This window comes from Saccharopolyspora sp. NPDC000359 (genome assembly GCF_040300525.1).
Taxonomy (GTDB): Bacteria; Actinomycetota; Actinomycetes; order Mycobacteriales; family Pseudonocardiaceae; genus Saccharopolyspora.
Genome location: NZ_JBEPDU010000001.1, coordinates 1 through 111,194, shown reverse-complemented (window position 1 = coordinate 111,194; position 111,194 = coordinate 1). Strand labels below are relative to the sequence as shown.

Below are 111,194 nucleotides of genomic sequence, written 5' to 3'. Positions count from 1 at the left end.
TCCCATGCTCACGTCGGCGCGCATGCCGGAGGCGAGGCCGGCGGACCGGCCCCGCCCCTGGTGGTGGGTCAGTCGCGTAGCAGGGCCTCCACGCCGAGGCCGCGGATCGAGGCATCCAGGACCTGGACCGTGTGCGCCATCGCCATGTGCTCGCCGCGGCGTTCCAGCGCGGTGCGGATCTGCATCGAGCAGCCGGGGTTGGCCGTGACCAGCAGGCGCGCTCCGGTGGCCAGGACGTTGTCCGCCTTGCGGTCGCCGAGTTCTCGCGCCGGTTCCGGTTGGAGCAGGTTGTAGACGCCTGCTGAGCCGCAGCACAGTTCACCGCGGCTGATCTCGCGGACCTCCAGGCCCGGGATCGCGCGCAGCAGTTCTCGCGGTTGCGAGCGGATGCCCTGGCCGTGCGCGAGGTGGCAGGCGTCGTGGTAGGCGACCTCCACGGGGAGCGGGTGGCGTTCGGCGACCGGGCCGAGTTCGACCAGCAGTTCGGCGATGTCGCGGACCCGCGATGAGAACTCCTCGGCCTTCGCCGCGTACTCGGGGTCGTCCTGCAGCAGCCGCGGGTACTCCTTCAGCGTCGAGCCGCAGCCCGCCGAGTTGATGACCACGTAGTCCACACTGGACTGCTCGAACACGTCCAGGAGGTTGCGTGCGAACTCCACGGCTTCGGCTTCCCGGCCGGAGTGCTCGCTGAGCGCGCCGCAGCAGCCCTGCGACGGGGGGATCACGACGTCGCAGCCCTCGGCGGAGAGGATGCGGGCGGTCGCGGCGTTGACGTCGGGGAAGAACGCGCTCTGCACGCAGCCGGTGATCATGCCGATGGTGGCGCGCCGCCTGCCCCGCGCCGGGACGCGCTGGCCGAGCTTGGGTGCCCGCTTGATCGGCGGCGCCAGGGACTCCATCGTCTGCAGGCCTTCGGGCAGCTTCGCCAGCAGCCCGGTCTTCTTGACCAGTTTGCCGAGCCCGAGCCGCTGGTAGAGCGCCAGCGGCCCGCGCAGCGCGGTGAGCCGCCGCGGGTACGGGAAGAGGGTGAAGATCGCGGTGCGCATGAAGCGTTCCCAGCGGCTGCGCTGGTGGTTCCGCTCCACCTGGGCACGTGTCTCGGTGATCAGCGTCCCGTACTGCACGCCGGACGGGCAGGCGGTCACGCAGGCCATGCAGCCCAGGCAGGCGTCAAAGTGCCCGACCATGGTGTCGGTCATGGGCTCGCCTTCCAGGCCTTCCTTCATCAGGTAGATGCGCCCGCGTGGCGAGTCCATCTCCTCGCCCCACAGGTCGTAGGTGGGGCAGGTCGGCAGGCAGAACCCGCAGTGCACGCAGTCGTCGACGAGTTCGCGCTGCGGCGGGTGGTGGGCGTCGAAGGCCCCCGGGCGGGACGGGGTCTCGGTCATCAGATTCCTCCCACGAACCGGCCCGGGGCGAGCCGGTGGTCCGGGTCGAACTGGTCCTTGGTGCGGCGCATCAGGGTGAGCAGTCCCGGCGCGACCGGCCCCCACGGGTCGATCTCGGCGAGGACGGCGCGCGGCGCACGTTCCACCACCGCGTACTCGCAGCGGGCACGCAGCGCGGTGACGAACTCGGCGACTGCGCCAGGGGCGCTGTCGCCGGGCAGGCCCGCGTGCAGCACGCCGAGTCCGGCTGCGCCGCGGATGGACACCGCAAGCCCGTCAGCCGCTTCGCGAACTGCGGTCAGCAGGTACGGCAGCTTCGCGGGTTCGGCGGCCACGCGCAGGCCGGTCCCGGCTGGTTCGAACGGGTACCGCCCCCACCACGCCGGTGCCTGTTCCAGGACTTCCGCCTCGCGCCCGAGCGTGGCGGCCAGCTCCGAGGCGCGGTCGTGGGTCGCTGCCGGGCGGCCCTCCAGCTGCGCGCAGACCGTGATCGGCCCGCCGGGTTCGGCGCGGTCCAGCTCGATCGCGGTGGGCACTGCCTGCGAGTGCCGGATCGCGTCGGCCAGGTCACCGGCGGTCGACGGGTCGGTGGTGGTGACCGCGATCCAGCGGTGCTCGGCGGCGACCGGGTGGAGGCGGAACACCGCTTCGGTGATCACGCCTAGGGTGCCGAAGGATCCGGTGTAGAGCTTGCCGAGGTCGTATCCGGCGACGTTCTTGACGACCTTGCCGCCCGCGGTGGTCACGGTGCCGTCAGCGCGCACCACCGTGATGCCGATGAGCAGGTCGCGCACCCCGCCGAAGAGGTGGCGGCACGGACCGGATGTGCCGGTGGCGACCACGCCGCCCACGGTCGCGGTCGGCGGCGGCTGGTCGATCGCGAGCTGTTGACCGGCCGCGCGCACGGTGTCGTTGACCTCGGTGATCGGGGTGCCCGCCAGGGCGTGCACGACGAGGTCACCGGCCGCGTGCTCGACGATCCCGGTGGCTGCGGAGACGTCGAGCAGCAGGTCGACCGCGGTCGGCGCGGCACCCCAGTCGAGCTTGCTGCCGGACCCCTTGGGCACCACCCGCAGCCCGTGCTCGGCGGCGACCTTCATCGCCGTCGCGGCGCTCTCGGTGCCGTCCACCCTGGCCACCCACTGTGGACGGACGCCGCCCACCGCGTCGGACTCGTCGGCTTCCCGCACGTTCTCCGCGCCCAGCGCGGCGGCCAGTGCTTCCTCGGTCGTCGTGGGCATCAGAACTGCTCCGCCAATCCCGCTTCGGTCAGTGGGTGCACGCCGCGCCGCGGCCCGGGGACCTCGCCGCACAGCCTCGGCGTGGGGAAGACCTTGCCCGGGTTGCAGATCCCGGCCGGGTCGAAGGCGCAGCGCACGCGCTGCATGGTGTCCAGGTCGTCGGCGGTGAACATCCGGCCCATGTACTTGACCTTGTCCGCGCCGACACCGTGCTCCCCGGTGATCGACCCGCCGTGCTCGATGCACAGGTCGAGGATCGCGCCGGAGACCTGCTCAGCCCGCTCGTTGGCGCCGGGCTCGGAGTCGTCGAAGAGCACCAGCGGGTGCAGGTTGCCGTCACCGGCATGGAAGACGTTGGCGACCCGCACCCCGGATTCGGCCGACAATCGGGAGATGCGTCCGAGGACCTCTGGCAGCGCGGTCCGGGGGATAACGCCGTCCTGCACGATGTAGTCGGGGCTGATGCGGCCGACGGCGGCGAAGGCGGACTTGCGGCCCTTCCAGATCATCGCCCGCTCGTGGTCGTCGGCGGCGACCCGGATCTCGAACGCGCCGTGCGCGCCGCAGTGCCGCTCCACCTCGGCGAAGGTGTGCTCGACCTCGGCCGCCGGGCCGTCCAGTTCGACGACCAGCACCGCGCCCGCGCCTTCCGGGTAGCCGCACTGGACGGCCTGCTCGGCGGCTTCGATGGCCAGCGCGTCCATCATTTCGATCGCGGCCGGGGTGACGCCGTCGGCGATGATCGCTGAAACCGCCGCGCCCGCCTCGTCGGTCGACGGGAACCCGGCGAGCAGCGTCTGCACCGACTCGGGCCTGCGCAGCAGCCGCACGGTGATCTTGGTGACGACGCCGAGGGTGCCCTCGCTGCCGATGAACGCGCCGAGCAGGTCGTAACCGGGCGCTTCGCGCGCCGGGCCGCCGAGCTCGACCACGTCACCGTCGGGCGTGACCACCTCGAGCCCGAGGATGTGGTTGGTGGTGAACCCGTACTTCAGGCAGTGCGCGCCGCCGGAGTTCTCCGCGACGTTGCCGCCGACCGAGCAGACCTGCTGGCTGGAGGGGTCCGGCGCGAAGTAGTAGCCCTGGTCGGCGACGGCCCTGGTGACGTCGAGGTTGATCACGCCGGGCTCCACCACGGCGCGCTCGTTGGCCAGGTCGACCTCCAGGATCCGCCGCATCTTCGAGGTCACCACCAGCACGCCGGAGGAGTGCGGCAGCGCCCCGCCGGACAGGCCGGTGCCGGACCCGCGCGCCACGAACGGAACGCCGTGCTCGGCGCAGGCCCGGACGATCACGCGGACCTGCTCGGCGGTCTCGGGCAGCACCACGACGGCCGGGACTACCCGGTAGCTGGCCAGCCCGTCGCACTCGTAGGTGCGCAGCCGCTGCGGATCGGTGATCACCGAGTTCGGCGGCAGCGCGGCGCGGAACTCCCGCACCACCTGGTCGAGCGCGCGCTGCTCGGGCTCGATGCTGGTCGACTGCATTGCTCAGCCTCCCGGAGGCATTCCGCTTGGCGGAAAACTCGTTCCGTTCAAGGCGAAACCTTATGTTGTTCACAACATAGATACAAGAGGTGGACAAGATTGCCCGCTCGTTTTGATTGTGCCCCGGACGGACGCGCGGAACCCGCCCAGCGGGCGCCTCGATGACAGGAAGGTTCCCATGCTCGCACCCGGTTGAGCGGAAATGCCAGGAAAGTCCCCTTTGCCCGCCAGGTTCGGGGAGTGCGGATGACAGGAAGGTTCCCATGCTCGCGCTCCCCGACTGCCGAGCACAGCCGGAAGGCCATCCTGCGCACCACCGCGGTGCCGATGACGGAAAAGTCCCTTGATGTCGCCGAATCCGCAGGTAGGCTGTTTCGGACATCATTTCGCGGCGACCTGTCCCGGGACGGCAGGACTCCGCGGGATTGACCGGAACCGGCACCGCCCGAACAACGTCGAAGCCGACAGGACTCGGCGATCAGACGTTCTCACTGAGGGGGCACCGTGGGTGGCGAGCTGAAGATGACGCCCGGCACGTTGTCGGGGCACGGCAGCGGCTCGGAGAGCTTGGCCGACAAATTCGGGCAACTGGCCCAGCTGCTGGAGCAGGCTCGAACCGACGACCAGTGCTTCGGCCCGATCGGCAACGCCGTGGGCATCAGCGACAAGTACTTCGAGACGCTGCAGGGCTGCCAGGAGATGGCGCAGAAGGCCCAGCAGTTCCTCACCGACACCAAGCAGGCGCTCGACGACACCGTCAAGGACTACGACGAGACCGAGCAGCAGATCATCGAATTGCTGAACAAGGCCGGGGAAGGACTTGCGGGATGAGCGGGCCGGGAACCTTCGAGGAACTGAACCAGGGCGACGCCACCCGCAAGAACTGGGCTGAGCAGACCCTGACGCGCGGCTCGTCGGCGGCCAACGCCGCCTACGGCCTGCGGGACGCGGCGGTGAACACCAACGGCGGCAACCTCGCGGACGGTTCCGCCGCCCCCGAGTGGACCTCCGCGGTCATCTCGGCGCGCCAGGAGCAGATGGAGCTGCTGCAGAACCCCGGCCAGGCGCTGCTGGACAACGGCCTCGGCTTCCTGGTGTCGATCGTGATGACGCCGCTGATCGAGATCGCCGAGCAGGCCATCGGCGACCCGGAGCAGATGCGCGCCACCGGCAAGGGCTGGGAGCAGGTCGCGCAGTGGCTCGACCAGGTCGCCGAGCAGGAGCCCAAGCGGGCCGAAGCCACCGCCGAGACCTGGGTCGGCCAGGACGGCGACGCCTTCCGCAAGCAGATGACCGAGTTCGGCGAGGGCACCAAGGCGCTGGCCGAGGACGTTCGCGGGCTCAAGGAGACCCTCGACGGCATCGCGGACATGTTCGACATGTTCGTCCAGTTCGTCATCGACCTGCTCACCGAGCTGATCCTCAGCCTGATCATCCAGTGGCTGGCCGCGCTCGCCGCGTCGTGGATCACCGCGGGGGCCTCGGTCGGGGCCGCCGGGGCCACGACCACCGCCTCGGTCGGCATCACCGGTGGCCGGATCGCCGCGCAGGTCGCGAAGATCCAGGCCCAGCTCTACAAGTGGTTGAAGAAGCTCGAAGAGCTGCTCAACCGGATCCGCGAGACCGGCAAGCTCGGCCGCCTGCTCGCCAAGCAGGTCTCCAAGGGCAAGATCGAGAAGGTGAAGGACCCCGAGACGGGTGAGGTGCTGCGCGAGTTCGCCACCTCCAAGACCAGCAACGTCTTCATGAAGGGCCGGGGGCTGCACAAGACCGGCGAGGAGGCGCTGGCCGCCAACCTCGCGGGCAAGGCGATCGGTGGCGTCCTCGGCGGCTCCTCCAGCCTCGTCGGTGCCGGGGTCAACGCCGTGGGCGATACAGTCACGGGTCAGGCCATCAAGGAGATCCCCAAGGCGATGTACGACGAGGCGGACCAGCGGATCAGCGGCGAGCTCACTCCCGAGGAGAGCAAGGCCGCGCAGGAGAAGGGCTTCTCATAACCGCGACGCGGACGGGGTAGCGGATGACCTACGACTTGGAGCACCTGGTCCTGAGCGCCAGGTCCTGGTGGTGCGAGCCGGGAGAACCCATCACCTGGGCCTTCCCGGATCCGTTCCACATCCCGCTGTTCGAGGTGGCCGGTCTGGACGAGCACGGCAAGCGCAAGCGCGGCTTGGCGGCCCGGGCGCTGTTCCAGGCCGGTGCGCTGTCGATGCGGGTCTCCGCCGTCTTCAACTCGGTCGACGAGCAGGCCGATGACCGGAACGCCCCGTCGGCCATCGTCTCAGCGCGCGACGCCGACTCCCTGGCCGTGCGGATGAGCGGCACCTCCGGCGACAAGGCACCCGGTGAGAAGCCGGGCATCCTGGTGGCGACCCCAACCCGGCTGGCGTTGCTGGAGATCGCCGAGTTCCCGGACGGCGCCCTCGACTGGCTCGACAAGGGCATGGGCAAGGTCATGCAGGTGACCGGCCCGGTCGGCAGGTTCGCCGACGACTTCGCGGGGGCCATGCACAGCACGATCAACAGCAAGGGGCGGTTCTTCGAGCACGGGGAGAGGATCCAGACCCCCGAGGTCGTGGAGAAGGCCTGCATCGACGTGGACCAGGTCGTCGACTACGCCGTCGGTGAGCGCAAGTTCCGGCGGCCGGGCTACGACAAGGACGACCGCAGCGGGAACTACCTGCAGATCACCTTCGCGGACCAGTCCCGGCTCGATCTCCAGCTCCCGGCGAAGGCCGACCCGAACCGCGCTCTCCAACTCGCCCGCGACGCACTCGGAGGATCGACTTGGTAGCCCGCCCGGCTGACGTGGTGAAGGTGGCCGAGCACGGCTGGCTGCAGCGCGGCGAGTCGTTCCACCGGATCTTCGAGCGCCGACCGGGGTACCTGGCATCCACCGTGGCAGGTCGGACCAGCGTTCCGCACACGCCGGTCAACCCGGTGCCGAAGTGCACCCAGGAAGTACCGGAGACGTACGCGAAGCCGTCCGAGCTCACCACGCGTGGTGGCCACGTGGGCGACGAGTGGGTGCACGACTGGGGAATCCGCGGCTGGGCAACCGCGGCCGACGGCGGTCGCCTCGCCGTCCAGGTCGCCGACGTGCTGGCCGCGGGCAACGGTTACGCCTGGCTGGTCGCCACCGACCAGCGCTTCGCGGTGGTCATCCCGGCCCGCTTCGTCGACCTGCCGCCGCACCAGGTCCCACCGCCGGCACCGCTGCCCGGGCTGAACACGTCGCTGATCACGTGGTGGCAGCAGCCGCCGAACGCGGTGGCCGGGATCCGCGACGTGCTGCTGGGCCGGACGATCGCCGGTTGCCCGTTCGTCTCGATCGACTTCGCCGACGGCTCCAACCTGCTGCTCCGCCAGTGACCGCCCGCCGGGCGGGAACGGGGCGCGGGTGACAGGAAGGTTCCCATGCTCCACCTCGCCCGCCGGTGGATGACAGGAAGGTTCCCTTCCTCCACTGCACGCCCGTAGCTGACGGGAAGACCCCGTGCCGCACTTTCACGCGCCTGGCGTGACAGGAAGGTTCCCATGCTCGCGCGCCAGGTGACAGGAAGGTTCCCATGCTCACGTCACGGGCGGGGCCCTCCGCTGGTGGGCGCTGCCGCTGCGCCGAGCCGGTCCAGGGCGCGCTGGACGTGGTCGCCCGGGTAGCGGAAGCGCAGCTGGTCCGGGACTGCCAGTCCCGCCGCGCGGAAGCCGCGCAGTCCGGCCGCGACAACCGGTGGGGGGTACGCCGGGCGGCCGTGGATGCGGCGCGCCCACACCGGGAGCACCGAGTACGCCAGGTGGCCCAGCGGCAGGTAAGCGAGGTTCACCGGGAGCGCCCACCACGGTGACAGCGGGCGGTGCAGGAACCGGTAGATCAGGTCGGATTCGTCGGTGCGGCGCAGCTGCGGGCGCACCCGCGCGAAGTAGGCCGCCATGTCCCGGCTCGACCCGGGTACCCCCGCCGGGTCCAGCCCGACCAGTTCCGCGGACCGGCGCTGTTCGTCGAAGTACTGGTCCAGCTGGGCGAGGCTCATCGGGAACCCGGCGCGGCGCACGACCCCGGCGAAGGACGTGACCTCGGCGCAGTGCACCCACAGCAGCAGCTCGGGCTCGTCGAGCCGGATCTCGGCACCGGTTCTCGGGTCGGTTCCCCGCAGCCTGCGGTGCACGCCGCGCACCCGGGCCGCCGCCTTGGCGGCTTCGCCGGTCGTGCCGTAGGTGGTGGTGGCGACGAAGTCACCGGTGCGCTGCAGGCGGCCGAGCGGGTCGTCCTGGAACCGCGAGTTCTGCACCACCGCGGCCACCGCCCGCGGGTGCAGCGCTTGCAGGTGGAGGCTGCAGATCCCGGCGATCCACATCGCCGGGTCGGCGTGCAGGTGCCAGGTCACGGTCCGCGGTCCGAACAGCCCCTCGTCGCCCATCGGTCAACCGCCCAGCACCAGCAGCGGGACCAGCTGTTCGGCGGCGGTCAGCGAACCGTGCTGGCCGAGCAGCGCGGCCTCCCCCGGTTCGGCCACCGACCGGACCACCTCGGAGGAGCGCATGATCGCCAGCACGTCCCCGATGCGGGGGCGCACCGGGTCGGCCACCACCGGCCCGAACCAGCCCTCGTCGATCGCCTGCTCGCCGGTCAGCACCAGCCCGTGCTCGCCGATCCGCTCCCGCCACGCGGCGAGCACGTCATCGAGCGCGCCGGGTTCGACGTAGACGTGCCGGGCCCTGGCCTCCCCACCCAGCAGCCGGACCCCGTTGCGCAGCGCGGGATCGGTGTCGGCGTCGAGCGCGGTGGCGGGGTCGACCTCGACCATGCCGTGGTCGGCGATCACCGCCAGCACCGCGCCCGGTGGCAGCCGCTCGGCCAGCGTCATCACCAGCCGGTCGACTTGGGCCAGCTGGTACCGCCACGGCAGCGAACCAGGTCCGTGCACGTGACCGAGCCAGTCGAGGTGACCGTGGTAGCCGTAGCAGAGCCCGGGTCCGTCCGCGTTGAGCGCCGCCAGCAGCTCGGCGGCCAGGTCGCCCAGCGCGCGCTGCCCGCGGAACTCCGCACCGCGCAGGGCGGCTCGGGTCAGGCCGCTGCCTTCGAACTCGGCGGGCACCGCGGTCCGCACGGTGACCCCGGCCGCCGCAGCCCGCTCCAGCACCGTCGCCGTCGGCTGCACCTGCTCGGGCGGCCAGCTCTCCAGGAGGCTGCGGCGGTCACTGCGCGATGACCAGCTCAGCGGGTGCAGCAGGCCACCGGACGGTTCGGCGAAGGTGTAGCCGACGAGCCCGTGCTCCCCGGCACACCGACCGGTGCCCAGCGAGGTGATGCTGGTGACCGTGGTGGTCGGGAACCCGGCCGTCAGCGGCGCCCTGGTCAGCAGGTCCGCCAGGAACGGCGCGTCCGCGGCGTGGTCGCGCAGCAGGTCGTGGCCGAGCCCGTCGACCAGCAGCACCGCCGTCGTCCGGCACTCCGGGAGCCCGAGGGTGTCGGTGAACCCCGACAGCCCCATCGACCCCAGCAGCGACGGCAGGACGTCGGGCAGCGCTCGCCCGTTCCCGTCGGGAGCGACGATCCAGTCCATGGCACCGAACTTCCCACGCCAGTGCGCCCGCGGCTAGACCCGGAGGCGCACCCGCGGTCCTCAGAACCCCATGGAACGGCCGATGATCTCCTTCATGATCTCGGTCGTGCCGCCGTAAATGGTCTGGATGCGCGAGTCCAGGAACGCCTTGGCCACCGGGTACTCGGTCATGTAGCCGTAGCCGCCGTGCAGCTGCAGGCAGCGGTCCACCACGCGCTTGTTCAGCTCGCTGAGCCACCACTTCGCCATCGCGGCGTGCTCGACGTCGAGCTCGCCGCGGACGTGGTCCTGCACGCAGCGGTCGGTGAACACCCGGCCGATCTCGACCTCGGTGGCCATCTCCGCCAGCTCGAAGCGGATGTGCTGGAACTTGCCGATGGGGCGGCCGAAGGCGGTGCGGTCCTTGCAGTACTCCTTGGTGGTGCCGAGGACCTTCTCCGCGGTGGCCGCCGCGGCGACCGCGATCGACAGCCGCTCCTGCGGCAGGTTCTGCATCAGGTAGATGAAGCCCTTGCCCTCCTCGCCGAGCAGGTTGCTGGCGGGCACCCGCACGTCGTTGAAGAACAGCTCGGCGGTGTCCTGCGACTTCTGGCCGATCTTGTCCAGGTTGCGGCCGCGCTCGAAGCCGGGCATGCCGCGCTCCACCACCAGCAGGCTGATGCCCTCGTGCCCGGCGTCGGGGTCGGTGCGGGCCACCACGATCACCAGGTCGGCGAGGATGCCGTTGCTGATGAAAGTCTTCTGCCCGTTGAGGATGAAGTCGTCGCCGTCGCGGACCGCGGTGGTGCGGATGCCCTGCAGGTCGCTGCCCGCGCCCGGCTCGGTCATGGCGATCGCGGTGATGATCTCGCCCGAGCAGAAGCCCGGCAGCCAGCGCTGCTTCTGCTCCTCGGTGGCCAGCGCCACCAGGTAGGGCGCGATGATGTCGTTGTGCAGCGGGGAGCCGAACCCGGAGATGCCCGCGGCGACCAGCTCCTCGTCGAAGACGACGTTGAACCGGAAGTCGTCGACTCCCCCGCCGCCGTGGCGCTCGTCGACGGCGAAGCCGAGCAGCCCCTGCGCACCGGCCGCCAACCAGGCCTCCCGGCTGACCACCCCGGCGGCTTCCCACTCCTCGACGTGCGGCACGAGCTCCTTGTTCACGAACGTGCGCACCGCCTCCCGGAACGCCTCGTGCTCGGGCTCGAACAACTCCCTGCGCATCGGCTCACGCCTCCATTCGATCCGTGCTGGTCATGCGAGGAAGGGAACCTTCCTGTCACCGTGCCCGCCGCGCGGCCGGCGGTGAGCATGGGAACCTTCCTGTCACCGCCCCGCCGTTCGCGCAGGTCAGCGCTTCGGGCCGAAGGCGCCCGAGTCGAGCAGGTCGTGCGGGACCGCCCAGTCCCGCGCCACGTCCCCGGTGTGCGAGCCGGGCACCGCCACCGGTCCCGGCTCGGGGTTGGGGGTGCGGCTGAATCGGGGTGCCGGAGCCGGTTGCAGCACGCCGTCGCGGCGCACCAGGGTTTCGCGGGCCGACATGTGCGGGTGCGCCTCAGCTTCGGTCATGGACAGCACCGGGGCCACGCAGGCGTCGGACCCGTCGAACACCTCGGTCCACTCCTGGCGGGTGCGCTGCCGGAAGGTCTCGGCGAAGATTTCCCGCAGCCGCGGCCAGTTCGCCGGGTCGTCGCGGTCCGGCACCGCACCGGCCAGGCCCAACCGCTCCACCAGTTCGGCGTAGAACTGCGGCTCCAGCGCGCCGACGGAGACGTGCTCGCCGTCGGCCGTTTCGTAGACGTCGTAGTAGGGGGCCCCGGTGTCGAGCAGGTTCGTGCCGCGCTCGGTCTTCCACCCACCGGTGCCCAGGAACCCGAACAGCATCGCGCCGAGGTGCGCGGCACCGTCCACGATGGCCGCGTCGACGACCTGCCCGCGACCGCTGGTGCGCGCCTCGAGCAGCGCCGCCAGCACCCCGACGGCCAGGTACATCGCGCCGCCGCCGAAGTCGCCGAGCAGGTTCGCCGGGACCTGCGGCGGGCCGCCCTGGCGGCCGATCGCGTGCAGCATGCCGGTGAGCGCGATGTAGTCGATGTCGTGGCCCGCGGTCGGCGCCAGCGGTCCCTGCTGGCCCCACCCGGTCATCCGCCCGTAGACGAGCTTGGAGTTGACCGCCCAACACTGCTCTGGTCCCACCCCCAACCGCTCGGTGACGCCCGGGCGCAGCCCTTCCAGCAGCACGTCGGCCTGCGCGACCAGGGCGAGGACGGCTTCCGCGCCGCGCTCGTGCTTGAGGTCGACCTGCACGGAGCGCTTGCCGCGGTTGAGCAGATCCCCTTCTCCGCCGGATGCCGTCGGCCGGTCCACCCGCACCACGTCGGCGCCCAGGTCGGCCAGCAGCATCGCGCAGAAGGGCGCTGGACCGAGCCCGGCCAGCTCCACGACCTTGACCCCGGCCAGCGGTCCACCTGTTCGCGTCACGCCACACCTCTCCACGGACTGTGTCACGCAACACACGCGACGCAGTTAGTGTTACATAGCTGGTGTAACAGACGTCAAGCGTCGCGGGCGGACGCGAGGGCACCGACCGGTTCGTAGGCGAGCACGTCCCCGGTCGGCCCGTTCCGCTCCTCGATGACGACGACCTCGACCGGTTCGCCGCGCTCACCGCGAGCAAGCCCCATCGAAGCGCGGACCAGACCAGGCGCGTCCTGGCCCCGCAGCCGGGCAACCTCCCGGTCCACCGCTGCCTGAGCACCCCCGTCGACGGGACTGCGCCGTGTCACCCACTTCTCGGCGTCCGCACCGGAGTGCACGATCCCGGCGACGACTTCGGTCAGCGCCCGGTCCCGCTGGATGCCGGGAGCGTGCTCGTTGACCGCAGCCATCGGGACGACCGCGACCTGTTGGACGTAGTGCTCGCGCGCAGCAGCGGTGGCCCACAGCGATTGGAGGAACAACCCGGGAGCTCCCTGTGCGCGAAGCACCGAGAACCGGAGCAGACCGTCAGTCCGCGGCATCACCTCCAAGGCGCGGCGAGCTGCCACCTCGGCTGCTTCCGCCGTGGGCAACAACCACCAGCTGTCGATCCGGACCTGCGCGTCGTCGTGGTGGGTGGCGACCCGGACCGGCCGCATCCGGGGCTCGTGATCAGTCATGACACCACCCCGGAACCTCCATCTACGTCGAAGTCAAGCTCCCACCACCTCCAATGCGACAGCGTTGGTGTTACCTAGATGCCGTGACCTGCGGGTTTCCGGTTTCCGAGAGATCAAGTTAGATCAAGGCGATTCACGGTGATCATGCAGGTCAGCCCGCATCTTGCGCACGTTCATCGACGGCTGTTGAAGGCGGCTGTTGGCTGCGGTCTGCCCCAGAACCTGCCCCATCCGCCCCAGGGAGCACGGACAGCTGGGGCCCGCCGTTCAGCGCCGCGATCAAGCGCGCTCGGGCGGTCGAGGTCTGCTGCACGTACTCCCTGGTCTGCCGAACATCTGCATGGCCCAGAAGATCTGCGAGTGCGAACGCATCCAGGCCGCCCTCAGCAGCACGCGTGGCGAAGCCACGGCGTACCGCGTACATCGAGACAGGAGTGATCTTGGCCTTTTTCGCCGCTAGCCGCATGGCGGGACCGATGCCGCCTGGCCTCATCGGCCTCCCGCGCTTGGTGATGAACACGAGGGGGCTTGTGCACGTGGAACCGTCGGAGTGCTCAAGCCCGCATCCTTGCGTCAGATCGCGATCGGCGATCCGACGATCCAAGATCGCAAGCGCCTTCGGCGTGCAGGGGACCAAGCGAACATCGTCGTCCTTCGGGAACGGCCGGATGATGCCGCGACGTTGAACCAAGACCTCGCGAACCAAGATCCAGCCCCGTTTGCGATCGGTGCTGCAAATGTGCAAGCCGCAGAGTTCCCCGGGGCGCAGACCGGTCTCGTATCCGAAGTCGACCGCGTCCTGGTAGTCCTCGCGGAGATAGCCTCGGAGCTGGTCTGCGCCTTCCTGCGCGAGGTACGGCTTAGCCCGTTTCGAGATCTTCGGGAGTTCAATCCCGACACACGGTGACACCGTGAGGATTCCGGTGTCCTTCGCAACCGTCATCGATGCCTGAAACACCCGGTAGATCCGGCGCACGTAACTCGGCGACGGCGGCCGTTCGAGCTTCCAGCCATCGACTCGGCCATTTTCGAGCTCGGTCACCCACTCCTGGACACCGTGCTCCGCACTGCCTTTCGTGATGATCTTGTTGAGTGGGACTTCCCTCCACTTCGGCAAGAGGTAGAGCTTGGCGATGGACTGTTCGATCCCGGGGGTTTCCGTCGGTCGCTCGGCCCGCCCCTCGGAGATGCTCTCCCAGAACGTGCCCCAAGGGACCCGCGCCGACTCCTTCCCCTCGACGATGGCCGCCTTGCGGCTGGCTTTCACCTCCTCCTCGGTCGCGGCCTCTCGTGCGTCTCGCTTCCGCGAGAACTTCCGGGTTCGTCCGGTTGCGAGGTCTTTCACGTACTGCTTCTTCCCGGACGAGTCGCGGTAGCCGCCGCGGTATCCCCCGCCAGGTAGCGGGTCAGCCCAGGCCATATCGCCTCCCTTAGGTTGTTGCGTGCAGTACTCCGCCCACTGCTGACAGGCAGGCGTGAGGGTTCATTCCGGGGTTCGGACGCAGTCGCAGGCAGCGGTGCGGCTCGTCCTCGTGGTGCTTGCTGTCGTCAGGGCGCTCTGCCTGGTCGTTCTCGTCGGGGCGCTCCGTCGGGCTTGGCTCAGTCGTGCTGACGGGCGGTGCGCTCGGCTGGTCTCGCGGTTGCGATGTGTCCGGCGCGGTCGTGACTGCCGTAAGTGGCGCCGACGGTGGCGTGGACTCGTCGCTCGATGTGGTCGGCGTGCTCGTCGATGCTGCTGGTTCGCTTGGTGGCAACGTTGCCGACGTCGGCGCGAGCGTCACAACTTCGGTCTCGCGCGGTCCCGGCGTTACCAAAACTTGCGTGCCCTGCGGTTGGGTCGTGGGCTCGCCGCGAGCATCGCGTTCGGTTGCCGGGACCAGCACGACCGCAGCGATCACCACGCCTGTGGATGTCGTTGCCGCCGTCACCGCGAGTGCCGCGGTGTGGTCCCGCAGCTGCCGCAGAGCCCAGATCGCGCCGCTGAGGGTCAGCACGGCGGCGGTGAGTAGGCCGCCCTTGATGAGCTGCCAACTGTGCTTGCGCTCGTCGCGGGATCGTTGCTTCTGTTCGAGTCGGAAGATCTCCGCGTCGATGCGGTCGCGCATCTGCTTCAGCTCGACCAGCCAGCGTTGGTCATCAGCTTGGGTCATTCGACATCCTTCAGGCGTATTGGTCTACGCCAAGTAGTCGAACAACTACGCCAAATCGTTGCAAAAGCCCCGGTCGACCGTGAGCGAACGCCCTAAGGACAGCAGCCTAGCCGGAGCGGCGCTGCTGCTCGATGAACTGATCCACGCGCGCCATGAGCTCGTTGAAGTCCCGGCGCAGGTTCTCGCGGAACTCCTCAGCTGCCTCTGCTGGATCAACGGGTGCTGACGCTGACTGCGACGTCGGTTCGATCGGTTCGGCGCCTTCGAGCACGGCCCGGACGCTGCCAGGGGGCCAGTCGAGTCCGCGTTCGATGGACGCCTGCACGGTCGGGCTGACGGGCTCGTGCTTCAGCTCCAGCCGTTGCAGCGTCTTGTCCGACACGCCGATGTGCTCGGCGAAACTGCGCCGCGCCCGGAATCCGGCGTCAACGCGCGCGCGGGTGACGTAGTCCGCAAGCCTCTTCCAGTCTCTTCCGGGCATGCCCGAAGCATGCCTCATTGGTCTAGTGCTGTCCACACGGCAGGGGGGTCGGCGGCGCTTCTGTCTCGTCAGGTTCCGCATCTGTCCTCCTATGAAGGCTCTTGCGACTTCTTTTTACCTCTTGTTGCTTCTGATTTTCAAGCATGAAGGCAGCAGTGTCCTCTAATTTCTTGCTTGATCTCCTCAGAGTGTCCTATGTTGTCCTCATGGCTGACCCCCGAGGTACCAACATCAGGACACTGCGCGAGCAGAGCGGTGTCACCCGCAGGGACTTCGCCGCCGCCGTCGGCGTCTCCTACAAGCACCTGTACGGGATCGAGACCGGCACCAACACCGCCGCCGTCGAGACCCTGTACCGGATCGCCAACCACCTGGGTGTCGACATCGACCAGGTCATGGCCTCGTCCAAGGTCGGCGCGGCATGAGGGGCGACGCGCACCCCACCAAGGGGCCGGTGCCGACGCACCCAGTCCCGCCACCCCGGCCGACCAAACCACGTGTCGATGGCGGAGAAGCGACCTCTTCGCCGTGGATGACCGTTCGCGAGACCGCGGCCTACACCCGCCGCCACAAGGACACCGTGTTGCGCGCGCTGCGCGAGTACCAGCGCACCAACGGCCGCGGCGGACTGCGAGGCGCCCAGCCCAAGCCGCACGCCTGCTACCGCGTGCGCCGCGAGGACGCCGACCGGTGGATGGCGGGTGAGCCGCCCGCCCGTCCGCGGCTACTCGCCCACGCCTAACTCCTCAACAACGCGGGCCGCCGCTCCTGGCCAAGAGCGCGGCGACCCGCTGACCAGAGAGAAGGAACCTCTCATGGCTGATCAGCAGCCTATCCCGACGGAAACCGGTGCCATGACGACCGATTCCCGTGCCGACCACGAGCTGGTCGAGCAGCACCCCGACTCCTGGTTCGCGCTGCCCGGACTGGCGTGCGGCGGCGGCAGCTGGGACCCGTGCCCGAACGACGGGGCGTGGATGGTGCGCGGCTACGGCCGCCGCGCCTACTGCACCCGGCACGCCGCGCAGCGGCTCCGGATCGCCGACCAGCTCGCAGCGGAGGTGACCCGGTGACCGACCACCGTGCGCTGGCCGAGCAGCTGCTCACCGGGTCACCCGCCGACGACGAACTCTTCCTTCATGGGCACTTGGCGCCCACCGAAACCGAGATCGCCGAGGCGCAGGTGCACGCCACGCTCGCGCTCGTCGACGCCCTTCGCCCGCACCGCACCGCGGGCCCCGAGCAGGCCGCGCTCGATCTGACCCCGGAGCAGATCGCCGCCCGCCTCGACCTGGCGGGGCTGCTGCGCATCGCTCGCCGCAACGCCGAAACCGTCCACGCCGGGCAGTACGGGCGCAGCCTCGGCGCGCTGCTGGCGTTCCTCGCGCACATCGTCGAGGACCCCGCCCAGCCGCTCGGGCTCATGCCGCGCCACGCCGCGCACATCGCCGACCACCTCGCCGAGCTGGCCCGCCAGCACGCCGCCGAGCCGGAGGTGACCGCGTGACCGCCCCCGCTGCGGTGCTGCTGCCGCTGCTCGGAACCCCGTGCGCCGTGTGCGCCCACCCGGCCCGCTGGGTCGACACCACCCGGCACGTGGTGCACGTCGACCTCCGACTGCGCCCGTGCCCGCTGCCCCCCGACCCCCACCACCGCCCGGTTCCGCCGACCTCGCCGAGGTGACTGCATGACCACGACCACCACGCTCGCCCAGCAGCAAGCCGCCGGGCTGCGCGCCCTGGCCGAGATGATCGAGGCAGCCCCGGAGCTGGCCGAGAACTTCCGCCACACGCTCAACACCGCGGGCATCATGGCGCGCTCGCTGGGACGCGGCTTGTCGCTCGGCCTGGTCGCTGGCACGGCTGCCGCAGCCGCAGGACTGACGCAGGTGATCCGGCTCGGCAACGAGTACCAGTCGAACCTCAACGAGCTGCAGGCCGTGACCACCGCGACCGGCGCGGACATGCAGCGGGTCGGTCGCATTGCCAACGACCTCGGATCCGACCTGACCCTGCCTGCCACCTCCGCCGCGGATGCCGCGGCTGCGATGGTGGAGCTGGCCAAGGGCGGGCTGACGCTCGACGAGGCGATGACCGCGGCCAAGGGCACGCTGCAGCTCGCTGCGGCGGCGCAGGTCGACGCCGCGCAAGCCGCGGAGATCCAGGCCACCGCCTTGAATCAGTTCGGGTTGGCGGCGGACCAGGCCGGGCACGTCGCCGATGTGCTCGCCAATGTCGCCAACGCCGCCGCCGGATCGATCACCGACGTGGGCTACGCCCTGAAGTACGTCGGCCCGGTCGCCCGGTCGCTGCAGATCGACATCAACGACACCGCCACCGCGATCGGCCTGCTGTCCAATCAGGGCATCCTCGGCGAGCAGGCGGGTACGTCGCTGCGGGGCGTGCTGGCGTCGCTGTCGGCGCCGTCCAAGCAGGCCGCGCAGGCTATGGATGAGCTCGGGCTGGCCGCGTTCGACCAGCAGGGAAGGTTCGTCGGGCTGCGGGAGATCACCGCGCAGCTGGCCGCCGCCAAGGCCCGGATGACGGACCAGGAGTTCCAGTCCGCCGCCGCTACCGCGTTCGGCAACGAGGGCATGACGACCGCCAACGCTCTGGCGAACTCCGGCGCGCAGGCGTTCGACGACATGGCCACCGCCGTGCGCCGCCAGGGCGGGGCCGCGGATCTCGCCGCGGCCAAGACCAAGGGACTCGGTGGCGCGATGGACGGGCTGCAGTCGCAGCTCGAGACCTTCGCGCTCGGCGTGTACGGCGTCATCGACGGCCCGCTCGAGGCCCTGGTGCGCGGCAGCGCCGAGGCGATGGACCGCTACGGGCAGTCGGTCGTCGACGGCCTACAGGCTGCGGTAGATGCCGCGGGGCGGTACGGGCCGCAGATCGTCGGCGCGATCGCCTCGATGGATCTGTGGCGCGACGTTGCTGAGGTCGCCGAGCACCTGGTGGACGCGATCACCCCGGTCATCGACGGTATCGCCGACGTGGGCTCGGAGCTGGCCACGACCAGCGGTGCCGCGGGTCTGCTGGTCGGCGGTATCGAGCTTGCCGGTGATGCGGCCTCAACGGTCACGCAGTTGTTGGCGCCGCTCGGCCAGGTCGTGGGCAGCTTGGTTCAGGGCTTCGCGGACCTGCCGGGCCCGGTGCAGACCGCGGTGCTGGCGATGCTGGCGTTCCGCCTGGCCCGCCCGCAGCTCGAAGCCGTTGGCGCCACTGTCCGCGAGCGGGTGACAGCGCCGTTCCGGGCGATGGGGGAAGAGGTCCGTCTGCAGCAGGCGCTGCTGACCGGCTCGTCGCAGATCATGTCCTCCAGCATCGGGCGCGTCGGGCTGGCGATGGCCGCGCTGGAGTCCCGCGTCCCGGCGATCGGCCGCATGGCCGACGCCTACCGCACCGCGTCCACCGCCGCCGAGGGCTGGGCGCGGCAGCAGATTCTGTGGTCGCAGGCCGCGGCCGGGATCGGAGGGCAGGTCACGGGGTTGACCACGGCGCTCGGCCGCGTAGAGGGTGGGCTGTCGCGGCTGACCGGCGCTGCGGCGGGCACCGCCGCAGCGCTCGGCTCCGGGCTGCGGTCCGCGGTCGGCGGACTGGTCGGTGCGCTCGGTGGCCCGTGGGGCTTGGCGATCGGTGCCGCAGTGGTGGGGCTCGGGTTCCTGGCGGACCGCCAGGCCAAGGCCGAGCAAGCGGCCGAGCAGCACAAGCAGCAGGTGCAGAACCTCGCTCAAGCGCTGCGCGAGTCCAACGGCGTCATGACCGAATCGATCCGTTCGCAGCGACTGCTCGACGCCCAGCAGCAGCAGTTGGAGGGCAACACCGGCAACCTGCTGGAGGGCTATCGGCAGCTCGGCGTCGACCAGGGCACGTGGACTCGGGCGCTGATGGGTGAGCGGGTTGCGATCGACCAGGTCAACGCGGCGTTGGACGCGCTGATCCAGCAGCACACGATGGTCGAGCGCAACCCCTACACCGGCGGCACCTCCAAGGAACGCCTCGACTCGGTCGGGCTGGCGGCCAAGCATGCGAAGGAGCAGTTCAACGCCTTTGCCGGTCAGGTCGGCGAGGCCGAGCAGGCGAACCGCGCGTTCGAGGCCGCGATGTCGTCGACCAAGGCGATGGTCCTGACCGCGTCGGATTCCGGCCGCGAGTTCGCCGAGGCGATGGGCGTGCTCAGCGACAACACCTCGGACGCCGATCAGAAAGTGCGCGCCCTCGACCAGGCCTTGGGAGCGCTGGCGGGCGAGGCGTTGACGACCGAGGCCGCGCAGGCCGCGCTCAACGAGTCGACCGACCAGGTTCGCAAGGCGATGGAGGCCGCCGGGCAAGCCGCAGGCGGCAGCTTGGCGTCGCTGGTGGGGCTGGACGGGGCGATCAACACCACCACGGAGAACGGGCGTCGTCTCCGCGAAAGCGTGCTGGAGCAGCGGCAGTCGATGGCCGACATGGCGTTGGCGACACGCGACGCGGCACTGGCCGCAGGCAAGACGCTGCCGGAGGCAACCGAAGAAGCACGGGCAGCCGCGCAGCGGGCGCGGGACGCCTTCACCGCGCAGGCGGTGCAGATGGGGTTGACCCGCGAGCAGGCCGATCTGCTGGCGGATCACTACGGTCTGATCCCCGCCAACGTCGCGACGCTGATTTCGCAGCCCGGAATGGACGCCGCCCAGCAGGAAGCCGTACTGCTGAAGGCGAAGGTCGATGCGGTGCCGGACCGGAAGATCACCATCATGCAGTCGGTGACCACCGAAGCGGTGCGCCGGTTGAACGAGCTCGGCTACATGGTGACGACCTTCCCAGACGGGCGCACCGAGATCGTCGCCGACACCGCCGGGGCGGCTCGGCAGCTCAACGGGTTCATCGACAGGTACAGGAACACCACCTTGTACCTGCAGGTGCGGGCCCAGATGACCAGCCGGTTCCCCGGTTTCGTCGGACCGGTCAAGGGGCTGGATTACGCCCGCGGCGGGATCGCCACCGCCTACGCAGCCGGTGGGATCCACCGGCTGACGCCGATGCGCGCCGGGCTCGCCGACATCGTGCCGCCGAACACGTGGCGCATCGTCGGCGACCGGATCCGGGACGACGAGGCCTATATCCCGATCAACGCCTCTCGGCGCTCCACCGCGCTGCTGGAGGAGACCGCCCGGCGGATGGGGTATCAGCTGATGCGGCGCTACGCCGACGGCGGGATTGCCGCGCAGCTGCGGACATCGAGCACCGGGCAGGCCGCGCCTGTCAGGGCGCCGAGCGTGTCGCTGGACACGATGCGGGCCGCGCTCGACGGCATGGCGATCGACATGAGGGTGGACGCCGACGGGCTCGCCCGCCTGGTCCGCAAATCGAATGCGCGACGGAGGTAGCGGTGGGAACTGACGCGTTCTGGCTCGGCCCGGTCGGACAGCTGCACGAGCTGCCCGTACCGGGCGCGGGCATCCCCCGCTCGTCGGCTCGCATCGGCGGGATCCACACCGCTGTGGACGGAACACCCACCGTGGACACCCTCGGGTTCTCACGCTCCTACGAGTTCGCGTTGGACTGGCGGTATCGGTACGAGCTGCGATGGCTGCGGGCGCTGCACCACCGGGCTGTCCCGGAGCAGCTGCGGCTGCTCGATCCGATGGTGCCCAACCGGCTCTCGCTGGCGGTGTCGACGTGCGGGGCGACCCCGGCACGCAGACAGCTGCCACTGCGCGGCGACGGCTTGGTACGCCGGGCCGACGAGTCCGCGCCCGAGCTGGCGGGGCTCTGCGGCGGCAGCCTCGAATGGACCCCGCCGGAGGGCGGCGGGCTGCTCACCGAGCGGTCCCCGGCGCGCGCCGGTGTCGTACTGCCGGGCGAACAGGTCGTGTTGTCGGCCTACGTGCGCGGCACCGCCGACCGGTCCGTGCAGGTGCAGCTGGCCATCTTCGACGCCGCAGGGAACCCCACCGCGACCGTGACCGGTACCTCGACGGCTGGCGACAGCTGGGTGCGCGTGGCCGTGCAGCACACCGCCGCCGCCCACGACGCCTACGTGGTGGCGCAGCTGTCCGCCTCCGCCGGGACTGGCGCGGTGCGCACCTCCGGCTGGCAGCTGGAGGCGGCTGCGGCGCCGAGCGAATGGGACCTCGGCGGCGGCAGTCCGCTGGTCGTGGTCAACCAGCTCACGGAGACCAGCCCCTACTACCCGATGACCGACGCGGTCCTGACCTTGCAGGAGGTGTAGGGGTGCAGTACCCCGATGACGCCGAGCTGGCCGCGGCGATCCTGGCCAACCACCGCAGTTTCGAGCATCAGCTGCTCATCGACTGGGAACGTGACGGCCGGTTCGCCCACCCCTACAGCGACCTGTCCGCGCTGGTGGCTCCCGGCAGTGTCGAGCGGGCGCTGACCGGCGCGCTGCCGCCGTCGACCACGATCGTGGAGGGCACCGCCGCGAGCGAGCTGAAACTGACGCTGGTGGGGCGCCGCGAGCCCGGCGAGCCGACCGCGAACGTAATCTTCTCGCGCTACGCCCCGGAATCGCCGCTGTACGGGCGGACGATCCGCAACACCCCCGTCCAGTACTCCATCGTCGTGCACACCCCGTCCGGGCCCCGCGCGCTGCGGCAGTTCACCGGCCGCATCCGGATCGCCTCGACCTCGGCCGAGCACGAAGAGGTCCCGGTGATCTGCGACGAGGTCAACGACCTGCTGAGGCCGGTGTGGCTGCCCGCGTTCGGAGATGTGCGCGGCACCGACACCGGGCAGAAGTTCTCCGCACACTGGGTGATGGACCGCGTGCTGCGTGCCAACGGCTACTACCAGACGCCAGCCGCGCACCCAGACGCCTGCTACTCGGCGACGTTGCACGGCAGCACCTGCCCCGAGGTCGGGCTGGCCTCGCCGAGCACGTTCTACAACCCGTCCGGCCAATGGCGGTGGACCGGCGGCGGCGACGTCCCGATGTACTTCGACCCGCAGGGGCAGGAGTTCTCCACGTCCGGCAACACCGCGGGCAACCGCATCCCACGGCCGAACGTCGGCAACACCGTCGGGCTGGGCTTCCGGTTCCAGCGCACCGGGACCGGTGAGATCCTGCTCGTGCAGTACCTCAACGGCAAGCCGATCGGCATCGACATCCCGGACCGGTACGAGACGACCCAGAACTGCGCGCTGTCGCTACGGCTGAACAGCGCCGGGAAGCTGGTGCTGCAGCTGCAGAACTACTACGGCGCCAACTCCTACGACAAGACGTTCACCCACCCCTCGACCATCGCCGACAGCGCGTGGCACACGGTGCAGGGCGAATGCACCTTCACCAGCAGCGGCGTGGTGTTCCGGCTGCAGCTCGACGGCGGCCAGTGGCAGAGCACGACCTTGGCCGGGGCGTACCCGGCGTACACCGCGGCAGCCCCATTCCCCCCGTACCCCTACATCGAGTGGCCGTTGTGGGTGCAGTGCCAGGCGTTCACGCCCGTCACCAACATCCAGACCTACGCCACCACCACGCCGATGGTCACCGCGTTCCCTGCGGACTTCACGCCGAACGCGCGCCTGGACCAGTCACACAACCGGCTCTCGGCGGTCCCGGAGTTCATCGAGAAACCGTCGTGGGACATCCTCAAGGAGCTGGCCAAGACCGAGTTCGGGTCACTGTTCATCGACGAACACGGCGTGGTGCAGTTCCGGAACCTGGCGTCGGCGCGGGAGGCCAAGACAGTACCGGACCGCAAGGTTGACGCCTCGCAGTTCGGCGGGCTGACCATCACCGACTCCACGGACAACGTCGTCAACGTCCTCCGGGGCACGGTCAAGCCCTACACCGTGGGCCCGAAGACCGTGTTCGACGCCTCCGAGGACACCACGGTGTGGGACAAGCGCGGCAGCGAGCCGGTGCAGACGACCTACGCCGAGCTCGACGACCTGACTGCGCAGCCGAAGAACGGGATCCCGAGCATCACGATCTGGCCCGAGGTCCGGTCGATGCTGTGGCCCACCACGATCGGCCGCAACACCATCCCGTTCATCACCGCGGCGACGTGGGGCGACGGCAAAGACGACATCGTGCACGGAGTGTGCGCGGTGCACGCCGCCAACGGCACCGAGCCGGGCTCCAAACCGACCGTCGATGTCTGGATCGACAACCAGAACACGCTCTACATCGCGATCTTCAACCAGGGCAACGCCTACGCCGTGCAGATCTCCAACGGCGTCATCGACGCCGCCCACCCGCCGGGCTCGCAACGCGACGGCCGCGGGCTGCAGTACACACTGCGCATCGCAGGCGTGGTCCTGCTGGAGCAGCCCGAGATCGACTACAAGGTCCGCGACGAAGAGTCGATCGGGCTCAACGGCTACCAGCCCTACGACATGCCGTCCAACAACTGGACGCAGTCGCACGCCGCCATGACCTACATCGCCGGTGAACTGCTGGCGGACATGGCGCGCAACCCGATCCCGCTGGTCGAGGACATCACGGTGCCCGGCGACCCGCGGGTTCAGCTCGGCGACTGCCTTGAGATCACCGACGCCGGACCGCTCGGCGGATCGCTGACCGCGGTCGTCACCGGTATCCGGCGCAGCCTGTCCTCGGACGGCCTGACCGACACCTACACCCTGAAGCTGATCAACCGGCCCGCCGAATGGATCCTCGGCGACCCGGTCTACGGGGTGCTGGGAACCTCCACCATCCTCGCCTAACAAGGGGAAACCGCGATGGCACTGCCAACCCGTCAAAACGGGTGGGTCGTCGATGCCGCCGACGACTGGAACCCGCTGATCAACCAGGTCAACACCAACACCAGCGGCATCGCCGCGAACACCGCCAGCATCGGCGCACTGGAAGCGCGCACCACCAACGCCAGCACCGGCAACACCGCGCTCGGCGGACGGGTGCAGACGTTGGAAACCGCGGCGGGCAACCTCGACGGCCGCGTGTACGCGCTGGAGCGCAAGCCCTGGATCATCCTCAAGAAGAACGCCGTGCAGCAGATCGCCTCCGGAGGCACGGACAAGGTCGTGACCTGGCAGGTCGTCGACGGCGGGCAGCCGTCGATGAAGAACGGCGACGCGATCCAGATCCCCGCCCCCGGCAACTACCTGCTGACCGCGAACGTCAACATGCAGGGCGGCGGCTCGACGATCGGTGACACGGTCGTCTACATCGTGAAGAACTCCACCACCGACGTGTTCAACAGCTCGCTCGCCGCGTTCTCGCAACCGGGCACGCTCAGCACCGGCGGAGTCGGCAACGGCCTGTCGACCAGCGTGGTCGCCAACCTCGCCACCAACGACCTGATCCGCGTTCTCGTCTGGCAAGGCTCCGGCTCCGACCGCCCCCTGCGCCCCAACGACTTCGGCGGCTGCACCTTCACCGTCACCCGGCTCTGACCCGCAAGTCGTCTTCCCCGAAATCCACCGCCCCGTCAAACACCCTGGTGCCCCCATGCCCGAAACCCCCGCCGACGTCGCCCTGAACTACGTCCAGCGCGAACTGGCTGGCATCCGAACCGAGCTCTCCGAGCTGGCCGCGGAGATGCGCGCTCACGTCGCCGCCCACGGCCCCCGCGTCGCCGTCGCCGAGCACCGCCTCGACCAGATCGAGGCCGACCTCACCGCCATGCAGGCCGCCCGCGACCGCGACCGCTCGCAGCGCTGGGCGCTGTGGATCGCCGTCCTGGCCGCACTGCTCGGCTGGATTCCCAGCCTCGCCCAGACCATCGGGAGCTGACCATGCCTTTGCCCCTCGTCTGGCTGGCCGATGTGCTGCGCGCCGCCGGGCTCCGCGTCGTCGAAACCCCCGGCTGGCGCACCCGCACCGCCCGCGGTGCGCAGCCGCGCCCGGTCGGGGTGCTCCAGCACCACACGGCCACCCCAGCCTCGTACTCCAGGCCCGCGCCGACCGTGGATCTGTGCATCCGCGGGCGGCCGGACCTCGCCGGGCCGCTGTGCCACGCGGTGATCGGCTACGACGGCACCGTGCACCTGGTCGCGGCCGGTCGCGCCAACCACGCCGGTCGCGCGAAGGCGTCCGGCCCGAACCCCGGTGGGGATGGGAACACGCTCTACGTCGGGTTCGAGTGGGACTACCAGGGCGTGAACCAAGGCCCGTCGCCCGAGCAGTACGACGCCGCGGTCCGCGCGACGCGGGCGGTGCTCGACCACCTCGGACGCCCGCCGGACGCTGCGCGCGGCCACCGCGAAACCTCCGTGACCGGGAAGATCGACCCCGGCCACGTCGACCTCGACCAGTTCCGCCGCGACGTCGCGGCGGCCCACCTCCAGGAGGACGACTTGACCCCCGAACAGGATGCGATCCTGCGCCGCATCGACGCCGAGCTCATGGGCCCGTGGAACGACGGCAAGCCCTCCGGGTGGGGCACCGCCATCGGCCCGCGCACCGTGGTCGCGATGCTGGTGGACCTGCACAACGCCCTGCTCGCCCCGCAGACCTCGCGGGTGCCCGGCTCCACGGTGAAGGTGAGCGCCGTCGACGCGATCCGCAACATCGACGGCGTGATCTACCAGCTGCCCGCGATGATCCAGGCTGCCGGGCAGGCCGACCCGGCCGCAGTCGCCGACGCCCTGCGCCCGGTGCTGGCCGACATCGTCGGGCCAGTCGTGGCCGAGGCCGTGCACGCCGCGCTCGGCGAGGACAACACCGACCAGGCCGAGGCGATCGTCACCGAGCTGGCGCAGCGCCTCGCCGGACAGGAGGCCGCTGCATGAGCGACCAGCTCACCGCGTGGCTGCGCACCATCGTGCCCGCCGCCTGGTCCGCGCTGGTCGCCTACCTGGTGACCGCGGGCGCCCCGGCCTGGATCACCGGGCCGCTCGGCGACGCCGGGCCCACGCTCGTCGTCCCGATCGTGCTCGCCGCCATCTACGCCGGACTGCGCGCCGTCGAGCAGTACTTGCCCGCGTGGCTGACCAGGCTCCTGCTCGGCAGCAACACCCCGCCAAACTACAACGGACCGGCCAGCAATCAGTCCGGGGAATGATCGGCGCCCCGCGCACCTTGCCGAGGTGTGCGGGGCGTTTTCGGCATTCCGGTCGAGCTGAACGAGTGTTAGCCGCCGTGGGGTGGCTGGTTCTGACCTGGCGGCCCTGGTGGCGGCATCGGCGGCTGGTTGGGGTGCATCTTCCAGCGCACGCTTTCGGGTGGCGGGTTGTCGCGAACGAACTCCGCGTACCGCTGGGCATTGACTGCTCGCCGGTGCTCTGCGGCGTGGTGGAAGTAGCGGTTCGAGGTGGGAAGCCAGGAAAACACCAGTCCTGCGATGGCCAAGGCGGCGATCAGAGCGCTGACCGTCTTGTACGCCACAGTCTGGGAGTGATCGACCAGGGTAAAGGGGAGCGTGGCGACGGTGATGGCCGACAGGATCGTGAAGAACACACGCCAGCCGTTTGCCCCTGCCCGGAGTTTCCAGCAGCCGAATCCGATGAGTGCGGCAAGCGCTAGAGCGAACACCAGGGCAATGGCGTAATCGGAGGCTGTGCCTCCGGGCGTGCTGAAAATGCCGACGCACAGCAGGACTGCCACCAGACCCCATGCCCAGGTCACCACCTCCAGTGCTGCGGGCCGCCGCGGCGCCGCGGCGGGTGGTGGGGGCACAGGAGATCCGCTTGGTTGACCGGGGTAGGAGGATCCCGGGTTACTCATTAATTATCCTCCAGCCACGTTTCGTCGGAGAAATCGTCGTCGTCGGCCCACGACGGGGTGCCGCCGCGGCTTGGTTCCAGCGTTGCCTGCGGCTGCTCTGGCTGGCTACTGCGCTCGACGGCGCGTTGCAGGTCCTGTTCCAGCTCCTCTGAATCACGAACTGCCGCCTCGCGAAACGCTTGTTCCTCTTCGCGCAGTTCAGCGGCAAACCGAGCGGCGCGTTCATGAGCGGCGTCGACAATGGCCGTCACGCGGGATTCATAGGAATCCATGCTGTCTCACCCTTGTTTCAATTCATCTTCGTCTGTCGTTTCGTCATGCCGAAAACAGCGGTGGAACATCCGCGAACGGGCTGCCCGGTACGCACTCGGATGCGGCGATGAACTCGTCCCAAAGGCTCCGCAGGTCCTGCTCGGTCTTTCCGCACACGACGTCGTTGAACTTGTTCAGCTTCGACTCGAAAGCGGGGACGAACTCGTTATCCAGTAGCTTCTTTGCCTTGTTTGCCGCCTCTTCCAGAAAACCCATTCCGATATCGAGAATGTCGCCTGCGATGGGGACTTTGCCAACACTTCCCTTTATTGCCTCGCCGAAGCCGTCCAAAACGGCGCCAACGGTATCATTCAGAGTGACGCCAGATTGGCGCCGTGCCATCTTGATGTACTGCTCGATCGAGGGCGGGATTTGGCCGCCGCAGTCCACACTGAACAGCTCAAGAGCGGACTGGGCGCAGAGCCGGACGACGGACTCCATCGCGGTTACATGATGTTCGACATTGCGGCCGAACGTGTTGACGCCTTCCTGGAAGGAGTGGCCTGCTTCCAGGAACTTCGAGATGTGGTTCGTCGCGGCCACGGCTGCCTCGCCGCTCCAGGTTGCCACCAACCCGCGGAACTCCGTGTCAACCTCGGCGTAGGTGTCCTGCATCGCGCCGCATGCGCCTTGCAGTGTTCCGATGTCGCGGTGGAAGGCTCCGAAGTCGATGCCGTAGAGCCTGCGGTACTTGCCGTAGATGTCGCGTTCGAGATCGAGCCCGGCGCCCTTCCAATCGTTGTACAACGGAAGGTATTCATCAAAGAAACGGAGCCCCGGCAGACCGATCACCAGCAAGTCGTCCGACTTGCTCGCTCCGGCGCTGGCCATCTGCGCCAGCTCGCCCTTGGCCCCCTCGACGGCCTGATAGATCGCCTTGCCGTGCTGCGCGTAGTCACTGACAGAACGTGCCAGCTTGGCGCCCACTTCCCCCATCTCTCGCATGGCGGCGCCTGGGCTGAGGCGCCCCAGAAAATCGATCCCCTTTTTGACTTCGTCCCACTCGCTCATGCTCAATCCCCAGCCTTGATGGAACCAACGTTGGCAGCGTTGTCCGCGTCGATCGACCCGTACGTATCCGCGGAAGCACCCAGCGCGTTCGCGATGCCCGCCACACGCAACGCATAATCGCGAACGCTCTTGCTGATCTCGTTCATCAGTGAGCGGTACTGCTCGCCCGCATAATGGAACGGCTCCCCTACATTTCCCCCAGATACCTGACTGCCGCCCACATCGTTGGCTTTGCCCTCAAGCGGCCCCACCTTTGCCTGGAATTCTTTTCCCACTGCGGCGAGATCTTCGCGGCTGACCCCAAATCCTGCCACTGTCTATCGTTCCCCTCTCGAAGTCGTTGACCGTGCAGCGGCCTGGCGACCGAACCAGAGAACCACCAGGCAGGCCACAAGTGTGGTCACTCAGCCCTGCCCTCCGTGTGAGCTGTCACACAACTTCGCGGTCTTCTCTGTTTTGGTGACCGTAGCAGCCGAAATGCGTTGACTAGACCATTCGAGTGAGAGTGTCTCCGCTGTTGTTGCTTCCGTCATGCCGCGAGCTCGGTGCCGATATGCTGCGGTGCGGCCAAGCGGTCCGAACGGTCCAATGTGGAGCGCATAGGGGTCTGGGGTGGAGTGCAGTTTCTGGGAGTTCGGCGCGATCGTGCGGGCGGAGAAGGCCCGACATGACGCCGGTCTGGTGTCGGCGGCCGAGGCGCAGCACAGGTTCGAGGTACCGGCGTTCGTCACAGCGGCTCGCGCCGGACTGGAGCAGCCCGAGGATCCGCGGGCGACGTTGGAGGCCGCGCAGGACAGCGCGCGGGCCAAGGGCTGGATCGACCGCAGTGGCCGGTTGAACGATCAGTGGTACGAGATCGTCTCCGCCCTGGTCCACGGGCACTCGTTCGCGCACCTGTACGTCACGGAACCCGACCAGCCCGAGACGCGGGTGATGGTGAGTGTGAACCACCTGGCGTTCCGGTTCGTCCTGACCGGCGAGCGGGTGTGGATCGACGAGGTCGCCCCGGCCGCTGCCGAGCAGGCGCTCGTGGCGTGCCTGCCCGACGCTGAACCCGCCGCGGGGCGGGGCATCACGGTGCCCACGAGCATCCTGGCCGCTGCCAGCGCGGAGGCGGAGAACCACCAGGCCGACCAGGGCGACTGGATCGCCTACGAACTCGGCCAGGCCGGGATCCGCCCTGACGACGCCAGGGCGGTCGGCAAGCTCGCGAGGATGACGGACCGGGTGATCGGCCAGTTCAACGTCGGCATCCGCGATGCCGGAGGTCGCAGCCACCTTGCTCGGTGGCCGATCGTGACCCACCACAGCCCCACGGGCAGGGTCGCCCGGATCACCCAGCCCCCGCTGGGGGAGAACACCCTGCTCACTCCAGCAGACGCCAAGACGCTGGTCGGCGCGCTGCGGTCCTACCGCGACGACCTCCGGCAGAACGTCCGCGACCAGCAGCGATAGCCACGCGCTCCGGCGAGCGGAAACATAGGCAGGGCGGTTTGGGTAGTTCTACCTGACTTTGCCCACGAACGTGAGCGGCTGTGCCAGGATCACGGCCGGACGGACGATCAGCAGGAGGACAGCAGGTGTGAGCGAGCCAGCCGGAGTCATGCAGGCCGTCGGGATGGCGATGACGCCGTTCAACCCAGTCACTGGCGCGGCGATGATCGCGGCGGGCACCGTGAACGGCCACCAGACCTTCGAGATCCAGCCCGACCAGCTGCCGAAGGTTCTGGCCGGACTCGACGAAGTCCGGGCCAAGTACGTCGAGGCCCAGAAGGTAGCGAGGCAGCTTTCGAACGTGATACCGCCATTCGCTGACGATGTGACGGTCGCCGCGTTCAAGAAAATCAACGAACGGGCGCAGGGCGGTGAAGGCTGCCTGTACGACACTGCGCAGGGCATGATCGACTGGATCGACGGTTTTAAAGCTGCCGTTCAGAAAGCGATCGAGGACCACCAGCGCATCGACGAAGAAAATCGGATGGCCTGACCGTGAACACCACGCGCACCACCCTCACCGCCGCAGCGGGCATGCTCATCCTCGGCTTGGCGGGATGCGCCAACTCCACACCAGGAGTGCCTGAGCCCACTACCGGAGGCGAGACCACGTCGGCGGCGACCGACCCGTTCCATATCGAACAGCCCAAGAACCTCAAGGCGATCAGCGATCCCTGCCAACTGCTGACCCAGCAACAGCTTCAAGAGCTGGGAGCAGGCGGTGAACCCAAGCCAGGTGAATCGCAGTGGAAACAGTCCGAATGCACTTGGCAGAGCCAGCAACTAACCGTGACCGTTTCGCCTGACACCATCCAGGGGCAGGGTTTGCGGTACACGGCGAAGATCGTGGCTGATGGTGAGCCGACAGCTGAGGTCTCGGGCTATCCAGCGGTTCATGTTGGGGCCACCAGTGGTTCGTGCGGTACGTACGTAGGCACATCGGATACTGAGTTGTTCTATGTCGACTTCAGCGTGGGCACCGACGGGCGGAGCAATCCGGAGTTTTCTGACGCGTGCGCGGCTGCTGACAGAATCGCGGGAATGGTGATCGAGAACCTTCCACCTGCGTGAGGTCGGTTTCGGTAGAGAGCTGTGGGAGGGCTCATGGGGGCGTTTGACTGGCTGTTCGGTAAGCGTGAGATATCGGGGCAAGCGCAGATGGCGTTTGATCATCCGAAGGTCTACGGCGAGGTGGAGTCCGGGCCGGGTGTTGCGGCGGCGTCGCAGGCTGCCGCGAACTGGAAAGAGCAGGTGAGCACGGCCTTCTCCGAGGCGGATGCGGCGTTGGCTCGGGTGCTCAAGGACTCCGAGGTCATGATGCAGGGCGGCGCGGGCGATCAGGCCCGGGAGGCCGTGACGCCGTTGTCGCAGGCGACTCGGGGTGCGATCGAGGTCGCGGCGCAGTCCGGTGCGGCGGTGCAGCAGCAGGCGCAGGGCTCGGCGGATTTCAAGAATGCGTTCCCGCCGCCGTACCAGGTGCCGCCGGACAACATCGGCTGGACCGACTACGTCAACCCCGTCTCCTACGGGTTCAAGTCGGGTGTGCGCGCCGCGCACGAGGAGAAGCACGATCAGATCGAGGCGCAGGCGCGGCAGCAGTACGAGTCCTACACCCAGGCCACCAACGAGCGGGTCAACGGGATTCAGCAGTTCCCGCCGCCGCCCACGTTCGCCGGAGATGTGAGTGCGGCGTCGACCACGCCGGTGAACAAGGTCGATCCCAGCACCAGCTACACCTCGACCAGCACCACTTCGAGCACGCCCAGCGGCAGCACCACGACCGGCAGCCAGTCGTCGGTCCCGCACACCTCGACCACGCCGACTCCGTCGGCACCGACACCGTCGGGCCAGTCCTCGACGAGTCCGTCGCCGCAGGCCCCGGCCGAGTCCAGTTCGTCTTGGACGACTCCGCCAGCAACCGCCGGTGGGGCTCCGTTGCCGGGCACCGCGGCCCCGGTCCCCGCACCTGGTGGCGGGGGGCTGGTCGGTGGAGCCGTGATCCCGCCCAGCGGCTCGGGCACCGGCACGCCAGCACCGGGAACCGGCGGCCGAACCGGCACCGGCGTGGGAACCGGCACAGGACGGGGCGCCACGCCCGGGCCCGGTGCCGGTGTTCGCGGCGGCGGCCCCGGTGCCGGTGCGCTCGGCGGTAGTGGACGGTCCGGCACCGGCGTGCCCGGCACCACAGGTAGCGCCACCGCTGCCGGTGGCACCGCGGCACGCGGCGGCCCGGGCGGGCCCGGCGGCGTGGCCGGTGCTGGCGGGCGCGGCCGGGGCGAGGGTGAAGAGGACAAGGACCACGAGAACAAGTACGTCGTGGAGAACTCCGAGCTGTTCGAGGACCTCGGCCTGCCCAAGACCGCGCCCCCGGTGTTCGGCGACTGGGGCAACGACTCCGGCCTGCCGCCTCGACCACCGGAGAAGAAGTAACACCGCACTGCCCCATCTGCTGGCCGCGGGATTCTCGGCTCCCCCTCCGAGAATCCCGCGGCCAGCTCCTGTTTCAGCTGGGTGACGGCACGAGGCGAACGTTCCCGGCCCGCACCTCGCCGGAGCACCACGCGCACACCGGCCGGTCGTCGCGTTCGGACTCCTCACCGGCCGGGACGAGCACGCCGCACAACGCCGCCACCTTCGTCCCAGCCCGCGGCGCATCGTCGGCGGGCACGGGCAGGACATGGTTCTGGTATCCGAACGCGACCCAGTACCCAGTAGGAACGTCCTCGGTGGGCTGATCATCTGCCATGACGCGGTCTCCAAGTTTCGAGGCGGAAAACTGGAACCGGCCGGTCGGTTCATCGAGGGGCGACGCACCGACCAGCCGGGCGACTCGGTGCCGGTCGGGGAAGCACGGCACCGGGCCGGGTCTACAGGTTCTGCAAGCCGACGAGGACTCGCCGCAGCACGCCGGGATGCCTGGCGAACGCCCCTTCGTCGCCAGTGGGGAGACCGGTGGAGGCCAACGGCAGCAGGCGGGTTTCCTCGACGGCCAGCGCCTCGGCCAGATCCCCGCGCAGCACCACAGGCTCGCGCAGCCGGTGCCGACCGCCGCTGCGGCTCTCCGCTTCCACCCGCGCCGCCAGGTAGGCGACCGTCAACGCTCCCTCGCCGCCCCCGGCGTGGCGGGCCGGGGCGAAGTAGAACATCGCCCCCAACGCCAGCCCACCGAGCACCAGCAGCCCCGCCGCGATCGCTGCGGCGATCACCGGTCGGCCCTCACCGAGTCGATGACCACCAGGTCGCTCTCGACCTCTGCGCCCGCGCGCAGCTGCTCCGCGAGCTTGTCCATCGCCGTAGCCAGGCTCTCCAACTCGGACGGGCTCCAGCGGCCCGCCTCGATGTCCTGGACCGAATACCCGAGCGCCAGGATCGCCCCGCGGATCGTCGCCGCGAGCCCCGCGAACTTCTTCCGGTCCTGCGGCGGGATCATCGCGCACCCGCCACCGGCGGCAGCCCCGCACGCCGCCGCGCCGCCACACCGCACACCGGGCACGTCCCCCACAGCCACGTCGTGTCGCTGGCCGAAGCGACGAGCTTCTGCCCGCACAACGTCTCGACCTCGGTGCCGTCCGGGTAGATCGACGCACCTGGTGGATGTGGATCAGCGCTCGCGTGCCGCTGGCCATCAGCTGGCACCCAGTGGAACGGATGCGGGCGGTACATCACGCCACCATCCGCGGTGTGACGTTCGACTCCCGGCCAGTACAGTGCATCACAGCCCCCTGGTCTCGTGGTCTCGTATTGATCGAGACCAATAGTCTCGGTCTCGGGACCACTCGGGCAATCGCCTAAACGGCTGATCACTGCGCACGGTCCGGTGCACTAGGGTTTGGTGCATGAGCGAGACCACGCCTGCACCTCGTGCCTACGTTCTCGGTGCAGAACTACGTGACGCCCGCGAGAAAACCGGTCTCGGGTTGCGGAAGCTTGCGGCTCAGCTGGACGTGTCGCATTCCGTTGTTGTCCGCTGGGAACGTGGCGAACGGGTGCCATCGACCGAGTCCGTCGCCGCAGTGTGTGCCGTGCTCGGGCTGACCACCGCCTCACGCGAACGGCTAATGCAGCTGGCGCGAGATGCGGTCTCGGAACCAGCGAACACGGTGTCGGTCGGCCCGGCTGGCGAGGCCGACCAGCTGGCGGCGCTACTGGAGTTCGAGCGCATCGCGACGGCGATCACCGATGTCTCGCCGATCGTTGTTCCTGGACTACTACAGACCGCCGAGTACGCCCGCGCGATCATGAGCACCGGCATGCCGAACGGCGAGACCGACAAGCTCGTCATGATGCGACTCGGCCGCCGCGAGGTGATCACCCGCAAGAAGTTACCGATCAGGTTCACCGCAATCATGCTCGAAGCCGCACTGAACCAGTCAATCGGCGGCAGCGACGTGATGCAGGAGCAACTTCAGTTCCTGCTGGAAATGGGCGAACGCGACAACGTAGACATCCGCGTTATCCCGCAGTCCGCGGGCTGGACGCCAGCGCACGCGGGCCCGTTCGTCCTGCTCGAATTCGCGAAGGCCGCGCCTGTGGTGCACCTTGAGCACCACAGGTCAAGCGCGTTTCTCCGCGACGAGGGGGACGTAAGCGCCTTCGTCACGGCGCGAGAAGATATCGAACGGGTGGCGATGAGCCCGGCCGCATCCGCCGAGCTCATCACCGACGTCATTAACGCCAAGGAGACGACACCGTGACGATATCGCAGCACCCTGTCGGCTGGCGCAAGTCCAGCCGCAGCAACCAGGAGACCAACTGCGTCGAAGTCGGCCGCATCGGCGATGGCGCCGCGGTGCGCGACACCAAGGACCGCGCCGCCGGGTACTTCACCACCACCGCACGCCAGTGGGCCGCGTTCGTCGCGGCGGTCAAGGCGGACAAGTTCGACAGCTGAGCCGCTACTCAGCAAGCAGCCCCCGGCATCCCTGCTGCCGGGGGCTTCTCCGTTCCGGCTCCGCGGTCAGCGTTCGAGCTCCAACGCGGCCTGGATCGCCGCGGCTTCATCTGGCGAGTCGGCCGTGATCCGGATCTGAGCGGTCACCGGATCACCAAGGCGGTAGGACTTGATGCAGGCGACTGGAGACCTGCTCAGCTGCTGGTAGTGCACGTTTGCCCCATATCTGCCCCATAAGTGGGGGCCAATTGGCAGGTCAAGACCACTTTGTATGCGACAGCGTTGGTGTTACAGCGGTGACGGAGTACCGTTGCGGCATGCTCCGAACTGCGGACGAAGAGCTCACCATCGACGAACTGGCCGCCCGCGCCGGAGTCACCGTGCGGACCGTGCGGTTCTATTCCTCGCGCGGTCTGCTGCCGCCGCCCCGGCTGCGCGGGCGGCTCGGCCTCTACGGCGGCGACCACCTCGCCCGGCTCGACCTGATCCGGGAACTGCAGGCGCTCGGGTTCACCCTGTCGGCGATCGAGCGCCACCTGACCCGCCTGCCCGAGGACGCCTCGCCGGACGAACTCGCGCTACAGCGCGCGCTCATCGCGCCGTGGACCGACGAGCACGCCGAGGACCTCGACCGCCACGAGCTGGACCGCCGCACCGGGCGGCACCTGGACGACGAGCTGATCGACCGGCTGGTCGACCTCGACATCCTGCAGCGGATCCCGGGGTCCACCAAGCTGCGGGTGCCCAGCCCGGCGATGCTCGGCGTCGGGCTGCAGATCCTCGACCTGGACCTGCCGTCGGAGATGCTGGTGCAGGCCAAGGCGATCGTCGAGCAGCACACCGCGCAGATCGCCGCCGAGCTGCGCGAGCTGTTCGCCGCGAACGTCCTGCGCCCCTACGTCGAGCGCGGCCGCCCGCAGGACGAGCGGGACCGGGTCCGCGCGGCCACCGACCAGCTGCGGCCGCTGACCATCCAGGTGCTGGTCAACGGGTTCCAACGGGCGGTCAACGACGTCATCCGCGACCACGTCTGATTCGGCCTGGCGGGCGATTGCGCGCCCCGGTGCTGGCCAACCTGGCATGCGGTGCGGTTTCATCGCGTGACGGCAATCACGTCGTCCTGGGCACGTCGAGGGGAGCTCAGCCGCGATGACCGGGTCGGAAGCGTGGGCGGACGCCGCGCTGGAGACAACAGTCCTGCAACTGTTCTCGCGCAACGTCGCGGAATTCCCGCAGCAGCCCGCGCTGACCGACGGCGACCTTACGCTGACCTGGGAGCAGGCGTGGCAGGAGGTGCAGGTGCTGGCCGCCGGGCTCGCCACGCTCGGCCTGCAACGCGGCCAGGCGGTGCTGATCATGGCGCCGAACCGCGTCGAGCACTGGCTCATCGACGTCGCGGCCGCCCACCTGGGTGCGGTACCCAGCACCCTGTACCCCACGCTCAGTCAGGACCAGGTGCACTACGCCGCCCACCACAGCCGCACCAAGGTCGTGGTGCTCGACGGTCCTGACCAGCTGCGCCGCTGGTCGAAGGTGCTGCGCAACGCCTCGGCCGTGGAGCACGTCGTGGTGCTCGACGAGCAGGCGATGATCTCGGCGGACGAGCGGTTCCGGACCTTGGCAAGGTTGCGGGCGCTCGGCCAGCAGCGGCTGCGGGAGGATCCCGACCTGGTGCAGCGGGCGTCGACGGCGATCGGCCCAGCCGACCCCGCCACGATCCTCTACACCTCCGGCACCACCGGCGAGCAGAAAGGCGTGGTACTGACCCACCGCAACATCTGCTTCGCAGCCGCCTCCCTGCACCAGGCCACGCAGGCCGAGCGGCACGCGCCGCGGATCAGCTACCTGCCGCTGGCGCACATCGCCGAGCGGATGGTGGGGATCTACGCAGCCCTGCACGACGTCGCCCACGTGCACTTCTGCGCCGACCAGGCGCAGCTGCCCGCGGTGCTGGCCCGCGCCCGGCCGTCGCTGTTCTTCGCCGTCCCGAGGGTCTGGGAGAAGCTCGGCGCCGCGCTCCGGGGCATCCCGGCCGACCAGCTCACGCCACAGGCGTCGCGGCGGCTGCGGTCCCGGCTCGGCCTGGACCGGGCCGTCTGGCCCGCCAGTGGCGCAGCCCCGATCGACCGCGAGCTCGTGGCGCTGTTCAGCACCATCGGCGTGGACATCTTCGAGCTGTGGGGCATGACCGAGACGACCGGCTGCGCGACCACCAACCGAGCGGGGGCGAACCGACCCGGAACGGTGGGCCGCCCGGTGCCCGGCGTGGAGGTGCGGACCAGCGAAGACGGCGAGGTGCTGGTGCGCGGCCCGCTGGTGTGCGCGGGTTACCTCGAACCGGACGGTGCGATCCGCCCGGCGACCGACGCCGACGGGTGGCTGCGCACCGGCGATGTCGGGACCGTCGACGCCGACGGCTACCTGACCATCACCGACCGCAAGAAGGAACTGATCATCACCGACGGCGGCAAGAACATCGCCCCCACCCTGGTGGAGAACGCGCTGCGGGCCCACCCGTTGCTCGGCCACGCCCTGGTGTTCGGCGACCGCCGTCCCTACCTGGTCGCGCTGCTGGTCCTCGACGAGGATGCGGCCCCGAAGTGGGCGCGGGAACGCGGCATCACCTCCGGCTCGCTGCGCGAGCTGGCCGAGCACCCGGCGGTCCAGTCCGAAGTGGCCGCCGCGGTCGCGGCGGCCAACGCCCGCCTGAACCGGCCAGAACAGGTCAAGCGGTACCGCGTGCTCGCCCACTCGTGGGGCGTCGAAGGCGGTGAGCTGACGCCGACGCTGAAGCTCAAGCGCCGCGTGATCCACGAGAGGTACTCCGACATCCTCGACCAGCTCTACAGCGCCTGACGCGAGGAAGGGAACCTTCCTGTCAGCCGGGTGCGTGCTGATGCGAGCAAGGGAACCTTCCTGCCACCCACGCACGTGCTGATGCGAGCAAGGGAACCTTCCTGCCAGCAGGGTGCGTGCTGACGCGAGGATGGGAACCTTCCTGTCACCGACTGCGCGTGCGGGCATCGCCGATCTCCGGCTGCGGTGCGGGCCGCACGGGCGGAAGGGGCGCGGCCCGCGTGAACTCGGTAGAACCTCGATGCTTCTCCAACCAACCACCGTCACGCCGGACCCGGCACGTTCGCAGCACTTCACCGCGGCGCCCGGCACGCCCCGGAAGCGGGGCTGCTCCGCCCCGGGACGCTCACGCCTGAGCGGGCTCGGTCTCCTCGGACTTCGCCCACCTGGTGGGTTCGCCGGTGATCACCAGGCAGACCACCGTCACCAGCGCACCACCGACCAGGTAGGCGGCGATGGGCCAGGACGCCCCGCCGGAGAGGGTGAGCAGCGCCGTCGCCACCACCGGCGACAGCCCGCCGCCGAGCACCGAGCCGCTCTGGTAGCCCAGGGACACGCCGGTGTAGCGGACCTTGGTGGCGAACAGCTCGGCGCAGAACGCCGCCATCGGTCCGAACACCGCTGCCGATCCGGCGTAGCCCAGGGTCATGGCCAGCACGATCAGCGCCGGGTTGGCGGTGTCCAGCAGCCAGAACATCGGGAACGCGTACACCGCGAGGAACACCCCGCCGCCGAGCATCACCTGGGTGCGGCCGAGGCGGTCCGAGAGGTGGGAGAACAGCAGGATCCCGGCGATCTGCGCCGCCGACCCGCACAGGCTGCCCAGCAGCATCAGGTCGCGGGTCGCGCCCAGCTCCGCGGTGCCGTAGGTCAGCAGGAACGTGGTCAGGATGAAGATGAAGGTGTTGAAGCCCAGGTTCACCCCGGCCGACAGCAGGATCTGCCGCCAGGACCGCGCGAACGCCTCGGCGACCGGCAGCCGGGCGCGCTCGCCGCGCTGCCGGATCTTCGCGAACTCCGGGCTCTCGGCCAGCCGCAGCCGCACGTACAGGCCGACCCCGACCAGCACCAGGCTCACCAGGAACGGCACGCGCCACCCCCAGGTGAGGAACTGGTCCCCGGAGATCGCGGTGGCCCCCGCGAACGCGCCGGTGGCCAGGAACATGCCGGTCGGGGATCCGAGGAAGGTCCACCCGCCGTACCAGCCATGCCGGTGCGGCGGTGCGTGCTCGACCGCCATCAGCACCGCACCGCCCTGCTCCCCGCCGAGGAAGAAGCCCTGCACCAGGCGCAACGTCACCAGCAGCAGCGGCGCCCACACCCCGACCTGCTGGTAGGTGGGCAGCAGACCGATCAGCGCGGTGCACACGCCGGTCACGCTCAACGTGATGACCAGCATCCGCTTGCGGCCCACCACGTCACCGAAGTGCCCGATGACCGCAGCTCCCAGCGGCCGGGCGAGGAACCCGGCGCCGAACGTGGCGAACGCCAGCAGCGCCCCCACCCACGGGTCGCTGGAGGGGAAGAACAACTCGTTGAACACCACGGCCGCTGCGGTGCCGTAGATCAGGAAGTCGTAGAGCTCGATCGTGTTGCCCACCGCGCTGGCGAACGCGGCCTTGCGCACCGCGACGCGGTCCGGGCCCGCGGGTGCCGATGCCATCTGGTCTCCTGTCCGTCGCGAAGGCGCCCCGGGGATCTTCGCCGCCACGCGCGACGCGCCGGGTCCGGCATCACAATGACCAGTGATCAGCGAAAGGTCCACCGCCATTTCGCGCAGCGCCCCTCGGACGAGCGACTGCGCCTCCGATCGACATGTCCTCCTTGGTGACCGCCCGTGCAGCAAACCTGCTCAGGTGAACCTCTTTCCGGTGGTCCAGGGCCGCGAAGTGCGGCGCTTCGAGGAACCGCGGCGATAAAGAGAAGCGGAATGTCTCTCCAAACCCAGGAGGATTGACGAGATGGTTGCAACACGGCTCACCGGCCGCATCTTCCTCGCCGCAGCGACCCTCGCGGGCACCGCACTCGTCCCGGCGCTGGCCAGCGCGGAACCCGACGCCGACGTGAACTGGAGCAGGCTGAACCTGAGCGTCAGCAACGACAACCGAGGCGAGTTGCCGCGGACCGTGGTGCTCAGCTGTCATCCGGTGGGTGGCTCGCACCCGCACGCCGCCTCGGCGTGCCAGACGCTCTCCGCTGTCGACGGCGACCTCAGCGCGCTCAGCGAGGGGCAGGCCATGTGCACCCTCATCCACCAGCCGGTGACCTACAGCGCGCGCGGCTACTGGCAGGGTCGGCCGGTCACGTTCGAGAAGACCTACTCGAACAAGTGCGTCGCGGAGGCCTCCACCGGCAAGGTGTTCGCCTTCTGACCAGCGCGTCGGGCCCCGCGTGGTGCGGGGCCCGACGCCTCGGTCACCCTCCGCAGCCGGGTTACCGTGGGCGCATGGCAACCGACCAGGAAGAAAGCGATCCGCGCTGGCCCAAGCAGCTCTACGCGCAGGGTGAGGAACCCGACCCCCGGTTCACCCTCGCCAACGAGCGGACCTTCCTGGCCTGGATCCGCACCGCGCTCGCCCTGATGGCGGGCGGTGTTGGGATCGAAGCGCTCAACGCGGTCACCGGCCACCCGAATCCACTCCGGACAGCGCTGGCGGTGGCACTGCTGCTCGCCGGAGTGCTGTGCAGCGCAACGGCTTTCACCCGTTGGATGACCACTGAGCGCGCGTTGCGGCGTGGCCGTCCGCTACCCGCGCCGCGCCTGGCCCCGGTGCTCGGGTACGGCTTGGGCGTGATCGGGGTGGCTGCCTGCGTCCTGCTGTTCGCCACCGGGATCTGAGCATGTCGGAGCGGCCCGACGGCCCGTGGGATCCGGGCCTGCAGATCGAGCGCACCACCCTGGCATGGTTGCGAACGACACTCGCGTTCGTCGTGGGGCTGCTGGTGCTGCTGCGCCTCATCGGGCACGAGAACACCGTGGCCGCGGTGATCTGCGCGGTGCTGACGCTGCCACTCGGCCTCGCCATCAGCTGGCTGGTCTGGCGCCGCCACCTCCACAGCGAAAGCCGCCTGCACCAACGAGCGCCCCTCCCCGGCGCCGCCCTGCCAGCGGCGGCGTCCGCGCTGTCGGCGCTGGCAGGGTGCGCCGGGCTGGTCTACGTCCTGTTCACCTGAGTTCAGGCCACCCGCAGGTCGATGTCGACGTTGCCGCGAACCGCGTTCGAGTACGGGCAGACCTCGTCGGCCGCCGCGGTCAGCTCCCGTGCCTGCTCCTCCGGCACCCCGGGCAGGTCGACGACCATGCCGACGCTGAGCCCGTAACCGCCGGTGCCGTTGGGTCCGATACCGACCTGGGCGGTCACCCGCGAACCTGTGATGTCGACCTTGGCGCGGCGCGCCACGAGCTGCAACGCGCTGTGGAAGCACGCCGCGTACCCGGCGGCGAACAGCTGCTCGGGGTTGGTCGCGGCGCCGCCCGGGCCGCCCAACTCCTTCGGCACGGCCAAGTCCAGGTCGAGAACACCGTCCGAGGACTGGGTGCGTCCGTCGCGCCCAGCACCGGTGGCCGTCGCTTCCGCCGTGTAGAGGACTGTCATCGTTCCCGCTCCTTCGATTCGGCCTGCGCTTCCGCCGCCGCGTCCAGCGCGGCGGTCAACTGCTCCAACGTGGATCGCAGCTCGACCACACCGTCGATCTCGAGACCGGTCGCGGCCAGCATCTGCCCCGGGATCTCCCGGGCGCGCTCCTGCAGATCACGCCCGTCGTCGGTCAACGCGACGAACACGGACCGCTCGTCGTCCGAGCTGCGCTCCCGCACGACCAACCCCCGCGCCTCCAACCGCTTCAGCAGCGGCGACAACGTGCCGGAGTCCAGCCGCAGCGCTGCGCCGAGCTCCTTGACGGCGAGCGACCGGCGTTCCCAGAGCACCAACATCACCAGGTACTGCGGGTAGGTGAGCCCGAGCTCCCCCAGGAACGGCCGGTACAGGTTGGTGAAAGCGCGCGAAGCGCTGTAGAGCGCGAAGCACAACTGGCGGTCCAACGTCAACCGCGCCTCCGGGTCAGCCATACCCGAAACTATAGCGCAAGATTGAATTGCGCACAACTTAATTGGACGCAGCTGACCTGGCGTGGGGCACTGGTACTCGGCTGACCGGTAAGGGCTCTTCCAGAGCGCGGACCCACCGACGGTGACAGGAAGGTTCCCCTCCTCACGTCCGCGGGCAGGCGCGTGACAGGAAGGTTCCCTTGCTCACGTGACCAGCGCGGGCGGTGACAGGAAGGTTCCCTTCCTCGCACCGCCCGCGCGGGGTCAGCACTCGATGACGTTGACCGCGAGGCCGCCGCGGGCGGTCTCCTTGTACTTGACCTTCATGTCGCGGCCGGTCTCGCGCATCGTCTTGATCACCTTGTCCAGCGAGACGAAGTGGTTGCCGTCGCCACGCAACGCCATCCGCGCCGCGGTGATCGCCTTGACCGAGGCCACCGCGTTGCGCTCGATGCACGGGATCTGCACCAAGCCGCCGATCGGGTCGCAGGTGAGCCCGAGGTTGTGCTCCATCGCGATCTCGGCGGCGTTCTCCACCTGGCGCGGCGTCCCGCCGAGAACCTCCGCCAGCCCGGCAGCGGCCATCGAGCACGCCGAGCCGACCTCGCCTTGGCACCCGACCTCGGCACCGGAGATCGAGGCGTTCTCCTTGAACAACACCCCGACCGCACCCGCCGCGAGCAGGAAACGCACCACACCGTCGTCGTCGGCACCGGGCACGAAGCGGGTGTAGTAGTGCAGCACCGCCGGGACGATGCCCGCCGCCCCGTTGGTCGGGGCGGTCACCACCCGGCCACCGGCCGCGTTCTCCTCGTTGACGGCCAGCGCGAACAGGGTGACCCACTCCAGCGGATCATCCTGACCGGTCAGCGACGCAGCCAGCTCCGCCGCGCGCCGCTTGACCTTCAGCCCGCCCGGCAGCTCGCCGGTGTTGCGGCAGCCGTTGTCCACGCACTCCCGCATCACCTGCCAGATCTCCAGCAGTTCCTTGCGGACCGCGTCCTCGCCGCGCCACGACAGCTCGTTGGCCAGCATGACACCGCTGATGGACAACCCGGACTCCGCCGTGCGCTCGAGGAGTTCCGCACCCGTGCGGAACGGCAACCGCACCTCGGTCTCGTCCGGCTTGATCCGGTCGGCGCCGGTCGCGTCCTCGTCGACGACGAAACCTCCGCCGACCGAGTAGTACTCGGCACTGTCCAGGACGACGTCCCCGGTGAACGCGGTGAACCGCATCCCGTTCGGGTGCACCGGCAGCGACCTGCGGCGGTGCATCACCAGGTCGCGGTCCACGCTGAACCGGATCTCGTGCGCACCGTCCAGCCGCAACCGGCCCGTCGTGCTGATCTCGGTGACCCGGTCCGCCACCGCGGCCGGATCGACGACCTCCGGGCTGTGGCCCTCCAGGCCCAGCAGCACCGCCTTCGGGCTGCCGTGCCCGTGCCCGGTCGCCCCCAACGAACCGAACAGCTCCGCCTTGATCCGCGTGACCTGCGGCAACCGGCCCGCGTCACGCAGTCGTCGCGCGAATCGCTTGGCCGCCCGCATCGGGCCCACGGTGTGCGAACTGGACGGTCCGATGCCCACTGAGAACAGGTCGAAGACACTGATCGCCATTGATCGCCTCCGCTGCTGCCCGGCTCCGGCTACTGCTCGATCAGTCCGGCGTACTGCTCTGCCGTGAGCACAGCACCGGTCGCGGTGGCGCGCACCTCCAGCAGCCAGCCCCCGCCGAACGGCTCCGCGTTGACCAGCGCGGGGTCGTCCACGACGGAGTCGTTGATCGCGACGACCTCACCGGTGACCGGCGCGAACAGGTCGCTGACGGACTTGGTGGACTCCAGCTCACCGCAGGTCTGACCGGCCTCGATCTGCTCGCCGACCTCGGGCAGCTGCACGAAGACGATGTCGCCCAGCGCCTCCGCGGCGTGCTGGGTGATGCCGATGCGGACCACGTCGTCGCGGTCCTCGATCCACTCGTGCTCTTCGGTGTAGCGCAGGTTCTCCGGCAGGGACATGGTGGGAGGCTCCAAAGCGGTCTGGAGGGCGCGGGTGCGCCCGGAATGTGCTGGGCCTCCCCCTCTGTTTCGGTACCTGAGAGCTTCGCCGCGGATCAGCGGCTTGCACCGTGGGTGGCGCGTCCACTGCGACGCGCGCTTTCCAGAGTTGCCTCGCCCGAACGGTCATGGGTGCCTGAGAGTTTTGTGGGGAGTCTTGCTCCTTCGGCGCCCCGCACCTGGTGCGAGGTCTCTCCCGCACGGGGTCGACGGCCGGTATGCGATTGTCTACGTGCTCAGCAACGATAAACGGGCCCGCTCTGGTGCCACAATGCCCACCCCCGGTCCGCGACCAGGCGGCGCTTCCGGCGAACCCGCTCAGCGTGGCCGCCCTCCCGCGCGCCGGGTCCCCTGGCTCGGGCATGACCTCCGGCGGGTGGCGAAGGACGAGTTTCAGGAGGCCGGTGATGCTGGACGTCCGGGCACTGGTCGACCGGGTTGGGCCGACCCTGCTGCGCGCGGTGGTCGTCCCGGAGTCGACCACGTGCGTCGGCGACGTCGTCATCGCCGAACCCGACCAGCACCCGGCGGTGGTCGACGGCGACCTGGTGCTGGGCGTGGCGGTCGCGGACCGCGAGCACGCGGCGGCACTGGTGCGCACCTGCGGCGACCTGGGTGCGGCGGCGGTGCTGTTGAAGCCGCCGGTCGCCGCCGACGAGCACATCACCGCGGCAGCCGAGGAGGCGGACGTCGCCCTGGTCGAGGTCCGGCCGGAGACCGCGTGGGCCCAGCTGGTCTGGTTGATCCGGGCGGCGCTGGCCCGGACCGACTTCGACGAGGCGGACGCGCGCAGCACCGGGGTCGGCGACCTGTTCCGGCTCGCCGACGCGGTGGCCGACGTGGTGGACGCCCCGGTCACCATCGAGGACGCGCACTCCCAGGTGCTCGCCTACTCGGCCCGGCAGGACCTCACCGACCCCGCGCGCGTCTCGACGATCATGGGCCGCAGGCAGCCCGACGACGTGCTCGCCAAGTTCCGGGCGCGCGGCACGTTCCGCAAGCTCAGCAAGGGCAGTTCGGCGATCTTCGTTCCCGCCCAGCAGGACGGCACGCTGCCCCGGCTGGTGGTGCCGATCAGGATGGGCGGTGAACTGCTCGGTTCGATGTGGGCGGTGGTGCCCGACCAGGTCTCCGACGAACGCGCGACGGCGTTCGCCGACACCGCTCCCCTGGTGGCGCTGCAGCTGCTCCGCTGGCGGGCCGTCGCGGACGCCGAGCGGCGGCACAGCGCGGAGCAGGTGCGGCTGCTGCTGGACGGCGGCGAGGGCTGGCGGGTCGCGGCCAACGAACTGGCGGTCCCGAACGAGCTGCACCGGGTGATCGCGATCGAGATGCCCGCTTCGGACGGGCCCGCCGAGGGGCACCGGCTGGCGCTGTGGGAGTGGATCACCCGCGGGATCGGGCGCCGACCGCTGGTCACCGAGATCGGTGCCATGCTCTACGCGGTGGTGCCGGACCGCGACCGCGGCGGCTGGCAGGAACTGCGCACCGCGCTCGCCTCGCACGACATGTCGCCGCGACCGCTGATCGCGGTGGGCACAGCCGTGGCGGTCGCCGAGCTGCCCCAGTCGCGGTCGCAGGCCGAAGAGCTCGTGAGCCTGCTGCGCACCGGGCACCTGCAGGAACGGGTGGCGGTCTACGAGGACTACTGGCACCTGCTGGTGCTCAGCCGCATGGCGGGCGCGGCCACCGACGCGGGGATCGGCTCGCTGGGACCGCTGGCGCTCCTGCGCGAGCACGACCGCACCCAGGGAACCGAGTACCTCGCCACGCTGCGCGCCTGGCTGCGCCACCCCGGTGACCCGCGGCAAGCGAGCCGCGAACTGCGCGTGCACCCGAACACCTTCCGGTACCGGATGAAGCGGCTCACCCAGCTCGTCGACATCGACCTGGACGACCCGGACGTCCGCTCCGCCCTCCTCGTCCAACTGCTCGCCGAGCGCTGGGCCCAGCACGGCTGAGAGCAGGGGAACCTTCCTGTCACCCCGCCTGCCTTGAGGAAGGGAACCTTCCTGTCACCACACGGCACACGGCGGCGCACGTCGTGCGAGGAAGGGAACCTTCCTGTCACCACCGGTGTGGGCCGGGCTGTGGAGGCGCGTCGTCACCCGGCTCCGCGGCGGGGGTCGTGTTGTGCTGCGAGCACAAACGGGCCGGGGCAATCTCATCGCGTGGGAATGATGCGCCCCCGGCAGTGGCGGCGGATCGTTGTGCGCAACGCAGAGACGAAAGGATTCCGCCGTGAAGATCGCCGTTCCGCGCGAGATCAAGAACCACGAGTACCGGGTCGCGATCACCCCCGCAGGTGTGCACGAGCTGAGCACCCGCGGGCACGACGTCTTCGTCGAGGTTAACGCTGGTGCGGGCTCCTCGATCCCGGACGAGGACTACCTCGCCGCTGGCGCGAAGGTGCTGCCCAGCGCCGACGACGTGTGGGCCGAGGGCCAGCTGGTGCTCAAGGTGAAGGAGCCGATCGCCGAGGAGTACCCGCGGCTGCGCCGCGACCAGGTGCTGTTCACCTACCTGCACCTGGCCGCCTCCGCGGAGCTCACCGACGCGATGCTGGACTTCGGTGTCACCGGCATCGCCTACGAGACGGTGCAGACCGCCAACGGCGCGCTGCCGCTGCTGGCGCCGATGAGCGAGGTCGCGGGTCGGCTCGCGCCGCAGGTCGGGGCCTACGCGATGATGCGCCCCAGCGGCGGCCGCGGTGTGCTGCCGGGCGGTGTTCCCGGTGTGCACCCGGCGCGGGTCGTGGTGATCGGCGGCGGTGTCGCGGGCCTCAACGCCGCGCGCGTCGCGTTGGGCATGGGCGCCGACGTGGAGCTGCTGGACACCAATGTGGACAAGCTCCGCGAGATCGACCGCGACTTCCACGGCCAGATCCGCACCGTGACCTCCAACCGCTACAGCGTCGAGCAGGCGGTGCGCGCCGCCGACCTGGTGATCGGTGCGGTGCTGATCCCGGGTGCGAAGGCGCCGAAGCTGGTGTCCAACCACCTGGTGTCGGAGATGAAGCCGGGCAGCGTGCTGGTGGACATCGCGATCGACCAGGGCGGCTGCTTCGCCGACTCGCACGCGACCACGCACGACGACCCGACCTACCGCGTGCACGACTCGGTCTTCTACTGCGTGGCGAACATGCCGGGTGCGGTGCCCAACACCTCGACCCACGCGCTCACCAACGTCACGCTGCCCTACGTGCTGCGGATCGCCGACCAGGGCTGGCAGCAGGCCTGCCGGGCGGACGCGGCGCTGGCTGGTGGGCTCAACACCCACGACGGCAAGCTGGTCAACGCCCCGGTCGCCGAGGCCCACGGCCGCACCAGCACCCCGCTCAGCGACGTCCTGTCCTGAGGTCCCGCTCTCCCAGACGAACCCCGCTGCCGCTCGTCGGCGGCGGGGTTCGTCGCGTCGCGCCCAGCCGTGGTGGCAGGAAGGTTCCCTTCCTCAAGTGAGCGCTGGGTGGTTGACAGGAAGGTTCCCTTGCTCACGTCGTCAGGGTGCGCGAGGTGGCAGGAAGGTTCCCCCGCTCGCAGCGCGAGCGGTCGAGCGGGCAGCCGGAAGCGGCAAGGGGTGGTTGCTCCAACCGGGCTCGGGTGATCACGGGAATGGCGCAGCGCGGTGCGCGGTGAACGCGAAAAGGCCTCAAACAGCCGAACGGGGCGGCCCGCTCAACCAGCCTGGGGGTCACCGGGAGCAGGCCGCCACCCTCAGTGTAGGCCACGATCGCCCATTTGCCGACGACGCGAGCACCCACTCGGCGGGCATTTTCGAGCCGAATCGATAACCACCCGATGGAGTGAGTCCGGTGGGGTGCCCGTGCAGGCGTGGCGCCCCCCTGCCGATGTCACCCGATGGGACCACCTCGGTGGACCCATCCGGTGGCCTGCGCAAGGCGCTTATCAACGGGAGGCGACGTGGTGGACGCGGTGTTACGCGAGGCCGTTCTCGACCGGCTCGACGACCTGGACCGGGTGGTGACGGACGACGCCCCCGAAGTGCTGCTGCCGGTTGCCCGCACCGAGCTCTACCGGATCACCTCGGGCTTGAAGGCGCTGCTCGACGAGCACCAGCCCGGCGAGGACGGCCGGTGCCCGTCGTGCCAGGGCACGCTGCGCAGCCGCCCGTGGCCGTGCACGGTGTGGTTGACCGCGCACCGCCAGCTCATCGGCGATCACTCCGGGCAACCGGTCCGCGCCACGCGGCTGGACGCGCTGCGGCGGAGGTCGAGTCGCGAACCGGTCCAGGCGCAGTCCGACGTCGAGGTCATCCCGGACCCGATCGTCTCCTCCGTCGGCGACGGTCCCAGCGACTGGGACACCGGCGAGTTCACCCGGCCCGACCTGACCGCCGGCCCGCCCGGCGAACCACCGGTCGGCGGGCACCTCGAAACCGATCACCGCAAGATCCACCGCGCCTCGGTGATCGACCGCGGCATCCAGTGGCCGTAGCCGCTGGATCTGGATCGAAAACGACCACTTCAGCACTGCGCCCCGCTGCCGTCCGGCAGGATGGGCGGCGACGGGTGAACAGGTGGAGTGGGAGGACGTGTGCACGACGGCAGCGGCCGGATCACCGTGCGAGGTCTCAGCAAGAGCTACGGGCCGGTGCACGCGGTCCTGAACCTCAACTTCTCGGTGCGGCCAGGCACGGTCACCGGGTTCCTCGGACCCAACGGGTCCGGGAAGACCACGACGCTGCGCATGATCCTGGGCCTGGTCAGGCCCACTGCGGGCACCGCCACGATCAACGGTCTGCCGTTCCACCAGCTGCCCAACCCGGCCTCGGTGATCGGCGCCGTCCTCGACGCGCAGAGCTTCCACCCCGGCCGCACCGCGCAGGACCACCTGCGCTGCTACGCGGCAGCCATGAACGTGCCGGACGAGCAGGCTGACCGGGCGCTCGAGCTCGTCGGGCTGGCGCCGGCCGCGAAGCGCAAGCCCGGCGGGTTCTCGCTGGGCATGCGGCAGCGGCTGGCCCTGGCCACGGCGCTGCTCGGCGATCCGCAGGTGCTCGTGCTGGACGAACCGGCCAACGGGCTCGACCCGGAGGGCATCGCCTGGCTGCGCAACTTCCTGAAGGCCTTCGCCGCGAGCGGCCGCACCGTGCTCATGTCCAGCCACTTCCTGCGGGAGATCGAGCACACCGTGGACCAGCTGGTGGTCATCAGCCGCGGCGAGTGCGTCTACGACGGCAGCATCGAGGAGCTGCGGGCCGCCCAGCAGTCCCGCGCCCTGGTACAGGCCGCGGACCCCGGAGCGCTCGCCGCCAAGCTGCAGCAATCCGGATACCGCGTCGAGTACCTGCCGGACGGCCGGGTCGCGGTGCTGGAGGCGGATTCCCGCACGGTCGCCGACCTCGCCCTGGAGGCCGGGGTCGCGCTCTACGGCATGCAGGACGAGCGGATCGGTTTGGAGCAGTTGTTCTTTCAGCTCACCAACGGCCAGTACACCGGGGTCCCGCAGGTGGACCCGAGGGCGCAGGCGTGGGCGCGGCCGGTCGGCCCGCAGCAGCCTGGTGACCACCGCGGACTCGGGGGGCACCAGTGATGGGCGGGCTGATCAAGGCGGAGTTCCGCAAGACCTTCACGACCAACCTGTGGTGGGCGCTGCTCATCCCGGTGGCGTTGATCGGCTTCGGCGCCGGGTGGATGGGCACCGCCTTCGTCGGGCTCATCAACAGCATCGAGCAGCTGGACCGCCCGGTGCCGCTGGCGCTGCTGTCGGTGGCCATGTCGGCGAACTTCAGCACCATCTTCGGTGCCCTGTTCGGGGCGCTGACCGTGGCCGGGGAGTACCGGAACAAGACCGTCACGACCAGCTTCCTGACCAGCAACCCGCGCAGCGCCGTGCTTCTCTCGAAGCTGATCGCCGCGGCGGCCATCGGGGCCGTGTACGGACTGGTCAACGTGGTGTGCGCGAGCCTCGGCGGGTTGCTCGGCGCCAGCCAGGACCTCGGGCACTTCGGTGACATCAGCGACTGGTTGGCCGTTGGCGCCGCCTGCGTGCTCGCGATGGTGTTGTGGACGCTGTTCGGCGTCGGGTTCGGCGCGCTCGTCGCGAACGCCCTGCTGGCGATCATCCTGCCGCTGGTCTACAAGTTCGTCGTCGAGTTCATCTTCTCGATGGCGCTGGTGGGCTCCGAGGTCTCCGGCATCGGCCCGTACCTGCCGGGGGCCGCGGGCAACGGGATCGTGTCCAACCTCGCAGTGCCGCTGTTCATCGCGGCGGTGGCCGGGCCGGACGAACCCGACGTGCCGCGGGTGGCCTTCGATGTGCTGCACGTGTTCTTCGGCGGCCACTACGGGCAGGCGTGGTGGGCGAGCCTGCTGATCTTCCTGGCCTACACCGCGGTGGTCGTCGCCGGTGGCTGGTGGGCGAACCAGCGGCGCGACATCGCCTGACCCCGACGCGAGCAAGGGAACCTTTCTGTCACCCACGCGCCCGCTGACGCGAGCAAGGGAACCTTCCTGCCACCCACCAGCGGTTCCGGTGACAGGAAGGTTCCCCTGCTCCACTGGTCGGAGGTCACACCGGGGGTTCGGGCGGGCTGCGCGGTCGGTGGGGCGGCATAACCTGGCGGGGTGAGCGACTCCGGTAATCCCCGCCCGTCTTCCGGTGGTTGGATCCGTCGCCTCTTCGCCGCTTGTCGACGGCACCCGGTCGCCTTGGCGCTGGCGATGGGTGCGTCGGTCACCGCTGTCGGCCTGGAGGCCCTGGTTCCGCTGTTGACCAAGCTGGCCGTGGACGACGCCATCGCGCACACCACCGACCGGTTGTGGTGGATCGTCGTCGCGCTGCTGGTGCTCGGCGTGTTCCGCTTCGGCGCGGCGTTCGTCCGCCGCTACAGCGCGGGGCGGTTGGCGCTGGACGTGCAGCACGACCTGCGCCGGGCGGTGTTCGCCGCGATGCAGCGGTTGGACGGGGGCAAGCAGGACGCGCTGCGCACCGGGCAGGTGGTGTCGCGGTCGATCAGCGACCTGCAGCTGGTGAACTCGCTGCTGTCGATGCTGCCGCTGGCCGCCGGGACCGCGGTGCTCGCGCTGTTCGCGATCACCGCGATGCTGTGGTTGTCGCCGCTGCTCACCGTGGTGTCGCTGGTCGTGGCGCCGCTGATCGCGGTGGTGTCCGCGCGCAGCAAGAAGCGGCTGTTCCCGGCGACCTGGTCGGCGCAGCAGCGCGCCGCCGACATCGCGCAGCACGTCGAGGAGACGGTCACCGGTGTTCGGGTGGTCAAGGGCTTCGGGCAGGAGGACCGCGAGGTCAGCCGCCTGGAGACCCGGGCCCGCCGGTTGTTCGGCGAGCGGCTCCGCGCCGCGCGCATGACCGCCACCCCGGCGGCGAGCCTGGCCGCGCTGCCCTCCGCGGGGCAGGTCGGGGTGCTCGGGCTCGGCGGCTGGATGGTGCTGCAGGAGCAGGTGAGCCTGGGCACGTTCGTGGCGTTCGCCGGGTACGTGGCGATGCTGGCCGGACCGGCGCGGATGTTGTCGAGCGTGGTGATCCAGGCGCAGCTCGCCCGCGCGGGTGTGGAGCGGATCCACGAGTTGCTCGACTCCCAGCCCGAGGTGCAGGAGAAGCCGGAGGCGGTGCGGTTGCCGGACGGCCCGCTGGAGGTGCGGTTCGACGGCGTGACCTTCGGCTACACCCGGGACCAACCGGTGCTGTCCGACGCGTCGCTGCTGGTGCGGCCGGGTGAGACGGTGGCGCTGGTGGGCCCGGCGGGTTCGGGGAAGTCAACGGTTTCGCTGCTGCTGCCGCGCTTCTACGACGTGCACTCGGGCAGCGTCTCGATCCGGCCCGCCGAGGACGGCGCGGCCGCCCACGACATCCGCGACCTGCGGTTGGATTCGCTGCGCAGCGCCGTGGGCGTGGTGTTCGAGGAGGCGTTCCTGTTCTCCGACACCATCCGCGGCAACATCGCCTACGGTCGCCCGGACGCTTCGGAGGCCGACGTGGTCGCCGCGGCCAAGGCCGCCGAGGCGCACGAGTTCATCACCTCGCTCCCGAACGGCTACGACACCGAGGTCGGCGAACGCGGCCTCACCCTCTCCGGTGGTCAGCGGCAGCGCGTGGCACTCGCCCGGGCGCTGCTGTCGAATCCGCGGATCCTGGTGCTCGACGACGCGACGTCGGCCGTCGACCCGGCGACCGAGGCGGCCATCCACGACACCCTGAGCTCGGTGACGGCCCAGCGCACGACCCTGCTGATCGCGCACCGCCGCTCGACGCTGTCGCTGGCCGACCGGATCGCGGTGCTGGACGAGGGCCGGGTGGTCGACGTCGGCACCGAGGCGGAGCTGGCGCAGCGCTGCGAGCTGTTCCGGTCGTTGCTGGCCGGTCCCGGGGAGTCCATCGACAACCGCCGCGACGGCCAGCTCACCTCGAACGAGTCCGGGATCACGCCTGAGCTGTGGCCGGAGCCGGAGGAGCCGGAGCCCGCTGCGGCCGTGGTCAGCGGATCGCGTGGCATGGGGACCACGTCCATGCCGCCGACTCCGGAGTTGGTCGAGGGCATCAGGAAGCTGCCAGCGGCGACCGACGAACCGGACCTGCGCGGCGAGGACCCGCGAGCGCCCGACCCGGACTTCAAGCTGTCCCGGTTGCTGCGGCCGATCCGCTGGGGGCTGCTGCTGACCGTGCTGCTGGTCGCGGGCGACGCGCTGACCTCGATCGCGCTGCCGTCGCTGGTGCGCCAGGGCGTCGATGGTGGTGTCGGCACCGGGCACGTCGAGGTGCTGTGGTGGGCGACCGCGCTGGCAGCGGTGATCGTCTGCCTCGGCTGGCTGGTGGTCAAGCTGCAGACCGTCGTCACGGCCCGGACCGGTGAGTCCCTGCTCTACCTGCTGCGGTTGCGCAGCTTCGCGCACCTGCAGCGACTCGGGCTGGACTACTACGAGCGCGAGCTGGCCGGTCGGATCATGACGCGGATGACCACCGACGTCGACGCGCTGTCGACGTTCCTGCAGACCGGGTTGGCGACGTTCGTGGTGAGCGTGCTCACGCTGGTCGGCATCGCGGGCGCACTGCTGCTCACCGACGCTTCGCTGGCCCTGGTCGCGATGGCGGTGCTGCCGGTGCTGCTGGTGGCCACGGTGATCTTCCGCAAGGTCTCGTCGATCGCCTACGCCGAGGCGCGCGAGCGGGTCAGCACGGTCAACGCCGACCTGCAGGAGAACGTCTCGGGGATGCGGGTGGCGCAGGCGCACCGGCGCGAGGGGCACGCTGCGAAGGTGTTCGCGCAGCGCAGCGACGCCTACCGGCGTTCGCGGCTGCGCGCCCAGCGCTACATCGCCACGTACTTCCCGTTCGTCGCGCTGCTGTCCGAGGTGGCGCAGGCCGCGGTGCTCGGCGTCGGTGCCGCGCGGGTCGCCTCCGGCGACCTGACCCCTGGCGTGCTGGTCGCGTTCCTGCTCTACCTGGGGTTGTTCTTCTCGCCCGTGCAGCAGCTGTCCAGCGTCTTCGACGGCTACCAGCAGGCGAAGGTCGGGTTGCGGCGCATCGGCGACCTGCTGCGCACCCCGACCTCCGTGCCCGCGCCGAGCGACCCGGCGCCGGTGCCGGAGCGGCTCAGCGGCGCGGTCGAGCTGCGGTCGGTGTCCTTCCGCTACCCCGGCACCGACCAGTACGCGGTGCGCGACGTGTCGCTGCGGGTGCGCCCCGGGGAGACCGTCGCGCTGGTCGGTGCCACCGGTGCGGGCAAGTCGACGCTGATCAAGCTGATCGCCCGGTTCTACGACGTCAGCGACGGCGCGGTGCTGATCGACGGGGTGGACGTGCGCCACTACGACCTGGCCGCGTTCCACCGGCGGCTGGCGGTGGTGCCGCAGGAGGGGCACCTGTTCACCGGGGACGTCGCGGACAACATCGCCTACGCGCGGCCGGGTGCCGACCCCGCCGAGGTGGAGGGCGCGGCGCGGGCGGTCGGCGCGCTACCGGGCATCGCGATGCTGACCAGCGGGTTTCGCCAGCAGGTTGGCGAGCGCGGCCGCGGGCTGTCCGCCGGGCAGCGGCAGCTGGTCGCGCTGGCCCGCGCCGAGCTGGTCGACCCCGACGTGCTGCTGCTCGACGAGGCCACCGCGGCCCTGGACCCGGCCACCGAGTCGATGGTGATCGCGGCCAGTGACCAGCTCGCCGCGCAGCGCACCACGTTCGTGGTCGCGCACCGGTTGGCGACCGCGGCCCGCGCCGACCGGATCGTCGTCGTCGACGACGGCGGGATCGTCGAGCAGGGCCCGCACGCCGAGCTGCTCGCCGAGAACGCCCACTACGCGCGCCTGGGGCGCGCGGCCGAGGCGACCGGGGTCCGCGAGGAGGCGGCGGGCACGTCCAACATCGCCTGACGGTGACGTGAGGATGGGAACCTTCCTGCCACCCAGCCACCCTGCGGCAGCGCAGTTCGAGTGGGGAAGGGAACCTTCCTGTCACCTCGGCGGCGTCGGGTGGGGAGGGGAACCTTCCTGCCACCGCAGCCGCCGAGCAGCGGGCCCTGGGTTGTGAGGATGGGAACCTTCCTGTCACCCGCGGTGCCGGGAGGTCGGGTACGGGAGCCTCCCCGCCACTCCCCGCGGCAGGGCGAGCACCGCGTCGGGGGACCGTTGTGGCTGGTGGGGCGAGCGGTGCGCGGTGTCCCGAGGTTCGGGATAGTTGGTCACGGGCCGGGAACACAGCGTGTGGTTGAAACGTCATACTGGTGACGGGCGACAACCCAGATGGAGTACTAGCAAGCGACGCCAACCGCAAGTGAGGCATGCTACGTGCGGCCGTTGATCGTTCGCGTGAGCCGATTCGGGCCTAACCCCCGCAAGCTGGGCTTTCCTGATCGATTTTGTGACCGAGGTCGTCAGCCGAACGGCCGTCCTGTGTGTCAACCTCGCGAATCGGACCGCTAGCCTGGTACCCGAGTGTGTCTGTAAATCACGAGCATATGGATCGAGGCGAACGCCAGCCGTGTCCAGCAGCCCTGCGTCACAGTTCGGCCCCAATGAGTGGTTGATCGAGGAGATGTACGAGCAGTACCTCCAAGATCCCACTTCCGTAGACTCGGCGTGGCACGAATTCTTCGCCGACTACAAGCCGGGTCAGGCAGCCACCGACAACACCGCTGCTGCGTCCGCCGCTGCAGCGGCCCCGACCACCACGGCGACCGCGACGCGCGGTGCGGCCAACGGTCAGGTCCCGCCCGCCGCCGCGCCGACCGCACCCCCGGCGAGCAAGTCGGCGGCTGCGCCCAAGCCGTCCCCGCAGCAGGCCGCGAAGGCCGCCCCGGTCAAGGAGCCGCAGGCCGCGGGTGAGGTCAAGACGCTGCGTGGTGCCGCGGCTGCGATCGCCAAGAACATGGACCAGTCGCTGACCGTGCCGACCGCGACGAGCGTGCGCGCGGTCCCGGCGAAGCTGCTGTTCGACAACCGCATCGTCATCAACAACCACCTGAAGCGGAACAAGGGCGGGAAGATATCCTTCACCCACCTGATCGGCTACGCGCTGGTCCGTGCGGTCCGGGACTTCCCGAACATGAACCGCCACTACGGCGAGGACGCCAAGGGCAAGCCCGCGGCCGTCACGCCGGAGCACATCAACCTGGGTCTGGCGATCGACCTGCCGGGCAAGGACGGGTCGCGCAACCTCGTGGTCGCCTCCATCAAGGGCTGCGAGGAGATGACCTTCTACCAGTTCTGGCAGGCCTACGAGGACATCATCCGCAAGGCGCGAAGCAACTCGCTGACCGCGGACGACTTCGCCGGCACCACGATCTCGCTGACCAACCCCGGCCCGTCGGGCACCAACCACTCGGTGCCGCGGCTGACCAAGGGGCAGAGCGCGATCATCGGCGTCGGGGCGATGGACTACCCGGCCGAGTTTCAGGGCGCCAGCGAGAAGACCCTGGTCGACATGGGCATCAGCAAGATCGTGACGCTGACGTCCACCTACGACCACCGGGTCATCCAGGGCGCGGAGTCCGGTGACTTCCTGCGCCGGGTGCACCAGCTGCTGCTGGGCGAGGACGGCTTCTTCGACGACATCTTCGCGTCGCTGCGCATCCCGTACGAGCCGGTGCGCTGGACGCAGGACATCCCGGAGGGCGCGGTCGACAAGACCGCCCGGGTGCTGGAGCTGATCGACGCCTACCGCACCCGCGGTCACCTGATGGCCGACATCGACCCGCTGAACTACCGGCAGCGGCGGCACGAGGACCTCGACGTCCTGTCGCACAGCCTGACGTTGTGGGACCTGGACCGGGAGTTCGCCGTCGGCGGGTTCGCGGGCAAGGAGCACATGAAGCTCCGCGACGTGCTGGGTGTGCTGCGCGACTCCTACTGCCGCACCGTTGGCGTGGAGTACATGCACATCCTGGAGCCCGACGAGCGCGAGTGGCTGCAGCAGCGGGTCGAGAAGCCGCACACCAAGCCGGACTCGACTGAGCAGAAGTACATCCTGTCGAAGCTCAACGCGGCCGAGGCGTTCGAGACGTTCCTGCAGACCAAGTACGTCGGGCAGAAGCGGTTCTCGCTGGAGGGCGCGGAGACCGTGGTGCCGCTGCTGGACGCGGTGCTGGACACCTCCGCGGCGCACGAGCTCGACGAGGTCGTCATCGGCATGCCGCACCGCGGTCGGCTCAACGTGCTGGCCAACATCGTCGGCAAGCCGATCTCGCAGATCTTCCGGGAGTTCGAGGGCAACCTGGACCCGGGCCAGGCGCACGGCTCCGGTGACGTGAAGTACCACCTCGGGGCCGAGGGCAAGTACTTCCGGATGTTCGGTGACGGCGAGACCAAGGTGTCGCTGACCTCCAACCCGTCGCACCTGGAGGCCGTGGACCCGGTGCTGGAGGGCATCGTCCGCGCCAAGCAGGACATCCTGGACAAGGGCCAGGAGGGCTTCACCGTCCTGCCGGTGCTGCTGCACGGCGACGCCGCGTTCGCCGGTCAGGGCGTGGTGGCCGAGACGCTGAACCTGTCGCTGCTGCGGGGCTACCGCACCGGCGGCACGGTGCACGTGATCGTCAACAACCAGGTCGGTTACACCACCGCGCCGGAGCACTCGCGCTCCAGCAAGTACTGCACCGACGTGGCGAAGATGATCGGCGCCCCGGTGTTCCACGTCAACGGCGACGACCCCGAGGCGTGCGTGTGGGTCGCGAAGCTGGCCGTGGAGTACCGCCAGGCGTTCGGCAAGGACGTCGTGATCGACATGGTCTGCTACCGGCGCCGCGGTCACAACGAGGGCGACGACCCGTCGATGACGCAGCCGAAGATGTACGACGCGATCGACAAGATGCGCAGCGTCCGCAAGGTCTACACCGAGTCGCTGATCGGCCGCGGTGACATGACCGTGGAGGAGGCCGAGAAGGCGCTGAAGGACTACGCGGCGCAGCTGGAGCACGTGTTCAACGAGGTCCGGGAGCTGGAGAAGCACCCGCCGGCGCCGAGCCCGTCGGTGGAGTCCGAGCAGCAGGTGCCGCGCGGCCTGTCGACCGCGATCCCGCGGGAGACCTTGGAGCGCATCTCCGAGGCGCAGATCAACCTGCCCGAGGGCTTCACCCCGCACCCGCGGGTCAAGCCGGTGCTGGAGCGCCGCGCCAAGATGGGCCGTGAGGGTGGCATCGACTGGGCGTTCGGTGAGCTGCTGGCGTTCGGCTCGCTGGTGATGGAGGGCCGCCCGGTCCGGCTGACCGGTCAGGACAGCCGCCGCGGCACCTTCGGCCAGCGGCACTCGGTGCTGATCGACCGCAAGAGCAACAGCGAGCACACGCCGCTGCAGAACCTGTCGGAGGACCAGGCGAAGTTCCTGGTGTACGACTCGGCGCTGTCGGAGTTCGCGGCGCTGGGCTTCGAGTACGGCTACTCGGTGGCCAACCCGGACGCCCTGGTGCTGTGGGAGGCGCAGTTCGGCGACTTCTTCAACGGCGCGCAGTCGATCATCGACGAGTTCATCTCGTCCGGTGAGGCCAAGTGGGGCCAGCGCTCCGACGTGGTGATGCTGCTGCCGCACGGCCACGAGGGTCAGGGCCCGGACCACTCCTCCGGTCGCATCGAGCGCTGGCTGCAGCTGTGCGCCGAGGGTTCGATGACGGTGGCGATGCCGTCGACCCCGGCGAACTACTTCCACCTGCTGCGGCGGCACGCGCTGGACGGCATCCACCGCCCGCTGGTGGTGTTCACGCCGAAGTCGATGCTGAGGATGAAGGCCGCGACCAGCCCGGTCGAGGACTTCACCGAGGGCAAGTTCACCTCGGTGATCGACGACCCGGCGCAGCCGGACCCGGCGAACGTCCGCAAGGTCGTGCTGTGCACCGGCAAGCTCTACTACGAGCTGGCCGCGCACCGCCACAAGGAGGGCATCACCGACACCGCGATCGTCCGGCTGGAGCAGCTGTACCCGCTGCCGCACCGCAAGCTGGGCGCGATGCTGGAGCGGTACCCGAACGCCACCGAGTTCCGGTGGACCCAGGAGGAGCCCGCCAACCAGGGCGCCTGGCCGTTCCTGGGCCTGGCGCTGCCGGAGCTGTTCCCGCAGCTGGTCGGCAAGCTCAAGCGGGTCTCGCGCCGTCCGATGGCCGCCCCGGCCACCGGTCTGGCCAAGGTCCACGAGGTCGAGCAGGCCGAGGTCGTGCGCAACGCCTTCGCCTGATCTGGTCCACCTGGAGCGGGCCGTCGGTTCCCCGGAACCGGCGGCCCGCTTTCTCGTGCCCGGGGTGGCAGGGAGGTTCCCATCCTCGCGCCGTTCCCGGAGCCTGGTGCGGCGCGCGGCGGGGAGCATGGGAACCTTCCTGTCATCCGGCGATGCGGTTCCCCCGCACCGCGCCGGGTTCCGCGTTTCGTACTCTTCTGTCCTGGCCACCCTGATTCCACGGCCAGGACGTGCAAAACCCCTAGGAGGAAGCGGTGTACTTCACCGACCGCGGCATCGAGGAGCTGGAAGACCGTCGCGGTGACGACTCGGTCACCCTGTCGTGGGTTGCCGATCGAATGCGCGCCTTCGTCGACCAGAACCCCGAGTTCGAGGACGCCACCGAACGGCTGGCGACGTTCCTCGCCCGTGACGACGCCGACGACGAGTGACGACGGCCTGAGCTGCTGTCGGATGAGCCCTGACCTGACCACGCGAGTGGGAGGCGGGGCTCTTCCCGCATCAGCGCCCGGTTCCTGACCCGCGCGCTTCGGAGCAGCCGAGCACGGCGCTCCGCGGAACCTGTTGCTGCCCGCGCATGATCATTGCTAGCCTTTAATCCGATTGCAAAGTGCAATCGGTTCGGCCGCGCGGCCGACGCACACTAGGAGACCGCCTCACATGCGCAAGCTCATCTCGTTCACCGGGGTCAGCCTCGACGGCTACTACAAGCGCACCGCCGGGGAATTCGACTTTCCGCACGTGGACCAGGAGTTCTTCGACTTCTGCAACCAGCAGAACGCGCACCTCGACACGCTGGTCTTCGGGCGCGAGACCTACGAGCACATGGCCGCGCACTGGCCGAACACGACCGAGGGCGACGCCCACGTCATCGAGTTCATGAACAGCGTGCCCAAGCTCGCGGTCTCGTCGACCCTGGAAAGGGCCGACTGGAACAACACCACGCTGGTCCGCGAGGCCCCCGCCGGGACGATCGCGGAGCTGAAGCAGCGGCCGGGCAAGGAGATCGCGCTGTTCGGCAGCGTGCAGCTGACGGCGAGCCTGCTGGAACTCGGGCTGGTGGACGAGCTGCGCGTGATGGTGTTCCCGGTCCTCCTCGGGGACGGCGTCTCGATGTTGTCGACGCTGAGCGAGCAGGTCGAGCTCGAACACCTGCGGACCACGACGTTCCGGTCCGGCAACGTCCTGCTGGTCTACCGGCCTGCCTGACCAGGCCCACCGCCGGTGACAGGAAGGTTCCCATCCTCACCCCAGCACGCGCCCTGACAGAAAGGTTCCCTTCCTCGCCTGAGCTGGGACGACCGGGCGCGGGGTGACAGGAAGGTTCCCATGCTCACGTCACAGGTGGTGGCGGGAGAGGCTGCGGCGGAGCTGGTAGAGGTTGCTGGTGGGCGTGCCCGGGCCGTGGTGGGGGCTGGTGGCCGCGCTCCGCTCGTCGGCCCACTCCTCGTAGATCAGCACGCGGCTGCCGTCGGTGCTGGTGTGGAAGTGCGCCGCGCGCAGGCCCGGCAGGAGGTCGGGCGGTGTTCCGAGCCGGGCCTGCGCCTCGGCCACCAGCCGCTCCGCGTGCTCGAACCCGTCGCTGGCCAGCACGAACACCGCGATGACCTCGCCCTCGGGGCGGTCCGCGGCGGTGCCGCTGGTGCGCAGGCGGTACCTGACCAGCCCCGGTCGTTCGATGCCCGGGACCGCTTCGTCGATGCCCCGCACCAGGGTCGGCCGGCGGGTGCGGACGAACTCGCGGTGCGCGTCGTCGTCAGTCCACTGCGCGTAGTTCAGGACGGACTCGCCGTCCAGGCTCACGAAGCAGTTCAGCGAGCGGAAGGCGTCCGGCCAGGGCGCGAGCTTCCACTCCGCGATCGTCGCGTCCACCGCTGCCCGCTGCCGCTCCGGGGTGTCCACCCGCCACAGGCTCACCAGGACCGTGCCGACGTCGGTTCGGGTGATTTCCGGCAACACGATGTGGTCAGGGTTCATCGGGGTCTCCGCGTGCTCGACGAGGGGTGGCCCCGCCATCCTCGAACTTCCAGCTAGGTGGAGGTCAAGGCCGGGATTGGTGTGACAGGGAGGTTCCCTTCCTCACGTCGGCGGGCGCGGAGGTGACAGGAAGGTTCCCATCCTCGCCTCCCCAGCCCGGCTGCTGTGCAGCGCTGCTAACCAGGCAGTGCAGAAAGTCGAGATGGACGACCCGCCGGGGTCGAGCCAGACTCCGTGCTGATGCAGCCATCGAGAGTGGAGGTACCGTGCGCGCCTTGGTGAAGACCTCGCCCGCGCCCGGCTTGGAGCTGGCGGACGTCCCGGACCCGACCCCGGGGCCGAACGACGTCGTGGTGCGCGTGCTGCGCACCGGGATCTGCGGGACGGACCTGCACATCGCGTCGTGGGACGAGTGGGCCGCGCGCACCGTGCCGACGCCGCTGGTGGTGGGGCACGAGTTCGCCGGGGAGGTGGTGGCCACCGGCAGCGCCGTCACCCGGGCCGCCGTGGGTGACTTCGTCAGCGGCGAGGGCCACCTGGTGTGCGGGAAGTGCCGCAACTGCCTGGCCGGGCGGCGGCACCTGTGCGCGAACACCAAGGGGCTCGGCGTGCACCACAACGGTGCGTTCGCCGAGTTCGCGGTGCTGCCCGAGCAGAACGTGTGGGTGCACCGCAGCGGGATCGACCCGGACGTGGCGGCGATCTTCGACCCGTTCGGCAACGCCGTGCACACCGCGCTGAGCTTCCCGGTGGTCGGTGAGGACGTGCTGATCACCGGCGCCGGGCCGATCGGGCTGATGGCTGCGGGCGTGGCCAAGCACGCGGGCGCCCGGCACGTGGTGATCACCGACGTCAGCGAGCACCGGCTGGAGCTGGCTCGGCGGATCGGCGTGGACCTGGCGGTGGACGTGTCCACCACGCGGCTCGCCGACGCGCAGCAGCAGCTGGACATGAGCGAGGGCTTCGACGTCGCGATGGAGGTCTCCGGCCAGCCCGACGCGCTGCGGGAGACGGTGGCGAACATGGCGCACGGTGGCCGGATCGCGATGCTCGGGCTGCCCGCGGCCGAGTTCGGGGTGGACTGGAGCGCGGTGGTGCTGAAAATGCTCACCGTGAAGGGAATCTACGGCCGCGAGATGTTCGAGACCTGGTACTCGATGTCGGTGCTGCTGGAGTCCGGGCTGGACCTGAGCCCGGTGATCACGCACCGGTTCCCCTACACCGAGCACGCCGAGGCTTTCGAGACCGCCCGCAGCGGTCGCTGCGGCAAGATCATCCTGGACTGGACCGCGGGAGGTTCCGCCTGATGTACACGATCGCCGAGGGGCTGCGCGCCGAGCTGGACGAGATCCGCGCCGCGGGCCTGTACAAGGACGAGCGGGTGCTGGAGTCGCCGCAGAGCGCGCGGGTGGGGGTCGCCGACGCGGAGGTGCTGAACTTCTGCGCGAACAACTACCTGGGGCTGGCCGACCACCCGGCGCTGGTGGCCGCCGCGGAGCAGGCCCTGTCGAAGTGGGGCTTCGGGATGGCCTCGGTGCGGTTCATCTGCGGCACGCAGGCCCCGCACAAGGAGCTGGAGCAGCGGTTGTCGCAGTTCCTGGGCACCGATGACACGATCCTGTACAGCTCGTGCTTCGACGCCAACGGCGGGCTGTTCGAGACGCTGCTCGACGAGCGGGACGCGGTGATCTCCGACGAGCTCAACCACGCGAGCATCATCGACGGGATCCGGCTGTGCAAGGCCCGCCGCGGCCGCTACCGCAACCGGGACATGGCCGACCTGCGGCGGCTGCTGGAGGAGCACGCCGACGCGCGGCGCAAGCTGGTCGTCACCGACGGCGTGTTCTCGATGGACGGCTACCTGGCGCCGCTGGACGAGATCTGTGCGCTCGCCGAGGAGCACGGTGCGCTGGTCGTGGTGGACGACTCGCACGCGGTGGGCTTCACCGGTCCGACCGGTGCGGGCACGCCCGAGCTGTTCGGCGTGACCGACAAGGTTGACGTGGTCACCGGCACGCTGGGCAAGGCGCTCGGTGGCGCCAGCGGTGGTTACGTGTCCGGGCGGGCGGAGATCGTGGAGCTGCTGCGGCAGCGGTCCCGGCCGTACCTGTTCTCGAACTCGCTGGCCCCGGCGATCGTGGCGGCGTCGCTGGCCGCGCTGGACCTGGTGGCCTCGCAACCGGAGCTGCGGCAGCAGCTGCAGGACAACAGCGCCCTGTTCCGGCGGCGGATGAGCGAGGAGGGCTTCGACCTGCTGCCCGGCGAGCACCCGATCATCCCGGTGATGATCGGTGACGCGGCCGAGGCGGCCCGGATGGCGGACCTGCTGCTGGAGGAAGGCGTCTACGCGATCGGGTTCTCCTACCCGGTGGTGCCCAAGGGCAAGGCGCGCATCCGCACCCAGATGTCGGCGGCGCACACCGCCGCGGACGTGGAGCGTGCGGTGGCGGCGTTCGTCGCGGCCCGCGACCGGATGGTTAGCATCGACGGGTGATAGACCCGCGGCGGCTGCTCGTCCTCCGCGCGCTCGCCGACCACGGCACGGTGCGCGCGGCGGCGGAGGCGCTGTACCTGACGCCATCGGCGGTGTCGCAGCAGCTCACCGCGCTGGAGAACGAGGTCGGGCAGCCGCTGCTGGTGCGCCAGGGGCGGCGGGTCCGGTTGACCGCCGCCGGTGAGCTGCTGGTGGAGCACGCCAAGGCGGTGCTGGCCGAGCTGGAGCGGGCCGAAGCCAGCCTCGCGGCGTGCGCGGCGGGGGCCGTGGGCACGGTGGAGGTGGCGTCGTTCGCCTCGGCCATCACTCAGGTGGTGGCCCCGGCCATCGTGGCGCTGCGCCGCCACGCTCCGGACGTGCGGGTCATGGTGCGCGACGCCGAGGCGCACAACAGCTTGATGATGTTGTTGGCCGGGGAGGTCGACATCGCGATCTCGATGGAGTACACGTCCACGCTGCAGGCCGACGCGCGGCGGGTGACCCGCTTCCCGCTCTACGCTGAGCCGTTCGACGTCGTGCTCCCCCGCGACCACGCGCTCGCGGACGCGCCGGAGGTGGCGTTGGCCGAGCTGCGGGACGCGGAGTGGATCGCGCCGCTGCCGGGCAACCCGTGCCGCGCGGTGGCGCAGGTGTGCTGCGAGAACGCGGGGTTCGTCCCGACCATCACGCACACCTCCGACGACTTCCGCGCGGTGGAGGCGCTGGTGGCTGCGGGTACCGGGGTGGCGCTGGTGCCGCGCACCGCGATCTCCGGCGATCTCGGCGCGGTGGCGCGGCCGGTCGCGGGCAAACCGCCCTCCCGGCGCGTCTTCGCCGCTGTCCAGTGTGGACGGGATGAGCACCCGCTGGTGCGCGTGGTGCTGGACGCGCTGCTGGAGCACCCCGGGCCGGGGTGAGTCAGCCGAGCAGCTCGTGGAAGGTGCCCAGCGGGTCCTCCCTGGTCGGCAGGGCGGCCACGAAGGGCAGCAGCTCCCGCTTGGCGACCTCGTGGACGCGGCGCAGCTCGGCGACCGGGTCCGGGTGGTCGTCCACCCGCAGGTCGAGGTAGGGGTGCGGCGCGCCGTTGTTGACGTGCAGCGCAGCGCTCTGCTTGCCGCGCCGGTCGCCACCGGCCCGCTGACCGGCCTCGAGCGCGGCGAGCAGCCTTTCGTGCAGCGGTTCGCCCTCGGTGGCCTCGAACTGCTCGGCCATGGCGTCCACCGTTCGCCCGTCGACGAGCATGTTGCCCGCGACGGCGAAACCGCGGCCCACCCGGTGACCTCGCCACGGGTGGGTGTCGTCGCCGGTGTGCGCGGCGGCGCGGCCGCGCCGGTCCACGACGATCACCTGGCGGGTGTCCGCTCCGGGATCGGCGGCAAGGAGCTCGCGCAGCGCCTCGCCGGCCGAGCGCGTCCGGAGCAGTTCCAGGCCGTCGACGCCGAGCAGCGGGTTGATCAGCGCTTGGGTCGCGATGGCACCGGCCCCGGCGCGCACGTGCACGGCCAGCGAACCGATCGCGGGCATCCGGGTGCTGATCGCGACACCAGCGCAGTCGGCGTCGGCGGCGGCGATCGAGAACGTGCCCGCGTACGGGCCGCGCGGTGTCACCGCCGGTGCTGCCCGTAGGGCACGGCCCGCACGAGCGTCACCTGCGCGGTGCCGCCGTTCGGGACGCTGTAGGTGCGCGTCTCGCCCTGCTTGGCCCCGGACAGCGCCGCCCCGAGCGGCGATTCCGGCGAGTAGACGTCGAGGTCGTCGTCGACGCCGCCGCGGGCGCCGAGCAGGAACGTCTCGGTCTCGCCGTCGTCGAAGCGGACGGTGAGGACCATGCCGGGTTCGGCGATCCCGTCGTCCGGCGGGGCTTCCCCCACCACCGCGTCGCGCAGCAGCTCCTGGATCTCGCGGATGCGGGCGCGCCGCTGCACCGCCTCTTCACCTTCGGATTCGGTGCGGCGGGCGAGCAGCTCGTCGAGCTCCGCGCGCAGCCGGTCGTGGGACTCCTGGGTCAACCAGCGGGTTTGCGCAGTGGTCATCGGTTACCTCGCGTTTCGTGGTCGCAGTTCCTGGACGCGTTCCGACTTCGCGTTCATGGATGGCGTTGATCCGCCGTGGGAGGTGCGGGTGCTTCCCGCGGGCCGGGGCGGCGGGCGCTCAGCGGGAGGTTTTCGCGTCCCGCGAGCTGCAGCGCCTCATCGGCCGGGAACTGCCGGACGGGCCCCTTCCGGGCACGAGCCGGTCACGACGAGCATGTGCGGTATCGCCGACCACGACCAGCCCTCCCGTGCCTGACTCCAGCGTTCCAAGTCCGAGGATGGCCGAGGCGCGAGGCGCACCAGTTGTCGCGGCAGAACAAAAACCTGATCGAATTTGTCCGTTCTGGCCAGCTGCCGGTGCGCCGGGTTGTGCTTTCGCGCGCGCGGGCCGCTCAGAGCGCGGGGTCGAGGACCAGCGTTGCGACGGCGAAGGCCAGGTACAACCCAGGAACGGCGATCGTGGCGTACTCGCCGACTCGCACGTGGGCGATGACGGCGCCGATGAAGAACAGCACGAGCCCGATCGCCGCGGCCACCCCGACGAGCGGGGCGCCCAGCAACCCGAGCAGGAGGCCCAGCGCCCCCGCGGCCTTGAGCGAGCCGAGCACCGGCAGCCAGGACTCGGGGACCTGCACCGCTGCCGAGTTGGCGAGGACGAACTTGGCCCTGGCGAGGTCGGCCGCCGCGATTCCGGCGTTGAGCAGGATCGTGGTGGACGTGACGAGCAGGTGGGCGGTGAGCACTTCGAACCCTCCTCTGCAACAGCTTCCGATCCCAGCCTTGACCCGTTCCCGATTTGTGTCCAATACCTGCACCTATAACCTGACGGCATGGATGTGGACTTGCGGCTGTTGCGTTACTTCGCCGCGGTGGCGCAGGCGGGCAGCCTGACCCGCGCCGCAGAGCTCCTGTACGTCTCGCAGCCCGCGCTGACCAAGCAGGTCAAGCAGCTGGAGGCGCTGCTCGGCGTCCAGCTGTTCACCCGCTCGCGCACCGGTATGGCGCTCACCGAACCGGGCCGTGCCCTGGCCGCGCGGGTGCCCGCACTGCTGGCCGACTGGGAGGAGGCGTTGCGCGAAACCCGGAGCACGGCCAGCAGGGCCGCGCGCGTGCTGCGCGTCGGGTTCCTCGCCAGCGCCGCCAACGAGGCCACGCAGGAGATCGTCGCGGCCTTCGGGCGGCTGCGCCCCGACTGGCGGGTCGACATGCGGCAGGCATCCTGGTCGAACCCGAGCGCCGGGCTCGCCGACGGCGAAGTCGACGTGGCCCTGCTGCGGCTGCCGTTCCCCGGCCAGGAAGCGCTGCGGGTGGCGGTCCTGCTCACCGAGCCCCGCTGCGTGGCGCTGCCGTCAACGCACCCGCTGGCCGAACGCGAGGTGATCGCGCTCGACGACCTGCGGGACGAGCCGTTCGTGGCCGCCCCCGAGGAGACCGGCTGGTGGCGGGACCACTGGCTGGCGGTCGAGGAGCGCGGTGGCGCCCCGGCGCGCATCGGCGCGGTCACCGACCAACCGGACGCCTGGCTCACCGCGATCGCCAACGGCTACGGCGTGGCGCTCGCCCCGGAGTCCTCCGCCCGCTTCTATGCGCGCCCCGGAGTCACCTACCGCCCGGTCACCGGCGTCGCACCGAGCCAGGTCGGCGTCGCCTGGCCCCCGGCCGACGACGACAACCCGGTCGTCCAGGACTTCGTCCGCTGCTGCCTCGACCACACCCCCGGCCCGGGCTGAGCCGCCGGGGCCGCGAGCAAGGGAACCTTCCTGTCACCCGCACCCGTGCGAGCAAGGGAACCTTCCTGCCACCCGCCACCACGCGAGCAAGGGAACCTTCCTGTCACCCGCCACCACGCGAGCAAGGGAACCTTCCTGTCACCCGCCACCACGCGAGCAAGGGAACCTTCCTGTCACCCGTCACCACGCGGCGGGGGCGCCGAACTGCTCGTGGAGCACGTCGGCCAGGGCACCGTCGCCGAACCAGCAGGCCGTCGCGTCGGGGCGGAGCAGCAGCGCGGGGTGGTCCACATCGGACTCGGCGCGGACCGCGTCGACGCGGTCGGCCCAGCCGTCGGGGACCTCCAGCGAGCCGGTCAGGTCCAGCAGGACTCCACGGCCGGAGCGCAGCAGTTCGTGCAGGCGCACCGGGCCGTCGTCGGTGACCAGGTCGAGGTCAGGTACCCTCCCCGCGGCGTCCAGGCCGGACATCATGCCCGCGAGGTGGCGGTTGGTGTCGGGCAGGCGCAGTAGGTCGGTGAAGATCTCGCGCAGCGCCACCACGTCCTCGCTCGGTCGGAGGTCGGCCAGCACTCGCTGCGCCGAGGTGTGGTGCAGCACGCGGGCCGCCGCCGGGTGCCGTTCGGCGTGGTAGCTGTCGAGCAGTCCCCCGGGCGCCCACCCGGCCGCGGTCGCGGCGAGCTTCCACCCAAGGTTGATGGCGTCCTGGACTCCGAGGTTCAGCCCCTGCCCGCCGAGCGGTGGGTGGATGTGCGCGGCGTCGCCCGCGAACAGCACGCGCCCGCAGCGGTACTGCTCCAGTTGCCGGGTCGCGTCGCCGAACTGCGAGGACGTCAGCACTTCGGCGAGTTGGGTGGGTGGGCCGTAGATCGCGGTCAGCGCGCGCTGCACGCCTTCCGGGCTCGGGTCGACGTCTTCGGGGCTCCCGCAGGTGAACCGGTACCGGCCGTCGCCGAGCGGCACCAGCATTCCCCAGTAGCCACCGCCCTCCTGCGTCAGGCTGCTGATGTGCCCGAGGGTGGTGGGCACTGAACCTGATGCTGCGGAGAGCCGGATTTCCGCCAGCACCGCCCGGTACGTGCCGGGGCGCCCGGGGAACGGCACGCCGAGCAGCTTCCGCACGGTGCTGTGCGCGCCGTCGCAAGCGACGACGTACTGGGCGCGCAGCGTTGTGCCACCTGCGGTCACCGACACGCCGGTCTCGTCGGACTCGACCGCCGTCACCGGGTGGCCGCGCAGCACCTCCGCGCCCTTCGCAACCGCCGCGTCTTCCAGCACTTCTTCGAACTCCCACTGCGGGATCGAGATCACCTGGGGGTACCTGGTGCACCACGGTGTGCTGTCGAGTGGGACCGGCAGCAGCGCGAAGTGGCCGCCGACCTCGCCGCGGGGCAGGGCCCGCGCCCGCACGGGGTCCAGCAGGCCCCGCGCGTCCAGCAGTTCGGCCGTGCGCGGTTGCACGGCTCCGCCCTTGGTCTGCTCGACGCGCTCGGTCCGGGCCTCCACGACCGTGGTCCGCACCCCGGCCAGGGCCAGCTCGTGGGCGAGCGCCAATCCGGTTGGCCCCGCTCCGACGACTAGGACGTCCATGGAAGTCCCCCTCAGTGCAAAAGTAGACTGAGTGCAATATAGACCTGGGTGCAAGAGCCGTCTAGACTGCGGGTGTGGACCAGCACCTCGGGCTCCGCGAGCGGAAGAAGCAGCGCACTCGCGAGACCATCTCGGACACGGCGATCGCGCTGTTCCTCGAGCACGGCTTCGACCCGGTGTCGATCACGCAGGTCGCCGAGGCCGCCGAGGTCTCGCGCCGCACCCTGTTCAGCTACTTCCCCGCCAAGGAAGACCTCGTGGTGCACCGCTTCGCCGACCACGAGGACGAGAGCGCCCGGGTCGTGCGCGCGCGCCCGGCCGACCAGTCCCCGCTGGACGCGCTGCGCGCGAACTTCCTGGACGGGCTGCGCCGCCACGACCCGATCACGGGGATCAACGACCATCCCGAGGTGATCGCGATCTACAAGCTGATCCTGGACACACCCGCGCTCCACGCCCGGCTGGTCAAGTTCTACGAGAGCAGCGAACGAGCGCTGGCGGACGCGCTGCGCGAGACCGCCGACCTGCCCGAACTGCCCGCCCAACTCATCGCCGCCCAGTTCAGCGCCGTGCAGCGGACCCTCGCGCTGGACAACTTCCGCCGCGCGGTCGCGGGCACGACCGCGGCCGACGCTTACCCGGACGCTCTCGCCGCCGCCGAACTCGCCTTCGGCCAACTGCGCGACGGCTTGGGCTGACCTCGTGAGCGGCGATGGTCGCTCCAACCACCACCGCCACTCACGACCCCACACCGCCACCTCGTGAGCGGCGATGGTCGCCCCAACCACCACCGCCACTCACGAGTTCGAGTCATCGAATCTGTCCACAGTGGTCCTAGTTGTCCACAGATTTCGCGAAGTGCCTGGCGCTGAGGACGATTCTGGCTGGATCGTGGGTCCATGTTCGAGAATCCGAAGTGGCCTGAGCAGAACTTCAGCACTCCCGAGGACCGTGAGCGGTGGCGGAAGCTGCTCGACGTGCAGTCAGGCGTTGTGAGCACCGAGCAGCTCGCCGACTTCAGCGTGTCCCGGAACGCGCTGCGGGCCCAACTCGCCGCCCAGCGGTGGCAACGGGTCCTACCGGCGGTGTACGCGGTGTTCACCGGACCGCTGCCGAGGTCGGCCTTGATCTCGGCAGCGCTGCTGTACGGCGGGCCGTGGGCGGTGCTCAGCCACCGCACCGCGGCCGAGGTGTGGGGAATGCTGCCGATCGGCGCGGATTCCCCGGTGCACATCACGCTGCCCTACGGCAGTTCCGCGGTCTCGCAGCCGCCGATCGTCCAGGTCCACCGCTCGCGCGCGCACAAGTACCTGGTCGCGCCCTCCGACCCGCCACGGACGAACCGGGAGGACACCGCAATCGACGTGGCAACCGCTGAGACTTCGCCAGAAGCCGCGCGCAACACGTTCGTCCAGCTCGTCGGTGCGAACCGGATTCCGCTGGCACGAGTGCACGACCAACTGGAGCGGAGACCACCGTTCCGCTACTCGAAGGTGCTGCGGAACGCGTTGGACATGATGCTCGGCGGCGCGATGTCCGTGCTGGAAGCCCAGTACCTGGTCCAGGTCGAGCGCGCGCACGGGCTGCCCGCTGGGTCGCGTCAGGTGCCGTTCGACGTCGACGGGATCGTGCTGTGGGAGGACGTGACGTACGACGCCGCGGGAGCGCGGCTCACGGTGCGCCTCGACGGTCGCGAGTTCCACGCCACGGACCGGATCGCATTTCGGGACCGGCGCCGCGACAACGCCGCCGAGCTGGCGGGTCGCGCGCGTCTGGTCTACGGCTGGCAGGAGGTCCACGGCGCACCGTGCGAGGTCGCGGCGGAGGTGGCCGAGGTGCTGCGGCGCGAGGGCTGGCGCGGCAGCACCGCGCCGTGCCCGAAGTGCTCGTGAGCGGCGATGGTCGCCCCAACCACCATCACCACTCACGACCCCACACCACCACCTCGTGAGCGGCGATGGTCGCCCCAACCACCATCGCCGCTCACGAGTGCTGATCAGCGGATTCGCTGGCCCTTGCGCCACACCGAGCGGGTGAGCGGGACGCCTGGGCGGTAGGCGAGCCAGGTGGCGCTCGGCGCTTCCAGGACGTGCACGTCCGCGCGGGCTCCTTCGCGGAGCACGCCGACCGCGCCTTCGCCGGAGTCGCGGCGCAGGGCCTTCGCGCCACCCAGGGTGGCCGCGCGGACCGCTTCCTCGACGGTCATGCGCATCTGCAGGACCGCCGTGGTCACGCAGAAGGCCATGGACGAGGTGTAGGACGAGCCGGGGTTGCAGTTGGCGGCCAGGGCGACCACCGCTCCCGCGTCGAGCAGCGCCCGGGCGTCCGGGAGCGGCTGGCGGGTCGACAGGTCGCAGGCGGGCAGCAGGGTCGCGACCGTGTCCGAACCGGCCAGGGCGTCCACATCGGACCTGTCCAGGTAGGTGCAGTGGTCCACGCTGGCCGCGCCGAGCTCGACGGCCAGCTGCACGCCGGGACCCTGCTGGAGCTGGTTGCCGTGCACCCGCAGCCCGAGGCCGCGCGCCTTCGCCGCCTCCAGGACGCGCCGGGACTGGTCGGCGTCGAACGCGCCGTGCTCGCAGAAGACGTCGCACCAGCCCACGTGCGGGGCCACCGCGTCGAGCATCTCCCCGCACACCAGGTCCACGTAGCTGTCCGCGTCCTCGCCCGGCGGCACCAGGTGCGCGCCGAGGAAGGTGACCTCGTCGGCCGCGGCGGCGACCTCGGCCGAGCGCACCTCGTCGGCGACCGTCAGGCCGTAACCGGTCTTGGTCTCCATGCAGGTGGTGCCCTGGGCGGCGGCCTCGTCGAGGTGCGCGCGCAGGTTCGCGGCCAGTTCCTCGTCGGTGGCCGCGCGGGTGGCGTCGACGGTGACCGCGATCCCGCCCGCCTGGTAGGGCTTGCCCGCCATGCGGGCGGCGAACTCGGCCGTGCGGTCCCCGGCGAACACGAGGTGGCTGTGGCTGTCGACCCAGCCGGGCAGGACCGCGCGGCCCTCGACGTCGACCCGCTCGTCGGCGGCCGGGGCGTCGGCGGCGGGCCCGACCCAGGCGACGCGGTCGCCGTCCAGGACCAAAGCGGCGTCGGTGAGCGTGCCCAGCGCGTCGTCGTTGGTGGTCAGCTCGCCGATCCCGGTAATAACAGTGGTTGCCATCGCTTGCTGGTCCTTGCTCCTAGTACTTCCAGTTCATCGGGGTGTGCGCAGGTCGGAGATCGATTCCCGGAGTTCCCGGGCGGTGTCGACCGCGTGGTGGGCGCGGTCGCGGACGATCCGCCGCCCGTCCACCACCACCTCGCGCACGTCGTCTGCGCGGGCCACGGCCGGGATGGCCCCGGGGGCGGCCCCGGCGAGGCGGGGCGAGCCGAGGTCGATCGCGACGAAGTCGGCGCGGGCCCCGACCTCCAGTCGCCCGGCGTCGGTCCAGCCGAGGGACCGGTGCCCGGCCTCGGCCGCCACGTCGAGCAGGTCGGCGGCGGTGAAGTGGCCGCGGGTCTCGGTGGCCAGCCGCTGGTAGGACTCGATCGCCTGGGCTTCGGCGAGCGGGTCGATCACCGAGTGCCCGTCGCTGCCGATCGACAGCGGACTCCCGGCTACCCGCAGCTGCGGCGCGGGCCCGATGCCGTCGGCCAGGTCCGCTTCGGTCGTCGGGCACAGGCACACCCCGGTGCCGCTGCCGCCCAGCAGCGCCACGTCGCCCGCGGCGAGGTGGGTGGCGTGGACGGCGGTGACGTCCGGGCCGAGCGCGCCGCTGGACTCCAGCAGCTGCGTCGGAGTGCAACCGTGCGCGGCGAGGCAGGCCTCGTTCTCCGCGCGCTGCTCGGAGAGGTGGACGTGCAGGGGTTTGTGCCGCGCCCACTCGACAACTTCCGGGATCGCCTCGCCCGGCACCGCGCGGACCGAGTGCACCGCAGCACCCAGCCGGACCTGCGTATCGTCCACAGTGAACTGGTCCACTCGGGACGACCAACCCGCCGCGTCGCCGTCGGAGAACCGCAGCTGCACACCCTCCAGCTCGCGGCCGAAACCGCCTGCCAGGTAGCAGGTGTCCAGCAGGGTGATCCGGATTCCCACGTCCCGCGCGGCCTGCACCAGCGCCTCGCCCATCGCGTTCGGCTCGGCGTAGCGGGTTCCGCCCGCGGCGTGGTGCAGGTAGTGGAACTCGCCGACGCAGGTGATCCCGGCCAGCGCCATCTCCGCGTACACGCCACGGGCGAGGCGGTAGTAGCTGTCCGGTTCCAGTGCCGCCGCCACCTGGTACATCTGCTCGCGCCACGTCCAGAAGGTGCCGCGAGCGCCGGTGTCCCAGCCGCGCAGCGCCCGGTGGAAGGCGTGCGAGTGCGCGTTGGCCAGCCCCGGCAGCACCATGCCCGGCAGCTGCTCGGCGTCCCCGGCCGGGACGTCGACCGCCACCGCGGTGATCCGGCCCCGCTCGACTTCGAACCGCACGCCCGGCTGCGGCCCCGGCGGCAGCCAGGCCTGTTCGCACCAGTAGGTCGCCACCGCTCAGCCCGCCAGGTCCTGCAGGACGCGGGTGAGCGCGTGTGCGCCTTCGGTGCAGTCGTCGTCCTCGGCGTGCTCCTCCGGGGCGTGGCTGATGCCCGTCGGGTTGCGCACGAACAGCATCGCGGTCGGCACCTCGGCGGCGAGCACACCCGCGTCGTGCCCGGCCCCGGTGGCCAGCGCGGGCGCGTCGCCCAGCAGCGCGCCGAGCCGGTCGCGGAACGCGGGGTCGAAGTGCACGGTGTCGCCGTAGGACTCCTCCACGACCTCCACCTGGCACCCCTCGGCCGCGGCGAACTCCTGTGCCGCCCCGGTCAGGTCGGTCACCATCGCGCGGGTCCCGGCGTCCTGCGGCGACCGGGCGTCCAGCCACACGTCCACAGTGGAGGCGATGACGTTGGTGCCGCCCGGGGTCGGCACCAGCCTGCCCACCGTCGCCCGGCCGTCGGCCACCGACCCGGCGGCGCGGCGCGCGGCCACCACCAGCTCGGCGGCGGGCAGCATCGGGTCGCGCCGGTCGGACAGCAGCGTCGCGCCCGCGTGGTTGCCCTGGCCGCTGAACCGGAACCGCCACCTGCCGTGCGCCAGGATCGAGGAGGCCACCGCGACCGGCCGGTACAGGTCGACCAGCCCGCGCCCCTGCTCCACGTGCAGCTCGACGAACTGCCCGATGCGCCGCAGCGCTTCCTCGTCGCGCCCCACCCGCGACGGGTCGGCCCCGGCGGAGCTCATCGCCTCGGCGAACGTCACGCCGCTCGGGTCGCGCAGCGCGCGGGCCCGGTCGGCGTCGATGGTCCCGGCCAGCAGCCGCGAACCCAGGCACGGCACCCCGAACCGGCCGCCCTCCTCCTCGGCGAACACCACCACGGCCAGCGGTCGCCGCGGGCGGAAACCCCGCTCCCGCAGCAGGTCCACGGCGCTGAGCGAGCTGACCACGCCCAGCGGCCCGTCGAAGGCGCCACCACCGGGCACCGAGTCCAGGTGGCTGCCGGTCACGACCGCGTCGTCGCCGGGCTCACCCCACCACGCCCAGATGTTGGCGTTGCGGTCGGTGGTGACCTGCAGGTCGCGGGCCTCGGCCTGCTCCACGAACCACTCGCGCAGCTGCCGCTCGGCGTCGTCGAAGACGTGCCGCGAGAACCCGCCCCGCCGCCGGTCCGCGCCCACCCCGTCGATCGCCGCCAACAACGCACCCGGTGAAACCACTCCGACTCCTCCCTGCGAACTCGATCGACATCAGACCAGCGGAGTCCGGACGCCGCGCTCCGCCGCGACCTGCTCGGCGCGGGGGTAGCCCGCGTCGACGTGGCGGATCACGCCCATCCCCGGGTCGTTGGTCAGCACCCGCGCCAGCTTCCGCCCGGCCAGTTCGGTGCCGTCGGCGACGGTGACCTGACCGGCGTGCAGCGACCGGCCCATGCCGACCCCGCCACCGTGGTGCAGCGACACCCACGTCGCGCCCGAGGCCGTGTTGACCAGCGCGTTCAGCAACGGCCAGTCGGCCACCGCGTCCGAGCTGTCGGCCATCGCCTCGGTCTCCCGGTAGGGGGAGGCCACCGAACCGCAGTCCAGGTGGTCGCGGCCCAGCACCACCGGCGCCGTGAGCTCACCGGAGGCCACCATGTCGTTGAACCGCTCCCCCGCCTTCGCGCGCTCGCCGTAGCCGAGCCAGCAGATCCGCGCCGGGAGACCCTGGAACGACACCCGCTCCCCGGCCATCCGGATCCACCGCGCCAGGTGCTCGTCCTCGCCGAACAACTCCAGCACCGCCCGGTCGGTCGCGGCGATGTCGGCCGGGTCCCCGGACAGCGCCGCCCACCGGAACGGGCCCTTGCCCTCGCAGAACAGCGGCCGGATGTAGGCGGGCACGAACCCGGGGTAGGCGAAGGCCCGCTGGTACCCCGCCAGCTGGGCCTCGCCGCGCAGCGAGTTGCCGTAGTCGAACACCTCCGCACCGGCGTCGAGGAAGCCGACCATCGCCTCCACGTGCTTGGCCATCGACTCGCGCGCCCGCTCGGTGAACTCCTCGGGCTTGGCCGCCGCGTAGTCGGCCCAGTCCTCCAGCGCGACCCCCAGCGGCAGGTAGGACAGCGGGTCGTGCGCGGAGGTCTGGTCGGTGACGATGTCCACCGGGACCCCGCGCCGCAGGACCTCCGGCACCACCTCGGCCGCGTTGCCGATCACCGCCACCGAGTACGCGCGCCGCTGCTCCTTGGCCGCCACCGCCTTGGCGATCGCGTCGTCGAGGTCGGCGGCCACCTCGTCGAGGTAGTGGTGGCGGACGCGGCGGTGCGCCCGCTCCGGGTCGCACTCCACGACCAGCGCCACGCCGTCGTTCATGGTCACCGCCAGCGGCTGCGCGCCGCCCATCCCGCCTAGTCCGGCGGTGAGCGTCAACGTGCCCGCCAGCGACCCGCCGAACCGCTTGGCGGCCACCGCGCCGAACGTCTCGTAGGTGCCCTGCAGGATGCCCTGCGTTCCGATGTAGATCCACGACCCGGCGGTCATCTGCCCGTACATCATCAGGCCGAGCGCGTCGAGGCGGCGGAACTCCTCCCAGTTCGCCCAGTCCCCGACCAGGTTCGAGTTGGCGATGAGCACCCGCGGCGCCCACTCGTGGGTCCGCAGCACCCCGACGGGCTTGCCGGACTGCACCAGCAGCGTCTCGTCCTCGCGCAGGTCGGTCAGCTCCCGCACCATCGCGTCGAAGCACGCCCAGTTGCGCGCGGCCTTCCCGGTGCCGCCGTAGACCACCAGGTCGTCGGGCCGTTCGGCGACTTCCGGGTCCAGGTTGTTCTGCAGCATCCGCAGCGGCGCTTCGGTGCTCCAGCTGCGCGCGGTCAGGGTTGTGCCGCGCGGGGCGCGCACGGGTCGGGCCTGGCTCATGACACCCTCCGTTCGACTCGTTCCGGGTTCACCACTTCGAGGTCCACGGGCGGCCTCACAGGTACCGGGCTGCGGTGGATCGCACCGCGCCGGACCGGATCAGGTCTTCCGCCGCGGCGATCTCCGGCGCCACGTGCCGGTCGGGGCCCGGGCCGGGCACGCGGGTGCGCAGCAGGTCCCGCACGGCCGCCGTGGCCGGGGCGGGCTCCAGCGGCGCGCGCAGGTCCAGGGCGCGGGCGGCGGTGAGCAGTTCGACAGCGAGCACGCTGGTCAGCGCGTCGACGCCGCGGCGGAGCTTGCGGGCCGCCGACCAGCCCAGCGACACGTGGTCCTCCTGCATCGCGCTGGTCGGGATCGAGTCCACCGAGGCCGGGACCGCGAGCCGCTTGAGCTCGCTGACCAGCCCGGCCTGGGTGTAGTGCGCGATCATGTGCCCGGAGTCCACGCCAGGGTCGTCGGCCAGGAACGCGGGCAGCCCGTGCGACCGCGCCACGTCGAGCATCCGGTCGGTGCGGCGCTCGGCCATGCTCGCCACGTCGGCCAGCGGGATGGCCAGGAAGTCCAGCGCGTAGGCCAGCGGAGCGCCGTGGAAGTTGCCGTTGGACTCCACGCGCCCGTCGTCGAGCACCACCGGGTTGTCGATGGCCGCGGCGAGCTCCCGGTCCGCGACCGCCTCCGCGTGGCGGGCGGTGTCGCGCGCCGCGCCGTGCACCTGCGGGGCGCAGCGCAGCGAGTACGCGTCCTGCACCCGCGTGCAGTCGGGGCCGCGGTGGCTGGCGACGATCGGCGACCCGGCCAGCAGCGCCGCCATCCGCGCCGCCGACACCGCCTGCCCCGGGTGCGGGCGCAGCCGCTGCAGGTCGGCGGCGAAGACCCGGTCGGTGCCCAGCAGCGCCTCCACGGTCATCGCCGCGGTCACGTCCGCCACGTCCAGCAGGGCGGCGAGGTCGTGCAGCGCGAGCACCAGCATGCCGAGCATGCCGTCGGTGCCGTTGGTCAGCGCCAGGCCTTCCTTCTCCGCCAGCACCACCGGCTCGACACCTGCCTCGGCGAGCACCTCGGCCGCTGGGCGCCGGGCTCCCGCGGCGTCGAAGACCTCGCCCTCCCCGGTCAGCGCCAGCGCGACCGCGGCCAGCGGCGCGAGGTCCCCGGAGCAGCCGAGCGAACCGAACTCGTGCACCACGGGCACGATGCCCGCGTTCAGCAGGGAAGCCAGCGCGTGCGCGGTCGCCGGGCGGACCCCGGTGCGGCCGGTGGCGATGGTGCGCAGGCGCAGCAGCATCTGCGCACGCACGACCTCCAGCTCGACCGCCGTGCCGCTGCCCGCCGCGTGCGAGCGCACGAAGGACTGTTGGAGCGCCGCGCGCCGGTCGCCCGGGATGTGCCGCACCGCCAGCGCCCCGAAGCCGGTCGAGATCCCGTAGACGGGGCGGGCCTCCGCGGCGAGGGCGTCGATGTGCTCGCGGGTGGCGGCGATGGCCTGCTCAGCGAGCGGCGTCAGCACCACCCGGGCCCCGTCCCGGGCGACCGCGACCACCTGCTCGCGGGCCAGCGGCCCCGGCCCCAGGTCCAGCGCGTCGACTCCCATCCCTCCATACCAACGCCACGAGGCGATTCGCAGAAGCCCGGATAGGGTGAGACCGTCTGGTATCCCAGACTGACGGGGAGGTGCGGTGAGCGGCAGCAGCGACGTGCCCGCGCTGCGGCGGGGCCTGGCCATCCTGCGGCTGCTGGCCGGGCGGGCCGGGCCGGTCTCCGCCGGGGTCATCGCCCGCGACCTGGACCTGCCGCGCTCCACCACCTACCACCTGCTGTCCGAGCTGGTGGCGGCCGGGTTCGTCACCCACCTGCCCGAGGAGCGCCGCTACGGCCTCGGCATGGCGACCTTCGAACTCGGCTCGGCCTACCTCCGCCACGACCCGCTGGAACGCCTGGCCGGACCGCTGCTGCGCCGCCTGGTCGACGAGGTCGGCTCCACCGCGCACCTGGGCGTCCTGCACGGCGGCGAGTCGCTCTATCTGATCAAGGAACGCCCGTCCCAGCCGCAAACCCTGGTGACCGACGTCGGGGTGCGCCTGCCCGCCCAGCTGACCGCCTCCGGCCGCGCGGTGCTCGCCCACCTGCCCGCCGCGCAGGTCCGCGCCGTCCTGCCCACCAGCGAGCGGTTCGTCCGCCGCACCGACCGAGGCCCCCGCAACCTCCCCGAGCTGCGCCGCCTGCTGGCCACCGAGCTGCGCCGCGGCTGGGCGGTCGAGGACGGCTTCGTCACGGCGGGCTTCGCCTCGGTGGCCTGCCCGGTGTTCGACCACGGAGGCCACCCGATCGCCGCGATCAGCGTGACCTTCCGCCACCCCTGCGAAGGCCCCGAGTGCGAGAACACCTGGCCCGACCTAGCAGCCCAAGTCCACCGAACAGCAGCAGAACTGACCAACCGCATCAGCGGACGAACCACCTGAACCAAGAACCACACCACCCCCGGACGCACGTCCGAGGGGTGGTGGTCGGTCACAGCGTCAGAGGCCGGCTCCGGCGATGAACTCCTTCGCCAGGTCCGCCGGGTTGGCCTTGTCCACCTCCAGGCGGCGGTTGAGGTCCGTCAACTCCTCCGTGGTCAACGCTCGGGAAACCTTGTTCAGGGCTTCCACCTGCTGCGGCGTCAGCTTGTCCTTGTGGACCAGGGGGACCACGTTCTGGGCGGGGAACATGTTCTTCGGGTCGTCCAGCTTCACCAGGCCCTCCTCCGCGATCTGGGAGGACGTGGTGAACAGGTTCGCCACCTGGATCTGGTCGTCGACCAGGGCGTTCACCGTGATGGTGCCCGCCTCCACGGGGCGGATCTCCTTGAAGGTGCAGCCGTAGTCCTCGGCGATCTTGGCTTCCCAGCGGGACTTCCACTCCGCCGGGGCGCCCAGGACCAGCTCACCGCAGCGCGGGCCCAGGTCGGTCATCGAGCGCAGTCCGCTGTTCGCGGTGGCGGCGGTGACCGTCAGCACGTCGGAGTCCTCCGCCGGGGACTGCTCCAGCAGGTCCACCTCCGCCGGGAGGGTCCGCTCCAGCTGGTCGTAGACCTGCTGGGTCTCGGTGGCCGTGGCCTGCGGGTCCAGGTACGCCAGCAGGTTCCCGGTGTAGTCGGGCACCACCGAGAGCTCCCCGTTGCGCACCGCGTTCACGTAGAACTCGCGGGCGCCGATGCGGGGTTTGGTCTGCACGTCGGCGCCCGTGGTCTTCAGCGCCTCCGCGTAGATGTGCATCAGCAGCTCGCTCTCCGCGAAGTCCGCCGACCCGACGACCACGGTGCCGCCCTGGTCCCCGTTGGCCGCCAACGGGTCCTGCGATCCGCAGCCGGTCAGCAGCAGCGCCGCCGCAGCTGCGCACACCAGCAACCGCTTCATCAGTCCTTACCTCCTCGTCGGGCGGCCAGCTGCAGCCCTCTCGGCACCAGCAGCCGGGTCGCACCGGCCAACACCAGGTCGAGCAGCACCGCCAGGACCGCGATCACGATCGCGGCCGAGGCCATCTGCGCGTAGTCGCTGATCTTCAACCCGTCCAACAGGATCCGCCCCAGCCCGCCGAGGCCGACGTAGGCGGCGACGGCCGTGGTGGCCACCACCTGCAGCATCGCGCTGCGCACCCCGCCGAGCACCAGTGGCACCGCGGTCGGCAGCTCCACCTGCCACAGCCGCTGCGCGGCGGTCATGCCCATGCCCTTGGCCGCGTCCACCGCGTCGGCCGGGGCGTTGCGGACGCCCGCGTAGGCGCCGGACAGGATCGACGGGATGGCCAGGACCACCAGCCCGGCCAGCGCGGGCAGCTCGCCGAGCCCGAAGCCCAGCACCAGCAGCGTCACCAGGCCCAGGGTGGGCAGCGCGCGCATCGCGTTGCCGACCGCGACCACCAGCACCGAACCTCGCCCGGTGTGTCCGATGTAGACGCCCAGGGGGATGGCCACCAGCGAGGCCGCCGCCACCGACACCACGCAGTAGTAGAGGTGCAGCAGGGTCTGGGCCAGCACGCCGCCCGGTCCGGTCCAGTGCGCCGGGTCGGTCAACCACGCGATCAACTCGCCGATCACGTCGCGCCCACCCCCGTCCGCGCCCACGGTGTGGCCAGCCGCCACAGCAGCACCAGCAGCAGGTCCACCACCAGCGCCAGCAGCAGGGTCAGCACGATGCCGATGACGATCTGCATCGGGTAGTCGCGCTGGAAGCCGTCGGTGAACAACCGGCCCAGCCCGCCGATGCCGACCAGCGCGCCCACGCTGACCATGCTGATGTTGCTGACCGAGGCCACCCGCACCGCCGCGCCCAGCACCGGCACCGACAGCGGCAGCTCGACGGTGAGGAACCGCCGGGCGGACCGGTAGCCGAGCGCGGTGGCGGCGGCAACGATGTGCCCGGGCACCGAGTCGAGCGCGTCCTTGACCGGGCTGACCAGCAGCGCCGCGGTGTAGAGGGTCAGCGCGATGACCACGTTGACCGAGGACAGCAGCGGGGTGCCCAGCAGGCCGGGGATGATCACGAACAGCGCCAGGGACGGGATCGTGTAGACGACGTTCGCGGTGCCCTGCAACGCGCCGCGCAGCCAGCGCACCTGCTGGGCCAGCCGGCCGAGCGGCAGCGCCAGCAGCACGCCGAGCAGCAGCGGCAGCAGGGCCAGGTAGATGTGCTCGGCGAGCTGGCCGAGCACCAGCTCGCGGTTGCTCGGGCTGCTGAAGTAGTCGATCACGGCAGCCCCTCGGGCCGGCGGTGCCGCTCGATCACGCCGAGCACGTGCTCGGCGGTGACCACGCCGACGTACCCGCCGTCGCCGTCGACCACCACGCCGAGCCCGGTCGGCGCGGACAGCGCGGCGTCCAGCGCACCGCGCAGCGGGGCGCCCCGCGAGTACAGCGAGCCGCCCGCGACGAGCCGGTCCTCGGTCAGCGGTCCGTCCACTTCGGTCTCCGGCGGCAGCCAACCGCGCGGCCGCCCCGCCCCGTCCAGCGCCAGCCGCCACTGCTGCTGCCGGTCCACCCGGGTGCCGAGCTCGACGGTGGCCACCGGCTGCGGCTCGATGCTGTCGGAGTCCACGAAGGACAGCCGCCGGTAGCCGCGGTCGCGGCCGACGAACCCGGTGACGAAGTCGTCGGCCGGTTCGGCCAGCAGGTCGTCGGGTTCGGCGTACTGGGCGAGGTGGCCGCCCTGCCGCAGCACCGCGACCTTCTCGCCGAGCTTGATGGCCTCGTCGATGTCGTGGGTGACGAACAGGACCGTCTTGTCCAGCTCGTCCTGCAACCGCAGCAGCTCGTCCTGCAGGCCTTCCCGGACCACCGGGTCGACCGCGCTGAACGGTTCGTCCATCAGCAGCACCGGCGGGTCCGCCGCCAGCGCCCGCGCCACCCCGACGCGCTGCTGCTGCCCGCCGGAGAGCTGCGCCGGGTAGCGCTTGGCCAGCTCCGGCTGCAACCCGACCAGCTCCAGCAGCTCCCCGGCGCGCTTGCGGGCGTCCTGCTTGCTGCGGCCGTGCAGCAGCGGCACGGTGGCGATGTTGTCGAGCACGGTGCGGTGCGGGAACAGGCCCGCCTGCTGGATCACGTAGCCGATGCCGCGGCGCAGCTCCGCCGGGTCGCGCTCGCGCACGTCGGTGCCACCGACGAGCACTGTGCCCGACGACGGGTCGATCATCCGGTTCACCATCCGCATCAACGTGGTCTTCCCGCACCCGGAAGGACCCACCAGCACGGTGATGGTGCCTGTCCGCACCGACAGGCTCAGCTCGTGGACGGCGACGGTGCCGTTCTGGTACTCCTTGCGCACGGCCTGGAACTCGATCAACCGAGCCCCCTCATGTCAGGTCTGTTCAGCAAGCGGTCTGTGCCGCTTCTTCTTGCCGGTGGGCAGGTTCGGCGCTCACACCGCTGCGCACAACGACCACTGGAGCACCCCCTTGTCGCGGTCCGCCCCCCCACCAAACCTGGCCGACCCTAGCTCGATCGGTGCAATCCTGCGATCGCCGAGACCTACGCGTGATCTCGTTCCGGCTGCTGGGAGCGCGGGTCGCAAGCGGGCACCGTAAGCTGATTCACCCGATGAACACTGCTCCGCATGCCACTCCTGATCCCATCGACGCCGTGCAGGGACTGCTCGCCGACGCCGGTGTGCTCGCGCGCCGCCTGCGCGAGGTCCTCGCGCAGCTCACCGGCGAGCCCGTCGAGTTCGACGAGCTGGTGCGCCGCACCGCGGTCACCCGGCGCACCGTCGAGGACCTGCTCGCCGCGATCGGCCCCGACCTGGAATCCACCGGCACCGCCCACCGGCTGACCGCGCAGGCCCGCGACCGCTACCGGGAGCGCTTCGCGCTGGACGAGCTGGGCGCGTCGGCCCCGACCGGGCCGGAGCAGGTGGCGCTGATGCGCGGGTTCATCGACGGCGGGCCGGAACCCGCGGTCGCGCTGGACCACGTCACCGCCACCCCGGAGACCGCGCTGCGGCGCGCCGAGTGGCTGCGCGACAACTACGACCTGCGCGGCGCCAACGTGCTCTGCGTGGGCGACCACGACCTGACCTCGCTGGCGCTCGGCCTGGTGGCGCCGTCGGTGCCGGTGACCGTCGTGGACGTCGACGAGCGCATCCTGCAGCACATCGACACAGTCTCCGCCGAACGCGGTTTCGACGTCCGCACCCTGCACGCCGACCTGCGCTTCGGGGTGCCGCCGGTGCTGGAGGGCTGGGCCGACCTGGTGTTCACCGACCCGCCCTACACCCCGGAGGGCGTCGGCCTGTTCGCCACCCGCGCCGCCGAGTGCCTCGCCGGGCCGCAGAGCCGGCTGCTCGTCGCCTACGGCTACAGCCCGCGGACCCCGGCGCTGGGGCACAAGGTGCAGCAGGAGCTGCTCCGGCTGGGCATGGTGTTCGAGGCGATCCTGCCGCGGTTCCACCGCTACTTCGGGGCGCAGGCCATCGGCAGCGCCAGCGACCTGTACGTGTGCCAGCCGACCGCGCACACCCGCAAGCTCGCGCTGCGGCAGGCGCCCGGCATCTACACGCACGGGCCGCAGTCGGTGGAGGCGATCGAGGCGACCGCGCCGCCGGAGTTCCTGACCGCGATCGGGGAGCGCCTGGGCACCCGGGTCAACTCGCTGCGCGATCCCGGTTGGTCGCGCCCGATCAACCGCCAGCAGCAGCCGCCGGTGTACGACCTGCGGTCGGCCCCGGGGCCGTGGCTGCTGCGCATGCTGCTGGCGGGCAACACCGACCGGCTGGCGTTCCTGGTGGACAACAACCACCCGGACATCACCAGCGAACGCGCCCAGCGCGCGCTGTCCGAGCTGGTCGCGCCGAAGTACCGGCTGCGCTTCCACCGCAGCACGCCGAACTCCCGGCACGCCCTCGTGGTGGCCGACCTGGTGGAACCGGACTCGGTGGCCGGTTACCTGCTGCAGCGCGCGCACGGCAAGGTCGGCAACGTCTGCCGGGAGGGCCTGATCGCGCACGTCGACCCGGAGCTGACCAAGCGGGTGGCCAAGGAGCGCGTGGTGGCGCTCGCGCCCAGGACGTCGGACCTGGACCTGCGGCTGATCGACCTGCCCCGGCACCGCATCGCCGAACTGCTGGCCAAGCTCTAGCCGCGACAGCGGTTCTCCGGTCAGCCGTCGGCGGCGAGGCGGACGGTGGTGCGGCGCAGGAACTGCTGGACCAGCGGGCCCATGGACACCGCGATCAGCAGCGTGCCGAGGCCGACCGTGCCGCCGAGCAGCCAGCCCGCGGCCAGCACCACCAGCTCGATCGCGGTGCGCACCAGCCAGATCGGCTTGCCGGAGAGCCGGACCGCGCCGGTCATCAGGCCGTCGCGCGGTCCGGAGCCGAACCTGGCGCCGAGGTAGACCGCGTCGAAGAACGCCAGCATGAGCAGGCCCAGCAGGAGGTAGCTGAGCTGCTGGACCAGCGAGCTCGGCGGCGGCACCAGCAGCGCGGTGAGGTCGGCCGAGGTGCCGACCAGGACCACGTTCAGGAACGTGCCCAGGCCGGGCAGCTCCCGCAGCGGGATCCAGCAGAGCAGGACCACCACGGCGGTCAGGTTGGTCGCCCACCCGAACGTCATGCCGGTGCGCAGCGAAAGCCCTTCCGCGAGCACGCTCCAGCTCGACGCCCCCAGTGAGGAGCCGACCAGGAAGGTCAGCGCCGTGCCGTAGCCGACGAGCCCCACCAGCAGCTGGACCAGCCGCCAGGCCTTCTTCTCCGCTCGGAGTTGCTCGCCAGCCGTCATCCGCCTGGCCACGAACTGACGTCGCTCGGCTTGCGGTACCGCAGTCACAGATGTCCTCAACGCCTGCCCCGGAGGGGTTCTCGGCGATCCGCGGCACGGCGGATCGATGTCCCCCTGATCCTGGGATCAGCGCGGCACGGGCGGAAAGAGCCAGATCAGCAACGCTGGCCCCTCCCGCAGGACGGCTCAGACCTCCGCGAGCAGCGCCCGGAGCGCGCGGGCGAACTGGGCGGGCCGCTCGGTGGGTCCGAGGTGGCCGCCGGGGAACTCGGTCAGGGGCAGGCCGAGCTTGGTGGCCAGGGCCGCGGCCGCCCGGTGCGGGAGCTGGCCCCGGGAGTCGATCCCGGCGGCGGGGACCAGCCGCGGGCCCACCTCGCCGAGCGTGGCCAGGTCGACCTCGTGGGTGGTGAACGGGATCAGGATGTGCTCCAGGAACAGCGGCTGGAGCTCGCCGAGCCGCGGCAGCAGCTCCAGCAGTTCCGGGGTGGGCGGTTCGGGCGAGGTCTCGGCGTAGCCGTCGAGCCAGTCGCCGGGGTGGCGCACGTCCGGGGAGTCCGCGCCGGGTTCCGGGGCCGTCATGACCTCGGTCATCAGCCGGGTCGCCTCGTCCATGCCCTCGGTGCGCGCGGCCGTCCGGACCGCTTCGAGCGCGTCCCGGTGGCGCTGGGCGTCCGGCAGCAGGCCGAGCACCGGGGGTTCGTGGACGATCGCGCGGCGGAGGGTGCCGGGGTGGCGGGCCAGCAGCTCGAGGGTGGTGATGGCGCTGGAGCTGAAGGCGAACGCGGTCGGCGGCTCGTCGAAGAGCTCCTCGACCAGGCCACGGACGTCCTCGGCGAAGACCGCCGGGTGCTGGTCGCGGCGCTCGGTGCCCGGCCAGGCCGAGACCACGCGGTTGGACGCGGTGACGACGCGGTGGTGGTCGGCCAGGTGCGCGGCGAGCCCGTCGAGGACCCCGGCGTGCCCGGCACCGCCGGGCAGGAGCAGCAGCGGGCTGCCTTCACCGCGGTCGGAGAAGGTGATGGGGGTGCCGTTGAGGGTGAGCGTGGTGGTGCGGATGGGTGTCTCCCGGTGTCAGATCTCGGACCAGTGGGCCAGCACGTGGTGGAGCTTGTCGACCGCCCGCCGCCACGAGGTGTCGAGACTGTGGTCGGCGGTGAAGGCGTTGGTGGCCTCCAGGTCGCTGAAGCCGTGCAGCGTGCTGCGCAGCAACCGGACTGCGTCGGTGGCGTCGGGTTCGGTGAGGTCGTAGCCGCGCAGCAGCGCGTAGCAGGCCTCGATGATGCGCGCGGCGCCCGCCGACCCGTCGAGCCGTTCGGCGGGCACCGGGTGCCGGGTGGCCGCGTAGCGGCCGGGGTGCCCGGTGGCCAGGGCCCGGTAGGTGTCGGCGAAGGCGACCAGGGCGTCGTAGCCGGAGCGGCCCGCCACGGCCTGCCCCAGCGCGTCGCCCCATTCGCCCAGCGCCCGCAGCGCCACGCGTTCCTGCAGGTCAGCCAGGCCCCGGATGTGGGTGTAGAGGCTGGCGTCGCGGACGCCGAAGTGCTTGGCGAGCGCGGCCAGCGTCAGGTTCTCGAAACCGATCTCGTCGGCGAGGTCGGCGGCGGCGGACACCAGGGCGTCCGGCGTGATCCCCACACGCGGCATTTCCTAACCTCCCTAGGATTAATCCTAAGGTACACAGGAGACAGCGCGCGCACCAGTCAATTCCCGGGAAGGTCAGGCGCCGAGGAACTCCGGGAGGCTTCTCCGAAGCGCAGCAGCCCCCCTCGACGCACCGGGTGAAAGGCACCTTCGCCGAGCCAGTCGGTGCCCGGATGTTTCGAGGCTGGGGCAGCGGCTTGTTCCGTAGGGAGGCTCAGGCGCCGGGGATGGGCATCGGGCCGCTGGCGACGAGGTCGCGGAACTCGCGGGCCGGGATCGCGCCGGAGAACAACCAGCCCTGGTAGGCGTCCACGCCGACCCCGGAGAGCACGTGGAACTGGGTCGCGGTCTCCACCCCCTCAGCCACGCACTGGCGCCCCATCGCGCGCGCCATGTCCACCACCGCGCGGGCCACCGCGAAGTCCGAGGCGTCGCCGCCGACCCCGGCGACGAACCGGCGGTCCACCTTGATGATCTGCGCGGGCAGGTCCTTCAGCCGCGCCAGCGACGAGTAGCCGGTGCCGAAGTCGTCCACCGCGAACCGCACGCCGCGCGAGACCAGCTCGCCCATCTCGTGCCGGGTCCGCGACGGCAGGTCCACCAGGGCGGTCTCCACCAGCTCCAGGATCACCCGGTCCCAGGCGATGCCGGTCTCGGCGACGATGTCGGCCACCGCGTCGACGAAGTCCGGCCCGCCCGGCACCAGCCCGGCCAGGTTCACCGCCACGCCCACCGGCCGACCCTCGCGCACCGGCCAGGTCGCCGCCTCCCGCAGCGCGGTGCGCAGCACCCAGCGGTCCAGCTCGCGCAGCAGGTCGCCCTGCTCGGCGACGGGCAGGAAGGCGTCCGGAGCGAGCATCCCGCGGTCCGGGTGCGGCCAGCGCACCAGCGCCTCCGCGGTGACCACCACGCCGTCGACGTCGACCACCGGCTGGTAGTGCAGGGCGAGCCCGTCGTTGTTCAACGCCTCCCGCAACTGCCCCTCCAGGTGCAGCTGGCGGTCCGCGGAGGCCATCAGCGCCGGGCTGGCCAGCGAGACCTTGCCCGCGCCGCGCCCCTTCGCCTCGAACATCGCCGCGTCGGCGAAGCGCAGCAGGTCCTCCCCACCGGCCGCGCTGCCGTCGGGCACCGCGGCGCCGATCGAGGCGGAGACCCGGATCAGCTGGCCGTGCACCGGCACGGCGGTGCGCAGCAGGCCGGAGACCCGGTTGGCCAGCGAGTCGACCCCGCCGACCGCCTCGATGTCCGAGCAGATGATGACGAACTCGTCGCCGGACAACCGGGCCGCCGTGCACCCGGCGGGCAGCCCGCCCTCCAACCGGCGGGCCAGCGCCACCAGCAGCTCGTCACCGGCGTCGTGGCCCAGCGAGTCGTTGACCCGCTTGAAGTTGTCGATGTCGCAGAACAGCACCGCGACCCGGTGCGAGTCGGCGCGGCCCAGCAGCTGGTGCAGCAGGTCCTTGACCGCGGTGCGGTTCGGCAACCCGGTCAGGTCGTCGTGGGTGGCCTGATAACGCAGGGCCTCGGCGGCCCGCCGCCGCTCGGTGATGTCCTGGAACACCACCAGCCAGAAGTGCGTGCCGTCGTCCTGCACCGAGGCGGAGGTGCGCAGTTCGCAGTACACCGGTTCGCCGTCGGAGCGCACCAGCACCCGCTGCGGCACCCGGCGGCGGATCCCGGAGTGCTCGGCCGGGGTGGGCAGATTGGTGTTCTGCTCGTCGGGGTGGGTGATGTCCTTCGCACTCATCCCGCGCAGCTGGTCCAGCTGGTAGCCGAGCAGGTCGCACAGCGCGTCGTTGGCGTCGACCAGCCGCTCGGCCCGGTCGAACAGCCCGATGCCCACCGGGGTGATGCTGACCAGGTCGGTGAACCGCTGGCTGGAGCGCTCCATGCGGGTCACCACGGCCCGCTGCTCGGTGACGTCCTGGGCGGTGCCGACCAGGACGTCGCCGCCGTCGGCGTCCTTGATCGCGGTGCCGTGCAGCCGCAGGATCCGGGTGGTGCCGTCGAGGCGCAGGTAGCGGTGCTCGACCTCGATCGGGTCGTGGTCCTCGACCAGCGGCCGCCAAGCCCGCCGCACCCAACCCCGGTCGTCGGGGTGCACCCGGTCCAGGTAGCTCTCGAAGGTGATCGGCGAGCTGGACGGCTTGCCGATGATCTCGTGCAGCATGTTCGACAGCCGCATCACGTTGGCCCCGAGGTCCCACTCCCAGGTGCCGAGCCGGGCGATGCGCTGCGCGTCCTGCAGCTTGCGCCGCTCGTCGCGGAGCTGCCGCTCCAGCGCCCGGTGCTCGGTGACGTCCTGCACGGTGCCCTGCACCCGCTCGCACCGACCGGCCCGGTTGTACTCGGCCCGCCCGGTGCACAGGTACACGCGCTGGCCCGCGCGGTCGCGCAGCTCCACCTCGAGCAGCTCGTCCTCGGGGGCGTTGAGCACGTCCAGGTAGAACTGGCGGGCGCGCTCCACGTCGTCGGGGTGGGTCGACTCGATCATCGCCAGCACGCCCGCGGCCTCCTGGGGTCCGGACCCGCCGAGGAACTCGGTGAGCACCGGGCTGCGGTAGAGCTCCCCGGTCTCCGGGTAGTAGACCCAGCTGCCGACCTTGGCGATCCGCTGTGCCTCGATCAGCCAGCGGCGCTCGTCGCCGTCGGCGGCCTCGGCCGCGTCGTGCTCGGCGTCGGCGAGGTCGGAGATGTCGACCAGCACGGTGACCCGCAGCCGCTCGTCCTCGGCGTGCGGCCAGCTCAGCGGGCGGACCGGGTGCTGGCCGCTCCGGGCGCGCAGCAGCGAGACCGGGCCGTTGCGGATGACCAGGTCCGCCAGGCGGCAGCCGATCAGCGCCGCGGGCGTGGTCTCGCCCGCCAGCTTGGCCGCCTGCTCGGTGGCCCGGACGATGATGCCCTCCTCGGTGCTGAGCAGGGCGGGTGCGGCCGGGAGCGGCAGCAGGGCGAACTCCTCCGAACGAGCACCGGCCAGGCCGAGTCCGCCGGAGTTCCTCCGGGTCCTCTCGCTCTGCTCGGTCACCAGCACCCCTCCTGCGTCGCAGCCGCGCGACCGCTGCCCCGGGTTGCCGACCACCGCGAACGAGTGATCTGCAACACAACGGTTGTGCGGCCGACAATACCGGTCACCGCACCGGCGGTAACGCCATGGTGCCGCGCGCGAAACCGGATTCCCTGGAGAGGTGACCGCCGTCGCCCGACTTGATGACGCGAAGCCAGGAAAATCTACAAATGTCGACGAAATGGGGCTGGTTTCCCGCCCTGACCAGGACGGCCTCCCGAGCGGGTGCCCGGGAGGCCGTCGTGCGCGGGTGGGCGATCAGGACCTGGCGACGCCTTCAGCGCGCGCCGCCTTGGCCACCGCGGCGCTGACCTCGGGCGCCACCCGCGGGTCGAGCGGGCTGGGCACGATGTGGTCCGCGCTGAGGTCGTCGGCGGCGACCTCGGCGATCGCCTCGGCGGCCGCGACCTTCATGCCGTCGGTGATCTTGCGGGCGCCGACGTCCAGCGCGCCCTTGAAGATGCCGGGGAAGGCCAGCACGTTGTTGATCTGGTTCGGGAAGTCGCTGCGACCGGTGGCCACCACGGCGGCGTGCCGCCGGGCGACGTCGGGGTGGATCTCCGGGTCCGGGTTGGACAGCGCGAACACGATCGCGTCGTTGGCCATCGTGGCCACCAGCTCCTCGGGCAGCTGCCCGACCGACACCCCGATGACCACGTCGGCGCCGCGCAGCGCCTCGGCCGGACCACCGGTGATGCCGCTGGTGTTGGTGAACTCGGCCAGCTCCTGCTTGATCGGGGTCAGGCCCTCGCGACCGGCATGGATCACGCCGCGCGAGTCGAGCACCGTGATCTCTCCGACGCCCGCGGTGTGCAGGATCTTCGCGCAGGCCACCCCGGCCGCACCGGCACCGGAGATGACCACGCGCAGCGAGCCCAGCTCGCGGCCGACCACCTTGGCGGCGTTGCGCAGCGCGGCCAGCGCCACCACCGCGGTGCCGTGCTGGTCGTCGTGCATCACCGGGATGTCCAGCGCCTCGGAGACCCGCCGCTCCAGCTCGAAGCAGCGCGGCGCGGAGATGTCCTCAAGGTTGACCGCGCCGAAGGACGGGCGCAGCCGGACCAGGGTCTCCACGATCTCGTCGACATCGGTGGTGTCCAGCACCAGCGGGATCGAGTCCAGCCCGGCGAAGGTCTTGAACAGCGCGGACTTGCCCTCCATGACCGGCAGGGACGCCCGCGGCCCGATGTCGCCGAGCCCGAGCACCGCGGTGCCGTCGCTGACCACGGCCACCAACCGCTGCGTCCAGGTGTAGCGGTCGACCAGCGCCGGGTCGCTGGCGATCGCCCGGCTGACCTGCGCCACGCCCGGCGTGTAGGCGATCGAGAGGTCGCGCGCGGTCGCCAGCGGCGCGGTCACCTCCACGCCCAGCTTGCCGCCTTCGTGCGCGGCGAAAATTTCTTCGTTGGTCAAATCGGCACCGTTCGCGGTGCGGTCGTTCACGGTGGTCACGGCGTCCCTCCTGTAGCCATGCCTGCAGCCCGGGCGCATTCCGGGCCGGGCGGACGGGCGGCGCGGCGCCGCCCGCGATAACCCCGCTGCGCCGGGCTTTCCGGCCCAGCGGGTGTGAATGAACCGAACGCGGCTGCCCCGGTCGGACAGCGGTTCGGCGGACGCTGCGGTTCGAACAGTGTGCCAGGCCTCCGGATCAATGTCAGCGACCGGGATCACACAAGCTCACCAGCAACTTCAACAAAATGTCAACGGTTCTGGGCAGTACGCGCGTCCGGTTTTGATTCGAAAAGGCCCAGTACGTACGTACGGTTTTCAGAATTTGCGCCGACCGAACGTTCGCCGTTTTTTCCCGGCGACGCCCGCGGTGCGCGCGTCCGGTCAACCGCCTGCCCCTCCGGACCGAGTGCCAACCTGCCCCATAGGCTTTCGACCGTGCAGGTACGTCGACTTGAGAACACCGGCGCGATCGAGTTCATTCCGAAGTCGTTCCCGGACCACCGCGGCCTCTTCGTCGCACCGTTCCAGGAGGCCGCGCTCGTCGAAGCCCTCGGCCACCCGATGCGGATCGCGCAGACCAACCACAGCGTCTCCGCGCGCGACGTCATCCGCGGGGTGCACTTCTCCGACGTGCCGCCCGGCCAGGCCAAGTACGTGTACTGCCCGCAGGGCGCGCTGCTCGACGTGGTCATCGACATCCGGGTCGGCTCGCCCACCTTCGGCAAGTGGGACGCCGTCCGCCTCGACGCCGCGGAGTACCGCGGCCTCTACGTGCCGGAAGGCCTCGGCCACGCCTTCGTGGCGCTCACCGACAACACGGTGATGAGCTACCTCTGCTCAACGCCCTACAACCCGGGCGCCGAGCACGGCATCAACCCGCTGGACCCGGAACTCGGGCTCCCGTGGGGCGAGCACCTCGGCGGCGAGCCGGTGCTGTCCGAGAAGGACCGCGAGGCCCCCACCTTCGCCGAAGCGGCGGAGCAGGGACTTCTTCCGGATTACGAAACCTGCCTGACCCACTACGAAACCCTGCGCTGAGCCCACGCGACCTCCACCGGAGCGGAACGCACCAGCGGAGGTCGCCAGGACCAGGCGGTCAGCGCAGGCGCCCCGGGCTCGGCCACAACCGCCAGCGCACCACGCCGAGCACCTCAGCCGGGCCCAGCTCACGCGAGTCGGTCGAGCCGAAGCTGTTGTCACCCTCCACGTGCCAGCCGCCCGCCTCGAGGCGCACCGCGCGCTTGACCGACAGCTGCTCCGGCCGCTGCGGCCAGCGGACCAGGACGACGTCGCGCGGGCGCGCGCGGCCGCGCAGTCGCAGCAGCACGACATCGCGGTCCCGGAGTGTGGGAACCATGGACGGACCCCGCACCAGCAAGCGGCGCCAGGGCCACCGCCCGAGCGATTTCACAGCCACCTCCAGTAGGACGCCGGGGATCTTCCAGAGTAGGGTCGGCCCTGTCGGAGCACTCACTGTCAGGGAGGAATCATGCGACTGCTGTCGCGAATCCTCAGCCCCCGCCTGGAGGCGACCGCGCACTGCGATCTTCCGTGCGGCGTGTACGACCCGGCCCAGGCGCGGATCGAGGCTGAATCCGTCAAGGCCATTCAGGAGAAGTACCAGGCCAATGAGGACCCGGAGTTCCGCACTCGCGCGATTCTGATCGCCGAGCAGCGCTCCGAGTTGGTCAAGCACCACCTGTGGGTGCTGTGGACCGACTACTTCAAGCCGCCGCACTTCGAGAAGTACCCGCAGCTGCACGAGCTCGTCAACAAGGCCACCAAGGCCGCGGGCGCCACCGGCACCAAGGGTTCGATGGACCCGAAGTCCGGTCAGCAGCTGCTGGACTACATCGCCGAGATCGACAAGATCTTCTGGGAGACCAAGCAGGGCTGAGCCCAGCACCACCGGGACGCCGACCAGCGAGAATCCTCGCCGGTCGGCGTCTTTCGCTGTTTCGGGGCCAGGAGCCCGCCGCTGGCGCGCATTCCCGCTCCCCCGGAAAACCAGTGGCACCACGGAGGCCGGAACGTCCACAATCGACCCCCGTGGACATCTCCGAACCGGTTCGCCTTGGCCAGTACCGGCTTCCCGACGGACGCGACCTCGCCTGGGCCGAGTGGGGGCCGGAGGACGGGACCCCCGTCCTGCTGTGCCCCGGTGCGGCGACGAGCCGACGGCTCGGGTTCGGCACCGGTGCCGTCGATGCGCTCGGCATCCGGCTGATCTCCGTCGACCGGCCGGGGGTCGGCGCGTCCGACCCGGCGCCGGGACGCACGCTGGACAGCTTCGCCGCCGACATCGCCGGGCTGCGCCGCGACATCCTGGGCACCGCTGAGCTCGCCGCCGTCGGGTACTCGGCGGGCGGGCCCTTCGCGCTGGCCTGCGCGGCAGCGGGTGTGGCGGCGCGGGCCGCGGTCGTCGCGGGCGCTGACGAGTTCGCCTCCTCCCACGACGGGCTCCCGGAGGACCTGCGGGCCATGGTCGAGCTGGCGGCCGCCGACCCAGCCGCCGCGGAGCGGTCCTTCGCCGAGTTCGGCAGCGCCGAGGCGCTGTGGCAGCTGATCACCAGCTGCAGCCCGCCGGTGGACCTGGCCGTCTACCGGTCCCCGGAGTTCGAGCCGGTGTTCCGGCAGGCGCTGGCCGAGGGCTTCGCCCAGGGCCCGGCCGGATACGCCCGCGACACGCTGCTGGCCATGAGCCGCTGGCCGTTCGCCGTCGCCGACGTCCGCACGCCGGTCGACCTCTGGTACGGCGGGCTCGACACCAGCCCCAGCCACTCCCCCGACCACGGCACCACGCTGGCCGGCCGCCTCCCGTCCGCGCGCCACCACCTGGTGCCGGACGCGGGCGGTGCCCTGCTGTGGACGCACGCCGAGCCGATCCTCAGGACCCTCCTGGGCGCCGACCACTGACCTGTCCTGATCGGTGGGGTGCTCGTCCTTGCGGACGCGCACCGGCCCGACCAAGCTCGGTGCGGCATCCTGACCGGCCGACCGGCGACCACGCACTGGGCGACGCGCGACGCGCTGGCCGCGCTCGGGGCGCGGGTCAGCACCGACCGCGTCGTGGTGGACGGCGACGTGATCACCAGGGCCGCAGTGGCCGCGGGCATCGACATGGCGCTGCACCTGGCGGCCCGGCTGTGGGGCGAGTACGGCGCGAAGCTGATCCAGCTGGCCCTGGAGCACGACCCGCAACCACCGCCCGACGCGGGTTCACCGGAGGAGGCCGGGCCGGAGCTGACCGCGGCGATCCGCGAGGGGGTGCTCCCGGCGCAGCGCGGTTACGCTCGGGCCGTGGCACAGGACGAGCACCGCGTTTACCTCCTCCGGCACGGCACCACCGCCTGGTCGCAGACCGGTCAGCACACCAGCCGCTCGGACATCCCGCTCACCGTCGAGGGCGAACTGCGGGCCCGCCAAGCCGGGCAGACCCTGACCGCGCTGCGCCCGGCCGGGCCGGTCACCGTGCTCGCCAGCCCGCGCCAGCGCGCCCAGCGGACGGCGGCGCTGGCCGGTCTGGGCGACATCGTCGCCGAGCCGCTGCTCGCCGAGTGGGACTACGGCGACTACGAGGGCCTGACCACCGCGCAGATCCGCGAGCAGGTGCCGGACTGGACGGTGTGGACGCACCCCTGCCCGGGCGGCGAGACCGCCGAGCAGGTCGCCGCCCGCGCCGACGCACTGCTGGCCCGCGTCGCCGACACCACCTCCGACGTGGTGCTGGTCGGCCACGGCCACTTCAGCCGCTGCCTGATCGCCCGCTGGCTCGGCCTGCCCGCGACCGCCGGGGTCCGCTTCGCGCTCGACCCGGCCGGGATCACCGTCCTCGGCCGCGAGCGCGACGTCCCGCAGGTCGTGCGCGCCAACATCCCGCCCTGGCAGCAGGGCTGAGCCGCGGGGACCGCCCACCGGGCGCACCTATGCTGACCCGGTAGGCAGAACCCGTGGAGGTACCGATGATCCGCCGTGCGACCGAAGCCGACGTCCCCGCCATGGTCGAGCTGGTGCACGAACTCGCGCTGTACGAGCAGGCGCCCGAGAAGTGCCACCTGACCGAGCAGCAGCTGCGCGCGGCGCTGTTCGGCCCGGACCCCGCGCTGTTCGGGCACGTGGCCGAAGTGGACGGTGCGGTGGTCGGGCTCGCCCTGTGGTTCCTGAACTTCTCCACCTGGGAGGGCGTGCACGGCATCTACCTGGAGGACCTGTTCGTGAGCCCGCAGCAGCGCGGCAGCGGCCTGGGCAAGGCGCTCCTGCAGGCACTGGCGAAGGAGTGCGTGGACCGCGGCTACGCGCGGCTGGAGTGGCAGGTCCTCGACTGGAACGAACCGGCGATCAACTTCTACAAGGCGGCCGGAGCGGTCCCGATGGACGAGTGGACCGTCTACCGCCTCACCGGAGAAGCGCTCCACACCTTCAGCGCCTGACCCCACCCAAGCCCCACGAGCGCTCGCCGGACCGAGCGGAAGCCGATCCGGCGGTGAACAGCTACCGCGACAGGCGTCCGGAACCAAGCGGGAGCGGAACCCCCGAGCTCAGCTTTCGCGGTCCGCGTCTGGGGCGGCGTTGCCGTAGTAGGACCAGCGCCGCCCCTCGCGGTTGAACATGAAGTACAGGACCGCGATCGCGGGCACCGCGAGCACCGTGCCGATCAGCGGCTGGCCGGAGGGGCCGAAGGCGTACCACGCGGTGCCCAGGAGCATCAGCTGCATCAGCAGGGCCGGGGTGCGCGCCCAGTGCTTGCCCCTGAGCATGCCGATGCCCGCCGCGAGGACCCCGGCCGACAGCAGGGTGAAGTACCCGGCCTCCCCGTAGGTCTGGGTGGGCCCGAACTCCCCCACCCCGTCGAGCGTGGCGGTCCCGCGGAACAGCAGCGCGACGACGAAGACCAGCCCCGCCACGGCCTGCAGCGTGGTGAGGACGCCGGCGATGCGCACGGTGCGCGGGACAGCTTCGGTCGACACGGTTGCCCTTCCGGAAAGCGGAACTCGGTCACTCTGCGTATGCCCCACCGATGGTAATACCGCTCAAATGACGCATGGCTGCGACCACGGTCACGCGCGATGATCAGCTCATGGCTGCCACGGGGACCGCGGAAATCGGGGTGTCCGCGCCCGTGCGCCCGACCGGCCCGGGTGGGCGACGGGCGGATGCGCTCCGGGGTTGCGCATCCGGCTCCCACCGGGCTCCGGCGGTGGTCAGCGGCGCGGCGCACCTGCTCCTGGTGCCTCAGCCGGCCCGCCCCGCCCGCGTCGGGCCCCGCGGCCGGTCCGGGTGCGGTTCGGGACGGGAGGAGGCTGCGCGGGAGAGCTGAAGCGCTGGACGGTGCACGGGCGCCCGGTGGCCTGGCCTAGGCTGCGGGGTGTGCGCGCCGTACTCGTCGTCAACCCGCAGGCGACGTCCACCACTGCGGCTGGCCGGGATGTCATCGCCCACGCTCTGGCCAGCGAGCTGAAGCTGGACCTCGTCGAGACCCAGCACTGGGGCCACGCCTCGGAGACCGCCCGCGCGGCCGTCGAGGACGGCGTGGACCTGGTGATCGCGCACGGTGGCGACGGCACGGTCAACGAAGTGGTCAACGGCATGTTCGCCGCGGGCGACGTGGGTGACCGGGCGATGCCGACGCTGGGCGTGGTGCCCGGCGGCTCGGCGAACGTGTTCGCCCGCGCCCTGGGACTGCCCCGCGACCCGGTCGAGGCCACCCACCGCCTGTTGCGCGCGGTGGCCGAGCGCAGCGGCCGCTGGGTCGGGCTGGGCCGCGCCGATGAGCGCTGGTTCACCTTCAACGCGGGTGTCGGCTGGGACGCCGAGGTGGTCGCCGAGGTCGAGCGGCTGCGCTCGACCGGCCGGAACGTGACGCCCGCCCTGTACGCGCGCACCGCGCTCGCCTGCTACTTCCGGATGGCCCGCGAGGAGCCGAAGCTCACGCTGCGGATTGGTGACGAGGAACAGGTCGGCGGACCACTGCACAGCGTGTTCGTCTCGAACACCGATCCCTGGACCTACCTGGGCTCCCGACCAGTGCGGATGAGCCCGGAGACCAGCTTCGACAACGGTCTGGGCGTCTTCGCGCTGCAGAACATGCGCGCTTACCCTGTGTTACGACATGTAGCGGACATGCTGCGCGGTAGAGCGAAACCACACGGGAGAAACTCAATTCAGCGTGCGGACGTGGGCCATCTCCGCGTAACCTGTACGGAGCCGTTGCGCCTGCAGGTCGATGGCGACTGCCTGGGTGAGCGTTCGGAGATCGAGTTCCTCTCAGTCCCGGAAGCTCTCCGCGTCGCCGTATAACCTTCTCGTAACGGATGGACGTAGTTACCGACTCGCGGCCCCCGTTCGCGACCGGTAGCACACCGAAACCCCTGGTCAAGTCCTGTCGATCTTTCAGGTGAGTTCCCTCACCACGCGAGATCGAACTCTTGACATCGCGGCAGTTCGTGAAAGCATTCACAAGCACACGGACTCCGTGAAAGCATTCACAAACACCCCGAACGAACGAGCGGCGCGCGTGGGCGCGCCTAGCGAGGAGCAAGGAACGATGGACTGGCGCCACGATGCGGTTTGCCGTGACGAGGACCCGGAGCTGTTCTTCCCCGTCGGGAACAGTGGTCCTGCCGTGCTGCAGATCGCCGAGGCGAAGGCCGTTTGCCGCCGTTGTCCGGTCGCCTCCGAGTGCCTGGCTTGGGCACTGGAGAGCGGGCAGGACGCTGGCGTCTGGGGCGGTATGAGCGAAGACGAGCGGCGTGCCCTCAAGCGGCGCAACGCTCGCACCCGGGCCCGCACCAACGCCTGAGTAGCGAAGCTCGCTGAGGACGTGGCGGGGCGGTCGCACCCCCGGTGATCGCCCCCACGTCCCCGCCCCGGTAGCGAAGCAACGGCCATCGCACCGACAGAACCCGCACACTCCGACGAGACACCGGCCGATCCGCGTCGATGTCGGCCCCGGACGAACCGCCCAGCTCACCGCTCGTTCGAGCAGGCGGATCCGGGAACCCGACCCGGTCGGCCGCGATGCGGCAACCCGACCGCCGCATCACCCGCATCGACGCACCGCGCGGCGCCCGACCTACCGGGCAGACGTCAGCGCCGGTACTTCAGCGGAACGCGCAACACCGCCTCGGTACCCCGCTGCCGCCCGCGACCGCGCAAGCTCAACGACCCTCGGAGCTCGGATTCCACGAGGGTCCGCACGATCTGCAGGCCGAGGCGTTCGGCGCGTTCGAGGGAGAAGCCCTTCGGCAGGCCGCGACCGTCATCGGAGATGACGACGTCGAGCCAGCGCGCCGAACGCTCCGCCTGCACCACGACCTCACCGCCCTGCCCTTCCGGGAAGGCGTGCTCGAAGGCATTCTGCACCAGCTCGGTGAGCACCATCACCAGCGGGGTCGCCAGCTCGGCGGACACCACCCCGAACCGTCCTTCGCGACGCACCTTCACGCCGGTCTCGGCCGCGGCGACGTCGCTCATCATCGGGATCACCCGGTCCACCACGTCGTCCAGGTCGACCCGCTCGTCCACCGACATCGACAGCGTCTCGTGCACCAGCGCGATCGACGTCACCCGCCGGACCGACTCGTCCAGCGCGAGGCGCGCTTCGTTGTTGCCGGTCCGCCGCGCCTGCAGCCGAAGCAGCGCGGCCACCGTCTGCAGGTTGTTCTTGACCCGGTGGTGGATCTCGCGGATCGTCGCGTCCTTGGACATCAGCGCGCGGTCCCGGCGCTTGACCTCGGTGACGTCGCGCACCAGCACCAGCGCACCGGCCTGCTGCCCGCGCGGCTGCAGCGGCAGCGCCCGGAACAGCACCGTTGCCCCGCGCGCCTCGGCCTCGATGCGCATGCTGGGCTGGCCGCCCATCGCGCGCCGCACGCGCTGCGCCACCTCGTCGGCGTCGAACGGGTCGTTGAGCAGCGACCGGGTCAGCGGCGCCAGCTGCGCCCCCACCAGGTCCGCGGCGTGCCCCATCCGGTGGTAGGCCGACAGCGCGTTCGGGCTGGCGAACACGACGGTGCCGGAGCTGTCCAGCCGGATCAGGCCGTCACCGACCCGCGGGCTGGTGTGCACGTCGGGCGCCGGTTCCGGGGTCGGGAAGGTGCCGTCAGCGACCATCTGGCACAGGTCCGCGGCACTGCCAAGGTAGGAGATCTCCAGCGGGCTCGGCACCCGCGGCACCGCCAGGTTGGTGTCCCGGCTGAGCACCGCGACGATCTCGTCACCCAACCGGACCGGGATGGTCTCGCGGCGCACCGGCACCCCGAGGTGCCAGCGCGGGTCCTCCTCGCGGCAGATCCGGCCCTCCAGGGCCGCGCGCCGCAGCTGCGGGTGCTCGTCCTGCGTGACCTCGGAGCCCACCACGTCCTCCGGGTGGGCGGTGGGGGCCGTCGTGGGCCGCGCCTGGGCCACGCACAGGAAGCGGGAGTCCGGGGCCTCCTGCGGACCGATCGGCACCCACAGCAGGAAGTCGGCGAAGGACAGGTCGGACAGCAGCTGCCACTCGGCCACCACGAGCTGCAGGTGGTCGGCGGCGGTGCCGGACAGCCCGGTGTGCTCGGCGAGCAGGTCACTCAGCGTGGACAAGATCAGCCTCCCGGCAGGTCTCCTCGGCCATCGCTTCCTCCTCACCGCGGCCCGGTGGGCCCCTGCTTAGGAAACCACGAGCGGAACCACCCGCCAGCGGCAGGTGGTGGGCATGTCAAACTGGGAGCTCGAAACCCCAGCGGTGACCTGGTCGGCCTCGACGCCCGACCGCTCACCGGGCTGGCCGGAAGCCGAACTTGAGGAGATGGCGATGGGCAAGCGCGCTCGCAAGAAGAAGGACCGGAAGAAGAACAAGGCCAACCACGGCAAGCGCCCCAACTCGTGAGCGCCGGCGGCACCAGCCGTCGAACATGCGAATGGCCCCGGACCAGATCGGTCCGGGGCCATTTCGATGTCTGGGGTCAGTCCGTCCGCCGCGTCCGGACCTCCACGGACGTGCCGTCGGGACCGCGCTCCACAGTCACCTCGGCTTGGCGCAGGACGGCTTCGCGGATCGAGGCCCGGAGCCGTTCCTTCAACTCGGTCGGCGCGTGCTCACCACTGCACTTGCGGTGCAGCAGGGCCTTGATGTGCTCCTCGATCCCGAAGTGCTCCAGGCAGCTCCCGCACCCGTCGAGGTGCTGCTGAACCGCCGCGCGGCGGGCCTGGTCGCACTCGTTGTCCAGGAACAGCCACACCTCGGCGAGCACGTCCTCGCAGGAGGCTTCGTCCGGCTCACCGCAGTTCATGAGGTGCTCACCTCCCGCTGGGTCTCCCGCAAGAAGCCGCGATCACGGGCGACGTCGGTGAGCATCTCACGCAGCTGCCGACGACCACGGTGCAGCCTCGACATGACGGTGCCGATGGGAGTGCCCATGATCTCGGCGATCTCCTTGTAGGCGAAACCTTCCACGTCCGCGAGGTAGACCACCATGCGGAACTCCTCGGCCAGCTGCTGCAGCGCGGCCTTCACATCGGTGTCCGGCAACCGGTCCAGTGCCTCGACCTCCGCCGAGCGCAGCCCGCTGGAGGTGTGGTTCTCCGCCTGCGCGAGCTGCCAGTCGGCGATCTCGTCAGTCGGCTGCTGCTGCGGCTGGCGCTGCCGCTTGCGGTACCCGTTGATGTAGGTGTTGGTGAGGATGCGGTAGAGCCAGGCCTTCAGGTTCGTGCCCTGGGTGAACGACTTGAACGCGGAGTACGCCTTGAGATAGGTCTCCTGCACGAGGTCCTCGGCGTCCTGGGCGTTGCGGGTCATCCGCAGCGCCGCGCCGTAGAGCTGGTCCAGCAGCGGCATCGCGTCCTGCTCGAAACGCGCCGCGCGCTGCTCTTCGGTTTCCTCGGCGTGGTCGGAGTCGTTCGGTCGCCCGGTCACGTCCGGGTGCTCTGGGGTGCTTGGCACCGGGCTCCTTTCCCGCCGCCTGGAAGAGGTGACAGCAGGCGACGAACCCATGCGGTCGTTCGCATGGTCCAGGTTCGAGGATACGCGCGCCCGACTCCGACCACCCGTCGGTGACAGCCGTGCGCACTCTGGGCGGTCCAGCACGCAGGTGTTCGTCGAATCCATGGTCACGCCCCGTCCAACGCGGCACCCGCGGCCTGTTATTCCAGCCTTCTAGAGTGACGCGCATGGCAGGTAAGGGCACTCCCGCTACGGCGCTGCTGACCAAGCGCAAGGTTCCGCACCAGGTGCACGCCTACGACCACGACCCGCGCACCGAGTCCTACGGGCTGGAGGCGGCCGAGGCGCTCGGCCAGCCCCCGGAGCGGATCTTCAAGACGCTGGTCGCCGAGGTGGACGGCAAGCTCGCGGTCGGGGTGGTGCCGGTCACCGGGCAGCTCGACCTCAAGGCGCTCGCGGCGGCGGTCGGCGGCAAGAAGGCCAAGATGGCCGAAGTCGCCGCGGCCGAGCGCGCCACCGGCTACGTCGCCGGCGGCATCTCCCCGCTCGGCCAGAAGAAGCGGCTGCCGGTCGTGGTCGACTCCTCGGCCACCGGTTTCGACACGATCTACTGCAGCGCGGGGCGCCGCGGCCTGGAGATCGAACTCGCCGCCGCGGACCTGGTGCGGCTGCTCGACGCGGTGGTCGCCGACATCGCCGGGTGACCGCTGCGCAGGGGGAGCGGCCCGGCCGGACGATGACCGAGCCACTCCCCCGCGCTGGTGCCACTGTCACGCAAACAGCTGCACCGGGGAACCGGAACAGGCTGGGGGGAGGTGTCCTGTCCGGGGAGCTCAGCGGGCCGCCCGGCCCTCCCGAACCCGCGGCTCGCGGGCGCGGACGGCGAACCCTCAGCTGATCGTCCGGACGGCGGGCGCATCTGGCAACACCGGAGTTTTCAGATGGTGATTAACCCAGCCCACCCGCCGAGCAGCCGCGAGGTGACAGGAAGGTTCCCATCCCCACCGCCCAGGGCTCGGGGTGACAGGAAGGTTCCCATGCTCAACTGAGCGGGCCATGGAAGTGGGAGGGGTTCCCTTGCTCGCACCCGACAGCTGGCGCAGTTCGTCGGGCTTGGGCGAGGACGGGTACCGGAACTACGACGACGGACACGCGTGGTGGGGCTCGACCGCGCCGCGCGCGGCTCGACTAGTCGAGCAGGCGGAGCACCCGCACCAGCCATTCCTGCGCGGCTCGGTGGACCGCGTCGACGTCGGCCTTCAGCGAGTGGTCACCGGGCACCAGGACCACCTCGCGGTTGTGCGACGGCTCGGGTTGCCCGAACGCGTCCCGCTCGCCCTGCACCACCAGCACCGGTGCTTCCACACCGTCCAGCTCCGCCAGCCGGGACTTCTCCGGCTTGCCCGGCGGGTGCACCGGGAACGCCAGGCACAGCACCGCCGAGGCCGCACCGGCTTCCGCGGTCCGGCACGCCACCCGCGCCCCGGAGGACCGGCCACCGAAGATCAGCGGGAGGTCGGCGAACCAGCGCACGCCGAGGTCCTCGGCGACGGCGAGCCACGCGGCATCCAGCTGCTTGGCCGGGGCCGGGGCTCGTCGACCGGCCACCCGGTACGGCTGCTCGACGAGCGCGACGTGCACGCCCGCTTCCGTGGCGGCGCGGGTCGCCGCCACCAGGTCGGGCGCGGCGATGCCGCCACCCGCACCGTGCCCGAGCAGCAGCGCGGCGCGCCCTTCCTCCGCGCAGTGCAGTTCGGCCCGGGCCGGGCCGTGCGGGGTCTCGACCTCAACCCTGGTCATGATTCGAACAGCGCTGCCTGCTCGGCCGGTTCCGGCACCGGTTCGACCTGCCGCAGCAGGTCCGGGTGGTTGTTGCGCATGCTGTTCACCTCGGTGGAGACGGGGTGGAGCGCCAGCTCGTCGAGCATCCCCTTCACCGGGGTCAACAGCTCGCTGATCTCGGTCCGCTGCGGGTCGAGCCAGTCCGACCAGCGGTCCCGCGGCAGCACCAGCGGCATCCGGTGGTGGATGTCGGCCAGCTCGCCGACGGCGTCGGTGGTGACCACCGCGCAGGTCACCAGCGGCCGGTCGGTGGAGTCCGGCGCCCACCAGGCGGAGAACACCGCGGCCATCGCCAGGCTCGCGCCGTCCTCGCGGCGGCACAGGAACGGCTGGCGCCGCCGGTCACCGGGCTGCCACTCGTACCAGCCGGTCGCGGGCATCAGGCAGCGGCGCCGCCGCGCGGACTCGGCGAAGGCGGGCTTGGTGGTGATCGACTCGGCCCGGGCGTTGATCATCGGTGGCCCGCTGCCGATCTCCTTCGCCCAGGTCGGGACCAACCCCCACCGCACTGGGCGGATGCTGCGCTCGGCACCGCGCTGGACGACGATCGGCACGGTCTTGGTCGGAGTCACGTTGAAGTCCGCGACGACCGCCCCGCCGGTGCGGTCGACCGCCTCGAACTCCTCGGCCAGCGCCGCCGGATCGTGCTGGACGGCGTACCGACCACACATCAGAACTCACCCCGCGTCGTGCTCCACCCGCGCCGGATCACTTCGACCCGGGATCCAAACCTACCGCCTGCGGTTGCGGGTCGAGCGGCACGCGTTCGAGGAGCTCGGCACCGTTGTTCCGGACGTTGTTGACCGCGGTGGACACCGGGCGCAGCTCCAGCGATGCCACCAGGTCCTCCGGCGGCGGAGCCAGCAGGTCGGAGACGTCCGGCTGGTCCGGGTCGAGCCAGTGCTCCCACGCGGTGGGCGGCAGCAGCAGCGGCATCCGGTCGTGCACCTCGGAAAGCTGCCCGATCGCGCTGGTGGTCAGCACCGAGCAGGTCACCAGCGGTTCGGCGTCCTCTACCTGCGGATCACGCCAGGTCGCGAAGATGCCCGCCATCGCCAGGCTGGACCCGTCCGGGGAGGTCATGAAGAACGGCTGCTTGCGGGTGCCGTCGCGCTTCCACTCGTACCAGCCGTCGGCCGGGAGCAGGCACCGGTAGCGCTTGATCGAGGTGCGGAAGGCTGGCTTGGTCGTCACCGTCTCGGACTTGGCGTTGATCATCCGGCTGCCGACGGACTTGTCCTTGGCCCACATCGGCACCAGGCCCCAGCGCATGACACGGATGGTGCGCTCGGTCCGCGCCAGGTCCCGCTCGCCGCTGTCGTCCTGCGGGTGCCGCTGCACCACGGTCAACACCCGCTTGGTCGGCGCGACGTTGAAGTCCGCGCCGGGAGCGGCCCCACCGGTGCTGTCCAGCGCGGCGAACTCGGCCGCGAGCTTGCCCGGATCCTTCGTGGAGGCATACCTGCCGCACATGCCCGGTCGAACCTCCGTCACCTCGCAGTGGTGTGGTCCACCCCATCCTGGCAGCCCGGATCGCCCTGGGCGAGCGGCGTGCGCACACCACGAGCGCGCGGGATGACAGGAAGGTTCCCATCCTCACACCGCCCAGCCCCGCCAGGTGACAGGAAGGTTCCCTTGCTCTCGTCGTGAGGCCGGGCGCACCGAGGTGACAGGAAGGTTCCCTTCCTCGCACCCCCGGCCCCGCCAGGTGACAGGAAGGTTCCCTTCCGCACCCTGTCGCGGCGCCCCGGCGCCACAGGCGCCACGGCGGGTCACTCCACCAACACGCCGCCGTCAACGCGCCCCCAGCGCTGAATTCCCCGGGCGAGGTGGGGGATCATTGGGCCATGACCCAGCTCTGGCCTGCTCCTGTCGCCTCCGGTGCGGTGCGCGCGACCGTCCCGGTGCCCGGTTCGAAGTCGATCACCAACCGGGCGCTCGTGCTCGCCGCGCTCGCCGACGGTCCTTCGTCGTTGCGGGCGCCGTTGCGCAGCCGGGACACCGAGCTGATGGCCGGTGCGCTGCGCGCGCTCGGCGTCGCGGTCGAGGACGGGCCGGACGGCTCGTGGCAGGTCACCCCGGAGTCGCTGCGCGGACCGGCCGAGGTCGACTGCGGTCTGGCCGGCACCGTCATGCGGTTCGTGCCGCCGGTCGCCGCGCTCGCCTCCGGGCGGATCACCTTCGACGGTGACCCGCACGCCCGCAAGCGCCCGCTCGGCGCGGTACTGGGCGCGCTGCGCGCGCTCGGCGCCGACATCGACGGCGACGCGCTGCCGTTCCAGGTCAACGGGGCGGGGAAGCTGCCCGGTGGTGCGGTGACCATCGACGCGTCCGCGTCCTCGCAGTTCGTCTCCGGGCTGCTGCTGTCGGCGCCGCGGTTCGAGCAGGGTGTCGTGGTCCGGCACTCAGGGGAGCCGGTGCCGTCGCTGCCGCATATCGAGATGACGGTGTCGATGCTGCGCGCCGCCGGGGTCGAGGTGGACGACCAGGAGCCCGACACCTGGCGGGTGGCTCCCGGCCCGATCCGGGCGCTCGACCTGGACGTCGAGCCCGACCTGTCCAACGCCACCCCGTTCCTCGCCGCCGCGGCCGCCACCGGTGGGACGGTCACCGTCCCCGGCTGGCCGCCCCGGACCACGCAGGCCGGTGACGCGATCCGCGACATCCTCGCCCAGATGGGCGGCCAGGTGCAGCTCACCGGTGATGGCCTGACCGTCACCGGTCCCGCCGAGCTCACCGCCGTCGACCTCGACCTGCACGACGTCGGCGAGCTCACCCCGACCGTGGCCGCGCTGGCGGCGCTGGCGACTGGCCGTTCCCAGCTGCGCGGGATCGCGCACCTGCGCGGGCACGAGACCGACCGGCTCGCTGCGCTGCAGACCGAGCTGACCAAGCTGGGGGGCGCGGTCGAGCAGACCGAGGACGGCCTGGTCATTGAGCCCCGGCCGCTGCACGGCGGGAACTGGCACTCCTACGCAGACCACCGGATGGCCACCGCCGGCGCGATCCTCGGGCTGCGGGTTCCCGGGGTACTGGTCGAGGACATCGCCACCACCAGCAAGACCATCCCGGACTTCCCCGGGATGTGGGCGCAGATGCTCGGAGGAGATGCGTGATCCCGGAGGCGGACTGATGCGCAAGCGAGGCTGGAGCCACCTCGACGAGTCCGACGTGCGGGTCCGCCCCGGCCGGGGCAGCCGACCGCGCAGCAAGCAGCGCCCGAAGCACGCCGACGCCGAGGCGGCGATGGTCGTCGCCGTCGACCGCGGCCGCTGGACCTGCGCGCTGGATGGCGACCCTGGCCGGGTGGTCACCGCGATGCGCGCCCGCGAGCTCGGGCGCACCCCCGTGGTGGTCGGGGACCTGGTGGGTCTGGTCGGCGACACCTCGGGGAAGCCGGACACGCTGGCCCGGATCGTGCGCGTCGCCGAGCGGGCCAGCGTGCTGCGCCGCACCGCCGACGACACCGACCCCTACGAGCGGGTGGTGGTCGCCAACGCCGAGCAGCTGGTCATCGTCACTGCACTAGCCGACCCGCCGCCGCGCCCGGGCTTCATCGACCGCTGCCTGGTCGCGGCCTACGCGGGCGGGCTCGCGCCGGTGCTGTGCCTGACCAAGGCCGACCTGGCCGATCCGGGCGAGTGGATCAGCACCTACTCCTCGCTGGACATGCCGATCGCCACCACCCGCCTCGGCGAGGACCCCGCGGAGCTGCGCGAGCTGCTCGTCGACCGGGTGTCCGCGCTGGTCGGCCACTCCGGGGTCGGCAAGTCCACACTGGTCAACCAGCTGGTCCCGACCGCCGACCGGGCGACCGGTGAGGTCAGCGGCGTGGGCAAGGGGCGGCACACTTCGACCTCGGCGGTCGCGCTGCCGCTGCCCGAGCGGGGGTGGGTGGTCGACACCCCGGGCATCCGCTCGTTCGGCTTGGCGCACGTGACCGCGGACGACGTGATCGCGGCCTTCGAGGGGTTCTCCGAGGCGGCCGAGGAGTGCCCGCCGAACTGCGGTCACCTCGGCGGTTCCGACGATCCGGACTGCCACCTGGACACCTTCGCTGCCGACGGTGGCGGGGTCGATCAGCTCGCCTCGCTGCGCCGGTTGCTGCGGTCCCGGGCGGGTCGCGACGACGCCTGAAAACGCCACGAGCACGCCGGGCCCGGCATTTCCCCCGTTCGAGAGGCGATCGTCCCCTGTGGCACGACGGCTTCGTTGTTAGCGTGGGGCGCGAGGTCGGCGTGGCGGATGATGTTTCCGCAGCTCACGCAGGCCGTCGTGCGGTTCCCGCCGCACGAGCCCAAGAGCCGACAACGGCCCGAGGAGCGTGCCCGATGTTCCGAGCCCGCACCAGGACCGCGGTGATCTCCGCCGGTCTCACGCTGATCGCAGCAGCCACTGGATGCGCTGGAGATCCCCCGGCACCGACGAACGCCATAGCCGCCAACCCCGACCCCCGCCCGGTGGCCGACGCCGTGCTGTCCCAGGTGATCAGCAAGATCAGCGAACGCGGCAGCACGCACAGCCAGGTGCGCGGAAGCCTCGGTGTGGTGGGCGAACTCAGCGCCGACGGCGTCGTGCGCTACCGCGGACCGCGGACCGACCTCGCGCTCGACGGGCAGACCCGCGGCACCGGGAACCAGCCACCGCAGCGCATCGCTCTGTCCATCGTGGACGGAGTCGGCTACCTGCGGACCCCGCTGGCCCGCCCGGCACCGGACAAGCCCTGGCTACGGATCTCCCCCGGCGCGGGCGACTTCGGCGCCAAGCTGCTCAGCCCCGCCCTGAGCCAGGTGCACCGGGCGGTCGACCCGCGCGCCACCTTCAGCGGCATCGAGCGGGCCACCCGCATCCAGAGCAGCGCCGCCGACCAGGTCGACGGCAAGCCCACCACCCGCTATCAGCTGCGCATCGTCACCGCGCAAGCCGCCGACACCGCGCCCGACCCGCAGCAGCGGACCCGGTACCGCAAAGCCGCGGACTCCGGCGAGGCCGAGATCGAATACCAGCTGTGGCTGGACGAATCCGGGCTTCCCGCGCGGTTCGCGGCCTCCGGACAGGTCGCGCAGGCCGGTCAGGTGTCGCTGACCTCGACCTACCGCGACTGGGGCGCCCCCGCCGAGGTCGAGGTGCCGCCCGCCGACCAGATCGGTGTGTTCCAGGAACCCCCGCCGCAGGCGCCGCGACCGCGGTGACGCCGTCATAGACCACATTTGGCCCAAAACAGCACCAGACCAGGTGAACGCACTGCTACGTTCCGGGTATTGCTTTCTCCACGCAGAGAGGACTATTCGTGCGTCGCATTGCCACCGCCCTGTCCGCCGCCGCGCTGGCGGCCACCCTGGGGGCCTGCAGCCAGGGCGGTTCGCCCGCCGGTCCGGACAACAACGCCGGAGACAACGCCGGTTCGTCGATCACCGACATCTCATCCCTGGTCAACGCCGCGAAGACCAACATGGACGAGAAGAAGACGGTCACCGTGACCTTCGAGGGCACCGGCCCGCTCGCCCAGCTGTACACCAGCATGAAGTGCCAGGTGGACGCTGCGGCGGAGGCGATGGGCTGCAGCGGCGGACCGTCCGAGATGGTGGTCACCGCAGAGGGCATCTTCATGAAGAGCCCGGAGATGGCCCAGCTGGCCGGCGGCGGCCCGAGCAAGCCGTGGCTGAAGATGCCCGCGAACGATGAGACCGCCCAGCAGTTCGGCGAACTGGGCAAGATCAGCGACTTCGAAGCCATGCTGCCCCCGGGGTCCACCATCACCTCGACCGCCGAGGAGCAGGTCAACGGCAAGGACGCGACCCGCTACGAGATCACCACCAACCTCCAGGAAGCGGCGAGCGCGGCCACCACCGACGCCCAGAAGCAGGGCTTCAAGCTGATGCTCGACTCGGGCGTCACCGAGATCAAGCAGACCGTCTGGGTGGACTCCGACAAGCTGCCGCTGCAGGTCAAGATGACCACCCCGGCGATGAACATCCAGGGCCAGCAGATCCCGGAGACCACGCTGACCGTGCACTACTCGGACTGGGGCAAGCCGGTGACGATCACCGCGCCGCCCGCCGACCAGGTGCAGGAGATGCCGAGCATGCCGGGCATGCCGGGCTGACACCCGCCGACGTCCGCCGGGCGGTCCAGCACCGCCCGGCGGACGCACCGTGCAGACCCAACTACATGAGCTCCAGCAGGAACGGCACTTCCTGCGGCGCGTACCAGGCCAGCTCGTGGTCCTCGGCGTCGCCGAGCGCGAACTCCGCATCCGGGTCGCCCAGGTCTGCGGCGTCGATCACTTCTGCCGCCGCGCGCACCGCGTCCTCCGCCTCCGCCGCGTCCACGTGCACCGCGGCGATCTGCTTCCACCGGACCGGCCCGGACACCTTCACCACCGCGTGGTCGAGGTCCGGGCGCAGCGTCACCTCGTCGACGTCGGCCGAGATCACCACCCGGCGCAGCTCCGGCTTCTCCCCCGGATCGCCAGCGATCAGCCGCAGCGACGCCCGCGAGGCCTCCCGCATCGCGGCGTACTCAAGCTCCTCGGTGTCGCCGCTGGCGTAGGACTCGCGCAGCGCCGGTGTCAGCGCGAACCCCGTCCCGCCCAGCGGCTGCAGCTGCTTGTCTTCCACCAGTTGCCGAAGCATCGGCAGCGTGGCGGGCAGGTAAACCCTCATGCCTCGACCATCCTCATCATGTCCTCCACTGCATCAGCTCCAGCGGGGTCTGCACGTCCAGCGGGTGGCCGGCAGCGGCAGGGAGGAGGCATTCATGCCTCAACCGTGCCGATCATCTCGTCCACCGCTTCTCCGATCATCGCCGCCAGCACGTCCACGTCGGGCATCGCGTCCCGATCGGCGTTCAGCCCGAAGTAGACGCCGCCGTCGTAGGAGGTCACCCCCACCGACAACGACTGGTTCTTGGCCAGCGGCACCACCGGGAACATCTCCATCATCCTCGCCCCCGCGGCGTACAGCGGCACCTGCGGTCCGGGGACGTTCGTCACCAGGACGTTGAACAGCCGGTCCGAAAACTGGTTGGCCACGCGCGCCCCGAGGGCGTGCAACGTCGGCGGGGCGAACCCGGACACCTTGACCAGCGCCCCGGCCGCCACCTGCTGTCCGGACTCCGCGTGCGCCCGCATGGCATGGCTGACCTGGTGCAACCGGACCGTCGGGTTGCCCTCGCCGACCGGCAGGTCGACCAGGTAGGCCGAGACCTTGTTGCCCACCGAACCGACCGGCAGGCTGCTCGTCTCCGGGTAGGCCGCTCGCGCCTCGGCGTCGTCGGAGCGCACCGACACCGGGACCATTGCGCGGATCGTCGTCGACGGCGAGACCACCTCGCCGCGGGAGAGCAGCCAGTTCCGCAGCGCGCCGGTGACGACCGCCAGCACCACGTCATTGACCGTGCTGCCGTGCGCGTGGCGGACCGCGCGGAGGTCGTCCAGCTTCGCCCGCGCGACGGCGAACCGGCGTTGCGCCGAGGTCGGCGCGTTCAACGGCCCACTGGGAGCTGGGACGACGGCGGTCCGCAACGCCGAGGCGACCCCGCCGAGCGCGCGGGAGAACTTCTGCACCGTGGCGGAGACGTCCACCACCGCCGCACGGACGTTCTCGACCACCTCGCCCGGTCGCTGCACGGCATCGGTCATCGCCTCCACCACCAGCTCGGCCAACCCCGGTTCCGGGCGCGGCATCCACAGCTCATCGACGTCCGGGATCTCCCTGTTCCGCTCGACATCGAAGATCACCTGGCCGATGTCGATCGCTCCGATCCCGTCCACCATCGCCTGGTGGGTCTTGGTGATCACCGCGACCCGGTTCTTCGACAGCCCCTCCACCAGGTACACCTCCCACAGCGGGCGGGTGTGGTCCAGCTTGCGCGACATCAGGCGGGCGGCCAGGTCGTGCAGCTGGTCGTCGCTGCCGGGCTTCGGCAGCGCCGAGCGCCGGACGTGGTAGGTCAGGTCGAAGTCCTGGTCGTCCACCCACACCGGCCGCGCCAGCCTGCCCGGCACCTGCATGACCCGCTGCCGGTAGCGGGGCACCAGGCCCAGTCGGCGGTCGATCAGCGACAGCACCCGGTCGTAGTCGAACCCGCTGCGCGGGCGCCGGAACACCGCTACCCCGCCGACGTGCATCGGCGTGGTGTGGTCCTCCAGGTAGAGGAAGGACGCGTCGGTGGCGGAAAGACGATCGGACATGCCGCGATCCTGGCACAGAACCCCGCCGTGCCGGAGGGGTTCCTGCTCGACCGCCGCCCCGCACCGCATGTGACACTGGGTCGGTGACCAGCGAAGTTTCCCCGAAAGACCGATTCCTCACCGTCTACGGACGCAAGCCGGTGCTGGAAGCCCTGTCCGACCGCGATCTCCGGGTCGACAAGGTGGTGCTGGCCGAGGGGCTGCGGGGAGCGATCATCGAGGAGATCAAGGAAGCCGCCGCCGACCGCGCGGTCCGGGTCCAGCGGGCCAGCGCGCACCGGGTCAAGGTGCTGGCGGGCAACGGTCGGCACGACCAGGGCGTGCTGGCCGACGTGGTGGCCCGCAAGATGCGCCCGCTCGCCGATGCGCTCGAAGACCCGGCGAAGGCCCCGGGCACGGTGCTGCTGCTCGACGGCCTGACCACACCGGCCAACGTCGGCATGATCCTGCGCACCGCCACGGCAGCCGGGGTCGACGGGATCGTGGTGCCGCACCGCGGCGTCGCCAGCCTCGACCCGCTGGTCATCAAGGCCTCCGCCGGGGTCGCCTTCCACGCCCCGGTCCTGCGCACCCGCACCGCGGGTGAGGCCGCTGAGCTGCTCAGCGATGCCGGGTACCCGCTGTACGCGCTGGAGGCGGACGCCCCCGACAGCATCTACAGCACCGACTTCGGTTCCCGCGCGGTGTTCGTGCTGGGCAGCGAAACCGCTGGCCTGTCCGAAGAGGTGCAGTCCCGGATCGCCCAACCGCTCGCCATCCCGATGGCTGGCGGGGTGGAATCGCTCAACGTCGCCAGCGCCGCCGCGGTGCTCTGCTTCGAGCTCCTCCGCCGGAAACTGTCCTGACCCCAGCATCACCGCGCTGAGCTGTGGGGAATCCGATCCCCGGGTTCCCCGCAGCTGCGCGGCAAGCACGGTCGAGCGTGGTCTTCAGAATTCGGGTGTGCGAAAAGAAGAAGGCCTTCTCCCTCCCGGTCGGAACCAGAAGAGAGAAGGCCTTCTCCCATGTAGTGTGTCGGCGGTGTCTTACTCTCCCACACCCTGTCGAGTGCAGTACCATCAGCGCTGGGGAGCTTAGCTACCGGGTTCGGAATGGGACCGGGCGGACCCTCCCCGCCATCGCCACCGACAACCCTCAACCCCACCACAATGGCGGGAAACCTCTCGGGTCATCACAGAGATGACACACATATCCAATTAACAACAGCCCGAACAACCAACCAGGCCTGGTTGTTGTCTCAGACACCATATAGTGGGTGCGTAACACCTTCGTG

General features: G+C 70.8%; 112 protein-coding genes, 1 rRNA gene, 1 pseudogene and 2 riboswitches. Of the genes and pseudogenes, 59 read left to right on the top strand and 55 right to left on the bottom strand.

Annotation, left to right across the window (positions count from 1 at the left end):
- Positions 1-68 precede the first annotated feature (68 nt).
- The 3 genes from ABT324_RS00570 to ABT324_RS00560 are packed head-to-tail and all read right to left on the bottom strand — an operon-like array spanning position 69 to position 4,116.
- Complete coding sequence (locus tag ABT324_RS00570) at positions 69-1,388, bottom strand: (Fe-S)-binding protein (protein ID WP_351169257.1); 1,320 nt, start codon at positions 1,386-1,388, stop codon at positions 69-71.
- Positions 1,388-2,629, bottom strand: a complete 1,242-nt coding sequence (locus ABT324_RS00565; protein ID WP_351169254.1) for an FAD-binding oxidoreductase — start codon at positions 2,627-2,629, stop codon at positions 1,388-1,390. The genes ABT324_RS00570 and ABT324_RS00565 overlap by 1 nt, the downstream gene beginning before the upstream one ends.
- Positions 2,629-4,116 carry an FAD-linked oxidase C-terminal domain-containing protein gene (locus ABT324_RS00560; protein ID WP_351169251.1) on the bottom strand — a complete coding sequence of 496 codons (1,488 nt, stop codon included), beginning with the start codon at positions 4,114-4,116 and terminating at the stop codon, positions 2,629-2,631. Before ABT324_RS00560 ends, ABT324_RS00565 begins: the two co-directional genes overlap by 1 nt.
- Before the next feature lie 504 nt (positions 4,117-4,620).
- On the opposite strand from ABT324_RS00560, the gene ABT324_RS00555 reads away from it, so the two are divergent.
- The 4 genes from ABT324_RS00555 to ABT324_RS00540 are packed head-to-tail and all read left to right on the top strand — an operon-like array spanning position 4,621 to position 7,488.
- Positions 4,621-4,947, top strand: a complete 327-nt coding sequence (locus ABT324_RS00555) for a hypothetical protein (RefSeq protein WP_351169248.1) — start codon at positions 4,621-4,623, stop codon at positions 4,945-4,947.
- Positions 4,944-6,113: a WXG100 family type VII secretion target gene (locus tag ABT324_RS00550; protein ID WP_351169245.1), complete on the top strand. Its 1,170-nt coding sequence runs from the start codon at positions 4,944-4,946 to the stop codon at positions 6,111-6,113. The genes ABT324_RS00555 and ABT324_RS00550 overlap by 4 nt, the downstream gene beginning before the upstream one ends.
- 23 nt (positions 6,114-6,136) lie before the next feature.
- Positions 6,137-6,910: a hypothetical protein gene (locus tag ABT324_RS00545; protein ID WP_351169242.1), complete on the top strand. Its 774-nt coding sequence runs from the start codon at positions 6,137-6,139 to the stop codon at positions 6,908-6,910.
- Positions 6,904-7,488 (top strand): hypothetical protein, encoded by a 585-nt coding sequence (locus ABT324_RS00540; protein ID WP_351169239.1) that lies wholly within the window; start codon positions 6,904-6,906, stop codon positions 7,486-7,488. The genes ABT324_RS00545 and ABT324_RS00540 overlap by 7 nt, the downstream gene beginning before the upstream one ends.
- Positions 7,489-7,694: 206 nt before the next feature.
- Here ABT324_RS00540 and ABT324_RS00535 read toward each other — a convergent pair whose 3' ends face one another.
- The 8 genes from ABT324_RS00535 to ABT324_RS00500 all read right to left on the bottom strand — a co-directional run bounded on the left by ABT324_RS00535 (position 7,695) and on the right by ABT324_RS00500 (position 15,448).
- Positions 7,695-8,534 (bottom strand): oxygenase MpaB family protein, encoded by an 840-nt coding sequence (locus ABT324_RS00535; RefSeq protein ID WP_351169236.1) that lies wholly within the window; start codon positions 8,532-8,534, stop codon positions 7,695-7,697.
- Positions 8,535-8,537: 3 nt separating this feature from the next.
- A complete protein-coding gene (locus tag ABT324_RS00530; protein ID WP_351169233.1) occupies positions 8,538-9,680 on the bottom strand; it encodes an alkaline phosphatase family protein in 1,143 nt (380 codons plus the stop codon).
- A 60-nt stretch (positions 9,681-9,740) separates the two neighbouring features.
- A complete protein-coding gene (locus ABT324_RS00525) occupies positions 9,741-10,883 on the bottom strand; it encodes an acyl-CoA dehydrogenase family protein (protein ID WP_351169230.1) in 1,143 nt (380 codons plus the stop codon).
- Positions 10,884-11,009: 126 nt separating this feature from the next.
- Positions 11,010-12,140 (bottom strand): CaiB/BaiF CoA transferase family protein, encoded by a 1,131-nt coding sequence (locus tag ABT324_RS00520; RefSeq protein ID WP_351169227.1) that lies wholly within the window; start codon positions 12,138-12,140, stop codon positions 11,010-11,012.
- A 74-nt stretch (positions 12,141-12,214) separates the two neighbouring features.
- Positions 12,215-12,817 carry a hypothetical protein gene (locus tag ABT324_RS00515; protein ID WP_351169225.1) on the bottom strand — a complete coding sequence of 201 codons (603 nt, stop codon included), beginning with the start codon at positions 12,815-12,817 and terminating at the stop codon, positions 12,215-12,217.
- 151 nt (positions 12,818-12,968) lie between these two features.
- Positions 12,969-14,084, bottom strand: a complete 1,116-nt coding sequence (locus ABT324_RS00510; RefSeq protein WP_351169222.1) for a tyrosine-type recombinase/integrase — start codon at positions 14,082-14,084, stop codon at positions 12,969-12,971.
- Positions 14,085-14,247: 163 nt separating this feature from the next.
- On the bottom strand, positions 14,248-14,967 hold the full coding sequence (locus ABT324_RS00505; RefSeq protein ID WP_351169219.1) for a hypothetical protein: 720 nt from the start codon (positions 14,965-14,967) through the stop codon (positions 14,248-14,250).
- A 106-nt stretch (positions 14,968-15,073) separates the two neighbouring features.
- Complete coding sequence (locus ABT324_RS00500) at positions 15,074-15,448, bottom strand: hypothetical protein (RefSeq protein WP_351169216.1); 375 nt, start codon at positions 15,446-15,448, stop codon at positions 15,074-15,076.
- Positions 15,449-15,654: 206 nt separating this feature from the next.
- Here ABT324_RS00500 and ABT324_RS00495 point away from each other — a divergent pair, with 206 nt between their 5' ends.
- The 12 genes from ABT324_RS00495 to ABT324_RS00440 all read left to right on the top strand — a co-directional run bounded on the left by ABT324_RS00495 (position 15,655) and on the right by ABT324_RS00440 (position 26,417).
- Positions 15,655-15,873 carry a helix-turn-helix domain-containing protein gene (locus ABT324_RS00495; RefSeq protein WP_351169213.1) on the top strand — a complete coding sequence of 73 codons (219 nt, stop codon included), beginning with the start codon at positions 15,655-15,657 and terminating at the stop codon, positions 15,871-15,873.
- Positions 15,874-15,980: 107 nt separating this feature from the next.
- Positions 15,981-16,190 carry a MerR family transcriptional regulator gene (locus tag ABT324_RS00490; RefSeq protein WP_351169211.1) on the top strand — a complete coding sequence of 70 codons (210 nt, stop codon included), beginning with the start codon at positions 15,981-15,983 and terminating at the stop codon, positions 16,188-16,190.
- 112 nt (positions 16,191-16,302) lie between these two features.
- Positions 16,303-16,521 carry a hypothetical protein gene (locus tag ABT324_RS00485; protein ID WP_351169208.1) on the top strand — a complete coding sequence of 73 codons (219 nt, stop codon included), beginning with the start codon at positions 16,303-16,305 and terminating at the stop codon, positions 16,519-16,521.
- Positions 16,518-16,955, top strand: a complete 438-nt coding sequence (locus tag ABT324_RS00480) for a hypothetical protein (protein ID WP_351169205.1) — start codon at positions 16,518-16,520, stop codon at positions 16,953-16,955. Before ABT324_RS00485 ends, ABT324_RS00480 begins: the two co-directional genes overlap by 4 nt.
- The gene (locus tag ABT324_RS00475) at positions 16,952-17,131 is read left to right on the top strand and encodes a hypothetical protein (protein WP_351169202.1); all 180 of its coding nucleotides are present in this window, start codon (positions 16,952-16,954) and stop codon (positions 17,129-17,131) included. The genes ABT324_RS00480 and ABT324_RS00475 overlap by 4 nt, the downstream gene beginning before the upstream one ends.
- 4 nt (positions 17,132-17,135) lie before the next feature.
- Positions 17,136-20,816 carry a phage tail tape measure protein gene (locus ABT324_RS00470; RefSeq protein ID WP_351169199.1) on the top strand — a complete coding sequence of 1,227 codons (3,681 nt, stop codon included), beginning with the start codon at positions 17,136-17,138 and terminating at the stop codon, positions 20,814-20,816.
- 2 nt (positions 20,817-20,818) lie between these two features.
- A complete protein-coding gene (locus ABT324_RS00465; RefSeq protein ID WP_351169196.1) occupies positions 20,819-21,661 on the top strand; it encodes a phage head spike fiber domain-containing protein in 843 nt (280 codons plus the stop codon).
- Between the two features lie 2 nt (positions 21,662-21,663).
- Entirely contained in the window at positions 21,664-24,117 is a 2,454-nt protein-coding gene (locus tag ABT324_RS00460) for a hypothetical protein (RefSeq protein WP_351169193.1), read from the top strand.
- A 15-nt stretch (positions 24,118-24,132) separates the two neighbouring features.
- Complete coding sequence (locus tag ABT324_RS00455; protein WP_351169190.1) at positions 24,133-24,807, top strand: hypothetical protein; 675 nt, start codon at positions 24,133-24,135, stop codon at positions 24,805-24,807.
- A 55-nt stretch (positions 24,808-24,862) separates the two neighbouring features.
- Positions 24,863-25,147 (top strand): hypothetical protein, encoded by a 285-nt coding sequence (locus ABT324_RS00450; protein WP_351169187.1) that lies wholly within the window; start codon positions 24,863-24,865, stop codon positions 25,145-25,147.
- Positions 25,148-25,149: 2 nt separating this feature from the next.
- On the top strand, positions 25,150-26,145 hold the full coding sequence (locus tag ABT324_RS00445; protein ID WP_351169184.1) for a peptidoglycan recognition protein family protein: 996 nt from the start codon (positions 25,150-25,152) through the stop codon (positions 26,143-26,145).
- Entirely contained in the window at positions 26,142-26,417 is a 276-nt protein-coding gene (locus ABT324_RS00440; RefSeq protein ID WP_351169181.1) for a hypothetical protein, read from the top strand. The genes ABT324_RS00445 and ABT324_RS00440 overlap by 4 nt, the downstream gene beginning before the upstream one ends.
- A gap of 68 nt (positions 26,418-26,485) precedes the next feature.
- Here ABT324_RS00440 and ABT324_RS00435 read toward each other — a convergent pair whose 3' ends face one another.
- The 4 genes from ABT324_RS00435 to ABT324_RS00420 form a co-directional block, all read right to left on the bottom strand.
- The gene (locus ABT324_RS00435) at positions 26,486-26,959 is read right to left on the bottom strand and encodes a hypothetical protein (protein WP_351169178.1); all 474 of its coding nucleotides are present in this window, start codon (positions 26,957-26,959) and stop codon (positions 26,486-26,488) included.
- Positions 26,960-27,078: 119 nt separating this feature from the next.
- Positions 27,079-27,351, bottom strand: coding sequence for a hypothetical protein (locus tag ABT324_RS00430; RefSeq protein WP_351169175.1), 273 nt, complete (start codon positions 27,349-27,351; stop codon positions 27,079-27,081).
- A gap of 43 nt (positions 27,352-27,394) precedes the next feature.
- A complete protein-coding gene (locus ABT324_RS00425; protein WP_351169172.1) occupies positions 27,395-28,402 on the bottom strand; it encodes a WXG100 family type VII secretion target in 1,008 nt (335 codons plus the stop codon).
- Between the two features lie 2 nt (positions 28,403-28,404).
- Positions 28,405-28,716 carry a WXG100 family type VII secretion target gene (locus ABT324_RS00420; protein WP_351169170.1) on the bottom strand — a complete coding sequence of 104 codons (312 nt, stop codon included), beginning with the start codon at positions 28,714-28,716 and terminating at the stop codon, positions 28,405-28,407.
- A gap of 298 nt (positions 28,717-29,014) precedes the next feature.
- On the opposite strand from ABT324_RS00420, the gene ABT324_RS00415 reads away from it, so the two are divergent.
- The 4 genes from ABT324_RS00415 to ABT324_RS00400 all read left to right on the top strand — a co-directional run bounded on the left by ABT324_RS00415 (position 29,015) and on the right by ABT324_RS00400 (position 32,326).
- Positions 29,015-29,857 (top strand): ESX secretion-associated protein EspG, encoded by an 843-nt coding sequence (locus tag ABT324_RS00415; protein ID WP_351169167.1) that lies wholly within the window; start codon positions 29,015-29,017, stop codon positions 29,855-29,857.
- A 127-nt stretch (positions 29,858-29,984) separates the two neighbouring features.
- Entirely contained in the window at positions 29,985-30,389 is a 405-nt protein-coding gene (locus tag ABT324_RS00410) for a hypothetical protein (RefSeq protein ID WP_351169164.1), read from the top strand.
- Between the two features lie 2 nt (positions 30,390-30,391).
- On the top strand, positions 30,392-30,967 hold the full coding sequence (locus tag ABT324_RS00405) for a DUF3558 family protein (RefSeq protein WP_351169161.1): 576 nt from the start codon (positions 30,392-30,394) through the stop codon (positions 30,965-30,967).
- Positions 30,968-31,054: 87 nt separating this feature from the next.
- On the top strand, positions 31,055-32,326 hold the full coding sequence (locus ABT324_RS00400) for a hypothetical protein (protein ID WP_351169158.1): 1,272 nt from the start codon (positions 31,055-31,057) through the stop codon (positions 32,324-32,326).
- A 73-nt stretch (positions 32,327-32,399) separates the two neighbouring features.
- On the opposite strand, the gene ABT324_RS00395 is transcribed toward ABT324_RS00400, so the two are convergent.
- From ABT324_RS00395 to ABT324_RS00380, 4 genes are all read right to left on the bottom strand, one after another.
- Positions 32,400-32,642, bottom strand: coding sequence for a hypothetical protein (locus ABT324_RS00395; RefSeq protein ID WP_351169155.1), 243 nt, complete (start codon positions 32,640-32,642; stop codon positions 32,400-32,402).
- Between the two features lie 121 nt (positions 32,643-32,763).
- Positions 32,764-33,102 carry a hypothetical protein gene (locus tag ABT324_RS00390; protein ID WP_351169152.1) on the bottom strand — a complete coding sequence of 113 codons (339 nt, stop codon included), beginning with the start codon at positions 33,100-33,102 and terminating at the stop codon, positions 32,764-32,766.
- Positions 33,099-33,326 (bottom strand): hypothetical protein, encoded by a 228-nt coding sequence (locus ABT324_RS00385; RefSeq protein ID WP_351169149.1) that lies wholly within the window; start codon positions 33,324-33,326, stop codon positions 33,099-33,101. The genes ABT324_RS00390 and ABT324_RS00385 overlap by 4 nt, the downstream gene beginning before the upstream one ends.
- Positions 33,323-33,559 (bottom strand): HC3 family zinc finger protein, encoded by a 237-nt coding sequence (locus ABT324_RS00380; RefSeq protein WP_351169146.1) that lies wholly within the window; start codon positions 33,557-33,559, stop codon positions 33,323-33,325. The genes ABT324_RS00385 and ABT324_RS00380 overlap by 4 nt, the downstream gene beginning before the upstream one ends.
- 173 nt (positions 33,560-33,732) lie before the next feature.
- Between ABT324_RS00380 and ABT324_RS00375 the strand changes: the two genes are divergently transcribed.
- Positions 33,733-34,590: a helix-turn-helix domain-containing protein gene (locus ABT324_RS00375; RefSeq protein ID WP_351169143.1), complete on the top strand. Its 858-nt coding sequence runs from the start codon at positions 33,733-33,735 to the stop codon at positions 34,588-34,590.
- A complete protein-coding gene (locus tag ABT324_RS00370) occupies positions 34,587-34,787 on the top strand; it encodes a DUF397 domain-containing protein (protein WP_502949662.1) in 201 nt (66 codons plus the stop codon). Before ABT324_RS00375 ends, ABT324_RS00370 begins: the two co-directional genes overlap by 4 nt.
- Before the next feature lie 66 nt (positions 34,788-34,853).
- Here ABT324_RS00370 and ABT324_RS00365 read toward each other — a convergent pair whose 3' ends face one another.
- Positions 34,854-35,000 carry a hypothetical protein gene (locus ABT324_RS00365; protein ID WP_351169140.1) on the bottom strand — a complete coding sequence of 49 codons (147 nt, stop codon included), beginning with the start codon at positions 34,998-35,000 and terminating at the stop codon, positions 34,854-34,856.
- Between the two features lie 104 nt (positions 35,001-35,104).
- On the opposite strand from ABT324_RS00365, the gene ABT324_RS00360 reads away from it, so the two are divergent.
- Together ABT324_RS00360 and ABT324_RS00355 are read left to right on the top strand one after the other, a co-directional pair.
- Positions 35,105-35,821: a MerR family transcriptional regulator gene (locus ABT324_RS00360; RefSeq protein WP_351169137.1), complete on the top strand. Its 717-nt coding sequence runs from the start codon at positions 35,105-35,107 to the stop codon at positions 35,819-35,821.
- A 115-nt stretch (positions 35,822-35,936) separates the two neighbouring features.
- Positions 35,937-37,643 (top strand): AMP-dependent synthetase/ligase, encoded by a 1,707-nt coding sequence (locus tag ABT324_RS00355; protein WP_351169134.1) that lies wholly within the window; start codon positions 35,937-35,939, stop codon positions 37,641-37,643.
- Between the two features lie 346 nt (positions 37,644-37,989).
- Here the strand turns inward: ABT324_RS00355 and ABT324_RS00350 are convergent, their stop codons facing one another.
- Positions 37,990-39,306 (bottom strand): MFS transporter, encoded by a 1,317-nt coding sequence (locus ABT324_RS00350; RefSeq protein WP_351169131.1) that lies wholly within the window; start codon positions 39,304-39,306, stop codon positions 37,990-37,992.
- A 298-nt stretch (positions 39,307-39,604) separates the two neighbouring features.
- On the opposite strand from ABT324_RS00350, the gene ABT324_RS00345 reads away from it, so the two are divergent.
- The 3 genes from ABT324_RS00345 to ABT324_RS00335 all read left to right on the top strand — a co-directional run bounded on the left by ABT324_RS00345 (position 39,605) and on the right by ABT324_RS00335 (position 40,817).
- Complete coding sequence (locus tag ABT324_RS00345) at positions 39,605-40,015, top strand: SSI family serine proteinase inhibitor (protein ID WP_351169128.1); 411 nt, start codon at positions 39,605-39,607, stop codon at positions 40,013-40,015.
- 74 nt (positions 40,016-40,089) lie between these two features.
- Positions 40,090-40,482 (top strand): YidH family protein, encoded by a 393-nt coding sequence (locus ABT324_RS00340; RefSeq protein ID WP_351169125.1) that lies wholly within the window; start codon positions 40,090-40,092, stop codon positions 40,480-40,482.
- 2 nt (positions 40,483-40,484) lie between these two features.
- Positions 40,485-40,817, top strand: a complete 333-nt coding sequence (locus ABT324_RS00335; RefSeq protein ID WP_351169122.1) for a DUF202 domain-containing protein — start codon at positions 40,485-40,487, stop codon at positions 40,815-40,817.
- A gap of 2 nt (positions 40,818-40,819) precedes the next feature.
- On the opposite strand, the gene ABT324_RS00330 is transcribed toward ABT324_RS00335, so the two are convergent.
- The 4 genes from ABT324_RS00330 to gcvH all read right to left on the bottom strand — a co-directional run bounded on the left by ABT324_RS00330 (position 40,820) and on the right by gcvH (position 43,709).
- The gene (locus ABT324_RS00330) at positions 40,820-41,239 is read right to left on the bottom strand and encodes an organic hydroperoxide resistance protein (RefSeq protein WP_351169120.1); all 420 of its coding nucleotides are present in this window, start codon (positions 41,237-41,239) and stop codon (positions 40,820-40,822) included.
- Positions 41,236-41,712 carry a MarR family winged helix-turn-helix transcriptional regulator gene (locus ABT324_RS00325; RefSeq protein ID WP_351169117.1) on the bottom strand — a complete coding sequence of 159 codons (477 nt, stop codon included), beginning with the start codon at positions 41,710-41,712 and terminating at the stop codon, positions 41,236-41,238. Before ABT324_RS00325 ends, ABT324_RS00330 begins: the two co-directional genes overlap by 4 nt.
- Before the next feature lie 243 nt (positions 41,713-41,955).
- Entirely contained in the window at positions 41,956-43,308 is a 1,353-nt protein-coding gene (locus ABT324_RS00320; RefSeq protein ID WP_351169114.1) for an L-serine ammonia-lyase, read from the bottom strand.
- A gap of 29 nt (positions 43,309-43,337) precedes the next feature.
- Positions 43,338-43,709 carry a glycine cleavage system protein GcvH gene (gcvH, locus tag ABT324_RS00315; RefSeq protein WP_351169111.1) on the bottom strand — a complete coding sequence of 124 codons (372 nt, stop codon included), beginning with the start codon at positions 43,707-43,709 and terminating at the stop codon, positions 43,338-43,340.
- A 54-nt stretch (positions 43,710-43,763) separates the two neighbouring features.
- Positions 43,764-43,861, bottom strand: a riboswitch (glycine riboswitch).
- Positions 43,862-43,957: riboswitch (glycine riboswitch) on the bottom strand.
- A gap of 198 nt (positions 43,958-44,155) precedes the next feature.
- Here gcvH and ABT324_RS00310 point away from each other — a divergent pair.
- From ABT324_RS00310 to ABT324_RS00270, 9 genes are all read left to right on the top strand, one after another.
- The gene (locus ABT324_RS00310) at positions 44,156-45,709 is read left to right on the top strand and encodes a PucR family transcriptional regulator (protein WP_351169108.1); all 1,554 of its coding nucleotides are present in this window, start codon (positions 44,156-44,158) and stop codon (positions 45,707-45,709) included.
- A gap of 280 nt (positions 45,710-45,989) precedes the next feature.
- Positions 45,990-47,105, top strand: a complete 1,116-nt coding sequence (gene ald / locus ABT324_RS00305) for an alanine dehydrogenase (RefSeq protein WP_351169105.1) — start codon at positions 45,990-45,992, stop codon at positions 47,103-47,105.
- Positions 47,106-47,671: 566 nt separating this feature from the next.
- Positions 47,672-48,202, top strand: coding sequence for a hypothetical protein (locus ABT324_RS00300; protein ID WP_351169102.1), 531 nt, complete (start codon positions 47,672-47,674; stop codon positions 48,200-48,202).
- A gap of 99 nt (positions 48,203-48,301) precedes the next feature.
- On the top strand, positions 48,302-49,300 hold the full coding sequence (locus ABT324_RS00295; protein WP_351169099.1) for an ABC transporter ATP-binding protein: 999 nt from the start codon (positions 48,302-48,304) through the stop codon (positions 49,298-49,300).
- Positions 49,300-50,154 carry an ABC-2 transporter permease gene (locus tag ABT324_RS00290; RefSeq protein WP_351169096.1) on the top strand — a complete coding sequence of 285 codons (855 nt, stop codon included), beginning with the start codon at positions 49,300-49,302 and terminating at the stop codon, positions 50,152-50,154. Before ABT324_RS00295 ends, ABT324_RS00290 begins: the two co-directional genes overlap by 1 nt.
- 276 nt (positions 50,155-50,430) lie before the next feature.
- Positions 50,431-54,090 carry an ABC transporter ATP-binding protein gene (locus ABT324_RS00285; protein ID WP_351169093.1) on the top strand — a complete coding sequence of 1,220 codons (3,660 nt, stop codon included), beginning with the start codon at positions 50,431-50,433 and terminating at the stop codon, positions 54,088-54,090.
- Between the two features lie 661 nt (positions 54,091-54,751).
- Positions 54,752-58,378 (top strand): multifunctional oxoglutarate decarboxylase/oxoglutarate dehydrogenase thiamine pyrophosphate-binding subunit/dihydrolipoyllysine-residue succinyltransferase subunit, encoded by a 3,627-nt coding sequence (locus tag ABT324_RS00280; RefSeq protein ID WP_502949668.1) that lies wholly within the window; start codon positions 54,752-54,754, stop codon positions 58,376-58,378.
- A 254-nt stretch (positions 58,379-58,632) separates the two neighbouring features.
- Positions 58,633-58,809 (top strand): DUF6104 family protein, encoded by a 177-nt coding sequence (locus tag ABT324_RS00275; protein ID WP_093157878.1) that lies wholly within the window; start codon positions 58,633-58,635, stop codon positions 58,807-58,809.
- A 229-nt stretch (positions 58,810-59,038) separates the two neighbouring features.
- Entirely contained in the window at positions 59,039-59,587 is a 549-nt protein-coding gene (locus ABT324_RS00270; protein WP_351169087.1) for a dihydrofolate reductase family protein, read from the top strand.
- A gap of 129 nt (positions 59,588-59,716) precedes the next feature.
- Here the strand turns inward: ABT324_RS00270 and ABT324_RS00265 are convergent, their stop codons facing one another.
- A complete protein-coding gene (locus tag ABT324_RS00265) occupies positions 59,717-60,355 on the bottom strand; it encodes a hypothetical protein (protein WP_351169084.1) in 639 nt (212 codons plus the stop codon).
- A gap of 266 nt (positions 60,356-60,621) precedes the next feature.
- Between ABT324_RS00265 and tdh the strand changes: the two genes are divergently transcribed.
- Genes tdh through ABT324_RS00250 form a run of 3 tightly spaced genes read left to right on the top strand, consistent with a single transcriptional unit; the run spans position 60,622 to position 63,745 of the window.
- Positions 60,622-61,662 (top strand): L-threonine 3-dehydrogenase, encoded by a 1,041-nt coding sequence (tdh, locus tag ABT324_RS00260; RefSeq protein ID WP_351169081.1) that lies wholly within the window; start codon positions 60,622-60,624, stop codon positions 61,660-61,662.
- Complete coding sequence (locus ABT324_RS00255; protein ID WP_351169078.1) at positions 61,662-62,849, top strand: glycine C-acetyltransferase; 1,188 nt, start codon at positions 61,662-61,664, stop codon at positions 62,847-62,849. The genes tdh and ABT324_RS00255 overlap by 1 nt, the downstream gene beginning before the upstream one ends.
- Positions 62,846-63,745: a LysR family transcriptional regulator gene (locus ABT324_RS00250; RefSeq protein WP_351169075.1), complete on the top strand. Its 900-nt coding sequence runs from the start codon at positions 62,846-62,848 to the stop codon at positions 63,743-63,745. Before ABT324_RS00255 ends, ABT324_RS00250 begins: the two co-directional genes overlap by 4 nt.
- A gap of 1 nt (position 63,746) precedes the next feature.
- Here ABT324_RS00250 and ABT324_RS00245 read toward each other — a convergent pair whose 3' ends face one another.
- From ABT324_RS00245 to ABT324_RS00235, 3 genes are all read right to left on the bottom strand, one after another.
- Complete coding sequence (locus ABT324_RS00245; RefSeq protein WP_351169072.1) at positions 63,747-64,436, bottom strand: DUF1028 domain-containing protein; 690 nt, start codon at positions 64,434-64,436, stop codon at positions 63,747-63,749.
- Positions 64,433-64,861 carry a GreA/GreB family elongation factor gene (locus tag ABT324_RS00240; protein ID WP_351169069.1) on the bottom strand — a complete coding sequence of 143 codons (429 nt, stop codon included), beginning with the start codon at positions 64,859-64,861 and terminating at the stop codon, positions 64,433-64,435. The genes ABT324_RS00245 and ABT324_RS00240 overlap by 4 nt, the downstream gene beginning before the upstream one ends.
- Before the next feature lie 392 nt (positions 64,862-65,253).
- Entirely contained in the window at positions 65,254-65,604 is a 351-nt protein-coding gene (locus ABT324_RS00235) for a DoxX family protein (protein WP_351169066.1), read from the bottom strand.
- Positions 65,605-65,691: 87 nt separating this feature from the next.
- Between ABT324_RS00235 and ABT324_RS00230 the strand changes: the two genes are divergently transcribed.
- Complete coding sequence (locus ABT324_RS00230; RefSeq protein ID WP_351169063.1) at positions 65,692-66,591, top strand: LysR family transcriptional regulator; 900 nt, start codon at positions 65,692-65,694, stop codon at positions 66,589-66,591.
- 180 nt (positions 66,592-66,771) lie between these two features.
- On the opposite strand, the gene ABT324_RS00225 is transcribed toward ABT324_RS00230, so the two are convergent.
- Positions 66,772-68,181 (bottom strand): FAD-dependent oxidoreductase, encoded by a 1,410-nt coding sequence (locus ABT324_RS00225; RefSeq protein ID WP_351169060.1) that lies wholly within the window; start codon positions 68,179-68,181, stop codon positions 66,772-66,774.
- A gap of 74 nt (positions 68,182-68,255) precedes the next feature.
- Between ABT324_RS00225 and ABT324_RS00220 the strand changes: the two genes are divergently transcribed.
- Together ABT324_RS00220 and ABT324_RS00215 are read left to right on the top strand one after the other, a co-directional pair.
- The gene (locus ABT324_RS00220) at positions 68,256-68,879 is read left to right on the top strand and encodes a TetR family transcriptional regulator (RefSeq protein ID WP_351169057.1); all 624 of its coding nucleotides are present in this window, start codon (positions 68,256-68,258) and stop codon (positions 68,877-68,879) included.
- A 201-nt stretch (positions 68,880-69,080) separates the two neighbouring features.
- Positions 69,081-70,073, top strand: coding sequence for a hypothetical protein (locus ABT324_RS00215; protein WP_351169054.1), 993 nt, complete (start codon positions 69,081-69,083; stop codon positions 70,071-70,073).
- Positions 70,074-70,177: 104 nt separating this feature from the next.
- Here the strand turns inward: ABT324_RS00215 and hutI are convergent, their stop codons facing one another.
- The 5 genes from hutI to hutH are packed head-to-tail and all read right to left on the bottom strand — an operon-like array spanning position 70,178 to position 77,156.
- A complete protein-coding gene (hutI, locus tag ABT324_RS00210; RefSeq protein WP_351169051.1) occupies positions 70,178-71,335 on the bottom strand; it encodes an imidazolonepropionase in 1,158 nt (385 codons plus the stop codon).
- 33 nt (positions 71,336-71,368) lie between these two features.
- A complete protein-coding gene (locus ABT324_RS00205; RefSeq protein WP_351169048.1) occupies positions 71,369-72,682 on the bottom strand; it encodes a formimidoylglutamate deiminase in 1,314 nt (437 codons plus the stop codon).
- 3 nt (positions 72,683-72,685) lie between these two features.
- Complete coding sequence (locus tag ABT324_RS00200) at positions 72,686-73,888, bottom strand: allantoate amidohydrolase (protein ID WP_351169045.1); 1,203 nt, start codon at positions 73,886-73,888, stop codon at positions 72,686-72,688.
- Between the two features lie 30 nt (positions 73,889-73,918).
- Complete coding sequence (gene hutU / locus ABT324_RS00195; RefSeq protein WP_351169042.1) at positions 73,919-75,568, bottom strand: urocanate hydratase; 1,650 nt, start codon at positions 75,566-75,568, stop codon at positions 73,919-73,921.
- Positions 75,569-75,623: 55 nt separating this feature from the next.
- Positions 75,624-77,156, bottom strand: coding sequence for a histidine ammonia-lyase (gene hutH, locus ABT324_RS00190; protein ID WP_351169039.1), 1,533 nt, complete (start codon positions 77,154-77,156; stop codon positions 75,624-75,626).
- Between the two features lie 85 nt (positions 77,157-77,241).
- On the opposite strand from hutH, the gene ABT324_RS00185 reads away from it, so the two are divergent.
- Positions 77,242-78,024, top strand: a complete 783-nt coding sequence (locus ABT324_RS00185) for an IclR family transcriptional regulator (RefSeq protein WP_351169036.1) — start codon at positions 77,242-77,244, stop codon at positions 78,022-78,024.
- A gap of 57 nt (positions 78,025-78,081) precedes the next feature.
- Here the strand turns inward: ABT324_RS00185 and ABT324_RS00180 are convergent, their stop codons facing one another.
- The 4 genes from ABT324_RS00180 to ABT324_RS00165 are packed head-to-tail and all read right to left on the bottom strand — an operon-like array spanning position 78,082 to position 81,381.
- The gene (locus ABT324_RS00180; protein ID WP_351169033.1) at positions 78,082-78,960 is read right to left on the bottom strand and encodes an ABC transporter substrate-binding protein; all 879 of its coding nucleotides are present in this window, start codon (positions 78,958-78,960) and stop codon (positions 78,082-78,084) included.
- A complete protein-coding gene (locus ABT324_RS00175; RefSeq protein ID WP_351169030.1) occupies positions 78,960-79,640 on the bottom strand; it encodes an ABC transporter permease in 681 nt (226 codons plus the stop codon). Before ABT324_RS00175 ends, ABT324_RS00180 begins: the two co-directional genes overlap by 1 nt.
- Complete coding sequence (locus ABT324_RS00170) at positions 79,637-80,293, bottom strand: ABC transporter permease (protein ID WP_351169027.1); 657 nt, start codon at positions 80,291-80,293, stop codon at positions 79,637-79,639. Before ABT324_RS00170 ends, ABT324_RS00175 begins: the two co-directional genes overlap by 4 nt.
- Positions 80,290-81,381 carry an ABC transporter ATP-binding protein gene (locus ABT324_RS00165; protein ID WP_351169024.1) on the bottom strand — a complete coding sequence of 364 codons (1,092 nt, stop codon included), beginning with the start codon at positions 81,379-81,381 and terminating at the stop codon, positions 80,290-80,292. Before ABT324_RS00165 ends, ABT324_RS00170 begins: the two co-directional genes overlap by 4 nt.
- A 254-nt stretch (positions 81,382-81,635) precedes the next feature.
- Here ABT324_RS00165 and ABT324_RS00160 point away from each other — a divergent pair, with 254 nt between their 5' ends.
- The gene (locus ABT324_RS00160; protein ID WP_351169021.1) at positions 81,636-83,171 is read left to right on the top strand and encodes a bis-aminopropyl spermidine synthase family protein; all 1,536 of its coding nucleotides are present in this window, start codon (positions 81,636-81,638) and stop codon (positions 83,169-83,171) included.
- Between the two features lie 20 nt (positions 83,172-83,191).
- On the opposite strand, the gene yczE is transcribed toward ABT324_RS00160, so the two are convergent.
- From yczE to ABT324_RS00135, 5 genes are all read right to left on the bottom strand, one after another.
- Entirely contained in the window at positions 83,192-83,860 is a 669-nt protein-coding gene (gene yczE, locus ABT324_RS00155) for a membrane protein YczE (protein ID WP_351169018.1), read from the bottom strand.
- Positions 83,861-83,998: 138 nt separating this feature from the next.
- The gene (locus ABT324_RS00150) at positions 83,999-84,700 is read right to left on the bottom strand and encodes an alpha/beta fold hydrolase (protein WP_351169015.1); all 702 of its coding nucleotides are present in this window, start codon (positions 84,698-84,700) and stop codon (positions 83,999-84,001) included.
- A 183-nt stretch (positions 84,701-84,883) separates the two neighbouring features.
- A complete protein-coding gene (locus tag ABT324_RS00145) occupies positions 84,884-85,453 on the bottom strand; it encodes a TetR/AcrR family transcriptional regulator (protein WP_351169012.1) in 570 nt (189 codons plus the stop codon).
- Positions 85,454-85,664: 211 nt separating this feature from the next.
- A complete protein-coding gene (locus ABT324_RS00140) occupies positions 85,665-88,481 on the bottom strand; it encodes a sensor domain-containing protein (RefSeq protein WP_351169009.1) in 2,817 nt (938 codons plus the stop codon).
- Between the two features lie 291 nt (positions 88,482-88,772).
- Entirely contained in the window at positions 88,773-89,966 is a 1,194-nt protein-coding gene (locus ABT324_RS00135) for an NAD(P)-dependent malic enzyme (RefSeq protein WP_351169006.1), read from the bottom strand.
- Positions 89,967-90,401: 435 nt separating this feature from the next.
- Here ABT324_RS00135 and ABT324_RS00130 point away from each other — a divergent pair, with 435 nt between their 5' ends.
- On the top strand, positions 90,402-91,004 hold the full coding sequence (locus tag ABT324_RS00130) for a dTDP-4-dehydrorhamnose 3,5-epimerase family protein (protein ID WP_351169003.1): 603 nt from the start codon (positions 90,402-90,404) through the stop codon (positions 91,002-91,004).
- 58 nt (positions 91,005-91,062) lie between these two features.
- On the opposite strand, the gene ABT324_RS00125 is transcribed toward ABT324_RS00130, so the two are convergent.
- The gene (locus ABT324_RS00125; RefSeq protein WP_351169000.1) at positions 91,063-91,377 is read right to left on the bottom strand and encodes a S24/S26 family peptidase; all 315 of its coding nucleotides are present in this window, start codon (positions 91,375-91,377) and stop codon (positions 91,063-91,065) included.
- Between the two features lie 78 nt (positions 91,378-91,455).
- On the opposite strand from ABT324_RS00125, the gene sodN reads away from it, so the two are divergent.
- The 5 genes and pseudogenes from sodN to ABT324_RS00100 all read left to right on the top strand — a co-directional run bounded on the left by sodN (position 91,456) and on the right by ABT324_RS00100 (position 94,396).
- Positions 91,456-91,863 (top strand): superoxide dismutase, Ni, encoded by a 408-nt coding sequence (sodN, locus tag ABT324_RS00120; RefSeq protein ID WP_502949661.1) that lies wholly within the window; start codon positions 91,456-91,458, stop codon positions 91,861-91,863.
- A 152-nt stretch (positions 91,864-92,015) separates the two neighbouring features.
- The gene (locus tag ABT324_RS00115; protein WP_351168997.1) at positions 92,016-92,882 is read left to right on the top strand and encodes an alpha/beta fold hydrolase; all 867 of its coding nucleotides are present in this window, start codon (positions 92,016-92,018) and stop codon (positions 92,880-92,882) included.
- 18 nt (positions 92,883-92,900) lie between these two features.
- A pseudogene (locus ABT324_RS00110) lies at positions 92,901-93,092 on the top strand (DJ-1/PfpI family protein); the annotation flags it as partial.
- A gap of 174 nt (positions 93,093-93,266) precedes the next feature.
- Positions 93,267-93,863, top strand: a complete 597-nt coding sequence (locus tag ABT324_RS00105) for a histidine phosphatase family protein (protein ID WP_351170016.1) — start codon at positions 93,267-93,269, stop codon at positions 93,861-93,863.
- 65 nt (positions 93,864-93,928) lie between these two features.
- Positions 93,929-94,396, top strand: coding sequence for a GNAT family N-acetyltransferase (locus ABT324_RS00100; RefSeq protein ID WP_351168994.1), 468 nt, complete (start codon positions 93,929-93,931; stop codon positions 94,394-94,396).
- 108 nt (positions 94,397-94,504) lie between these two features.
- Here ABT324_RS00100 and ABT324_RS00095 read toward each other — a convergent pair whose 3' ends face one another.
- Entirely contained in the window at positions 94,505-94,933 is a 429-nt protein-coding gene (locus ABT324_RS00095; protein ID WP_351168991.1) for a hypothetical protein, read from the bottom strand.
- A 400-nt stretch (positions 94,934-95,333) separates the two neighbouring features.
- On the opposite strand from ABT324_RS00095, the gene ABT324_RS00090 reads away from it, so the two are divergent.
- Positions 95,334-96,263 (top strand): diacylglycerol/lipid kinase family protein, encoded by a 930-nt coding sequence (locus ABT324_RS00090; protein ID WP_351168988.1) that lies wholly within the window; start codon positions 95,334-95,336, stop codon positions 96,261-96,263.
- A 247-nt stretch (positions 96,264-96,510) separates the two neighbouring features.
- Positions 96,511-96,765 (top strand): WhiB family transcriptional regulator, encoded by a 255-nt coding sequence (locus tag ABT324_RS00085; RefSeq protein WP_093157940.1) that lies wholly within the window; start codon positions 96,511-96,513, stop codon positions 96,763-96,765.
- Between the two features lie 287 nt (positions 96,766-97,052).
- On the opposite strand, the gene ABT324_RS00080 is transcribed toward ABT324_RS00085, so the two are convergent.
- Complete coding sequence (locus tag ABT324_RS00080; protein WP_351168985.1) at positions 97,053-98,546, bottom strand: histidine kinase N-terminal domain-containing protein; 1,494 nt, start codon at positions 98,544-98,546, stop codon at positions 97,053-97,055.
- Positions 98,547-98,757: 211 nt separating this feature from the next.
- Here ABT324_RS00080 and ABT324_RS33395 point away from each other — a divergent pair, with 211 nt between their 5' ends.
- Positions 98,758-98,832, top strand: a complete 75-nt coding sequence (locus ABT324_RS33395) for a 50S ribosomal protein bL37 (RefSeq protein WP_103908190.1) — start codon at positions 98,758-98,760, stop codon at positions 98,830-98,832.
- A 76-nt stretch (positions 98,833-98,908) separates the two neighbouring features.
- On the opposite strand, the gene rsrA is transcribed toward ABT324_RS33395, so the two are convergent.
- Positions 98,909-99,235, bottom strand: a complete 327-nt coding sequence (gene rsrA / locus ABT324_RS00070) for a mycothiol system anti-sigma-R factor (protein ID WP_351168979.1) — start codon at positions 99,233-99,235, stop codon at positions 98,909-98,911.
- Complete coding sequence (locus ABT324_RS00065; protein ID WP_351168976.1) at positions 99,232-99,885, bottom strand: sigma-70 family RNA polymerase sigma factor; 654 nt, start codon at positions 99,883-99,885, stop codon at positions 99,232-99,234. Before ABT324_RS00065 ends, rsrA begins: the two co-directional genes overlap by 4 nt.
- A 227-nt stretch (positions 99,886-100,112) precedes the next feature.
- On the opposite strand from ABT324_RS00065, the gene ybaK reads away from it, so the two are divergent.
- Positions 100,113-100,589 carry a Cys-tRNA(Pro) deacylase gene (ybaK, locus tag ABT324_RS00060; RefSeq protein ID WP_351168973.1) on the top strand — a complete coding sequence of 159 codons (477 nt, stop codon included), beginning with the start codon at positions 100,113-100,115 and terminating at the stop codon, positions 100,587-100,589.
- 484 nt (positions 100,590-101,073) lie between these two features.
- Here ybaK and ABT324_RS00055 read toward each other — a convergent pair whose 3' ends face one another.
- Genes ABT324_RS00055 through ABT324_RS00045 form a run of 3 tightly spaced genes read right to left on the bottom strand, consistent with a single transcriptional unit; the run spans position 101,074 to position 103,200 of the window.
- Entirely contained in the window at positions 101,074-101,685 is a 612-nt protein-coding gene (locus ABT324_RS00055; protein ID WP_351168970.1) for an alpha/beta hydrolase family protein, read from the bottom strand.
- The gene (locus ABT324_RS00050) at positions 101,682-102,398 is read right to left on the bottom strand and encodes an SOS response-associated peptidase (protein ID WP_351168967.1); all 717 of its coding nucleotides are present in this window, start codon (positions 102,396-102,398) and stop codon (positions 101,682-101,684) included. Before ABT324_RS00050 ends, ABT324_RS00055 begins: the two co-directional genes overlap by 4 nt.
- A gap of 37 nt (positions 102,399-102,435) precedes the next feature.
- Positions 102,436-103,200 (bottom strand): SOS response-associated peptidase, encoded by a 765-nt coding sequence (locus ABT324_RS00045; RefSeq protein WP_351170013.1) that lies wholly within the window; start codon positions 103,198-103,200, stop codon positions 102,436-102,438.
- A 374-nt stretch (positions 103,201-103,574) separates the two neighbouring features.
- Between ABT324_RS00045 and aroA the strand changes: the two genes are divergently transcribed.
- The 4 genes from aroA to ABT324_RS00025 all read left to right on the top strand — a co-directional run bounded on the left by aroA (position 103,575) and on the right by ABT324_RS00025 (position 107,833).
- Positions 103,575-104,843 (top strand): 3-phosphoshikimate 1-carboxyvinyltransferase, encoded by a 1,269-nt coding sequence (gene aroA / locus ABT324_RS00040; RefSeq protein ID WP_351168964.1) that lies wholly within the window; start codon positions 103,575-103,577, stop codon positions 104,841-104,843.
- 16 nt (positions 104,844-104,859) lie between these two features.
- A complete protein-coding gene (gene rsgA, locus ABT324_RS00035) occupies positions 104,860-105,864 on the top strand; it encodes a ribosome small subunit-dependent GTPase A (protein ID WP_351168961.1) in 1,005 nt (334 codons plus the stop codon).
- A gap of 194 nt (positions 105,865-106,058) precedes the next feature.
- Positions 106,059-106,919, top strand: a complete 861-nt coding sequence (locus ABT324_RS00030) for an SCO4651 family lipoprotein (RefSeq protein WP_351168958.1) — start codon at positions 106,059-106,061, stop codon at positions 106,917-106,919.
- 98 nt (positions 106,920-107,017) lie between these two features.
- Complete coding sequence (locus ABT324_RS00025; RefSeq protein WP_351168955.1) at positions 107,018-107,833, top strand: SCO4651 family lipoprotein; 816 nt, start codon at positions 107,018-107,020, stop codon at positions 107,831-107,833.
- A 61-nt stretch (positions 107,834-107,894) separates the two neighbouring features.
- On the opposite strand, the gene ABT324_RS00020 is transcribed toward ABT324_RS00025, so the two are convergent.
- Both ABT324_RS00020 and ABT324_RS00015 read right to left on the bottom strand, forming a co-directional pair.
- On the bottom strand, positions 107,895-108,392 hold the full coding sequence (locus tag ABT324_RS00020; protein WP_351168953.1) for a DUF6912 family protein: 498 nt from the start codon (positions 108,390-108,392) through the stop codon (positions 107,895-107,897).
- Positions 108,393-108,484: 92 nt separating this feature from the next.
- A complete protein-coding gene (locus tag ABT324_RS00015) occupies positions 108,485-109,921 on the bottom strand; it encodes a WS/DGAT/MGAT family O-acyltransferase (protein WP_351168950.1) in 1,437 nt (478 codons plus the stop codon).
- Positions 109,922-110,004: 83 nt separating this feature from the next.
- Here ABT324_RS00015 and ABT324_RS00010 point away from each other — a divergent pair, with 83 nt between their 5' ends.
- Positions 110,005-110,766 carry a TrmH family RNA methyltransferase gene (locus ABT324_RS00010; protein WP_351168947.1) on the top strand — a complete coding sequence of 254 codons (762 nt, stop codon included), beginning with the start codon at positions 110,005-110,007 and terminating at the stop codon, positions 110,764-110,766.
- 167 nt (positions 110,767-110,933) lie between these two features.
- On the opposite strand, the gene rrf is transcribed toward ABT324_RS00010, so the two are convergent.
- A 5S ribosomal RNA gene (rrf, locus tag ABT324_RS00005) occupies positions 110,934-111,050 on the bottom strand.
- Positions 111,051-111,194: the final 144 nt, after the last annotated feature.

Excerpts from the sequence above, each read along its gene's own strand:
- ABT324_RS00570 (WP_351169257.1), bottom strand. The coding sequence starts at position 1,388 with ATGACCGAGACCCCGTCCCGCCCGGGGGCCTTCGACGCCCACCACCCG.
- ABT324_RS00565 (WP_351169254.1), bottom strand. The coding sequence starts at position 2,629 with ATGCCCACGACGACCGAGGAAGCACTGGCCGCCGCGCTGGGCGCGGAG.
- ABT324_RS00560 (WP_351169251.1), bottom strand. The coding sequence starts at position 4,116 with ATGCAGTCGACCAGCATCGAGCCCGAGCAGCGCGCGCTCGACCAGGTG.
- ABT324_RS00550 (WP_351169245.1), top strand. The coding sequence starts at position 4,944 with ATGAGCGGGCCGGGAACCTTCGAGGAACTGAACCAGGGCGACGCCACC.
- ABT324_RS00545 (WP_351169242.1), top strand. The coding sequence starts at position 6,137 with ATGACCTACGACTTGGAGCACCTGGTCCTGAGCGCCAGGTCCTGGTGG.
- ABT324_RS00535 (WP_351169236.1), bottom strand. The coding sequence starts at position 8,534 with ATGGGCGACGAGGGGCTGTTCGGACCGCGGACCGTGACCTGGCACCTG.
- ABT324_RS00530 (WP_351169233.1), bottom strand. The coding sequence starts at position 9,680 with ATGGACTGGATCGTCGCTCCCGACGGGAACGGGCGAGCGCTGCCCGAC.
- ABT324_RS00525 (WP_351169230.1), bottom strand. The coding sequence starts at position 10,883 with ATGCGCAGGGAGTTGTTCGAGCCCGAGCACGAGGCGTTCCGGGAGGCG.
- ABT324_RS00515 (WP_351169225.1), bottom strand. The coding sequence starts at position 12,817 with ATGACTGATCACGAGCCCCGGATGCGGCCGGTCCGGGTCGCCACCCAC.
- ABT324_RS00505 (WP_351169219.1), bottom strand. The coding sequence starts at position 14,967 with ATGACCCAAGCTGATGACCAACGCTGGCTGGTCGAGCTGAAGCAGATG.
- ABT324_RS00500 (WP_351169216.1), bottom strand. The coding sequence starts at position 15,448 with ATGCCCGGAAGAGACTGGAAGAGGCTTGCGGACTACGTCACCCGCGCG.
- ABT324_RS00495 (WP_351169213.1), top strand. The coding sequence starts at position 15,655 with ATGGCTGACCCCCGAGGTACCAACATCAGGACACTGCGCGAGCAGAGC.
- ABT324_RS00490 (WP_351169211.1), top strand. The coding sequence starts at position 15,981 with ATGACCGTTCGCGAGACCGCGGCCTACACCCGCCGCCACAAGGACACC.
- ABT324_RS00485 (WP_351169208.1), top strand. The coding sequence starts at position 16,303 with ATGACGACCGATTCCCGTGCCGACCACGAGCTGGTCGAGCAGCACCCC.
- ABT324_RS00470 (WP_351169199.1), top strand. The coding sequence starts at position 17,136 with ATGACCACGACCACCACGCTCGCCCAGCAGCAAGCCGCCGGGCTGCGC.
- ABT324_RS00455 (WP_351169190.1), top strand. The coding sequence starts at position 24,133 with ATGGCACTGCCAACCCGTCAAAACGGGTGGGTCGTCGATGCCGCCGAC.
- ABT324_RS00450 (WP_351169187.1), top strand. The coding sequence starts at position 24,863 with ATGCCCGAAACCCCCGCCGACGTCGCCCTGAACTACGTCCAGCGCGAA.
- ABT324_RS00445 (WP_351169184.1), top strand. The coding sequence starts at position 25,150 with ATGCCTTTGCCCCTCGTCTGGCTGGCCGATGTGCTGCGCGCCGCCGGG.
- ABT324_RS00440 (WP_351169181.1), top strand. The coding sequence starts at position 26,142 with ATGAGCGACCAGCTCACCGCGTGGCTGCGCACCATCGTGCCCGCCGCC.
- ABT324_RS00430 (WP_351169175.1), bottom strand. The coding sequence starts at position 27,351 with ATGGATTCCTATGAATCCCGCGTGACGGCCATTGTCGACGCCGCTCAT.
- ABT324_RS00425 (WP_351169172.1), bottom strand. The coding sequence starts at position 28,402 with ATGAGCGAGTGGGACGAAGTCAAAAAGGGGATCGATTTTCTGGGGCGC.
- ABT324_RS00400 (WP_351169158.1), top strand. The coding sequence starts at position 31,055 with ATGGCGTTTGATCATCCGAAGGTCTACGGCGAGGTGGAGTCCGGGCCG.
- ABT324_RS00395 (WP_351169155.1), bottom strand. The coding sequence starts at position 32,642 with ATGGCAGATGATCAGCCCACCGAGGACGTTCCTACTGGGTACTGGGTC.
- ABT324_RS00385 (WP_351169149.1), bottom strand. The coding sequence starts at position 33,326 with ATGATCCCGCCGCAGGACCGGAAGAAGTTCGCGGGGCTCGCGGCGACG.
- ABT324_RS00380 (WP_351169146.1), bottom strand. The coding sequence starts at position 33,559 with ATGTACCGCCCGCATCCGTTCCACTGGGTGCCAGCTGATGGCCAGCGG.
- ABT324_RS00375 (WP_351169143.1), top strand. The coding sequence starts at position 33,733 with ATGAGCGAGACCACGCCTGCACCTCGTGCCTACGTTCTCGGTGCAGAA.
- ABT324_RS00360 (WP_351169137.1), top strand. The coding sequence starts at position 35,105 with ATGCTCCGAACTGCGGACGAAGAGCTCACCATCGACGAACTGGCCGCC.
- ABT324_RS00355 (WP_351169134.1), top strand. The coding sequence starts at position 35,937 with ATGACCGGGTCGGAAGCGTGGGCGGACGCCGCGCTGGAGACAACAGTC.
- ABT324_RS00350 (WP_351169131.1), bottom strand. The coding sequence starts at position 39,306 with ATGGCATCGGCACCCGCGGGCCCGGACCGCGTCGCGGTGCGCAAGGCC.
- ABT324_RS00345 (WP_351169128.1), top strand. The coding sequence starts at position 39,605 with ATGGTTGCAACACGGCTCACCGGCCGCATCTTCCTCGCCGCAGCGACC.
- ABT324_RS00340 (WP_351169125.1), top strand. The coding sequence starts at position 40,090 with ATGGCAACCGACCAGGAAGAAAGCGATCCGCGCTGGCCCAAGCAGCTC.
- ABT324_RS00335 (WP_351169122.1), top strand. The coding sequence starts at position 40,485 with ATGTCGGAGCGGCCCGACGGCCCGTGGGATCCGGGCCTGCAGATCGAG.
- ABT324_RS00330 (WP_351169120.1), bottom strand. The coding sequence starts at position 41,239 with ATGACAGTCCTCTACACGGCGGAAGCGACGGCCACCGGTGCTGGGCGC.
- ABT324_RS00325 (WP_351169117.1), bottom strand. The coding sequence starts at position 41,712 with ATGGCTGACCCGGAGGCGCGGTTGACGTTGGACCGCCAGTTGTGCTTC.
- ABT324_RS00320 (WP_351169114.1), bottom strand. The coding sequence starts at position 43,308 with ATGGCGATCAGTGTCTTCGACCTGTTCTCAGTGGGCATCGGACCGTCC.
- gcvH (WP_351169111.1), bottom strand. The coding sequence starts at position 43,709 with ATGTCCCTGCCGGAGAACCTGCGCTACACCGAAGAGCACGAGTGGATC.
- ABT324_RS00310 (WP_351169108.1), top strand. The coding sequence starts at position 44,156 with ATGCTGGACGTCCGGGCACTGGTCGACCGGGTTGGGCCGACCCTGCTG.
- ABT324_RS00290 (WP_351169096.1), top strand. The coding sequence starts at position 49,300 with ATGGGCGGGCTGATCAAGGCGGAGTTCCGCAAGACCTTCACGACCAAC.
- ABT324_RS00285 (WP_351169093.1), top strand. The coding sequence starts at position 50,431 with ATGGGTGCGTCGGTCACCGCTGTCGGCCTGGAGGCCCTGGTTCCGCTG.
- ABT324_RS00280 (WP_502949668.1), top strand. The coding sequence starts at position 54,752 with ATGTACGAGCAGTACCTCCAAGATCCCACTTCCGTAGACTCGGCGTGG.
- ABT324_RS00270 (WP_351169087.1), top strand. The coding sequence starts at position 59,039 with ATGCGCAAGCTCATCTCGTTCACCGGGGTCAGCCTCGACGGCTACTAC.
- ABT324_RS00265 (WP_351169084.1), bottom strand. The coding sequence starts at position 60,355 with ATGAACCCTGACCACATCGTGTTGCCGGAAATCACCCGAACCGACGTC.
- ABT324_RS00255 (WP_351169078.1), top strand. The coding sequence starts at position 61,662 with ATGTACACGATCGCCGAGGGGCTGCGCGCCGAGCTGGACGAGATCCGC.
- ABT324_RS00240 (WP_351169069.1), bottom strand. The coding sequence starts at position 64,861 with ATGACCACTGCGCAAACCCGCTGGTTGACCCAGGAGTCCCACGACCGG.
- ABT324_RS00230 (WP_351169063.1), top strand. The coding sequence starts at position 65,692 with ATGGATGTGGACTTGCGGCTGTTGCGTTACTTCGCCGCGGTGGCGCAG.
- ABT324_RS00225 (WP_351169060.1), bottom strand. The coding sequence starts at position 68,181 with ATGGACGTCCTAGTCGTCGGAGCGGGGCCAACCGGATTGGCGCTCGCC.
- ABT324_RS00215 (WP_351169054.1), top strand. The coding sequence starts at position 69,081 with ATGTTCGAGAATCCGAAGTGGCCTGAGCAGAACTTCAGCACTCCCGAG.
- hutI (WP_351169051.1), bottom strand. The coding sequence starts at position 71,335 with ATGGCAACCACTGTTATTACCGGGATCGGCGAGCTGACCACCAACGAC.
- hutU (WP_351169042.1), bottom strand. The coding sequence starts at position 75,568 with ATGAGCCAGGCCCGACCCGTGCGCGCCCCGCGCGGCACAACCCTGACC.
- hutH (WP_351169039.1), bottom strand. The coding sequence starts at position 77,156 with ATGGGAGTCGACGCGCTGGACCTGGGGCCGGGGCCGCTGGCCCGCGAG.
- ABT324_RS00180 (WP_351169033.1), bottom strand. The coding sequence starts at position 78,960 with ATGAAGCGGTTGCTGGTGTGCGCAGCTGCGGCGGCGCTGCTGCTGACC.
- ABT324_RS00160 (WP_351169021.1), top strand. The coding sequence starts at position 81,636 with ATGAACACTGCTCCGCATGCCACTCCTGATCCCATCGACGCCGTGCAG.
- ABT324_RS00145 (WP_351169012.1), bottom strand. The coding sequence starts at position 85,453 with ATGCCGCGTGTGGGGATCACGCCGGACGCCCTGGTGTCCGCCGCCGCC.
- sodN (WP_502949661.1), top strand. The coding sequence starts at position 91,456 with ATGCGACTGCTGTCGCGAATCCTCAGCCCCCGCCTGGAGGCGACCGCG.
- ABT324_RS00100 (WP_351168994.1), top strand. The coding sequence starts at position 93,929 with ATGATCCGCCGTGCGACCGAAGCCGACGTCCCCGCCATGGTCGAGCTG.
- ABT324_RS00085 (WP_093157940.1), top strand. The coding sequence starts at position 96,511 with ATGGACTGGCGCCACGATGCGGTTTGCCGTGACGAGGACCCGGAGCTG.
- rsrA (WP_351168979.1), bottom strand. The coding sequence starts at position 99,235 with ATGAACTGCGGTGAGCCGGACGAAGCCTCCTGCGAGGACGTGCTCGCC.
- ybaK (WP_351168973.1), top strand. The coding sequence starts at position 100,113 with ATGGCAGGTAAGGGCACTCCCGCTACGGCGCTGCTGACCAAGCGCAAG.
- ABT324_RS00055 (WP_351168970.1), bottom strand. The coding sequence starts at position 101,685 with ATGACCAGGGTTGAGGTCGAGACCCCGCACGGCCCGGCCCGGGCCGAA.
- ABT324_RS00050 (WP_351168967.1), bottom strand. The coding sequence starts at position 102,398 with ATGTGTGGTCGGTACGCCGTCCAGCACGATCCGGCGGCGCTGGCCGAG.
- ABT324_RS00045 (WP_351170013.1), bottom strand. The coding sequence starts at position 103,200 with ATGTGCGGCAGGTATGCCTCCACGAAGGATCCGGGCAAGCTCGCGGCC.
- aroA (WP_351168964.1), top strand. The coding sequence starts at position 103,575 with ATGACCCAGCTCTGGCCTGCTCCTGTCGCCTCCGGTGCGGTGCGCGCG.
- rsgA (WP_351168961.1), top strand. The coding sequence starts at position 104,860 with ATGCGCAAGCGAGGCTGGAGCCACCTCGACGAGTCCGACGTGCGGGTC.
- ABT324_RS00030 (WP_351168958.1), top strand. The coding sequence starts at position 106,059 with ATGTTCCGAGCCCGCACCAGGACCGCGGTGATCTCCGCCGGTCTCACG.
- ABT324_RS00020 (WP_351168953.1), bottom strand. The coding sequence starts at position 108,392 with ATGAGGGTTTACCTGCCCGCCACGCTGCCGATGCTTCGGCAACTGGTG.
- ABT324_RS00015 (WP_351168950.1), bottom strand. The coding sequence starts at position 109,921 with ATGTCCGATCGTCTTTCCGCCACCGACGCGTCCTTCCTCTACCTGGAG.